Annotated in this window: 99 protein-coding genes, 1 rRNA gene and 2 pseudogenes (1 of these 102 running past the window's edge); 57 read left to right on the top strand and 45 right to left on the bottom strand. The window is 47.2% G+C overall.

Annotated elements, in window-relative coordinates; all coding sequences use genetic code 11:
• Positions 1–241 carry the final stretch of an ATP-binding protein gene (locus tag M0413_RS09170; RefSeq protein WP_249553886.1) on the top strand. Its footprint begins 1,124 nt before the window's first position, so the window shows 241 of its 1,365 coding nt (coding positions 1,125–1,365); its start codon lies off the left edge, out of view; its stop codon occupies positions 239–241.
• A 149-nt stretch (positions 242–390) separates the two neighbouring features.
• Positions 391–1,896, top strand: a complete 1,506-nt coding sequence (locus M0413_RS09165; RefSeq protein ID WP_249553884.1) for a DUF3300 domain-containing protein — start codon at positions 391–393, stop codon at positions 1,894–1,896.
• Positions 1,897–1,956: 60 nt separating this feature from the next.
• On the opposite strand, the gene M0413_RS09160 is transcribed toward M0413_RS09165, so the two are convergent.
• Positions 1,957–2,433: a hypothetical protein gene (locus tag M0413_RS09160; RefSeq protein ID WP_037423787.1), complete on the bottom strand. Its 477-nt coding sequence runs from the start codon at positions 2,431–2,433 to the stop codon at positions 1,957–1,959.
• Positions 2,434–2,507: 74 nt separating this feature from the next.
• Complete coding sequence (locus M0413_RS09155) at positions 2,508–6,131, bottom strand: EAL domain-containing protein (protein ID WP_502957297.1); 3,624 nt, start codon at positions 6,129–6,131, stop codon at positions 2,508–2,510.
• A 613-nt stretch (positions 6,132–6,744) separates the two neighbouring features.
• Here M0413_RS09155 and M0413_RS09150 point away from each other — a divergent pair.
• The 6 genes from M0413_RS09150 (at position 6,745) to cyoE (ending at position 12,173) form a co-directional block, all read left to right on the top strand.
• A complete protein-coding gene (locus M0413_RS09150; RefSeq protein WP_249553882.1) occupies positions 6,745–7,065 on the top strand; it encodes a hypothetical protein in 321 nt (106 codons plus the stop codon).
• Positions 7,066–7,253: 188 nt separating this feature from the next.
• A complete protein-coding gene (cyoA, locus tag M0413_RS09145) occupies positions 7,254–8,282 on the top strand; it encodes a ubiquinol oxidase subunit II (protein WP_249553880.1) in 1,029 nt (342 codons plus the stop codon).
• Positions 8,283–8,284: 2 nt separating this feature from the next.
• The gene (gene cyoB, locus M0413_RS09140; RefSeq protein WP_249553878.1) at positions 8,285–10,264 is read left to right on the top strand and encodes a cytochrome o ubiquinol oxidase subunit I; all 1,980 of its coding nucleotides are present in this window, start codon (positions 8,285–8,287) and stop codon (positions 10,262–10,264) included.
• A 1-nt stretch (position 10,265) separates the two neighbouring features.
• Positions 10,266–10,886 (top strand): cytochrome o ubiquinol oxidase subunit III, encoded by a 621-nt coding sequence (cyoC, locus tag M0413_RS09135; protein ID WP_011718747.1) that lies wholly within the window; start codon positions 10,266–10,268, stop codon positions 10,884–10,886.
• A complete protein-coding gene (gene cyoD / locus M0413_RS09130; protein WP_037427417.1) occupies positions 10,886–11,227 on the top strand; it encodes a cytochrome o ubiquinol oxidase subunit IV in 342 nt (113 codons plus the stop codon). Before cyoC ends, cyoD begins: the two co-directional genes overlap by 1 nt.
• Before the next feature lie 13 nt (positions 11,228–11,240).
• On the top strand, positions 11,241–12,173 hold the full coding sequence (gene cyoE, locus M0413_RS09125; RefSeq protein ID WP_011718749.1) for a heme o synthase: 933 nt from the start codon (positions 11,241–11,243) through the stop codon (positions 12,171–12,173).
• 129 nt (positions 12,174–12,302) lie between these two features.
• Here cyoE and M0413_RS09120 read toward each other — a convergent pair whose 3' ends face one another.
• Together M0413_RS09120 and M0413_RS09115 are read right to left on the bottom strand one after the other, a co-directional pair.
• Positions 12,303–12,875, bottom strand: a complete 573-nt coding sequence (locus tag M0413_RS09120; protein ID WP_088586394.1) for a hypothetical protein — start codon at positions 12,873–12,875, stop codon at positions 12,303–12,305.
• A 115-nt stretch (positions 12,876–12,990) separates the two neighbouring features.
• Entirely contained in the window at positions 12,991–13,740 is a 750-nt protein-coding gene (locus M0413_RS09115) for a class I SAM-dependent methyltransferase (protein WP_088587000.1), read from the bottom strand.
• Between the two features lie 265 nt (positions 13,741–14,005).
• Between M0413_RS09115 and M0413_RS09110 the strand changes: the two genes are divergently transcribed.
• Together M0413_RS09110 and M0413_RS09105 are read left to right on the top strand one after the other, a co-directional pair.
• Positions 14,006–16,270, top strand: a complete 2,265-nt coding sequence (locus M0413_RS09110) for a GGDEF domain-containing phosphodiesterase (protein WP_249553876.1) — start codon at positions 14,006–14,008, stop codon at positions 16,268–16,270.
• 92 nt (positions 16,271–16,362) lie between these two features.
• Positions 16,363–17,208 (top strand): 23S rRNA (adenine(2030)-N(6))-methyltransferase RlmJ, encoded by an 846-nt coding sequence (locus M0413_RS09105; RefSeq protein ID WP_069455372.1) that lies wholly within the window; start codon positions 16,363–16,365, stop codon positions 17,206–17,208.
• 111 nt (positions 17,209–17,319) lie between these two features.
• Here the strand turns inward: M0413_RS09105 and M0413_RS09100 are convergent, their stop codons facing one another.
• The 3 genes from M0413_RS09100 to M0413_RS09090 are packed head-to-tail and all read right to left on the bottom strand — an operon-like array spanning position 17,320 to position 19,685.
• Positions 17,320–18,042, bottom strand: a complete 723-nt coding sequence (locus M0413_RS09100) for a lytic transglycosylase domain-containing protein (protein ID WP_055648536.1) — start codon at positions 18,040–18,042, stop codon at positions 17,320–17,322.
• Positions 18,042–19,070 carry a DUF3137 domain-containing protein gene (locus M0413_RS09095; protein WP_249553874.1) on the bottom strand — a complete coding sequence of 343 codons (1,029 nt, stop codon included), beginning with the start codon at positions 19,068–19,070 and terminating at the stop codon, positions 18,042–18,044. The genes M0413_RS09100 and M0413_RS09095 overlap by 1 nt, the downstream gene beginning before the upstream one ends.
• 48 nt (positions 19,071–19,118) lie before the next feature.
• Positions 19,119–19,685: a LemA family protein gene (locus M0413_RS09090; protein WP_037423819.1), complete on the bottom strand. Its 567-nt coding sequence runs from the start codon at positions 19,683–19,685 to the stop codon at positions 19,119–19,121.
• A gap of 475 nt (positions 19,686–20,160) precedes the next feature.
• Here M0413_RS09090 and M0413_RS09085 point away from each other — a divergent pair, with 475 nt between their 5' ends.
• Complete coding sequence (locus M0413_RS09085; RefSeq protein ID WP_249553872.1) at positions 20,161–21,768, top strand: AbgT family transporter; 1,608 nt, start codon at positions 20,161–20,163, stop codon at positions 21,766–21,768.
• A gap of 79 nt (positions 21,769–21,847) precedes the next feature.
• On the opposite strand, the gene M0413_RS09080 is transcribed toward M0413_RS09085, so the two are convergent.
• The 4 genes and pseudogenes from M0413_RS09080 to M0413_RS09065 all read right to left on the bottom strand — a co-directional run bounded on the left by M0413_RS09080 (position 21,848) and on the right by M0413_RS09065 (position 26,902).
• Complete coding sequence (locus tag M0413_RS09080) at positions 21,848–22,168, bottom strand: hypothetical protein (protein WP_081990902.1); 321 nt, start codon at positions 22,166–22,168, stop codon at positions 21,848–21,850.
• A gap of 32 nt (positions 22,169–22,200) precedes the next feature.
• Positions 22,201–22,475 (bottom strand): annotated as a pseudogene (locus tag M0413_RS09075) (hypothetical protein).
• A gap of 134 nt (positions 22,476–22,609) precedes the next feature.
• Entirely contained in the window at positions 22,610–25,744 is a 3,135-nt protein-coding gene (locus M0413_RS09070) for an efflux RND transporter permease subunit (protein ID WP_037423831.1), read from the bottom strand.
• A 9-nt stretch (positions 25,745–25,753) separates the two neighbouring features.
• Positions 25,754–26,902 (bottom strand): efflux RND transporter periplasmic adaptor subunit, encoded by a 1,149-nt coding sequence (locus tag M0413_RS09065; protein WP_037423834.1) that lies wholly within the window; start codon positions 26,900–26,902, stop codon positions 25,754–25,756.
• Between the two features lie 768 nt (positions 26,903–27,670).
• Here M0413_RS09065 and M0413_RS09060 point away from each other — a divergent pair.
• Positions 27,671–28,417, top strand: coding sequence for a TorF family putative porin (locus tag M0413_RS09060; protein ID WP_099458477.1), 747 nt, complete (start codon positions 27,671–27,673; stop codon positions 28,415–28,417).
• A 105-nt stretch (positions 28,418–28,522) separates the two neighbouring features.
• On the opposite strand, the gene M0413_RS09055 is transcribed toward M0413_RS09060, so the two are convergent.
• Positions 28,523–29,212 (bottom strand): DNA-3-methyladenine glycosylase I, encoded by a 690-nt coding sequence (locus M0413_RS09055; protein WP_249553868.1) that lies wholly within the window; start codon positions 29,210–29,212, stop codon positions 28,523–28,525.
• A gap of 206 nt (positions 29,213–29,418) precedes the next feature.
• Here M0413_RS09055 and M0413_RS09050 point away from each other — a divergent pair, with 206 nt between their 5' ends.
• Positions 29,419–30,066 (top strand): glutathione S-transferase family protein, encoded by a 648-nt coding sequence (locus M0413_RS09050; RefSeq protein WP_249553866.1) that lies wholly within the window; start codon positions 29,419–29,421, stop codon positions 30,064–30,066.
• A 12-nt stretch (positions 30,067–30,078) separates the two neighbouring features.
• Here M0413_RS09050 and M0413_RS09045 read toward each other — a convergent pair whose 3' ends face one another.
• Positions 30,079–30,609 (bottom strand): thioesterase family protein, encoded by a 531-nt coding sequence (locus M0413_RS09045; RefSeq protein WP_224021303.1) that lies wholly within the window; start codon positions 30,607–30,609, stop codon positions 30,079–30,081.
• A gap of 128 nt (positions 30,610–30,737) precedes the next feature.
• On the bottom strand, positions 30,738–32,777 hold the full coding sequence (gene prlC / locus M0413_RS09040) for an oligopeptidase A (RefSeq protein ID WP_169547299.1): 2,040 nt from the start codon (positions 32,775–32,777) through the stop codon (positions 30,738–30,740).
• 268 nt (positions 32,778–33,045) lie between these two features.
• Between prlC and M0413_RS09035 the strand changes: the two genes are divergently transcribed.
• From M0413_RS09035 to M0413_RS09005, 7 genes are all read left to right on the top strand, one after another.
• Positions 33,046–33,831, top strand: a complete 786-nt coding sequence (locus tag M0413_RS09035; RefSeq protein WP_249553864.1) for a hypothetical protein — start codon at positions 33,046–33,048, stop codon at positions 33,829–33,831.
• Between the two features lie 100 nt (positions 33,832–33,931).
• Complete coding sequence (locus tag M0413_RS09030; protein WP_249553862.1) at positions 33,932–34,462, top strand: hypothetical protein; 531 nt, start codon at positions 33,932–33,934, stop codon at positions 34,460–34,462.
• Between the two features lie 167 nt (positions 34,463–34,629).
• Positions 34,630–35,985: a glutathione-disulfide reductase gene (gene gorA, locus M0413_RS09025; protein ID WP_088586405.1), complete on the top strand. Its 1,356-nt coding sequence runs from the start codon at positions 34,630–34,632 to the stop codon at positions 35,983–35,985.
• Positions 35,986–36,310: 325 nt separating this feature from the next.
• A complete protein-coding gene (locus M0413_RS09020) occupies positions 36,311–36,487 on the top strand; it encodes a hypothetical protein (RefSeq protein ID WP_023266152.1) in 177 nt (58 codons plus the stop codon).
• Between the two features lie 3 nt (positions 36,488–36,490).
• Positions 36,491–37,987: a sodium/proline symporter PutP gene (gene putP / locus M0413_RS09015; protein ID WP_023266153.1), complete on the top strand. Its 1,497-nt coding sequence runs from the start codon at positions 36,491–36,493 to the stop codon at positions 37,985–37,987.
• A 9-nt stretch (positions 37,988–37,996) separates the two neighbouring features.
• A complete protein-coding gene (gene proB, locus M0413_RS09010) occupies positions 37,997–39,103 on the top strand; it encodes a glutamate 5-kinase (protein ID WP_144375904.1) in 1,107 nt (368 codons plus the stop codon).
• A gap of 11 nt (positions 39,104–39,114) precedes the next feature.
• Positions 39,115–40,362: a glutamate-5-semialdehyde dehydrogenase gene (locus M0413_RS09005; RefSeq protein WP_249553860.1), complete on the top strand. Its 1,248-nt coding sequence runs from the start codon at positions 39,115–39,117 to the stop codon at positions 40,360–40,362.
• Positions 40,363–40,626: 264 nt separating this feature from the next.
• Here the strand turns inward: M0413_RS09005 and M0413_RS09000 are convergent, their stop codons facing one another.
• Complete coding sequence (locus tag M0413_RS09000) at positions 40,627–41,667, bottom strand: hypothetical protein (protein ID WP_216843826.1); 1,041 nt, start codon at positions 41,665–41,667, stop codon at positions 40,627–40,629.
• Positions 41,668–41,808: 141 nt separating this feature from the next.
• Positions 41,809–43,341, bottom strand: a complete 1,533-nt coding sequence (locus M0413_RS08995) for a DUF3612 domain-containing protein (protein ID WP_218737755.1) — start codon at positions 43,339–43,341, stop codon at positions 41,809–41,811.
• A gap of 183 nt (positions 43,342–43,524) precedes the next feature.
• On the opposite strand from M0413_RS08995, the gene M0413_RS08990 reads away from it, so the two are divergent.
• Both M0413_RS08990 and M0413_RS08985 read left to right on the top strand, forming a co-directional pair.
• Positions 43,525–44,088, top strand: coding sequence for an aldolase/citrate lyase/malate synthase family protein (locus M0413_RS08990; RefSeq protein WP_037423939.1), 564 nt, complete (start codon positions 43,525–43,527; stop codon positions 44,086–44,088).
• Positions 44,089–44,332: 244 nt separating this feature from the next.
• The gene (locus M0413_RS08985) at positions 44,333–45,283 is read left to right on the top strand and encodes a YeiH family protein (RefSeq protein WP_069453938.1); all 951 of its coding nucleotides are present in this window, start codon (positions 44,333–44,335) and stop codon (positions 45,281–45,283) included.
• Between the two features lie 49 nt (positions 45,284–45,332).
• Here M0413_RS08985 and M0413_RS08980 read toward each other — a convergent pair whose 3' ends face one another.
• Complete coding sequence (locus tag M0413_RS08980; protein ID WP_162531799.1) at positions 45,333–45,488, bottom strand: hypothetical protein; 156 nt, start codon at positions 45,486–45,488, stop codon at positions 45,333–45,335.
• 103 nt (positions 45,489–45,591) lie between these two features.
• On the bottom strand, positions 45,592–46,137 hold the full coding sequence (locus tag M0413_RS08975; RefSeq protein ID WP_037428372.1) for a helix-turn-helix transcriptional regulator: 546 nt from the start codon (positions 46,135–46,137) through the stop codon (positions 45,592–45,594).
• Positions 46,138–46,281: 144 nt separating this feature from the next.
• Here M0413_RS08975 and M0413_RS08970 point away from each other — a divergent pair, with 144 nt between their 5' ends.
• Genes M0413_RS08970 through M0413_RS08955 form a run of 4 tightly spaced genes read left to right on the top strand, consistent with a single transcriptional unit; the run spans position 46,282 to position 51,866 of the window.
• Positions 46,282–47,484: a hypothetical protein gene (locus M0413_RS08970; RefSeq protein ID WP_055647185.1), complete on the top strand. Its 1,203-nt coding sequence runs from the start codon at positions 46,282–46,284 to the stop codon at positions 47,482–47,484.
• Positions 47,481–48,509, top strand: coding sequence for an efflux RND transporter periplasmic adaptor subunit (locus M0413_RS08965; RefSeq protein WP_249553858.1), 1,029 nt, complete (start codon positions 47,481–47,483; stop codon positions 48,507–48,509). The genes M0413_RS08970 and M0413_RS08965 overlap by 4 nt, the downstream gene beginning before the upstream one ends.
• A gap of 1 nt (position 48,510) precedes the next feature.
• Positions 48,511–51,564, top strand: coding sequence for an efflux RND transporter permease subunit (locus tag M0413_RS08960; RefSeq protein WP_069453936.1), 3,054 nt, complete (start codon positions 48,511–48,513; stop codon positions 51,562–51,564).
• On the top strand, positions 51,561–51,866 hold the full coding sequence (locus M0413_RS08955; RefSeq protein WP_099457210.1) for a DUF3240 family protein: 306 nt from the start codon (positions 51,561–51,563) through the stop codon (positions 51,864–51,866). The genes M0413_RS08960 and M0413_RS08955 overlap by 4 nt, the downstream gene beginning before the upstream one ends.
• 42 nt (positions 51,867–51,908) lie before the next feature.
• Here the strand turns inward: M0413_RS08955 and M0413_RS08950 are convergent, their stop codons facing one another.
• The 8 genes from M0413_RS08950 to M0413_RS08915 form a co-directional block, all read right to left on the bottom strand.
• Positions 51,909–52,544 carry a paraquat-inducible protein A gene (locus tag M0413_RS08950; RefSeq protein ID WP_249553855.1) on the bottom strand — a complete coding sequence of 212 codons (636 nt, stop codon included), beginning with the start codon at positions 52,542–52,544 and terminating at the stop codon, positions 51,909–51,911.
• 104 nt (positions 52,545–52,648) lie between these two features.
• Positions 52,649–53,839 (bottom strand): cyclic di-GMP phosphodiesterase, encoded by a 1,191-nt coding sequence (locus M0413_RS08945; RefSeq protein WP_037428357.1) that lies wholly within the window; start codon positions 53,837–53,839, stop codon positions 52,649–52,651.
• A gap of 217 nt (positions 53,840–54,056) precedes the next feature.
• Positions 54,057–54,299, bottom strand: a complete 243-nt coding sequence (locus M0413_RS08940; protein WP_055647188.1) for a hypothetical protein — start codon at positions 54,297–54,299, stop codon at positions 54,057–54,059.
• Between the two features lie 7 nt (positions 54,300–54,306).
• On the bottom strand, positions 54,307–55,044 hold the full coding sequence (locus tag M0413_RS08935; protein ID WP_249553853.1) for a DNA-binding protein: 738 nt from the start codon (positions 55,042–55,044) through the stop codon (positions 54,307–54,309).
• 15 nt (positions 55,045–55,059) lie between these two features.
• The gene (locus tag M0413_RS08930; RefSeq protein ID WP_037428350.1) at positions 55,060–55,602 is read right to left on the bottom strand and encodes a hypothetical protein; all 543 of its coding nucleotides are present in this window, start codon (positions 55,600–55,602) and stop codon (positions 55,060–55,062) included.
• Positions 55,599–56,282: an energy-coupling factor transporter transmembrane component T gene (locus M0413_RS08925; RefSeq protein ID WP_069453932.1), complete on the bottom strand. Its 684-nt coding sequence runs from the start codon at positions 56,280–56,282 to the stop codon at positions 55,599–55,601. Before M0413_RS08925 ends, M0413_RS08930 begins: the two co-directional genes overlap by 4 nt.
• Complete coding sequence (locus M0413_RS08920; RefSeq protein WP_249553851.1) at positions 56,272–57,636, bottom strand: ATP-binding cassette domain-containing protein; 1,365 nt, start codon at positions 57,634–57,636, stop codon at positions 56,272–56,274. The genes M0413_RS08925 and M0413_RS08920 overlap by 11 nt, the downstream gene beginning before the upstream one ends.
• A 1-nt stretch (position 57,637) precedes the next feature.
• A complete protein-coding gene (locus M0413_RS08915) occupies positions 57,638–59,875 on the bottom strand; it encodes a TonB-dependent receptor plug domain-containing protein (RefSeq protein ID WP_249553849.1) in 2,238 nt (745 codons plus the stop codon).
• 419 nt (positions 59,876–60,294) lie between these two features.
• On the opposite strand from M0413_RS08915, the gene M0413_RS08910 reads away from it, so the two are divergent.
• Positions 60,295–61,653, top strand: a complete 1,359-nt coding sequence (locus tag M0413_RS08910) for an isochorismate synthase (protein ID WP_037428343.1) — start codon at positions 60,295–60,297, stop codon at positions 61,651–61,653.
• Positions 61,654–61,677: 24 nt separating this feature from the next.
• Here the strand turns inward: M0413_RS08910 and M0413_RS08905 are convergent, their stop codons facing one another.
• The gene (locus tag M0413_RS08905; protein ID WP_249553847.1) at positions 61,678–62,403 is read right to left on the bottom strand and encodes a transporter substrate-binding domain-containing protein; all 726 of its coding nucleotides are present in this window, start codon (positions 62,401–62,403) and stop codon (positions 61,678–61,680) included.
• 229 nt (positions 62,404–62,632) lie between these two features.
• Here M0413_RS08905 and M0413_RS08900 point away from each other — a divergent pair, with 229 nt between their 5' ends.
• Together M0413_RS08900 and M0413_RS08895 are read left to right on the top strand one after the other, a co-directional pair.
• Positions 62,633–63,292, top strand: a complete 660-nt coding sequence (locus M0413_RS08900) for a 7-cyano-7-deazaguanine/7-aminomethyl-7-deazaguanine transporter (protein ID WP_037423985.1) — start codon at positions 62,633–62,635, stop codon at positions 63,290–63,292.
• 98 nt (positions 63,293–63,390) lie between these two features.
• Positions 63,391–63,858 (top strand): GNAT family N-acetyltransferase, encoded by a 468-nt coding sequence (locus M0413_RS08895; protein ID WP_249553845.1) that lies wholly within the window; start codon positions 63,391–63,393, stop codon positions 63,856–63,858.
• Between the two features lie 260 nt (positions 63,859–64,118).
• On the opposite strand, the gene M0413_RS08890 is transcribed toward M0413_RS08895, so the two are convergent.
• The gene (locus tag M0413_RS08890; protein WP_037423992.1) at positions 64,119–66,248 is read right to left on the bottom strand and encodes a sensor histidine kinase; all 2,130 of its coding nucleotides are present in this window, start codon (positions 66,246–66,248) and stop codon (positions 64,119–64,121) included.
• Positions 66,249–67,631, bottom strand: a complete 1,383-nt coding sequence (locus M0413_RS08885; protein ID WP_037423995.1) for a sigma-54-dependent transcriptional regulator — start codon at positions 67,629–67,631, stop codon at positions 66,249–66,251.
• 284 nt (positions 67,632–67,915) lie between these two features.
• On the opposite strand from M0413_RS08885, the gene M0413_RS08880 reads away from it, so the two are divergent.
• The 8 genes from M0413_RS08880 to mutM all read left to right on the top strand — a co-directional run bounded on the left by M0413_RS08880 (position 67,916) and on the right by mutM (position 74,938).
• Positions 67,916–68,740 carry an ABC transporter substrate-binding protein gene (locus M0413_RS08880; RefSeq protein ID WP_069453927.1) on the top strand — a complete coding sequence of 275 codons (825 nt, stop codon included), beginning with the start codon at positions 67,916–67,918 and terminating at the stop codon, positions 68,738–68,740.
• Positions 68,737–69,444, top strand: a complete 708-nt coding sequence (locus tag M0413_RS08875; protein WP_140907447.1) for an ABC transporter permease — start codon at positions 68,737–68,739, stop codon at positions 69,442–69,444. Before M0413_RS08880 ends, M0413_RS08875 begins: the two co-directional genes overlap by 4 nt.
• Before the next feature lie 3 nt (positions 69,445–69,447).
• Positions 69,448–70,155, top strand: a complete 708-nt coding sequence (locus M0413_RS08870) for an energy-coupling factor ABC transporter ATP-binding protein (RefSeq protein ID WP_144346364.1) — start codon at positions 69,448–69,450, stop codon at positions 70,153–70,155.
• Entirely contained in the window at positions 70,139–70,732 is a 594-nt protein-coding gene (gene mobA / locus M0413_RS08865; protein WP_023266178.1) for a molybdenum cofactor guanylyltransferase MobA, read from the top strand. The genes M0413_RS08870 and mobA overlap by 17 nt, the downstream gene beginning before the upstream one ends.
• 29 nt (positions 70,733–70,761) lie before the next feature.
• Entirely contained in the window at positions 70,762–72,561 is a 1,800-nt protein-coding gene (locus tag M0413_RS08860) for a bifunctional molybdopterin-guanine dinucleotide biosynthesis adaptor protein MobB/molybdopterin molybdotransferase MoeA (protein WP_249553843.1), read from the top strand.
• Between the two features lie 16 nt (positions 72,562–72,577).
• Positions 72,578–73,561 carry a GTP 3',8-cyclase MoaA gene (moaA, locus tag M0413_RS08855; RefSeq protein ID WP_099457200.1) on the top strand — a complete coding sequence of 328 codons (984 nt, stop codon included), beginning with the start codon at positions 72,578–72,580 and terminating at the stop codon, positions 73,559–73,561.
• Between the two features lie 81 nt (positions 73,562–73,642).
• Positions 73,643–74,098 carry a hypothetical protein gene (locus M0413_RS08850; protein ID WP_249553841.1) on the top strand — a complete coding sequence of 152 codons (456 nt, stop codon included), beginning with the start codon at positions 73,643–73,645 and terminating at the stop codon, positions 74,096–74,098.
• 24 nt (positions 74,099–74,122) lie between these two features.
• Positions 74,123–74,938: a bifunctional DNA-formamidopyrimidine glycosylase/DNA-(apurinic or apyrimidinic site) lyase gene (gene mutM / locus M0413_RS08845; RefSeq protein WP_249553839.1), complete on the top strand. Its 816-nt coding sequence runs from the start codon at positions 74,123–74,125 to the stop codon at positions 74,936–74,938.
• A gap of 61 nt (positions 74,939–74,999) precedes the next feature.
• On the opposite strand, the gene M0413_RS08840 is transcribed toward mutM, so the two are convergent.
• Genes M0413_RS08840 through M0413_RS08830 form a run of 3 tightly spaced genes read right to left on the bottom strand, consistent with a single transcriptional unit; the run spans position 75,000 to position 78,130 of the window.
• Entirely contained in the window at positions 75,000–76,724 is a 1,725-nt protein-coding gene (locus M0413_RS08840; RefSeq protein WP_249553837.1) for an ArnT family glycosyltransferase, read from the bottom strand.
• A gap of 13 nt (positions 76,725–76,737) precedes the next feature.
• Entirely contained in the window at positions 76,738–77,397 is a 660-nt protein-coding gene (locus M0413_RS08835) for a TVP38/TMEM64 family protein (protein WP_249553835.1), read from the bottom strand.
• Position 77,398: 1 nt separating this feature from the next.
• Complete coding sequence (locus M0413_RS08830) at positions 77,399–78,130, bottom strand: glycosyltransferase family 2 protein (RefSeq protein ID WP_011624605.1); 732 nt, start codon at positions 78,128–78,130, stop codon at positions 77,399–77,401.
• Positions 78,131–78,362: 232 nt separating this feature from the next.
• Between M0413_RS08830 and M0413_RS08825 the strand changes: the two genes are divergently transcribed.
• Both M0413_RS08825 and M0413_RS08820 read left to right on the top strand, forming a co-directional pair.
• On the top strand, positions 78,363–79,526 hold the full coding sequence (locus M0413_RS08825; RefSeq protein WP_249553833.1) for a nucleotide sugar dehydrogenase: 1,164 nt from the start codon (positions 78,363–78,365) through the stop codon (positions 79,524–79,526).
• Positions 79,527–79,549: 23 nt separating this feature from the next.
• Positions 79,550–80,557: an NAD-dependent epimerase gene (locus tag M0413_RS08820; protein WP_069453920.1), complete on the top strand. Its 1,008-nt coding sequence runs from the start codon at positions 79,550–79,552 to the stop codon at positions 80,555–80,557.
• Positions 80,558–80,615: 58 nt separating this feature from the next.
• Here M0413_RS08820 and M0413_RS08815 read toward each other — a convergent pair whose 3' ends face one another.
• The 3 genes from M0413_RS08815 to M0413_RS08805 form a co-directional block, all read right to left on the bottom strand.
• Positions 80,616–82,088 carry a capsule assembly Wzi family protein gene (locus tag M0413_RS08815; RefSeq protein WP_249553831.1) on the bottom strand — a complete coding sequence of 491 codons (1,473 nt, stop codon included), beginning with the start codon at positions 82,086–82,088 and terminating at the stop codon, positions 80,616–80,618.
• A 66-nt stretch (positions 82,089–82,154) separates the two neighbouring features.
• Positions 82,155–82,646, bottom strand: coding sequence for a pantetheine-phosphate adenylyltransferase (coaD, locus tag M0413_RS08810; protein ID WP_011718800.1), 492 nt, complete (start codon positions 82,644–82,646; stop codon positions 82,155–82,157).
• 33 nt (positions 82,647–82,679) lie between these two features.
• On the bottom strand, positions 82,680–82,883 hold the full coding sequence (locus M0413_RS08805; protein WP_144375925.1) for a hypothetical protein: 204 nt from the start codon (positions 82,881–82,883) through the stop codon (positions 82,680–82,682).
• A 38-nt stretch (positions 82,884–82,921) separates the two neighbouring features.
• On the opposite strand from M0413_RS08805, the gene M0413_RS08800 reads away from it, so the two are divergent.
• Genes M0413_RS08800 through M0413_RS08785 form a run of 4 tightly spaced genes read left to right on the top strand, consistent with a single transcriptional unit; the run spans position 82,922 to position 86,685 of the window.
• Positions 82,922–83,992: a glycosyltransferase gene (locus M0413_RS08800; protein ID WP_218737749.1), complete on the top strand. Its 1,071-nt coding sequence runs from the start codon at positions 82,922–82,924 to the stop codon at positions 83,990–83,992.
• Between the two features lie 31 nt (positions 83,993–84,023).
• Positions 84,024–84,404 carry an HAD hydrolase family protein gene (locus tag M0413_RS08795; RefSeq protein WP_037424029.1) on the top strand — a complete coding sequence of 127 codons (381 nt, stop codon included), beginning with the start codon at positions 84,024–84,026 and terminating at the stop codon, positions 84,402–84,404.
• A complete protein-coding gene (locus tag M0413_RS08790) occupies positions 84,395–85,960 on the top strand; it encodes a capsular biosynthesis protein (RefSeq protein ID WP_218737748.1) in 1,566 nt (521 codons plus the stop codon). The genes M0413_RS08795 and M0413_RS08790 overlap by 10 nt, the downstream gene beginning before the upstream one ends.
• Positions 85,957–86,685: a glycosyltransferase family 2 protein gene (locus tag M0413_RS08785; RefSeq protein WP_218737747.1), complete on the top strand. Its 729-nt coding sequence runs from the start codon at positions 85,957–85,959 to the stop codon at positions 86,683–86,685. The genes M0413_RS08790 and M0413_RS08785 overlap by 4 nt, the downstream gene beginning before the upstream one ends.
• Positions 86,686–86,724: 39 nt before the next feature.
• Here the strand turns inward: M0413_RS08785 and M0413_RS08780 are convergent, their stop codons facing one another.
• From M0413_RS08780 to M0413_RS08765, 4 genes are read right to left on the bottom strand one after another with little or no spacing between them, the layout of a single operon-like run.
• Positions 86,725–87,621: a WavE lipopolysaccharide synthesis family protein gene (locus M0413_RS08780; protein WP_218737746.1), complete on the bottom strand. Its 897-nt coding sequence runs from the start codon at positions 87,619–87,621 to the stop codon at positions 86,725–86,727.
• Between the two features lie 42 nt (positions 87,622–87,663).
• On the bottom strand, positions 87,664–88,740 hold the full coding sequence (locus tag M0413_RS08775; protein WP_218737745.1) for a CDP-glycerol glycerophosphotransferase family protein: 1,077 nt from the start codon (positions 88,738–88,740) through the stop codon (positions 87,664–87,666).
• Between the two features lie 19 nt (positions 88,741–88,759).
• Complete coding sequence (locus M0413_RS08770) at positions 88,760–89,845, bottom strand: glycosyltransferase (protein ID WP_172589772.1); 1,086 nt, start codon at positions 89,843–89,845, stop codon at positions 88,760–88,762.
• 52 nt (positions 89,846–89,897) lie between these two features.
• Positions 89,898–90,941, bottom strand: coding sequence for a glycosyltransferase family 9 protein (locus M0413_RS08765; RefSeq protein ID WP_249553829.1), 1,044 nt, complete (start codon positions 90,939–90,941; stop codon positions 89,898–89,900).
• Between the two features lie 88 nt (positions 90,942–91,029).
• Here M0413_RS08765 and M0413_RS08760 point away from each other — a divergent pair, with 88 nt between their 5' ends.
• The gene (locus tag M0413_RS08760) at positions 91,030–91,782 is read left to right on the top strand and encodes a 3-deoxy-D-manno-octulosonic acid kinase (protein ID WP_249553827.1); all 753 of its coding nucleotides are present in this window, start codon (positions 91,030–91,032) and stop codon (positions 91,780–91,782) included.
• 13 nt (positions 91,783–91,795) lie between these two features.
• On the opposite strand, the gene waaA is transcribed toward M0413_RS08760, so the two are convergent.
• The gene (gene waaA / locus M0413_RS08755) at positions 91,796–93,070 is read right to left on the bottom strand and encodes a lipid IV(A) 3-deoxy-D-manno-octulosonic acid transferase (RefSeq protein ID WP_249553825.1); all 1,275 of its coding nucleotides are present in this window, start codon (positions 93,068–93,070) and stop codon (positions 91,796–91,798) included.
• A 245-nt stretch (positions 93,071–93,315) separates the two neighbouring features.
• Between waaA and M0413_RS08750 the strand changes: the two genes are divergently transcribed.
• The 5 genes from M0413_RS08750 (at position 93,316) to glpG (ending at position 97,696) form a co-directional block, all read left to right on the top strand.
• Complete coding sequence (locus tag M0413_RS08750; protein WP_037424052.1) at positions 93,316–93,963, top strand: TetR/AcrR family transcriptional regulator; 648 nt, start codon at positions 93,316–93,318, stop codon at positions 93,961–93,963.
• A gap of 259 nt (positions 93,964–94,222) precedes the next feature.
• Positions 94,223–95,416 (top strand): glycine C-acetyltransferase, encoded by a 1,194-nt coding sequence (locus M0413_RS08745; RefSeq protein ID WP_037429852.1) that lies wholly within the window; start codon positions 94,223–94,225, stop codon positions 95,414–95,416.
• 11 nt (positions 95,417–95,427) lie between these two features.
• Positions 95,428–96,453, top strand: coding sequence for an L-threonine 3-dehydrogenase (gene tdh, locus M0413_RS08740; RefSeq protein ID WP_086902510.1), 1,026 nt, complete (start codon positions 95,428–95,430; stop codon positions 96,451–96,453).
• Between the two features lie 98 nt (positions 96,454–96,551).
• Positions 96,552–96,857, top strand: coding sequence for a thiosulfate sulfurtransferase GlpE (glpE, locus tag M0413_RS08735; protein ID WP_188870879.1), 306 nt, complete (start codon positions 96,552–96,554; stop codon positions 96,855–96,857).
• Positions 96,854–97,696, top strand: coding sequence for a rhomboid family intramembrane serine protease GlpG (glpG, locus tag M0413_RS08730; RefSeq protein WP_188870881.1), 843 nt, complete (start codon positions 96,854–96,856; stop codon positions 97,694–97,696). Before glpE ends, glpG begins: the two co-directional genes overlap by 4 nt.
• Before the next feature lie 77 nt (positions 97,697–97,773).
• Here the strand turns inward: glpG and elbB are convergent, their stop codons facing one another.
• A complete protein-coding gene (elbB, locus tag M0413_RS08725) occupies positions 97,774–98,430 on the bottom strand; it encodes an isoprenoid biosynthesis glyoxalase ElbB (protein WP_249553823.1) in 657 nt (218 codons plus the stop codon).
• A 385-nt stretch (positions 98,431–98,815) separates the two neighbouring features.
• Between elbB and polA the strand changes: the two genes are divergently transcribed.
• Complete coding sequence (gene polA / locus M0413_RS08720; protein ID WP_037424065.1) at positions 98,816–101,584, top strand: DNA polymerase I; 2,769 nt, start codon at positions 98,816–98,818, stop codon at positions 101,582–101,584.
• 1,054 nt (positions 101,585–102,638) lie between these two features.
• Here polA and yihA read toward each other — a convergent pair.
• Complete coding sequence (gene yihA / locus M0413_RS08715; RefSeq protein WP_037424068.1) at positions 102,639–103,298, bottom strand: ribosome biogenesis GTP-binding protein YihA/YsxC; 660 nt, start codon at positions 103,296–103,298, stop codon at positions 102,639–102,641.
• Between the two features lie 169 nt (positions 103,299–103,467).
• On the opposite strand from yihA, the gene M0413_RS08710 reads away from it, so the two are divergent.
• From M0413_RS08710 to hemN, 5 genes are all read left to right on the top strand, one after another.
• Complete coding sequence (locus M0413_RS08710; protein ID WP_037424071.1) at positions 103,468–104,091, top strand: c-type cytochrome; 624 nt, start codon at positions 103,468–103,470, stop codon at positions 104,089–104,091.
• An 826-nt stretch (positions 104,092–104,917) separates the two neighbouring features.
• The gene (locus M0413_RS08705) at positions 104,918–105,556 is read left to right on the top strand and encodes a class I SAM-dependent methyltransferase (RefSeq protein WP_037429866.1); all 639 of its coding nucleotides are present in this window, start codon (positions 104,918–104,920) and stop codon (positions 105,554–105,556) included.
• Positions 105,557–105,638: 82 nt separating this feature from the next.
• Positions 105,639–106,190 (top strand): Der GTPase-activating protein YihI, encoded by a 552-nt coding sequence (yihI, locus tag M0413_RS08700; RefSeq protein WP_037424074.1) that lies wholly within the window; start codon positions 105,639–105,641, stop codon positions 106,188–106,190.
• Positions 106,191–106,258: 68 nt separating this feature from the next.
• Positions 106,259–106,726 carry a DUF2489 domain-containing protein gene (locus M0413_RS08695; RefSeq protein WP_249553821.1) on the top strand — a complete coding sequence of 156 codons (468 nt, stop codon included), beginning with the start codon at positions 106,259–106,261 and terminating at the stop codon, positions 106,724–106,726.
• Between the two features lie 257 nt (positions 106,727–106,983).
• Positions 106,984–108,360 (top strand): oxygen-independent coproporphyrinogen III oxidase, encoded by a 1,377-nt coding sequence (gene hemN, locus M0413_RS08690; protein ID WP_081990920.1) that lies wholly within the window; start codon positions 106,984–106,986, stop codon positions 108,358–108,360.
• Positions 108,361–108,430: 70 nt separating this feature from the next.
• On the opposite strand, the gene add is transcribed toward hemN, so the two are convergent.
• Complete coding sequence (gene add, locus M0413_RS08685; RefSeq protein WP_069453904.1) at positions 108,431–109,426, bottom strand: adenosine deaminase; 996 nt, start codon at positions 109,424–109,426, stop codon at positions 108,431–108,433.
• Between the two features lie 211 nt (positions 109,427–109,637).
• Between add and M0413_RS08680 the strand changes: the two are divergent.
• Positions 109,638–111,440 (top strand): annotated as a pseudogene (locus M0413_RS08680) (DUF885 domain-containing protein).
• Positions 111,441–111,542: 102 nt separating this feature from the next.
• The gene (locus M0413_RS08675) at positions 111,543–112,556 is read left to right on the top strand and encodes an alpha/beta fold hydrolase (protein WP_249553820.1); all 1,014 of its coding nucleotides are present in this window, start codon (positions 111,543–111,545) and stop codon (positions 112,554–112,556) included.
• Here M0413_RS08675 and M0413_RS08670 read toward each other — a convergent pair.
• Together M0413_RS08670 and rrf are read right to left on the bottom strand one after the other, a co-directional pair.
• Positions 112,513–114,963, bottom strand: coding sequence for an EAL domain-containing protein (locus M0413_RS08670; RefSeq protein WP_249553819.1), 2,451 nt, complete (start codon positions 114,961–114,963; stop codon positions 112,513–112,515). The two genes, M0413_RS08675 and M0413_RS08670, sit on opposite strands and share 44 nt — an antisense overlap.
• A gap of 275 nt (positions 114,964–115,238) precedes the next feature.
• Positions 115,239–115,343, bottom strand: a 5S ribosomal RNA gene (gene rrf / locus M0413_RS08665); the annotation flags it as partial.

Raw genomic sequence — 115,343 nt, 5'->3', positions numbered from 1 at the left:
CACTGGCGATGCTTATCAATTGCAACTTTGTATCGAAGATGACGGCCCAGGGATCAGCGAAACCCTGCAAACGCAAATCTTTGAGCGCGGGATCCGCGCCGATTCCTATCATCAAGGTAACGGCATAGGTTTAGCGATTGTCCGCGATTTAGTGGATAGCTATAACGGTCGAATTTCTGTTTCCCGCTCAGAAAATTTAGGTGGCGCCAAGTTTACCGTTAACTTTACCCATTCTGCTTAATCTTTTCTTTTCAATGCCATATATCGTTTTATTGGTAAGAAAATAAATCTACAACACGCTTTTGCCGCACAATATACTTTCAGCTTATGTTCATATTCACGCGCCTATGATGCCAATAACATCCGCAAATAGGATTATTGGAGCGAACCATGAACAGATTATATCGATGGAAATGGCTAGTGTTATCGGCGGCTTTAGTTGCTCTGCCTTTCACCGCGCCGACGCAAGCTGCGGGCGTATCCGTTAGCCAAGGTTCAAGTGCTTCATTGAGCCAAGCCGAACTCGAGCAGATGCTTGCGCCTATTGCCCTCTATCCCGATAGTTTGTTGAGCCATATTTTGATCGCCTCAACCTATCCACTCGAAGTAGTACAAGCGCAACGTTGGTTGGAAGATCATCCTAAGTTGTCGACTGATCAAGTGATGTCTCGCACCGAAGACAAGGACTGGGACCCGAGTGTTAAAGCGCTCATGGCTTTCCCCAATGTCTTACAGAAAATGAGCGAAGATTTGGATTGGACCCAAAGGCTTGGCGAAGCCTTCTTGGCCGATGAAGCGCAAGTAATGGACGGTATTCAATCACTCAGACAGCAGGCGGATAAAGCCAACAGTTTAGCCAGTATGGAGAATATGGCGGTAACTCGCGCCAATAACCAGATCATCATCGAGCCTGTACGCCGCGAAGTGGTATATGTGCCTTATTATGACCCCCGCGTAGTTTACGGTACTTGGCGTTGGGGCGTGGCCTATCCGCCAGTATATTGGGAGTTTGGCGGCTATGTTGGCTACCCTTACCGCCCAAGCCATAGCTACTTTTACTGGTCGCCTGGGATCCATATTTCCTTTAACTACTTCTTTAGCTCATTTCATTGGCATCGCCATAAAGTCGTCGTGATAGATCACCATCACTCCCACCATTATCGTCCACGGGAAAGATACTCGGTCAGCCATGGCGCTCAACCTTGGAAGCATAAACCCGAGCACCGACGCGGCGTGGTTTACCATAATCCGGTGGTAAAGGAGCGCTACTACGGTGACAGCAAGTTCCGTGGTCGTGACTCCCACTCCACAGGCAGTGGTCAGCACTTTACCAGCCAATACTCGAAATCACGGGAACATCAAGACGCACGTTATACCCGCGACAACGAGGGTTATAACAAGCGCCATGATAAGGACAGAAGCAATAACCTAAGTCGCGATAATCACTACAGCCGCGAGCGTACGCCCAGCTTCCAAAGCACTCAGGCCGAGTTAAAAGAGCGCCGCGTGGCACCGACAAACGCTGCGCAAGCGAGTAAGGAAGGTTACAAAAGAGAGCGTAACGACAATGCTCGTCAGGATAATCAGGTAAGGCAAATGCAGGCCAAAGCATCACGAGAACAAACTAGGGACAACTCAACAAGGCAGTATCAGACTCGAGACCAGCAACCGCGCAGCTTTGAGACCCATACTCAGCCACAAAGACAGGAAGCTCGCCCCGAGGTAAGACGCGCCGAACCGCAACGTATCGAGCAGCCCCGTCAAGTACAGCCAAGACAACGGGAAGAAGTGCGAACAAGACCGAGTGAGTCGCGCCAACACATGCAGGCAGCACGCAGTGTGGAGCGTAATCAAAGCCGCTCGACTCAGAGCCAAGAACGTCGCCACCGGGAATAATCGAATATCTAAGATAGAAAAAGAGCGCGAAGATTCGCGCTCTTTTTGATAGCTCAGTCGTTAAAACTTTAAGGTCAAGGACTGGCCTTCTCCCATACCTTGCCACTCGATCGTAAGCTCCATTATCTCATTGATAATATGTTCAAAGTCAGATTGTGAAATCTCAGGTACAGCTAATTTACGGTTACTACAGGCCTGCTCAAGTAAATAGATAAATCCCGCATAGCTAGGCGTATCAGCAGACCATAGCAGAGATTGCAATGCTTCGACGATCGATTCGGTTTGCCAAATGTCAGTTTTATCAGCAACCGCTAAAGAAGCTTCGTTATGCTCAAGGGTGAAATTGATATCGGCACCAGCACGTATTTGCGCGAAAAAAGCGCCTTGAATCCGCAGGCGTTTTTCAACGACGTAGTGAATCATATCGTGGGGAGCAATCCCCTGCTCAGGCATCTGAGTTTGTGTGGCACTACCATCCATGCGAACACAACGTAATTGAGCGTAACGGGTCGAACCTTTAGTGAAGATAACTTGCATAGCGCTGTCCTTAATGTATCCATGTCCTATCGCCAGACTGACTCAAGTATAGTGCTAAATGGATAAAAAACGGCCTAAAAATTGCGTTCAATAAAACGTAAACAATCATCAGCAGATAAGGGTTTACTGAAATAATATCCCTGCACCAGATCGCAACCCATGCTCGAGAGCAACACCAGTTGTGCCTCGTTTTCCACCCCTTCAGCCACCACGGTTAATCCTAGTTCATGGGACATCGAAATCGTGGCCGCGCTGATTGCCGCATCGTTTGGATCATTTTCAATATCCTTGACAAAGGAACGGTCCAGCTTAAGCCGATCTAAGGGCAGCAACTTCAAGTACGAGAGTGACGAATAGCCGGTGCCAAAATCATCAATTGCCAATTCAATCCCATATTGACGCAACTCGGCCAGCAACTTGGCATTTTGCTCAGGATACTGCATGGCGACACTTTCAGTGATCTCAAGCTCCAATGCTCCCTTGCCAAGATCATATTGAGCTAACACATTGATAATATCAGCAACTATGGTCTCTTTACGCAGTTGATGCGCCGACAGATTAACCGCCATTCGCAAGTCTTTCGCGCCCTTTTTACGCCACTGCGCCAGTTGTGCTAGTGCTTGCTCTAATACCCATTGGCCGATGGGGATAATCATGTCGATCTCCTCGGCAATAGGAATAAAGCGATCGGGAGCAACCAATCCCAATTCAGGATGCTGCCAGCGGATCAACGCCTCAACACTCACCATTTGTCCGGTGTTGATATCGATCTGCGGCTGATAATGCAGCAGTAACTCATCACGGGCAATGGCTTGCCTGAGCCCAGTTTCAATTTGCTGGCGCTCAGTCACTAAGGTATTCATTGCAGCGGTGAAAAACTGATAGTTGTTTCGTCCCGCCGCCTTGGCGCGGTACATGGCCATATCGGCATTTTTCATCAATGCCTCAACACTGTCACCATCGGTTGGGAACAGGCTGATGCCTATGCTAGGTGATGAATGTAAAGGCTTGTTATCTATGATGTAGACTTGATTCAAACCGCTGCGCAAGGCTTCCGCCACCTTAGCGACGCTATCGTGATCCGTATCAGACAACACCACGACAAATTCATCACCGCCTAAGCGCGCGACGATATCGTCACTGCTTACAATACTCTTTAAGCGCCGCGCCACTTCGAGCAACAACATGTCGCCGACATGATGTCCCAGGGTGTCGTTAATATTTTTGAAATGATCCATATCGATAAACATTACGGCAATCTGGGTTTGGCTGACAAAAGCCTCCTGAAAAACCATCTCCAAACGCGATTGCAGACTCAAACGATTCGGTAGCAAAGTTAAGGAATCATGATGCGCTAAGAAGTGAATGCGTTCCTCATTCACTTTGCGTTCGCTGATATCGGTAAAACTGCCGATGTAATGGCTGATTGCTCCAGTTTCGTCGCGAACCACAGACATCATCAGCCATTTCGGGAAATCATAGCCATCTTTGTGGCGATCCCACACTTCTCCTTGCCAAAACCCCGTTTGCTCAAGCGCGGCTCGCACTTGAGCATCAATGTTTTTATCGGTTCGAGCGGCTTCAATAAAACGACAGTTTTTACCTATGATTTCATCCCTTGAGTAACCAGTAATTTGGCTAAAGGCGCTATTAACATCCACGATGACGTCATTGGCATCGATAATAGTGATACCTTCCCCACTTTGCTGGAATACCTGTGCCAGCAAGTTAACTCGGGCAATAGTGCGCTCTTGCGCGGTAATATCTTCCACAATAAACAGGATAAGCGGCTCACCATTAGCTGCGGCTACTAAGGAGCCATTCAGTCTGACGGCCACTAGCTGTCCGTCTTTATGCCGATAGTGCTTCTGATAAGGACCATAACGGCGTGTTTGCTTGAGGCGTTCGAGCTGTTCAGCCTCAGTCACTTGGTAACGAATCGGGGTAAGCTCCCAAGGATCAAGCGCTTGAAGCTCCTCTAGTGTGTAGCCCGTAATTTCAGTAAATGCTTGGTTAATGGCAACAAAGTGCCCATCCTCAAGACGTTTTAACACATGGCCAACGGGTGCCTTATCGAATAGGTTACGGTATTTTTCTTCGCTCTCGACGAGGGTGGCTTGAAATGCTTGATTACGCGCAATCTCCTTCGAAAGTGCCATAGTTTTTTCTGCCACTTTATCCGCAATCCGATGACGCTCACCGGAAGAGATTAATGTCACACCACTCACAACGGCACAGGTGATAAAGGCTAAAAGTAATAGCAACAGTGACAGACTGTAAGATTCACCCATCAGTTGAGCATACGACTCGTAAATCACAATATGCCATTGCCTATCGGCAAGCGTTAAGTGGGCCTGATAGTATTGGCCTGTTTTATCGCTATGTAACTTACCAGAAAAGGTAGGAAATTCTTTCTGACTATTCGCATAGAGCAAGGCTCCATCAGCACTCAAATCCGTTAGCCGCCAATGCAAACCTTTTACCTGTTCGACTTTATTGATGATACTTTGGATATCGATCACCGCCGAACAAAATCCTTTAATGTTACCGACGCGATCGAAAGAAGGCACCAATAGTAGCGTGCCTCCAAGGCCATGAGGATCTTCAGCTAATTGGATTTTGCCTGTGATCACCGGCGCAAGCGTTGATCTCCCTTTGGCAATGGCTGCCGCCCTCGCAGACTCGCTGTTGAGATCTAATCCAAGTACGGCGCGACTGCTATACATAGGTTGCACATACTTAACAGGCACAAGCCAGCCGTCGGCGTTTGGTTTGTCCCCCTCTAAGTATTTGATATTGAAAGGTCGCCCCAGCTCAGCTGTGGTTGCAGACTCAAAACTCTGTTTATCGCTCGCCGCAATCAATGGTGACCAAGCCCAAGCCTTAAAGCCATCTAATTGGAGTCGATTACGTTTACCGAACTGAAAAAATTCATCTTCCGTGACTATTTCACTGTTATCAAACAGGCTGGCAAGGGCAACTAATTGTTGTAGATTGGTTCCCTGAAAAGTTTCCACACTACTGATAATCGCATTGGATTGAATTTGAAACTTATCCTGCAGTTGCTGCCGCTGGTTCATATCTGCGTAATAATAAATCCCCACGCAAAGTAAAAAACCAATCACCAAAGGTAGTCCTGTTTGAATCCGCCTTGAGCGCCAAATGGGTCGCCTATCAAACACTAATATGGTTAGCGGGATAAAAATGACCGCTCCAAGGAAATCGCCCATCCACCAATTGAGCATACTGGTAACGAGATCCGAACTTGGAATCATGCCGTAAACTGCAAGTGCAGCATTACCCAATAGAGAGGCAATAATACAACCAGCACTGAGACTAATCATTGATTTAATAACAGTTTCTGGTTTATCAAAGGTCAGTAAAGGATCGATGTATCGAATAATTCGAGCAGATATAATGGTCTGTAGTAACGTGCCCAAGGCAATACTGATGGGCAACCAACCGAGATGTAGTTGCCCACCAATATTAATATTAATCAGCAATGCCCCTATAAAAACCCCAATCCAAGGCGCATATGCTTTCCATAAAAGACAAGCAGCGATTGCTATCCCTGCCGCGGGCCAAATTGCCGCAGAATATCCGGGAGGTAAGGCAATCATCAAACCCATTTTACCGACAATAAAGTAGGCTAAGGCTATGAATAAATTGACCTTAAAATAGTGCGCAAATGCGTTGATATTTAATCCCTTGTAGTAATTGGGTTGATAATCAGAATGGGCCCATAATGCCTTAATCTGCAAATCAATCTCAAGAGTAGTCAAACCGTTAGCTCATTGGGGGCTGAAAGCCAAAGCGGTACCATGATGTAAAAATTATTTTTACGCTGTCTAACCAGTTAAACTGCCACAAAACACCCTAGGGTGATAGCTATGCTTTATTGTAGGATTCAGCATTGAATATCGGCAAGGCATCACTAAAATCAGAAAGTATAAACAACCAACTCGGCAAATAAGCGCGCTAAACGACTCACAGTGAAGCCAAGACATTTACATATCGCCATCACAATTTCCACACAGAATGTGAGTGAAATCAGTTTATTTTTAGTTAAATATGTAACCGCCATGTTTAATTATGGTTTTTTTAATGCAAAAGCCCTTTTGTGACCTAGATCTACTTTCAATCAATCCCCGCTTCTTGTTATCCTCCCGCCCGCACAAAAAAGTTGCAGCTTGAATTTTTATTCAGCCAACAATTCTTCTCGCTCAACGCCGGACCTGTTAATTGAAATTCGCACTCAGCCAATTTTGCGCTGAAGGATTGAATCTCGTTGCGAGGTTCTCCCACTTCAGTATGACAAACTTAGCCCTGCTTTTTGGGTTACTGTTTGTGCTGCCCGCAGCTGACTTAGTGTCAGTGATGGTCGGCGGCTGCATCGATATTGGCGAATTAATCACCCTGAGCGATGGATTTTTAATCGAGTTTTTCGGCGCCACGCTGCTGAGCATTTTGCTGCTCAATCCCCAGATTATTAAGCAATTGTGCAATTTGTTCGACAATGGCTTCAAGTTTTTCAACAGCTTAGATTTAACTAATGCTGCCCTGTTTTTAGCACCCCCAAGGCTAAAATCCCTCGAGCATCTTGCGCACGGTTGTCGCGCCCCACCATTGTAACCCTCTGTTTTAAAATTCAAATTTAGCATTAAGCGCTGAAAGTCGATCCTCGATCTTGCATTGGGGTGGCAGGCATTTTTGTGCCACGCTCGAGCCACTTTCGGATTTGCCTTCGGATAACGCCGCTCAATGCTACTGCCAATCTCTCTGGGCAGAGTTGTAAACCTTAGGGTTAGAGGAATCTTCCTTTGTTAATTCGAAATTTAAGTAAAGTAGCATTCGCGGCGCTTGCCCTGATGCTCGCAGGCTGTGATGGCGGCGTATTGGATCCCAAGGGCCAGATCGGTGCCGATGAAAAGCACCTGATCATCATCGCTACCCTACTCATGCTGATTGTGGTTATCCCCGTGATCTTTATGACCTTGTTCTTCGCTTGGAAGTATCGCGATGGTCGAGATCAGGAGGTTTACGCGCCCAAATGGTCCCATTCGAGCGCGATTGAAACCGTGGTTTGGATTGTGCCGATAGTAATCGTCGTGATTCTAGGGGTGATTACCTGGGGCTCTACCCATGATCTCGACCCTTACAAACCACTCGAACACGAGGCCAAGCCGATTACGGTTGAAGTGGTTTCTATGGACTGGAAATGGTTATTTATCTATCCAGAACAAGGTGTTGCATCGGTAAATGAACTGGCTTTCCCAACCAATGTACCAGTGAACTTTAAGATCACCTCTGATACCGCCATGAACTCTTTCTTTATCCCGCAGTTAGGTAGCCAAATCTACTCAATGGCTGGGATGACGACTAAGTTGCACCTGATTGCCAACGAACCCGGCACCTATGACGGTATTTCCGCTAACTATAGCGGCGCAGGTTTTGCGGGCATGAAGTTTAAAGCCATTGCCACGCCAACGGCGGCCGACTTCGATGCTTGGGTAGCCAAGGCAAAACAACAGGCGACGAAGACCTTAGACTCTGCGACTTACCAAGCCTTAGCACAGAAGAGTGAAAACAATCCTGTTGAATACTTTGGCTCAGTTAGTCACGGCATGTTCGATCAAATCGTTATGCAATACATGCACATGGACTCAAACGAGCACATGGCAGGCCATGAAGGTATGGAACACATGAGTGCCGACCACAATATGGCTGGCATGCACCACGATATGGCGCATATGGCGAGCGAACAGAAGATGGCCGACATGGAAAGCTCAACCCATTCTGACACTTCATCAACAGAACACTCATCCACTCACCCAGTGGAGGCGGAGTAATCATGTCTTTTCTCGGTAAATTAAGCTTAGATGCGATTCCGTATCATGAGCCTATTATCATGGTGACCCTTGCGGTTGTTGCCGTGATAGGCCTGTACGTCGCAGCCTTGATCACTAAACACAAAAAATGGGGCGTGCTTTGGCACGACTGGTTAACCTCGGTTGACCATAAACGCCTCGGTATCATGTACATAGTGCTTGCCTTCATCATGCTGATCCGCGGTTTCTCCGACGCCATCATGATGCGAACCCAACAGGCACTGGCCACCAATGGCGCAGCAGGTTATCTGCCGCCTGAACATTACGACCAAATCTTCACTGCCCACGGCGTGATCATGATTATCTTTATGGCGATGCCATTTATGATCGGTCTAATGAACTTAGTGCTGCCACTGCAAATCGGTGCCCGCGACGTTGCCTTCCCCTTCTTGAACAACCTCAGCTTCTGGCTAACCGCCTCTGGCGCTGTGCTAATCAATATTTCATTAGGTTTAGGTGAATTCGCCCGTACCGGTTGGGTAGCTTACCCGCCGTTGTCTGAGCTGGCTTACAGTCCGGGCGTTGGGGTTGATTACTATATCTGGGCGCTACAGATTTCGGGGATAGGGACAACCTTAACCGGGGTCAACTTTATCGCGACTGTGCTTAAGATGCGCGCTCCAGGCATGAAGCTGATGCAAATGCCTATCTTCACTTGGACTTGTACTTGGGCCAACATCCTGATCGTGGCGTCGTTCCCGATCCTGACCGCGGTTTTAGCGCTGTTAACACTCGATCGTTACATGGGTTTCCACTTCTTCACCAATGATGGTGGTGGTAACGCCATGATGTATATCAACCTGTTCTGGGCTTGGGGTCACCCTGAAGTGTACATCCTGATTTTACCTGCGTTCGGTATCTTCTCGGATGTGATTTCAACCTTTACCTCTAAGCGTCTGTTCGGCTATTCCTCAATGGTATGGGCCAGCGGCGCGATTTCGATCCTCGGTTTTATCGTGTGGTTACACCACTTCTTTACCATGGGCTCGAGCGCCAACGTCAACGCCTTCTTCGGCGTGATGACCATGGTGATTGCGGTCCCGACTGGGGTCAAACTGTTTAACTGGTTGTTCACCATTTACCGCGGCCGCCTGCGCTTAACAGTGCCAGTACTGTGGACCTTAGGCTTTATGGTGACTTTCACCATTGGTGGGATGACGGGCGTGTTATTGGCCGTACCTGGTGCCGACTACGTGCTACACAACAGCTTGTTCCTGATCGCTCACTTCCATAACACCATTATCGGTGGTGCCGTGTTCGGTTACTTAGCCGGTTTTGCTTACTGGTTCCCGAAAGCGACGGGTTTCCACTTAAATGAGCGTTTAGGTAAAGCGTCATTCTGGTGCTGGCAAATTGGTTTCTATGTGGCCTTTATGCCGCTGTATGTACTCGGTTTTATGGGGATGACTCGCCGTATCAACCATATTGATAACCCAGCATGGAACCTGTGGATCTATATCGCTGCCGTGGGTGCTTGCATCATCATGGTCGGTATCATTCTGCAATTCGTGCAACTGTACGTAAGTATCCGTGACCGCGACCAAAACCGTGACACCACGGGCGACCCATGGAATGGCCACACGCTGGAATGGTCAGCCGCATCACCACCACAGTTCTACAACTTTGCTAAGTTGCCACAAGTGTCTGATATCGATGCCTTTACCGATGCGAAAGAAAAAGGCAGCGCCTATCAACGCCAAAAACACTATCAGCCAATCCATATGCCGAAAAATACCCCAAGCGGTATCTTAATGGCGCTGGGTATTACCGCCGCGGGCTTTGCTGCGATTTGGCACATTCTGTGGCTCGCGATTGTGGGCATGGTGGGCGCGTTTATCGTGTTCTTATTCCGTGCTTATAACAACGATGTTGACTATTACGTTCAACCCGATGAAGTGGCACGCATTGAAAATGCTCACTTAAACAATGTAGTAAGGGGCTGATATGAGTGTTGCAATCCCAGCTGATTTAGAAGTTGCTCACGCCGAGGAGCACCACGAGCACCATGACACGGGTGGCAACACCCTGTTTGGTTTTTGGCTCTACCTGATGACCGACTGCATCCTGTTTGCTTCGGTATTCGCTACTTACGCCGTGCTCTATATGAACACCGACGGTGGCGTTTCGGGTAAAGACATTTTCGAACTGGACTTTGTGCTGATCGAAACCGCAGCCCTGCTGCTCAGTAGTATTACCTATGGCTTTGCCTTGATTTTCGCTAAGCGTCACAACAAGGCGGCAACCCTCACTTGGTTAGCCATTACCTTTGCACTGGGCTGTGTGTTTATCGGCATGGAAGTCTATGAGTTCCATCACCTGATCGAACATGGCAACGGCCCACAACGCAGCGCCTTCCTGTCATCTTTCTTCACCTTAGTGGGCATGCACGGCTTGCACGTGACCGCAGGGTTAATTTGGATGGCAATCATGATGATTGAAGTCGCCAAAACTGGCTTAGGCAACCGCAGTATCACTCGCCTGAGCTGCTTAAGCTTGTTCTGGCATTTCCTCGACATAGTGTGGATTTGCGTATTCACCGTTGTGTACTTATTGGGAGCACTGTAATGGGCGCACATACTCATTCGCATGATCATAGCCATGGCGCAGACGATCTGGCCGCCAGCATCAAGTCCTACTTAGTCGGTTTTGTGCTGTCAGTGGTGTTAACTGCCATCCCATTCTGGGCGGTAATGACCCATCACTTCGAGCAATCGACGACGCTTGCCATCGTCGTTGTCACGGCACTGGTGCAGATTTTGGTACACCTTAAGTACTTCCTGCACTTGGACTTCTCTAAGGAAGGCAAGGTCAACACCTTCTCCTTCCTATTTACCGCACTGATCATCGTGATGGTGGTTGGCTTATCGGTATGGATCATTCTCGAAGCTAACGCTTTGATGATGTAACGAGACACAGCAAATGAACACACAAGCTAGATTGACATCGACGCAATGGAAAGCACGCTTCAAAGGGTATGTACAGGTAACTAAGCCTGGCATCATTTTCGGGAATCTGATTTCCGTTGCTGGCGGCTTCCTATTGGCCGCTAAGGGCGATGTGGATCTGGTCTTGATGCTGGCAAGCTTAGTGGGATTATCCTTAGTCGTCGCCTCAGGCTGTGCGATTAATAACTGTATTGACCGTGACATTGACGCCAAAATGCAGCGCACCTGCAAACGCGTCACCGTCACGGGCGAAATCCCCCTAAGCCATGTCTTGCTGTTTGGCATCGCCTTAGGCGTGCTTGGATTTGGCATCTTAGCCTTGTTCACCAATGCTTTAGCTCTGCTGTTTGCCGCTATTGGCTATGTCGTTTATGTCGGGATTTATAGCCTCTATATGAAGCGAAACTCGGTTTACGGCACCTTAGTCGGCAGCTTTTCGGGCGCAGTACCGCCCGTGGTGGGCTATTGCAGCGTGACAGGACAAATGGATATGGGCGCAGTGATTTTATTACTGATGTTCAGCCTCTGGCAGATGCCACACTCCTACGCCATCGCGATTTTCCGCTTTAATGACTATGCAGCCGCGAAGATCCCCGTGCTGCCCGTCGCCGAAGGGATGGCCAAGGCGAAGCACCATATAGTGCTCTATATCGCAGTCTTCGCCTTGGTCAGCACCATGCTGCCACTCGCAGGTTACACAGGCACCGCCTTTATGGCCGTGACCTGTGCTACCAGCCTCTGGTGGCTAACTATGGCCCTCAAAGGTTATCGTCAAGATGTGGATATGCCACGTTGGGCCAGACAAGTGTTTGGTTTTTCAATTATTACCATCACAGCACTCAGTGTAACCATGGCGCTGGATTTTCAAGCGGTCAGTCAAACCCCACTGTTTACCTTAGTGCGATAAACATAACCTTTATTCAAAAACAAAAGCGCTAACCTAGGTTAGCGCTTTTTTATTTGAACACTTTTGAAAGCACCATGCAGTTTCAAGGAAAAGCAGAGTCGCAGGCCTTATACACAGACTTTATGATGTCTATTTGCAGATCTCAGTGATCAGTTGATAGTTTGGATCCTCGGTCTTAACAAAATTACCTTTATCCTCAACAATATCAAACAGTTTAATTGTGCACTGATCTTTTCCGTTAATCTTATCCACAAAATACTGAGCTTCGTAATTTGCTCCAGCTTTGGGCGTAAAACTGACTTTTTTCACACAATAGGTGTAACCATCAATTAGCGTGTTAGCGCCGTCAACCCATACACCAGCAAAATAGAAAGAAAGCGGCACTCCCGCCTCTACTTTTAACTCAGTTTGTTGCTTTTCATGGACATCAGAACGATACAATGGCATCCCGATTTTTCGGCCAGCTTGGCGATCAGCCAATAAATTCGCTTTCATACCCAATACAGCAATTTCACCACCTCGAATGAAATTATGCTTGATACAACCTTCAGTGTTATCAATCCATACCGACGTATTAGCGCTGTCAGTCGATAAAACACGAAGCGAGGCGGTTTCTTTTCCTGAAGCGACTTTATAACCGCTAGTTGCACAAGCCGTTAAAACTGAGGACATTAATAAGACAGATATTGTCTTTAACTTCATAATATTTCCTTTTATATAAAGCACAGATAAGATTGTGCAATCTGCCAAGAAAGCACAAAAATAGTCACATCAAATAGTTAAATAATTCAATCGAATAAAAAACGAATGAAATTCACTACTTCATTGCCGATTTTATATAGACATCGAAGCGGTTTTTCTTAGTTTCGATAACCATGCTGGGCTTAATGCCGGCGAGGTCTTCGGCATAATCGGGGCGCTTCACCACTACACGCTTACTGGCTAGGGCCATGGCGGGGGCGAGCAAACCGTCTGCATCAAGATCAGCGCCGACTAGAGTTTGGAAGACCCGCATTTCCTTCTTCACCAGCGCTGATTTGTCGCGGTGGGGGTACATAGGGTCGAGGTAGACGACATCGACCTCTTGCTCCAATTTTGCGAGTGCTTCGAGGCTGGAACCATGGAAAAGCTGCATACGTTCACGCATCCAATCGCCGATTTCGGCATCTTGATAGGCGCGGCGTAGGCCGTCTTCTAATAATGCGGCTACGACAGGATGGCGCTCTACCATAGTCACGGTGCAGCCTAAACTTGCCAGCACAAAGGCATCGCGGCCGAGGCCCGCAGTACCATCGACCACTTTTGGTGTAACGCCCTGCTTTAACCCAACAGCCTTGGCAATCGACTGACCACGACCGCCACCAAACTTGCGTCTATGGGCAACCGCGCCTGTCACAAAATCCACCACTATGCCATCGAGCTTAGGCTCATCACGCTTATGTAGCGTCAAGGTGTCTGATTCAAAACGCAATTCAAATGGCGCATCGACATCAAAAACCAGTTGCCAACGGGCACAAATGTCCACAAGTGTTGGAAATTGCTGATTAAAAAAGACTGGAATAGGCAAAGGGATCACTGTTTAACGGGTAGAAATTGCGGCCATTATGCCAAAGAACCGCCTTGATGAACATGCAAGCAAATCACCTTGTTTGCGAGTATTAAGTTGTTGGTCAATTTGTCTAACTGCTCCTATAAAAACTCAAACATCAATCACAATGTAATTGACTGATTTATAATGGAAGAAATCTATTTATGTAACAAATTAGCGATTTATGTTATATGTCTTATTCCCAGTCAACCTTAGCGACTTCCGTATGGAATAAGGACATTTTTTGCTTAACTGGCTGAAAGGTTTTTTGTTTATCAGAGAGCAAGACTTTTTAAACCCTGATAGAACCATATTAAAAACCAGTTTATTGCGGATTATTTTGCTAAGTGGTGCAGTATTGACCACCAGCATAGTGCTGCACAGTTCATTGATTGCATATGAACTCAACCTCAGTTTTATTATTGGCATTACGGTCAGTTTTTTAACTGTGCTATTTCTTGCGCTATGGTTTACCCGTCGATGTTTACTGGCGAGTTCAATCAGCTTGCTGGTCATGGTGGTTGCAGCCTGTTTGTCTATCTTGTTGTTTGTACCTAATTTCAATTTGTCGCAGGCGGGTATTACTTTTCTGTATACGCTGCCGCTGATGGCGCTTTTTCTGTTTGGCAGAAAAGTCGCCTGCTGGATGATGTGCTTCAATGTGTTGCCTTTTTTATTATTGCTGCGTAACCAAAACCTCCCGCCCCTTGTCGATGTGGATATTAGCCTGCCCGCAACTCACGCCTATCTAAACGGGTTACTGTTTATGTTTTTTAATATCTGTATCCCCTTATCGGCAATGCGGCTGTTAAAAACCCAAAAAATCCATGCACAGCAGATGATTAAGCATCAAAAGGCACTGCAACATACCTTAGATCAATATGCTGAGATTTTTGAGAATAATGGCACAGCGTCTTTCTTCTGTAATGAGGATGGGGTGATTCTCAACCTAAATAATGCGGCAAAGAACATTGCTACAGATATCACACTCAATAGCACTCGCCTATGTGACATTTTTGATTTAACTGAAGATGCCAGCGTCAATTTACTCGCCGCGTCATTTCAGACCCGTTTAAAAAACAACCAAAGCAATCGATATCTACTGCAAAAAGCCTCATTGGAGCACCACGATACTTTGTTATTTCACTGTCACGATATCACGGCGCAAACCAATCATGCGCTTGAATTAAGTCGACTTAAAAAGCACCATATCAGCACCCATTATTATGATTTAGTCACGGGTTTACCCAACGAGAATCATTGGTATAACCCCGCTCCAAGCGCGACACATCAAGCAATGACCGTCGCTTTAGTTAAGATAGATAATCTCAGCCAAATCAATGCCGCATTTGGGATCGGGGTTGGTGATGCAATTCTAAAAGCCTTTGCCATAGAACTGAAAGAACGTGTCGGCCATCAGGCCAAAATATACCGCTTTAGGGGCGCATCCTTTGCCCTAGAATTCACCGAACTACCGTTAATCTCCCCAGAGACGCTTGCACAACAATTACGGCAACGCATACCAACCAGTTTAAAACTGAAGCAAGAACAGCAAATTGAATATCATCTCGAATGTCGAATAGGTTGCTGTTCAGGTAATAAGTCCGCGCCGCAGCAAGCCGCCGAGCAATGCTTAATTGCCATCAAACAAACCACCCAAGCTAACCCTGTCATGGTGTATTACGTTGGTTTGATTAACAATTTACTTGAGGCCTCCTCGCAAGAAAGTAAAATCCGCGATGCGTTAAAACACAACCGTCTTGAAATGTGGTTACAGCCTAAAGTGATGGCTGATGGCCATATCATTAGCTTTGAAGCGCTCGCCAGAATGTTCGATAAAGACGGCACTATGATCATGCCAAGCACCTTTATCCCCATTATAGAGTCGTCACAATTACAGGCGATTTTTGCGATGAAAGTGCTTAGACAGTTACTCCAACTGATCCGCTCTTGGCCAAAAAATGTCCCTATGGTCAGGATAGCTTTCAACTTGTCAGGGCAAGATATACTGTCGGATCGCTTCTTTAAAGTCTTGATCCAAACCTATATGAATCATCCTGAACTCATCCCATTATTAGAAATTGAAATTACAGAAACTTCAGTATTTTCAACATATAAAGAAACTGGCAGACGTTTAAACACTCTTGCTCGTATGGGCGTATCCATTGCGATTGACGATTTTGGCACTGGCCATGCGTCACTAAGCCAGTTAATCGATATCAGTACCGACACCATTAAGATCGACCGTTACTTTGTGAGTCAGCTAGGTATTAGCGAGCGCCATACTCAAATTGTCAACGCCGCAATTTTATTAGCTAAAAGTTTAAATCTGAATGTCATTGCAGAGGGGATCGAAACCGAAACGCAATTAATGCAACTGACCGCACTAGGGTGTGAACAGTTTCAAGGTTACTTATTTGGTAAACCCGCCCCCGCTGGGCTTTGGCTAAAAACCTTCCAGATGCAAACCCCTTCACATTGGCTCACCCATAAAAAACGGGCGAAGTGAGGCATTAATTTTACGCCATAGGGCATCCTAGGTATAATTGCTGACATGCATTTGCCTCCCTTTGCTTTGTTTGCAAATAACTAGGATCCCCCATGTTAAGTTACCGTCACGGTTATCACGCCGGCAATTATGCCGATGTGCTGAAACACGCTATGTTGCTGCAAACCTTGCAGTTAATGCATAAAAAAGACAAACCGCTCGTGTATATCGACACCCATGCGGGTGCAGGCGGTTATGCGTTAACGGATGAGTTTGCCCAAAAGACAGGTGAATATCTCGACGGGGTGGCAAAACTGTGGGACAAAACCGATCTGCCCAAATCCTTGCAAGATTATATAGATGCGGTGCGTCATTTTAATGAAGACAATCCAGAAGAACTGAACTTTTACCCAGGTTCGCCAGCCTTTATCGATATGGATCTTGGGCCAAAGGATCGTATGCTGCTGCACGAGCTGCACGGTACCGATCATCTGCTACTGGATGAGTATTTCGAACAAGATAAGCAAGTTAAAGTGATTAAAGGCGATGGCTTAAAAGGGCTGATTGCCGCAGTACCGCCACTAGAGCGCCGCGCACTGGTACTTGTTGACCCCAGTTATGAGATTAAGACCGACTATCAAACAGTGGCCGACACGTTAATCAAGGCGCACAAACGCTTTGCCACGGGCGTATTTATGCTCTGGTATCCGGTAGTCAACCGCGCGCAAACAGAAGAAATGCTCTCCCGCTTAGCCACTAGCGGTATTAAGCGCCAACTACGTATCGAGCAAGCCATCAAGCCCGATTCTAACGAGTTTGGCATGACAGCCGCAGGACTATGGGTGATCAATCCACCTTGGCAACTGGATGAAATTGCAACCGAAGTGCTCGATTACTTAGGTAAAACCTTAGGCCAAGTAGATGGTCATGTCAGCGTAAAATGGGAAGTTGGCGAATAAGCTCTGCCAGATTGGCTTCAACATTATGAGGCTACAACATAGCGCAGCAGATACTTTACTTGTCCCGCTGCGTTTGTTGTTAAAGCAGAATATCGATAGTTACAGCGAACCTTATACCTTAGTGCTGCGGTAACGCTTGAGCAGAATTTGCACCCGTTCTACGTAGGCTTGGGTTTCTGGATAGGGCGGAATACCGTTGTACTGAGTCACAGTTGTAGGCCCAGCATTATAGGCCGCACAGGCCAGCGCAATATCCCCATTGAACTGTTTTAGCATTTGCGCCAAATACTTACTGCCACCGAGAATATTCTCCTCTGGCAAAAAGGCATTAGTCACACCCATCTCTTTGGCGGTTTCGGGCATCAATTGCATTAACCCCATAGCCCCCGAGCGGGATATCGCTCTAGCATTAAATGCTGACTCAGCATGGATAACCGCACGGATAAGTGCAGGATCTAACCGATGTTTATGGGCCGCACGGCTGATTAAACTCTCGTAATTACGGGTAAACAACCGAATACCATTCCAATCGATAGTCGAGTCTGGGCGACAAGCAAAGCAATCGTACAGTAGGATTTGGTAATCGCTGCTCGATGGCGCTTTATCGGTAAAAACCGTTACGCCATTGGCCTGTTGATATTGATAAACCTTAAATTTTTCTTGGCCTTCCGTACTGACGATGCCACTGTCAGAATAGCGCGCCACAATGCGCGGCTTAGTCGGTTTGACCTCTTCGGCGAACACGGTTGCAAAGCTCCCCCAAGTTAACAATAAGCCGAGCCCATATAGCGCAATCGACTTAAGGTAAGTAGGTGGTTGGTGCATTGCTATCATCAAAGTCCCGTGTATTCGTTTAGTTTAAGTATTTCAATAATAGCAAAGAGTTGCTTCATCTCACGGTTTAACTGGCTAAATTCTGTCGAAAAATTCGCACTATCAAAGATAGAGCGCATTTGGAAACGACTCCTACGATTGGGCAAAAATAGGATCAGTCGGTTGCGAAAGAAGGCACATTGGATATCACCAGCAAAGACCTTTGCCAGTTGCTGTAATCGCTCCATAAAAGCGGTGTTGAGCAAATAACGTGATTCAATTTGATCTGTTGAAAACACATCAAACTCTTTTTCAAACAAGGGGTCTTCTAGTCGCACTCTTTGCAGCCCCGAATGACTGTCGGATAAGAAATTCGCTAATCCGCCACGATCCTTTAATACCACGGTATGGCCGATAAACTGCTTGTGACTACTGAGCTCGACCACAGTGCCGCGAAAACGGGTTTCAGTGCGGGTTACGGTTCTGCGTTTATTACCGTCCCACTCTTCCACTCGCACATCTTTGGTCAGGGTTAACTCATTGACAATTAGTTCTACCCCTTTGTATTGACCGTGAATATAGTCACCAAAACTCACCTTGTCGTAATGAGGTAAGACTTTTGCCGCCGAGAGCCGATTCATATCAAGGCGCATCTCGCGATTATAGATAAAGTCTTCACCAAAATACTTAAACATGATGGGATAGATTTCTTGCTGTACTTGACGCGTAAACTGCCTTGTCGGGGTAAAACTCCAAAAACCTAATACCAGCAGTGCAATCATTGGTAGCGGAAACAACACCAGCCCACGGCTATGTCCCAATATCGTTAATAGTACGAGACTTGCAACAATCACTAAACTGAGATACAAGCGTTGACGTGTTGCCTTAAGGCTCGCCACGCGCTTGGTTTCATAACGGGCAGCAAGCGGTGCAAGGTGGGAATCATAATACTGTTGCAGCGACTCCCTATCCGCAGGCTCTGCCGACAGTTTTACCGTCTGTCGCTGTGCCTTGATGGGACTACCCAAGATAAAGGTGAGTATATTCATTGAGATCGTTATTTTACGGGGGTATTTTGCCCCCGCAAATATTAAAGATTACAGATAATCTGCGGCGTCTATTGGTGCTTTAGATGCCTCACTGACTTCATAAAATGGCATCACTTTAATCTTAGCCATTGACGCAATAATCGACCCGGGAAAAATTTCAACGGCCGTATTTAACTCCGATACCGCTGAGTTATAGAAACGACGAGCCGCCGAAATATGTGCTTCGACCTCGTTATAGGTTTGCATGGCTTCAAGCATAGTGTTGTCGGACTTCAGCTCGGGATAGTTTTCAACATTAACCATCAAGGTAGCCATTTTGTCGTTTAATTGCTCGGCTTGTGCAATATGCTCTTTAACCGCATTGGGGTCAGTCTTGTTGTAATGACGGGTTAATTGCGTGCGTAGCTCAGTAATTTCAGTGAGCAATGACTTTTCATGATCCATAAATCGCTTGGCGATTTTGAGGATATTGGGCACGAGATCGGCGCGTTTAGCCAACTGCACATCGATCCCCGACAGAGCCTCAAGGGCGGTATTGCGTTTTTTGACTAGGCTGACATACCAAAGATAGGTCACGATAAAAATCAGCGCTAATCCCAGTAACAGTTTGTCCATCTTCCATCCTTAGTGTTTATTATTGTTTTTAATGGCTACAGCTAACCATAAATAAGCAAGAATTTCATCTAAAGCGTTAGCTAGTGCAATGAAATGTTATCTTTTACTGCACAGGTAAGAGCATCTGACCCAAGATTTTTTGTGACAAGATTAAACCCGAATTGATTGAAAACATTCAGCTTGGATACAGAAAAACTAAGCTATAGTTAATTTGCACAACGTTTAGAGCAACCTTTTTGCTCGTGAATACTGGACTCCCCGTGAGTCCATTTTTTTATCCAAAATCTGCCTACATACTGCTCTAGCCACATTTAAGTTTTATTTAAAGCACAACCATCATACTTTTCGGCCAATTTTTCACTTTTACCTTAGCGTTAATCCAATCACTTGAGCGAGAGGCTCCTCAGCCAAGTCACGCCGCATCGATTCAACTCACGGATAAAAATGCGCTAGCAAAGGTCGACAGAGGCAAGGCATGAGTTTGAAATCCAATCATATTCCCATAAAGACACCGCCCCCACATGACATCAGCTCAAGTGGCTGGTTTGTACGCTTTCTGAATATTGTCGAACGGTTAGGTAATTTATTGCCACACCCTATTACCCTGTTTGCTCTATTTTGTGTCGCCGTGATTCTGGTGTCTGGCATTGCTGGCTACTTTGAGTTGACGGTGGCCGATCCACGCCCCGAGGGCGCCCACGGCCGAGGTGCCGATGGACTTATCCATGTGGTCAGCCTGATGAATGCCGAAGGCTTGCGGATGATAGTGTCCAACTTGGTCACTAACTTTACCGGTTTTACCCCCTTGGGCACGGTTCTGGTTGCCCTACTGGGTGTGGGTATCGCCGAGCGTTCAGGACTATTATCCGCCGCCATGCGCGCACTCGTTATGGGTGCATCTAAGCGTTTAGTGACAGTGACTATCGTGTTTGCGGGAATTATGTCAAACACCGCGGCAGAGCTTGGGTATGTGGTATTAATTCCCATGGCGGCGATGATTTTTCATTCCTTAGGCCGTCATCCGTTAGCAGGCTTAGCCGCCGCATTTGCAGGAGTATCAGGGGGATACAGCGCAAATCTGCTGCTCGGTACTGTCGATCCACTGTTATCGGGCATAACTGAAGCGGCGGCGCGGATGATCGACCCCGACTACAACGTTGGCCCCGAGGTTAACTGGTACTTTATGTTTGTCTCGACCTTTGTGATCACTTTCCTCGGCGCCTTTGTAACCGAGAAAATTGTCGAGCCGAAACTGGGCAAGTATCAGGGAGATGATGCCGATGAAAGCGTGCATCAATCCATGGGCAATGTCACTGAGCTGGAAAAACGCGGCCTCAAGTGGGCGGGATTAGCAATGCTGGTGTTGGCGGTGATCCTAGCGTTATCTGTCGTGCCAGAGGGTGCACCACTGCGCGATCCTAAAACCGGTCTGGTTTCGGGCTCACCCTTCCTCAAGGGGATTGTCGCCTTTATCTTTATCTGTTTTGCGATCCCGGGTTTTGTCTACGGCAAGGTCGTTGGCAGCATTAAAAACGATAAAGACGTTATCAATGCCATGTCGCACAGTATGAGTACAATGGGACTGTATATCGTACTGGTGTTCTTTGCGGCACAATTTGTGGCCTTCTTTAACTGGAGTAATCTCGGCGCCGTGTTAGCCGTGCTGGGCGCAGATGCCTTGCAATCCATAGGGTTAACTGGGCCAATCCTGTTCCTGTTTTTTATTATGCTGTGCGGTTTTATCAACCTAATGCTGGGCAGTGCTTCAGCACAGTGGGCTATTACCGCACCCATTTTTGTGCCCATGCTGATGTTAGTTGGCTATGCGCCCGAAACCATTCAAGCGGCCTACCGTATTGGGGATTCGGTAACTAACTTAATCACGCCAATGATGAGTTATTTCGGATTGATTTTAGCGGTGGCCTGTCGCTATCAAAAAAACCTCGGCATAGGCACACTGATCGCCACTATGTTGCCTTATACCTTAGTGTTCTTCATCGGCTGGACGGCGTTTTTCTTTCTGTGGGTATTCAGTTTTGGTTTACCTGTAGGGCCGGGGGCAGCAACTTACTATACGCCTTAGGCACGAGTTTAACTTTCGCTAGGTTGATTAGGGCGTCGCAGCTAGTCTCGGCGCCTTTTTCATGGACAGATTTAACGGGCTAGTCGTACAACCATTCCATTAAAAAGCCACAAATAAGTAAGAAAACCCCAAAGTTAAACACCATCGTTTGTAATTTCGACTTAGGCGACTTATCGTCGGCTTGGGTCATGACCTGACTTAACGGTGTAAAAAACATATTGGGTTCGAGTCCCATGCCGATAAAAAATACCGCTACGGCAACACTACGGATGAGCTCGGGGACGACAAGCTGCTCAAGATAAAACTCATAGGCACCATAGGCCAAAATGCCAATAGCGATAGCATGGCAAATCATCGCTACGACAAGTTGCTTAGTGATAAGACTGCTCACCGATGACACGATTTTGCTCCTACGCCAGCGCTATGTATTGATTATGGACGATATTTGCCGCGCAGTTTATCTCTTCTGTGATTTAACTGCATCCATAGCGTCCAGCCAAATAGCACGCCACTCGCGGGATAAATATATAGTGCGACTTTCATTGCCTGCCAAAATGGTGTCTCAGCGGTGAAGTATTGAAACCCCGCCACCAAAAGTGACGTCACCCCCCCCAATACAGTACGCCAATCACCAAGATGAAATACCACTTTCCCCTTGCGAGAGATGCCTCTAATTTGATTAATTGATCCTTACTGACTGCCGACATCACCTGCTCTCTTTTTATCTTGACTCATTTAATATGCCCGAATTAATTCATGGTAGCTATCCATCCTTGTAACGATAATATTTTTCGCCCAACAAAAAGCCCTGTAAATACAGGGCTTTGATTAGAACGCTAGATTACTCCGCCGATGTTGGCTTTTCGTCTTTCGCTTTTCTCTCTCGTTTACTAAAGATCCGCTCAACAATAACGAAGAACAGTGGCACGAAGAAGATACCTAAGAACGTCGAACTCATCATACCGCCAAGTACTCCAGTACCGATGGCATTCTGGCTACCTGAACCTACACCCGTACTAATGGCTAACGGCACAACCCCCAAACCAAACGCGAGCGATGTCATCAGAATCGGACGCAAACGCACACGTACAGCATGTAACGTCGCTTCAACCAGACCCGCCCCTTTCTCGTAGAACTCTTTCGCAAATTCCACAATCAAGATGGCGTTCTTGGTTGCCAAACCAACGGTTGTCAGCAGACCTACTTGGAAGAACACGTCGTTTGGCAAGCCACGGCCATTCATCGCCAGCAGGGCACCGATAATACCTAGCGGAACCACTAGGATTACCGCAAACGGAACTGACCAGCTCTCATACAGTGCAGCCAATACGAGGAATACCACCAGAATCGACAACGCATATAGCGCAGGCGCTTGGTTACCCGATAAACGCTCCTCATAGGATAAGCCGTTCCACTCGATGCCAAAGCCCGGTGGTAACTGTTTAACTAGGTCTTCCATAATATTCATGGCCGCACCAGTACTAAAGCCTGGTGCTGTTGCGCCTTGAATATTCACCGCAGGTAAACCGTTAAAACGTTCTAGACGTGGTGAGCCGTATTCCCAAGAACCTGTCGCAAAGGCTGAAAACGGCACCATATCGCCCTTGTTGTTACGCACATACCAAGTGTCTAGGTCTTCTGGCTGCATACGGTATTGAGCATCACCTTGCACAAATACCTTTTTAACACGGCCACGGTCAATAAAGTCGTTAACATAAGAACCACCCCACGCCGTTGCCAACACATTGTTAACGTTAGCAATCTCAACGCCTAATGCGCTCAACTTAGCATGATCAATGTGCAATTGATAAATTGGCGCATCTTCCTGACCATTAGGGCGAACCCCCACAAGGTTTGGATTTTGGGCTGCCATACCCAGCAATTGATTACGCGCCGCCACTAACTTATCGTGACCTTGGCCGTTTTTATCTTGCAGGTACATATCGAAACCATTGGCCGTACCCAACTCGATGACCGCTGGCGGTACGAAGGCGAATACGAAGGCTTCTTTCATTTGGCTGAATACACCCATAGCGCGGCCCGCAATGGATTGTACATCCATACCTGGCGCTTCACGCTCTGACCAATCCTTCAAACCAACGAAGGCAATACCCATGTTCTGGCCTTGACCCGCAAAACTGAAGCCCGCAACACTAAATACCGACCTTACGCCTTCTTCAGCCATAAAGTGATCAGAGACTTTCTCTAACACTTTCATGGTGCTTTCTTGGGTAGAGTTGGTTGGCAAAATTGCCTGCGTGAACAAGATACCTTGGTCTTCGTCTGGTAAGAATGCCGTTGGCATGCGCATGAAAATCCAGCCCACTGCCACCACTAATGCAGCGTAAATCATCATGACCCTGAAGCCACGCTTCACAATACCAGCTACGCTCGATTCGTAACGGTTCGTTAAGCGATCGAAACCACGGTTAAACCAACCGAAGAAACCCGTTTCGATATGGCCATGACCCTTCTTCAACGGTTTGAGCATAGTCGCACAGAGTGCGGGGGTTAAAATCAAGGCCACCAGCACAGACAGCGCCATCGCAGAAACGATAGTGATCGAGAACTGACGGTAAATTACCCCAGTAGAACCCGACATAAACGCCATAGGTACGAATACCGCAGACAAGGTCAGACCGATACCGACTAACGCGCCAGTAATTTGATCCATCGACTTACGGGTCGCTTCGAGTGGACTTAAGCCCTCTTCGGCCATCACCCGCTCAACGTTTTCAACCACCACAATCGCGTCGTCCACGAGTAGACCAATCGCCAATACCATTGCAAACATGGTGAGGGTGTTGATGGAGAAGCCCGTTGCAGAGAGAATCGCAAAGGTACCCAGCAATACCACAGGTACTGCAATTGTTGGAATTAAAGTCGCACGGAAGTTCTGCAGGAAGAGGTACATGATGACGAACACCAGTACGATCGCTTCAAGCAGAGTGTGGACTACGCCTTCAATCGATTTATCAACGAATGGTGTCGTATCGTAGGGGTAAACCACATCTAACCCAGCAGGGAAGAAGGGACGCAACTCTTCAACTTTAGCGCGAACCGCTGCCGCCGTATCTAAGGCGTTAGCACCGGTTGCCAGCTTAATCGCAATACCCGAGGCAGGTTTACCATTATACAGAGACTCTACGGCATAACTTTCTGAACCCAACTCGACACGCGCCACATCACCCAAGAACACGTTCGCACCCGACGTATCGGATTTAAGAATAATCTTGCGGAATTGTTCTGGCGTTTGCAGACGGCTCTGTGCCGATACGGTCGCGTTTAGCTCTTGTCCTGGCAGTGATGGCGTACCACCGAGTTGACCGGCAGATACCTGTGCGTTTTGCGCGCGGATAGCACTCACCACATCTAAGCTAGTGAGGTTATATTGAGTCAGTTTCAGCGGGTCTAACCATATACGCATCGCGTACTGAGCACCGAAAATCTGAATTTCACCCACGCCCGGTACACGGCTCATAGGATCTTGGATATTAGCGCCCACATAGTCGGCGATGTCACCCTTGTCCAAAGAACCGTCGGTCGATACGAAGCCCAATACCATCAGGAAGCCAGAGCTTGACTTGTTAACGTTAACCCCTTGAGATTGCACCTCTTGTGGTAACAAGGTCATTGCGCCCTGTAACTTGTTTTGTACCTGAACCTGCGCGATATCCGGATCAGCCTCAGCGTTAAAGGTTAAGGTAATCGATGCGTTACCAAAGCTATCACTGGTTGAAGCGATATAACGTAGGTGGTCGATACCCTTCATACGTTGCTCAATCACCTGAGTTACTGAGTCTTCAACGATTTTGGCCGATGCACCTGGATAGTTCGCACTGATCACTACTGTCGGTGGCGCAATACTGGGGTACTGCGAGACTGGCAGGGATCGGATCGATAAAATCCCCGCCAACATAATGATTAAGGCGATCACCCACGCAAAGATGGGACGATCAATAAAAAAACGTGCCATAGCTATGCCCTATTTTGCTTGGGTTTCAGAAATAACTTTGGTGGTGACTGGTGCACCTGGACGGATCTTTTGTAATCCTTCCACAATCAACTTATCACCCGCTTCTAAACCAGCAGTAATACGCCATTGATTGTCGATAACTTCAGCTGTGGTAACAATTTTTGCTTCCACTAGACCTTGATCGTTCACCACCATCGCCACGGCCTGACCCTTAGCGTTACGGGTAATGGCTTTTTGCGGCACTAGGATGGCTTGAGGATCGGTACCGGTATTCAATACAGCACGAACATACATGCCAGGCAATAAGATGCCATCTGGGTTAGGGAACTCTGCGCGTAGGATCACTGAGCCAGTGTTTTCATCCACGCTCACTTCAGCAAATTGCAGCTTACCGTTGTGACCATAAATCGTGCCGTCTTCTAAGACTAGCTGCACGTCAGCGTTATCCGCCGCCTGCAGCTTACCTTGCTTCAGTTTGGCTTTTAGGCGTAACAGCTGAGCACTCGATTGAGCGATATCCACATTGATAGGATCAAGCTGTTGAATGGTTGCCAGAGTTTGGCTTTGGTTAGCCGTGACTAGCGCACCCGCTGTTACACTCGACTTACCGATACGGCCTGAAATCGGCGCTAATACTTCAGTGTATTGAAGATTGATTTTCGCAGTATTGATTGCTGCTTCCGCCACAGTCACACTGGCCAGCGCTTCTTTGTAAGCGGCTTCGGCTTCATCGAAATCTTGTTTACTGATCGCGTTAGTTTTAACTAACTGCTGATAACGAGCCGCTTTTGCCTTAGCAGAAGCAAGGCTTGCATTTGCTCGAGCTAAGTCAGCATTTGCACTGACAAGTGCAGCTTTATAAGGCGCAGAATCAATTTGATAAAGAGATTCGCCTTGCTTCACATTGCCGCCTTCGACAAAGCTACGCTTAGTGATAATGCCATTCACTTGAGGACGAACTTCGGCTTCAAGAAATGCCTTGCTACGACCCGGTAACTCGACTTGGATAACTTGTGGCTTAGCCTCCACTTTGATTATCCCAACTTCCATGCTCTGCGGCCCCGCGCCGCCATGAGCGGCTTTATCCTCTTGAGGGCTACAAGCTGCCATCCACAACGCCACGCTGATTACTGAGGCAAGTTTAATTGTCTGCCGCATGAGAACTCCTTTAAATTTTAACGCCACCGTGTTCACACAATATGGATGATTTCACGGCCATAATTATAACTAAAATCAAAGCTATTACTTATCGTATACCCTATAAGGATCAACAAGAAAGATAAACAAACAAAAGTGTAAACTAATGAAAATATTCACACCTTTGCCAATACCTTATTAGTAGAATTGTTATCCTATTTAAGAAGTATGTTAACTGTAGATAAGATTGTTAGCGTTATACGATACAAAGCACTTATTCAGCCTACTCTATATCAAAAATGTTGCAAACATGTTTGGCGACACAAATGTTTATACTCGATTAACCTGAGTAAACATTTATTTGATACAGCTAGGGCATATTAGCACAAGCTTTTACATAAGGTTTTGTGCATATATAACCCCTGTGTGGTCATATTGGATCAAGCATGGAATGACCATACCTTGCTATCCGAATGCCTACTATTGCTACGTAAATCCTTGTTACAAATGGGTCAGGGAAACGAATAGATATTCAAACCTTTGGACGCGACATTTTATGACCAAGCGTTCTATAGCGCAAATTGGATATTACATTTTGCACCCCATTTAATGAAACTCAGCTTCCCAAAAAAATGCAGCTTTATAAATTACGCTTTTATTGACCCTGTTATTTCGCTGCTTATTCACATTCATTCATATCTTTTCGTTATTGGTTCATCCCAGGCTGCACCGCTATTAACAATTTATTTTTACGATGTAGGTGCGCTAACAATTTCCAATCACTTTGAGATGATGATTATGAAGACTCGTACTAAATTGCTGCTCACTGGGGCGTTACTTTCTTTGGCGGCCAGCTCCCACGCTGCTGAAGATAATCAACTCTTTGGTGGCACCCTTAACGGCAATGTTAATTTTGCTTCGGACTATGTGTTTCGTGGTGAATCCGAGACCTTAGACGGCGATATTCCGGTCGTCCAAGGCACATTAAGTTGGAACCACAATCAAGGCTGGTATGCTGGGGTATTTAGCTCCAACATTAAGTTTGCAGACCCAAACTTAGAAATTGTTACCGCGCCTTTTATTGGTAAAGCGGGAGAGTTTGGCGATTCTGGCTTTACCTATGATGTCATGCTGTTTTCATACCTGTACCCCGGTGCTTCCTATTCCAACTACACCGAATTATGGCTAAAAGTGGGTAAACAATTCGGTCGAGCCAATCTGCAACTCGAAGTCACCCCAACGGTGGATGACTGGTTTGGTGTCGATGGCTGGCACGGGGTGAACTACGCTCTACACCCCAGCTATAGCTTTGACAACGGTGTAAAAATCTCAGCATCTGTGGGTTATCAAGATCTCACTGGTGATGGTGCTGAAGGTTGGGGCCACTGGAACATAGGTTTAAGCAAAGCCTATTACGGTCTTAACTTCGATTTACGCTACCACGGCAGCACTGTCGACACTGACCATAAAGTCTATGGTACACAAACTGAAATCTTCGATGACAGAGTCGTCATTGGGATCAGTAAAAGTTTCTAATCCTGTTTTTTTGCTTATACGTTCATCCCGCTGCTTCCCTGCAGTACTCCAATTGCTTGAAATATCGAGCCTTGACCAGCCAAATTTGGCTGGTCTTTTTTTTATCTAAATACGATTATCACCCACGCTACAGGCTAACACCCGGCTGATATCCGCAAGACAACGGCCCGACTCCTGTTGCCATTGATTGAACACGGCCTGTACCTGTTTTAACGCCGTTTGCGAGCTAAAGCCGGCATCTACCAGCTTGTGCGCTTTAAAATAGCCTTGCACATCATCGGTTAACAAAAAGGTATCCTTACCGATTGCGCGCAAAAAATACGGCCCGGTATTGCCACCGAGACGAGTGCCGCGCTTCTTTAAGAGCGCCCAAAGCCCGACGATATCTTCGGTCGGCCAGTCGGCAATCAGCTTAGCCAAGCTGCCATGTTCGCGGGCAATATCATGGATCATCAAAGCATTATCATAAATTGCTTGGGTTTTCTTTAGGTGGCGAATCAAGGTCGCATCCGCAGCGCGAGCTTGGATCTGCTCGGGTGACAACATTAATACCTTCTCGGGCACAAAATGAAAGAAGGATTTTTCGTAAGCAGGCCATTTATTATCGACCACGCGCCAGACAAAACCACTCTGGAACACTTGTCGGCTCATGGCCGAAAGCAGCGTAGCATCATCGTATTGACGAATTTCAGCACTCGTTAGACACCCAGGAAGTAAGGCTTCGAGTCCCTTTTTACCGCCTTTGCGCTCACTCGCTCTGGCATAGATGGATGAGAAACTTTCTAATTGGCTCATGCTGTTACCTTTGATTATCGATATTTCACTAGCGTTTCTAGGCGTTAATAGTACCGAATTTGAGCCCACGGGGATCATTCCGTATGGAAAACCTGTTTTACGTCCATTTCTGGCCCTTTGAAGAAATTCCCACTGCACGCATGTTGATACCGACTAAAGTTAAGGCGTAGAGTCAAAAAAATGCAGTGGTTATGGGGTCGGTACCTATGGAGCTTTTCTATCATCCGTTATCACGATATTCACAGAAAGTATTAATTGCTCTCTATGAGAAACAAGCGAACTTTTATCCGCGGATCACTGATTTACGCGACCCACTGGCACGCAAGGCCTTCCAGCAATTTTATCCTCCTGGCAAACTGCCATTGCTCAAAACGCAAGAAGGCCAACTGATCCCCGAATCCAGCATTATTATTGAATACTTAGACAGGCATTTTCAAAACGGTACAGAGTTATTACCCGCGGAGGCTGAACGGAATTTGGCGGTGCGCCTATTCGATCGCATTATTGATTTTGATATCAATAACCCACTATTCCAATTAGAAAAATTAAAGTATGCCCCTGATGGGCATGAGTTCGAAATCAAGCAGATTGAAAAACAAATGCTTACCCAATTTCAACGCTTAGATAACCATCTTAGTCAAAATCATTGGGTGTGTGGCGACAGTTTTACCTTAGCCGACTGCGCACTGATCCCCTGCTTAAGCTACAGCTTTGCTCACTTAAACCTATTGGATTTAGATGAGTTAGTCCGTTATTGGCAACAGGCGCAGCTTCGCGGCGCCTGGACACTCGTGCTTGAAGAAGTGCTACTAGCCGAAATGGAAGAAGACACTGGGATTAGGAGTATTCCCTAGTACCAGCGCGTCCTAAAGATTACGCTCTTTCTTTAATTGTAAAAATGCTTTCCATTTCACGACTTCGGGCGGTAACTCTGGAGCCAGATCGGTATAGCCTGCTTCTTTAACTAATACCTCTAAAGGCACTTGCTTACCTTTACACACAAACACACCACGCACATGCACTATACAATGCAGGCCGCGCTCACTGATAAAGCGTTGTTCAATATAGAAATATTTTTCATCCCAACCCACGACCTTGGTTTCAATCTCAAACTTTTTTAAGGGCTTGATATCGCGGATATAGGTAAATTCGGCGGCGTTAACAATTGGCATCCATTTTAATTTGAGGAAACGCTTCAGCAACCCCATTTCGGCCAACATATAGGTGCGGGCCAGATCCATAAACGCTGGATAACGGGAGTTAGTAAGATGGAAATTGATATCGCAATCACTGGGCAACGCGCGATAAGTAATGCGGCTCGTCCCCAAAAAATCAATCTTACGGCAATGGCGCGTGCGCCAAAATAACAACCAAAACAAACGGAAATACAGATTCATATGCAGTAGCCCTAAAAAGAAGAGCCACAGGCTAACAGAGGTCATACCAGAGGGCAAGCGAGATCTAGCTCACAAAAAAGGCGCCATTCGGCGCCTTTTTATGCTCAAGCACAGCTATTTAGTATGGCTTAAGCGGCAATCCCAGAGTGGCGCAGCAGCGCATCAATACTCGGCTCGCGTCCCATAAACTGTTTGAACAAGTCCATAGGCTCAGCAGAACCGCCCATTTCGAGGATGTTGTGCAAGAAGCTACGGCCCGTATCAGGATTGAAGATACCCTCCTCTTCGAAGCGAGAAAACGCATCCGCCGACAGCACTTCGGCCCACTTGTAGCTGTAATAACCCGCAGCATAGCCGCCGGCAAAAATATGCGCAAAACCATGTTGGAAACGGTTAAATGCTGGCGGAATTAACACGGCCACCTGACGACGCACTTCGTCCAAGGTCTGCTGAATACGCGCGCCTTTTGCAGGGTCGTATTCGTGGTGCAGTCTAAAATCGAACAGTGAAAACTCGAGCTGGCGCAACATCATCATGCCGGATTGGAAGTTTTTCGCCGCTAACATCTTGTCTAGCATCGCTTTTGGTAAAGGTTCACCGGTTTCGTAGTGACCGGAGATCTCCGCTAAGGCTTCTTCTTGCCAGCACCAGTTTTCCATAAATTGGCTAGGTAATTCGACCGCGTCCCATGGCACACCATTGATACCTGATACGCCAGCAACATCGATTTTGGTCAGCATATGATGAATGCCATGGCCAAACTCATGGAATAAGGTCGTCACTTCATCGTGGGTGAAAAGCGCAGGCTTACCATCAACTGGACCATTGAAGTTACAAGTGAGATAGGCAACGGGTTTTTGTAGGCCATTGGCGGTTTGACGGCGCACGCGGCAATCATCCATCCAAGCGCCGCCGCGTTTACCAGTGCGGGCGTATAAGTCTAAATAGAAACTGCCTCTGTGCTCGCCCGTTTCGTCAAAAATATCGAAGAAACGCACGTCTTTATGCCAACGGTCAAACTCGGTTTGCTCAACAATCTTTAAGCCAAATAGGCGTGAGACAGTGTAAAACAAGCCTGATAGCACTTTATCTTCAGGGAAGTAAGGGCGCAGCAACTCTTGTGAAATCTCATACTTATGTTGCTGTAACTTCTCAGCGTAGAAACTTAAATCCCAAGAAGCCATCTCGCTCACACCATAATGCTCCAGCGCAAAGGCTTTAAGCTCGGCTAATTCGGCCTTGGCTTGGTCTTTTGAACGCAGCGCCAATTCATTTAAGAAGGCCATCACCTGCGCAGGCGTTTCAGCCATTTTCGTGGCGAGGGATTTTTCGGCAAAACTATCAAAGCCTAATAACTGTGCCAACTCGTGGCGCAGTGCGAGGATTTCATCCATCAAGGGACCATTATCGAATTCGCCCGCATTTGGACCTTGATCCGAGGCGCGAGTCACGAAGGCTCGGTAACACTCTTCACGCAAGTTGCGGTTTTCGCTGTAGGTCATCACAGGTAAATAGGAAGGGAAATCTAAGGTAAATAGCCAGCCCTCTAATTCGCGGGCCTCGGCCATCGCTTTTGCGGCCGCTTTAGCTGAATCGGGCAAGCCAGCGAGTTCTGCCTCATCGGTAATTAACTTAGTCCAGGCTTGGGTTGCATCGAGCAGTTGATTGGAAAAGCCGCTGGTAAGTTCAGAAAGACGCTTAACGATTTCACCATAACGCAGTTTTTGCGCATCGTCTAAGCCGATACCCGAAAGCTCGAAGTCCCGTAAGCTGTGCTCAATCACCATCTGTTGTGCTTGGCTTAATTGAGCAAACTCTGCCGATGCACGCAGTGATTTGTAAGCCTCGTATAACCCTTGGTGTTGGCCAACGTAAGTGCCGTATTCGGATAACAGTGGCAAACAAGCATCATGGGCCGCGCGCCATTCATCTGTGCTCACCACTGAGTTCATATGGGAAACGGGTGACCAAATCTGGCTTAACTCATCATCCACTTGCTCCAGCGGGGCGACTAAGTTATCCCACGTAAAAGGCCCAGGGTTTTGCAGCACTTCATCAATCTTGGCACGACACTGAGCAATGGCTTGCTCAACGGCAACTTGAATATGTTCAGGTTTAATCTGTGAAAAAAGCGGTAATGCAGCGCCGTTAAGCAAAGGGTTGCTCATAATGATTCCTCTACAATCTGTGTAGCTAATAAATAAGGGCTTATGTTCAATTTATCAAGGCGAGAAAACCGATTGCTATCTTCGTTTGTAGGCCTAACGCCATTTCATCAATAAAAAAGTGAACCAGCTCTCAATTAGGATTTACACTAAATTTACCCTTTGAATCTTGATAGTTTGATCGCAAATCAAATCCATTCTCATTAACACTTATATGTATATAGGCTAACATCTGTGCATATTCTATATTTTCAATTAGATTGGCTTATTTATGGCTGCATCAGTTAAATCCATCATTAGCGCCGTAGGCGCCATTAGCTTAGTTTGCTTTAGCCATCCATGTTTGGCCAACGAGAGCTTGGCGCAAACCGAAGGGATATTAAACAGCAAATTATCTGCGGCTAACGTGCCTTTAACTGCTAACATCGATTTAGGCTGGGATAGCAAGTATGTTTCGCAGGGGCGCAATAACTTGGCTGAAGGCGGTATTTATTGGATGAATACCAGTATTCAATACGGCAATCTCACCACCTATGCCCTCGTTGGCCGTGGTGATAGCCAAGCCTATACCGAGTGGAATATTGGCCTAGAATACGCTTTGGATTTAAGTGAACATTTAGAAGCGAATCTTGGCTATCAACGTATTGAAGGCTATAGCAGTAGCCGCTGTCAGGATAACGAACTGTTTGCTGAATTGGCTTACACCGCCAAGCCTTGGCTAGTGCCTTCCGTGAGTTATGTCTACTCCACCGAGGCGGCGGGCTATTTTGTGGAGCTGAGCCTACACAGCTATTGGCAAGTTACAGAGCAATTCACACTCTCCCCCTACGTAACACAAGGCGTTGATTTTAAATATCGAACAGAAGAGCACAATGGTAGAAATCATCTCCAGTTTGGGCTAGAAGCAAGCTATAACCTTACCGAGAATATGAATATTAGTGGCCATATTAGCCACAGCATTGCGCAGGCAGATATAGAGCAAGAAGCGGCCACGAATGGCGACTTTAGCTCACAGGATCAAACCTATGCGGGCATCCACTTCAATATCAGCTTCTAAGCGTTACTCGGCCTAACTCCCTTCGGCTTGGCAAACCGTTCCCGTCCAAACTACACTCAAGATGTCGATGGAACGACCTTGATTTAGCGAGGCACAGGGAATGTTGGCTCATCAGTTTAAAATACTCACGAACACATTTATTACACTAGCATTTTGTACTCTGCCATCCTTAGCGGCACCCGAGAGCGAGCCTGAATTAGTATTAGAATCTCTGTCAAAAAGTAGTACGACTGACTCACTACCACTGGGGACCCTGCTCGACAGTCAAGGTAAACCGCTGCCCATTCCAGCAGAGCAAAGCGCTTTGGATTATTCGCCTCCCACAGTCAATGTTGACAATACGTCTCCAAAAACAAAGATCAACAAGACGCAATCCACTAAGACTAAAAATAAAAAATTGAGTCGCAAGCAACAACTCGCCAGCAGAGATAAAGTCGCTAACGATCCAAGTTGCCGTTGGCTTGATGCGCGCATGTCACAGCTCGAAACCCAGATCGGCAATAAGCGAGAGCAAGCCGCCGACTACCATAGCGATGAGCTCAATGCTCGCAAGCAGGAGTGGCAATGCCTTAAATGCGGCGTAGAAGGACCAAACCCTGATGATTACCATCGCTGCCAATATCGCCGTTAAGCTTAAGCTAACCGCCAAGGGATAAAATCTCCGCTTCATGGAGATTTTTTGTGGCAAACCAAGGTCTATACCCTGGCGACTTAATGGGCTGGTCTGCAAACCCATTCCAACCTACAATGACCTTCTGCTAATAAGCACCTCATTCTTAGAGTTAGACGGAGAAACTCATGGCTCAACATTTTGACTATATCTGCCTAGGCGCAGGCAGCGGCGGTATCGCCTCAGCTAACCGAGCTGCCATGCGTGGCGCTAAAGTGCTACTCATCGAAGCGAAACACGTTGGAGGCACCTGCGTAAACGTGGGCTGCGTACCCAAAAAAGTCATGTGGTATGGCGCGCATATCGCCGAAGCCATGAACCTCTACGCCAAAGATTATGGCTTTGATGTTTCAGTCAACAAATTCGACTGGAACACCTTAGTGAATAGCCGTGAGGCCTATATCGGTCGTATCCACGAGGCCTACGGTCGCGGCTTTACCAATAACAAAGTCACCCTACTCAATGGCTATGGCCGTTTCGTTAATGGCAACACCATTGAAGTAAATGGCGAGCACTACACGGCTGACCATATCCTGATCGCCACCGGCGGCGCGCCAACCATCCCAAACATTCCTGGTGCCGAATACGGGATTGATTCCGATGGTTTCTTCGCCCTGCGCGAACAACCTAAACGTGTCGCAGTCGTCGGTGCAGGCTATATCGCCGTCGAAGTCGCTGGCGTGTTACACGCACTTGGCAGTGAAACTCACTTGTTTGTGCGTAAACATGCGCCGCTGCGTAACTTCGATCCTATGCTGATCGACGCCCTCGTCGATGCCATGAAGACCGAAGGCCCAACCCTGCATACCAACAGCGTCCCACAATCTGTGGTCAAAAATGCCGACGACAGCCTGACTCTGAACCTTGAAAATGGCGAAAGTGTGACCGTCGATTGCCTGATTTGGGCTATCGGCCGTTCACCCGCAACGGGCAATATCGGTTTAGAAAACACCGATGTGCAACTGGATAGCAAAGGCTATGTGATTACCGACGCGCAGCAAAATACCACCCACAAAGGCATTTATTGCGTGGGCGATATTATGGCGGGCGGTGTGGAGCTGACTCCTGTTGCAGTTAAAGCGGGTCGTTTACTCTCCGAGCGCCTATTTAACGGCATGAGCGATGCCAAAATGGATTACAGCCAAATCCCAACCGTGGTCTTTAGCCATCCACCGATTGGCACTATGGGCTTAACCGAGCCAGAAGCCCGCGCGCAATATGGCGATGACAATGTGAAGGTTTACACCTCCAGTTTCACCTCCATGTATACCGCTGTAACAAGCCATCGCCAAGCCTGCAAGATGAAGCTAGTCTGCGCCGGTAAAGAAGAGAAAGTGGTTGGTATTCATGGCATTGGCTTTGGTATGGACGAAATTCTCCAAGGCTTTGGCGTCGCCATGAAAATGGGCGCCACCAAAGCCGATTTCGATGCTGTTGTCGCGATCCATCCCACTGGGGCAGAGGAATTTGTTACCATGCGCTAAGCGCATGACGCAAGTTTTAAATCAGGCTCAATAGCCTGTGAATGTTACATTTTATAGAAGCGGTTCTGATATTCTCAGCGCCGCTTTTTTTATGTTCAACGCTAGGTCATTCCGTCTATTTATCCGCTCTTAACATCCTACTCTTTAGCCCCAATTTTCGGTTAAAAGCATAGATAAATTTATCAGTATTCAAATCAATTTCCCTTGCTTTACGCCAACCGAAAGTATGCAAAATGGGCATTTCAACTTGATATTTTGCTAATAAAGAGCTTATTATAGTTATAACACTAACTATTATTCATCCTAAATACATCAAGGAGGCATTATGTCAGCTAAGCATGCTGCAGATGAAAACCCCATCTCACAGATCATCCGTTCCACCCGGGAACGCCTTCATGGAACACTACAATATTTCTGCCTGTTTGCCATTCTAAGTACCTATCTCTTTGTCATTTTGAAACCGAGCTTCATTCAAAATAACAAAGCGTTAGGAGGAAAATAATCGATGAATTCCCTCTCTTACGTTTCATTGGCAATTTATTTTATTGCCATGCTCGCTATTGGTTTGTTCGCCTATCGTAAGTCGACCGATGATGTCTCTGGCTACATTTTGGGTGGCCGCCAAGTGAGCCCGCACGTCACAGCACTCTCGGCCGGCGCCTCGGATATGAGTGGCTGGATGCTGATGGGCCTACCCGGCGCTATGTTTCTGGTGGGGTTTGAAACCCTGTATATCGCCCTCGGATTATTAATTGGTGCTCTAATCAATTATCTGGTGGTCGCCCCTAAATTGCGGGTCTACACCGAGGTCGCCGATAACGCGCTGACGATTCCAGAGTTCTTCGCCAAACGCTTTGGTCAGGCCGATAACAGCATTCGCATTATTGCCGCCGCCATCATAGTGATCTTTTTCACCCTCTATACCTCGGCGGGATTAGTCGCGGGCGGCAAGTTGTTCGAATCCGCCTTTGGGCTGAACTACGACATAGGCCTAGTCGTTACCTTAGCCGTCGTGGTGTCGTACACTCTGCTGGGGGGATTTTTAGCCGTTAGCCTCACTGACTTTGTGCAGGGCTGCATTATGTTTGTCGCCTTGGTGTTAGTGCCTTTCGTGGCATATCAAGAATTTACCAGCGCAGATCGTATGATGAACTTTGCTTATCAGTCGATCCCACATTTTACCGACGCGATGCAAAATGTGACTCTGCTTGGGCTAATCTCTAGCCTCTCGTGGGGGCTTGGGTATTTCGGTCAGCCGCATATTATTGTGCGTTTTATGGCAATCCGCTCGGTCGCCGACATTAAAACCGCTCGCCGCATCGGCATCAGTTGGATGACTGTGACCATTATCGGCGCCTTAGCGACAGGCTTGGTCGGTATCGCCTACGCCAATAAATTTGGCATGAAGCTTTCGGATCCAGAAACCATCTTTATCGTGTTTTCAGAGCTACTGTTCCACCCCTTAATCAGCGGCTTCCTGCTGGCAGCGATTCTCGCGGCCATTATGAGCACGATCTCATCGCAGTTATTAGTCTCGTCGAGTTCGCTGACCGAAGATATTTATCGCACGCTGTCGAAGAAACAAGCGAGCGAGCAAGAGATGGTAAAAATGGGTCGTTACGGGGTCGCTGGTGTTGCCATTGTCGCAACACTGCTGGCACTCGACCGCTCGAACAGTATCCTCTCCCTCGTGAGTAATGCGTGGGCAGGCTTTGGTGCCGCATTTGGTCCACTGGTGCTGTTTAGTTTGTATAAGGCTAACCTCACCCATAAAGCGGCGATTGCGGGGATTATTTCGGGCGCGCTCACGGTACTCTTTTGGATTTATGCCCCCGTGCTTGCCGATGGTAAGGCATTGAGTAGCTTAGTGTATGAGATGATCCCTGGCTTTGTTGTCAGCAGCACTGTGATTTATCTGGTGAGCAAATTCGATAACGATCCGTGCGCTAAAACCACTAAGCAATTCCATCAGGCTGGTCGTGTATTGGCCGAGGAAAGCTAAGGAGGCGCTATGACAGACTCTCCCCGTAAACGTATCGTCGTCAAAGTGGGGAGCGCCTTAATCGCGCCCCACAAGCAAGGTTGCAGTAGTCATTATCTCTTGGGTATCGCCCAGTTTATTACTTACTGCCGCGTCCAAGGTATCCAAGTGGTACTGGTTTCATCCGGCTCGGTTGCCGCTGGTTGGCATCATTTTGGTGGCCAAGCTCAGCCGAGTGTCACGGTGAAAAAGGCCATGGCGGCTGCGGGTCAGGCGGATATGATGGCGACCTGGAATAAGCTATTTGATTTTCCTACCGCCCAACTGCTGCTGACCCATGGCGATTTACGTAATCGCGAGCGTTATATCAGTATTCGAGACACGATTTTTAGCCTGCTCGAACACGGTTTAATGCCGATCATTAATGAAAATGATGCCGTGACCGCCGACAAACTTAAGGTTGGCGATAACGATAATCTCTCGGCCATGGTGGCGGCTGCGGCCGATGCCGACACCTTAGTAATTTGCTCGGATGTGGATGGGCTCTATGATCAAAATCCCCACGAACATCCCAATGCCAAATTGATAAAGCAAGTCACTGAAATCAATGCTGATATCTATGCCATGGCGGGAGGCGCCAGCAGCGATGTTGGCACCGGAGGCATGCGCACTAAGATCCAAGCCGCCGAAAAAGCCATCTCCCATGGCATTGAGACCTTTATTATCAATGGCTTTAATGCTGATTCCTTTAGCCAACTGCTAAAGGGGCAAAATCCGGGCACCCTGTTTACCCCCTACGAAAAACCGATGCAGGAGCATTTGCATTGGATGACCCACACCTCGCAAGCGCAGGGCGAAGTGATCGTCGAGGATGATTTTGACCTCGCACTCGATCAGCACAGCGAGCAATTAACCAGCGATGATGTGGTTGAAGTCAAAGGGGATTTCTCAGTGGGCGACACCATTCTAGTGCGTAAAGGCGATGGCACTAAGTTAGCAAAAGCCAAATCTAACTACAGCAGTTGCCTACTGAGTTTTATTACCGAGCAGGATGATCAGGCGTTTGCTAGTGAATTCCAGCAAAAAACCGGCCCGATCATTTCCGATAAGAATATCGCCATTCTTAAATCCATTTGAGTGGAGAAACTATGAGCCTAATTAAACAAATATCTGCCGATGCCGCCCATGCGGCCCGCACACTCGCCCAACTCGATGAGTCGTTAAAAAACACCGTATTACTGGATATGGCGCGCTCATTAAGGGAAAAAACCTATGAAATCCAAAGCGCCAATCTGATTGACGTACGCCGAGCGACTCAGGATAACTTAAGCCCTGCAATGGTCGATCGCCTCACGCTGAACCAGCATCGTATTGAGGCGATGGCGCAAGGAATCGAAACCATCGCCGCGCTGCCCGATCCCGTTGGGCGCGAGCGTTTTATTGGTAAACGCCCCAATGGTTTATCTATCAGTAAGATGCGCGTGCCACTCGGCGTAGTGTGTATGATTTATGAGGCGCGCCCCAATGTCACCGCCGATGCTGGCGCATTGTGCTTTAAATCCGGCAATGCGGTGATCCTGCGTGGCGGTAAGGAAGCGCTACACACTAGCCAAGTGATCGCCAACATTTTACAGGCGGTACTGACCGCCTATGGATTGCCTAAGGCTTTAATCAGCGTGATCCCCGATCCTGACCGCGCCCTAATGCTCGAACTGATGCAGCAGCGGGAATTTATCGATGTGATCATCCCTCGCGGTGGTGAAGGACTGATTAATTACGTCACTGAAAACAGTAGCATTCCGGTTATTCAGCACTTTAAAGGCGTGTGCCATTTATATGTGGATAAAGACGCCAATCAAGATATCGCCTTGGATTTGCTGCTCAATGGCAAAACCCAACGCACTGGCGTATGCAACGCCCTCGAAGGCTTGTTAGTGCATAAGGATATCGCGCCGCGATTCTTGCCCCGCGTCGCTAAAGCACTGGCCGAGCATCAAGTAAAAATCAATGCATGTCCTCCGGCCGCCGCGTATTTCGATGCTTGCACTTATATGGCTGAAGAGGATTTTGGCCAAGAATACTTGGACTTAGAAATCGCCATTCGCCAAGTCGACAGTTTTGAAGTCGCCACCCAACATATCGCTAAGTTTGGCAGCCATCATACCGAGGTGATTTGCACCGACAATGAACTCACCGCCGCCCGCTTTCAACGCGCAGTGGATGCCTCGGTCGTTATGGTGAATGCCTCATCGCGCTTTTCCGATGGCAGCGAACTCGGCCTCGGCGCCGAAATCGGCATAGCCACCACTAAGCTACATGCCTACGGCCCCATGGGACTCGAAGCCTTAACCACTGAAAAATATCTGGTTTCAGGCACAGGACAGATTAGGGCTTAGTGTGATTAGTCGAACAGCAATAACAGATTATCTGCTCGCAAATGATTAAGCACTGGCATTCCAGTGACTCGCCGTGAATATATCCCTATAGGCTCGACGGCGGCATCCATGCCGCCAACGGTCACTTACATGCCAGTGCTTAATCTCGTTAATTCTGGTGTATTCCTGTTGCTAACAATTTATAACTCGAGCTCCACACATATTGACAGGTAATTAAATAAGTTTTTGAATGTAGTCACTCATTACAAATCACTCTTAAATAGCTTACTGTTCCTCTTTTAAATCTAACGTAACAAAAATTACCTTTGTATTAATTCCAAGGTACTCATATGCTGCTCTTGTTTTTTTAACAAAGCTTTCATCTCTTGAGAATATTACGTCTGCGAATGAAGCTATAGATGCATGCCCTTGGTCGCTAAGTGCAGCAGTAAAACGACGCTCTTTATAAGTCTTAGAATCTGGATAATAACCAATAAAATTAAGATGATTATATATACATGTAATTTTTTGAAAATTAAATAATGACTTCCCTGGCGAAATAAGGTCTGATTTTATAAAGAAGAAATCATCTACTGTCCAATTTAAATTTTTATACTCTTCTTTATCCTTATATAAGTCCCATATTTTTTCAAGAACATTTGGAGGCGATATGTTATTTAACTCCACTGGGCCAATATTCATAGCGTTTCTGAAATCTCTTACACCAGACCAGTTTTCCTCATCGTTCACATTTGATGACATCAATGATGCAGATTGTTTAAGAGCACTATCCATGCGCTCCAAGGAATTTTTTGCGGTATCTTTAATTGTGTAAGCTAAATTAGGGCTACTATCGTTTAGAGTGTCTGCTTGCTCATGAAGATGAATCATAAGATTAGAAAAAACTCCGAGTAATTCACTATTAATCTTTTCAAAGTTATCACCTTTTCGACCACCATATATTTTAAATACTGTTTGCATCATTGAACCAAGCAATTCCTGATACAAAGGTAATTGGTCGCAGTATTCTTTGTAAGCTAAATATGAATCTTTTTTAGAAACAGTAGCTTTATCTGTTTGTTCAAATGAGTCTGTCATCATCTGTTTTAGATGGAGTGCATTTAAATCGTTTAACACATCCAAAAATTTACTAGCATATTCTCCAGACCTTTTTATCTCATTTAGAGTCTCATCAGAATAAACGATCTGGAAGTTTTCCTTTAACATATGTGCAAAATCTATCATGCCGAACTTTACAAACACATCGAGAATATTTTGGTCAAGGTAAGCAATAGTTTTACCCTGATATACGGGGAAATTTAACATTTTACACCTCATATGCAGCAGATGCCGCCGTCGAGCCCTCAGGGACGACTTCTTATAAAATAAAAGGGCGACGTGTCACTGAAGTGAGAGTGCTTAATAGCAGCCATTTACTAAACCCTATGCAAAACTTCGAGGCATAGTTTACTCCACCCCATCACACTGAGATTTCCCCGCTTGATAACAGCTGGGTTGCCGTGGGCAGACGGCGCCGCGGGAGCAGATAAGCCGGGCATCATTTTTAATGCCGCGCTCAATCCAGTTGATATTCAATATCTTAGCCACGCTGACGAGATCGCTTTTAATATGCTTGGGAATCGGGACTGAGCCACCGCCAGAGACACAGGCGGCTTTTAAATCATGGGCTATAGAGAGTGCATCTTTACCTTGGGCTTCAATGGCCGGATTCAAATCGATACCGGCACAAAGCACATGGGGGTTGCCCGCCGAGTCTTCGACCTTAATCGACTCGCAGCAGTAAATCCGTGGTTCATTGCCCACATTTAAAATCGAAATTTGCGCCGATGTCCCAACTGAAGGTTCACTGATCATTCTAAACACCGCCCAGTGCTGGCAAGGGTCTTCCACCAGCCGCATATTGCCCCAAGGCAGGGGAATGCCATTACCACGGTAAACGGCTTTGAGTTTGCCCGGCGCATAGGCATCAAAATAATGCCAATGGGGATAAGGCGATACCACAGTCATCCGTCGCATGGCGACCGAGGCCGACACTTGCAGCTGTTTATGCACCTCAATTTCGTAACCGTGGCGGTCGAGTAATTGTCGATACGGCACCTTAGGGCATAACAAGGCTCCGGCAAAGAAGCTGGACTCAAAGTCGCGCCACGCATGCAAAATATCCTGCGCGTTCAGGGTATTAGACTGCATGGTCACTTCTTCATCCATCTCCAGTTTTCGGCCGGAGATCATCACACTCTTAAGCCCATCTTTGTTGTGCAATACGCAATGACCGATATGGGCGGCGAGATCGTACTTCAGCCGACTGGGGCGATTTTTAAGGACTTTATTGATGTAAATCGTGCTGGGCGGCTCGAAGAAAGAGGTCACTAACTGATGGGAGCTTACGCCACGCTCGTCGATCACCTCCTGGGGCGTACTATCTATCCATTTGATTTTTAAGCCTACTCCCTTGGCAATATCCAACATATCCTCGAGGGATAAGGGCATTCGTTTTAACCCAACCTCTTCGGCTGCACGTTCAAGATCGGGGAAATGGTTTTGATGGTGCTCCTGATGGGCGCGAATTAATAAGTGGGCGAATTGTCGACCCGAGATCCCCGTCTGGGATAGCATTTCAGGAATCGCTATTTGCAAAATATCATTTGAAAACAAAAAGCTGGGTTCGAGTGCCATGCCACTGATCCCACCACGGCGGCCCTTGTCCGGCGTGATGGCACTCTCCTCGGGCACGTCGTCTAAAAACCAGTCAACGTCCTTTTGAAATACAGTGGCAATCACGGCCAACATTTCGGCACTCGGCACGCGTTTTCCGCGTTCGATCATCGACAAATATGACACAGAGGGCGCACTGCCTGCATCGACGCGGATGCAACGCGCGGATAAATCTTCCATGGTTAAATTGTTACGTTTCCGTAGGTTACGTATTTTTGTTCCAAGGAAGTGTGATTTTCTCATCAAGCTCTGGTCATTGCGCATTTTGTAAAATTCACATTGTAAAATTTTTATTGTGAAATTGTAGTCAAAAAAAGACTAGACTACAAATTAAGCAATCGAGGAAGGGTTATCCACCTAGCACTGCTTAACGATTAACGCTGTTGGACAAGCTAAAGTGAAATCAAGGCCCTAATTTTTAAATTGGAAAGTGTAGAGGAACTAGCGATGAATATGTCAATTATCAAGAGCAACCAGATCCAATCGAATCTTAACAGCTTCATCGCAGAAGAAGTGCTTGCCGTCGCCCAAGTGAACGTGGCCGAGCATGAAAAACTTGCCCAAGCGAAGCAATTCCTCGACCGTCATTTCCCGCTGGATGCGGGTTCGCACCAGGATGTGATCAGCTATGTGGTTTACTACCAACACCTGCTGGCATTTTTTGCCGACGGCAGCCACAGCGGATTACGCCAAACCAAGCAGTTTGTTGCCTTCAACGGCACTAAAGATGCACCAAGCGCCATAGTGTTACAGGACCAAGGCTGCCATGTAGAGTTATGTTTCGACCGCACTGGCATGATAGGCGCGCGGGATTTAGCGAATTTGGAAGATGTACAAATCGAAACCCCAATGGCACAAGCGACTGAGCCAAAGGACACTCGCAACGCCACATCTCGCCACTGGTTAAGCCTGTTACATGCGGGAATGCCAAGCGCCAACGATATTCAAGACAAGTTGTTTACCGCTAAAGACGGTGGTGATTACAGCCTGCAAAGCATTGTTAATCTTTAATTTAATCCTACAGTTGGAGGAGATGAAACCATAGGTGAATCTCCTCAGCTTTCCTTGATGTTCATTCCATCGGCCCAATAGTCAGTAAAACTGACTCTCAAAATAAATTAAATTGATTTTATTGAAGATTAATTCCATCGCTATAATACCCGCTTTTATCAGCGTCTCAGTTCTAACCTCGTTGCCATATAAAACCGCGCTCCAGTAGTTAGAACCAAACACTCAGTCGCAAACCTAAGGCGTTATGAATTTTTCATCGATAGTCTCGCAACTTAAGCAACCCCATCGCCTTATGTTTATCTGCGCTGCGCTACTGTGTCTCGCGCCTGTTATCTCATCCCCTATGGCACTTGTGCTCGGTTTTACCTTAGCCAGCCTAGGTTGGGTACCAAACGACTGGAATATCGCCGCCCTCACCAAAAAATTACTGTCCTATTCGATTATCGGCTTAGGCTTTGGCATTAACTTCAATGCCGCGATTGAGGCCAGTAGCCACAATCTCGGGCTGATTGTCGGCTCGATTATTTTTACGCTGTTCTTGGGCTTTATGGTGACTCGCGCTTTAAAGTTTGACCCGATCACAGGGCACTTAATCGCCTCTGGCACCGCTATTTGTGGCGGTAGCGCGATTGCTGCCGTATCGCCCGCCATTAATGCCAAACCAGACCAAACCGCTACCGCATTAGCCTGTGTATTTGTACTCAACTCGGTGGCTTTGTTTTTATTCCCCGCCCTCGGGCATTTACTCAATATGAGCCAATACGATTTTGGCGTGTGGAGTGCCATCGCGATTCACGACACTTCCTCAGTTGTCGGCGCGGCCTCTGCCTATGGTGATGAAGCACTTAAAACCGCCACAACCATTAAACTGGCGCGCGCACTGTGGATTATCCCTATCGCCCTTGTCAGTGCGCTGATCTTTGGCGGCGATAAACGTAAGCTTAACCTACCGTATTTTATCGGATTTTACTGTTTAGCCATTGCAATCGCCCATTGGTTGCCGCAGTTTCAGCCGCTCTACGACACGCTGTTTATGGTGTCGAAACGTACCTTGGTTCTGTGTCTATTTTTGATTGGCGCGGGGATTACGGTGCAAAAAATGCGGGCAAGCGGTCCTAAGCCTTTGCTGCTGGGCGTGATCCTGTGGGCAGCGATAGGAATAACGTCTTTAGGTTATATTCTGTATTTTCAATAGATTGGATTTGAGTCTAACGACTCTGATTGACGCGCTAACGCGGGAAGCTTTATTCGGCGTTGGGTTTAATCCGCCAAGCCAACCCCAGTACGCCTAAAAAGGCGGAAAACTCAATCAGCGAGCGGAGTAATCCTGTGGTTTGCGTGGATGCAACGAGGGCAATAAAGCAAAACACAATCAGTAGCGAGTTTTTCAATTGCATCATCCGACAAACTTAGGGGATGATCATTATTGTTTAGAACTAAAAAGCCAGCCAATATCGATTTTCAATAACAAATAGCTATAAAAACTAAGCCTGAGAGTTTAGCTTAAGCGGCTTTATGGGCGCTATCGGACTCGTTTGCCGCCAGTTCTTGGTTATGTTCTTGAATAAAATCCTCCATAAACCAAGCACAAAAGGTGTGGCGGCCATCCACATCGGCCTTGCCATAAATGGTCGACGCCTGTTGGCGCACGGTTTTCTCTTTTGTCTGCCTAACTTCGGCAATTTCTTTAAAACTCAGCCCCTTAAGCAATAAAAATGCGACTTGCTGCTCGCTCTTGGTAAAACCCCAAGTATCAAACTGGTTCGATACGGCTTGGCTGTATTCCTGTCTGGCGGAGCGCATTTGGGTCGACATATTGTCGATTTTCTTATCGGCGTACTCGAGGCGTTTTGCTAAGGCTTTAACCTCGCGCGAGCGGCGCATTAAATCGTAACTGAGGTAGATGGCACCGACAGCGGTGAGCACTAAGAGTATGGCTTCCTGCACTAAGTGCCATTGCGGAATGCCTAATTGAATGTCGGAACTAATGTCAAAAAGCTTAAAGCACATGATGAGTGCCAGCAGACCAATAATGACAATATCCTTCATCTAAAACTCCTAAATAAAAGCAAAATCAATCAATTACTTTATGGGACATATGTACCATAGGCGGATTTATGATACAGGTCCCCGATGACTTTCACCCGTCAATCCCTACACTGACAGCATTGTTTAATACCACAGAATCATCTCATGTCTGTCAGTTCGTCTTGTATCAAGTTATGTCTGTTGACCAGCTTAGTCGGCAGTAGTTTCCTGTGTCTTGCGGCGGAAGCCGAACTTTCCCAAGCGCTTTCGAGCAGCCAAGCGAGGTTGACTCATCTCACTTCGTCGAATACCCAATCGGCAAATTTATCCAGCTCGACCTGGCTCACTGGCCTGCCGAGCATTAGCTTAAGTCACCTCGGGAGTTTGGATAATAGTAACAGCTACGAGCAGGAACTCTCAGTCAATTTGCCATTTAAATCGCCCGCGCTACACAGCAGCGATAAGCAAATAAAACAACTCGCCGAGCAAATTCATCAACAACAAACAGCGCTGCAAGGCTTGTATCTCTCGGGATTATTAAGGCAGAGCTTGTGGGAATACCGCCAGAGCGAAGTCAAACTGTCGCAGCTGGAGCGCAAACAGCAGTTGCTCGATAAACTCCATCGCCAGCAAAAACAACTGACCGATGCGGGGGAACTGCCACTGGCCAACACTCTGCTACTGGAGCGGGAAAGTGTCGATATCGCCTTAAGCCGCGCCGACATTCTGCAGCAACAAGCCCAATCTTTAGCCCTGTATCAACAGCTGACGGGTCAAGACCGAATGCCGAGCGCGATAGAAGAAACTGACCGCCCGCTTGGCAAGGGCGCCGAGACCTTAGCCCAACATCCCCTATGGCAATTGCTAAAGCTGCAACAACAGCAACACCTGCTGCTGATCCAAACTCAGCAAGCGGGTGAGCGCGATCCTTGGACCGTCTCACTCACAGCAAAAAATACCGCGGATACGGGCGTGGATGATCAGCAGTTAGGCATAGCCGTGTCAGTGCCCTTAACCTTGGGCTCGGCGCTATCCCAGAGCGATTTGTCCCAATGGCAACAAGCGAATACCGAGCAAAGTCTCAATCTTGACCGCAGCGCCCTCGAGCTTAAAAACCAATGGGATCAATTAGTCCGCCAGCAAACTAACCTCGTCGAGCAACAGCGCCTACTCACCCAAGCGCTCGCCCTCAGTCGCACCATTACCGAGGAACTCGCCAAGGTAAAAGATCAAGATCAGGTGAGTTATGAAGTCTGGCTACGCCGCTATATGGAGGCACTCGACACCGAATCCCGCTTGGCGCTCAACCGCGTCAGTTTACAACAACTGCATTCCCAACAACTCCAAGCCTTAGGAATTTCATTATGATGGCCAAGTACGGCGCATGCCTTCTCTGTTTATCCACGAGTGTTGTAGGTTTGGCACAGGCCGAAAGCTTAGCCATTAGCGCCTTAGGTAATCTCGACCTCAGTTACACCCAACCCCAAAGAGTCGCCAGTTATGAGGGCAGCCCACTGCCGGCGCAGGTTGAAATCCTCCCCGGCAATGATTACTGGATCAGCACGCCCGAGAATATCCAGCAGGTGCACTTTCTCGTCGGCCAAGGCCAGCGCGTCAGTAAAGGCCAAGCGATAGTTAAACTCACAGGGCCAGAAGTGTTCCACTACCTCGCCCAAGTCGAGGCCGCGGCTACCCTGTATCAACTCGCCAAGAGTCGTTATGAGCGCAACAAACCTTTGCTCGCCAATGGCAGCATAAGCGCCGAAAAATGGCGTGAGATCAGTCAGGACTATTTCACGACTCACCTCGAATACGAGCATATGCAGCACTTTATGGAGCGCGTCCACAGCACGGATGCGGCAACTGACTCCTTAGTGGTCGCCGCGCCCGTTGACGGTATCGTTAAACTCAATGCCATCAGCGGCCCTTATATGGCGGGGGATCAGCTATTTTCACTGGTGCCCAATAACAGCATCCGCGTCAAAGTCAATGTGCCGACGGGCCAGTCCCACTCCCTGTCGGCCATCAATATTAATCAATGCCATATCGCGATTGAGTCACTGTCGGCGATTGCCGAAGGCGCCTTTGTTACGGCTTGGTCATCGGCGGTACCGCAGGAATGTAACCTGTTGTTAGGCCAGCAAATGACTGTGGTTCCCGAGTATCAAAAAGCCGTGTATTTGCTCCCCAAAAATAGTGTGTTTAGTTGGGAGCAAGACAGCCAAGTGTTCACTCTGTCCGATAACCAGCTCAATACGCTAACGGTCGATATCTTAGGCTCAACCCCGGAGCAATATATTGTCGCCAGCGATCAAGACTTGAGTCAGCTGCAAGTTCTATCCCAGTCGGTTGCCGCGGTGAAAGGCATCATGCTCGGTTTAGGAGGCGAATAAGATGCTCACCTCTGTGATCCGTTTTTCGCTCACTCAGCGACTTTTTGTGCTGATTGTGGCGCTGATCCTCATGTTGGCTGGCGCACGCGCTTGGTTTGCCATTCCCTTGGATGCCTTTCCGGATATTTCCCCAACCCAAGTGAAGATTATCCTCAAGGCTCCCGGCATGACGCCGGAGGAAATCGAGGCCCAGATTACCGTCCCGATTGAAACCGAGCTGCTCGGCATTCCGCAGCAATCGATTCTGCGCTCGACCACTAAATACGCCATTAGCGATATCACCCTCGATTTTGAAGAAGGCACGGATATCTATTGGGCGCGCCAACAGGTGAGCGAGCGCCTCTCGGCGGTCTGGGACAGTTTTCCCGAAGGCGTGAGTGGCGGTGTGGCGCCCATGAGCACGCCGCTCAGTGAAATCTTTATGTTTTCACTCGAAAACCCCAATCTTTCCCTGCTGGAGCGACGTCAATTACTCGAGTGGGAAATTCGGCCGCTGCTGCGCACAGTGCCGGGTGTTGCCGATGTGAATATCCTCGGCGGTTATGCCAAGAGTTTTAGTATCAGCCCCAATCCTGCGGCGATGGCGGCTGCGGGCGTGAGCTTTGCCGCGCTGCAACAGGCGATTGTGGAGAATAATCACAACGAAGGTGCTGGTAAGCTCACCATAGGTACAGACACCATCATAGTGCGCTCCGAGGGACGCATCGATGATATCGACGAGCTTAAACAGCTAGTGATCAAAGCCGATAATGCCAAAGTCTATCGCTTGCAGGATCTCGCCGATATCCAGATAGGCCACCTTGCGCGATACGGCGCCGTCACTAAGGATGGCAACGAAACCGCCGAAGCCTTAATCATTGCCCTCAAGGACGCCAATACGGCACAAGTGGTTAACAACATTAAGGAAAAGCTGGCGCAAATCAGCCTGACTCTCCCTGAAGGCAGCCAGATAAACACCTTTTACGACCGCGCTAACCTGATCAATACCGCTATTGAGACCATCTCCAATGCGCTATTCGAGGCCGTAGTGCTGGTCATCGTATTGCTGGCGCTGTTTTTAGGTAATGTGCGCGCCGCGTTAGTGGTGTCCCTGTCGCTACCGCTAGCCGCACTGTTCACCTTTTTGATGATGGATTACTTCAATCTCTCCGCTAACTTGATGAGTCTTGGAGGCCTCGTTATCGCTATCGGCATGTTGGTGGACTCTTCCGTGGTCGTGGTTGAAAACATGGTGAATTTAATCGCCACTAAACAGCGTTTACCGCGTTTGCACTTGATCTTTCGCGCCACCAAAGACGTCGCCATTCCGGTAGTCTCGGGCACGGTTATCGTCATCATAGTGTTCTCGCCACTGCTCACCCTCAGTGGTTTAGAAGGCAAACTCTTTACCCCAGTCGCCATCACCATAGTGTTTGCCATGCTGTCGGCGCTGGTGTTATCGCTGACCGTGATCCCCGTGATTGCCTCATACCTCGTTAACGAAAAGGCCGCGAAAGAACCTAAGGCCATCGAAAAGCTCAAGCATCTTTACCTTGGAAGCCTAAAAGCCTGCTTTGGTTGGCAAAAACCTTTTATGCTCACCGCCTTTAGCTTGCTGATCGTCAGTCTGGGCCTATTTAGTCTGGTGGGGAAAACCTTTATGCCGACCTTAGATGAGGGCGACATCATTCTCCAGTTAGAGAAATCCCCTTCGATTTCCCTCGACGCCTCCATCGCTATCGATAAACAGATCCAGCAAACACTGCTAAGCCAAATCCCCGAAATCAAACAGATGGTGGCGCGCACTGGTGCCGATGAGATTGGTTTAGATCCCATGGGACTGAACGAAACCGATGTGTTTTTAGAGCTGGCGCCCCGCAGCGAATGGCGTTTTGCCACTAAAGAGCAGCTTATCGATGCCATCCGCACTGTGCTGCTTAAATATCCCGGCGTGAACTTTAACTTTACGCAACCGATACAGATGCGCGTCTCCGAAATGCTCACAGGCAGTATTGGGGATGTCGCGATTAAAGTATTCGGTAATGATATCGAGACCTTAGGAAAACTCACCGGCGAAATAGAACAACTGGTCACTGCAACTCAGGGCAGTGTCGACGTTAAGATGGCGATGATTGAAGGTAGCCCCTTTATCAATCTCACCTTAGATAACGAGCTCGCCCGTGGGTTTGGGATGAGCACTATGGAATTTGCCCGTTACCTCAAGAGCCAACTCGAAGGCGTGGTCGTCACCGAGGTGCTGCAAGGGAAGAAGCGTACGCCTGTGCTTATCGCCAATAATCAGGCGCAGATCAGCAATATCAACGAACTGCAAAATCAGCTATTGGTAATGCCAGATCATTCCCTGAAACGCCTAAGTGACGTGGCGGTATTGAGTTATAAACAGGGCCCAATCCTGATCGAGCGGGAACAGGGAAATCGCTTTTCGGTAATCACCACCAACGTTCAAGGGCGGGATATTGTGGGCTTTGTGGAAGAGCTTAACAGCAAAATCGCCAAGGAAATCAAACTACCAAGCGGCTATAGCGTCAGCTTCGGTGGCGAGTTTGAAAACCAGCAGCGCGCCACCAGCAATTTGTTGCTGGTGATCCCAATAGCTATCGCACTGATCACTTTGATTTTATTCACCACCTTCGGCTCGCTAGCAAAATCGGGATTAATCCTCGCTAACGTCCCGTTCGCTATGATGGGCGGTATCGTCAGCTTGTATCTCTCGGGGGAGTACCTCTCGGTGCCCGCTTCAGTAGGTTTTATCGCCCTGCTAGGTGTCGCGGTGCTTAACGGCGTAGTGATGGTCAGTTATTACGAACAAACCAAATACTTATTTGGCAGCCTCAGGGAGCGAGTCGAACAGGGTGCCGCGCGGCGACTCAGACCCATTCTGATGACGGCCACCACCGCCATGTTTGGTTTGATCCCCTTAGTGTTCGCCTCGGGCCCTGGTGCTGAAATCCAAAAACCCTTGGCCATTGTGGTGATCGGTGGCTTGCTCACATCGACCATTACGACCCTGTATTTACTGCCCATGTTGTATTTTTGGCTGGAGAAACGCCGATGAGCACCGAACAACTGCTAGTCCTGATCGCCCAAAACGATATCAAGGACGATATAGTCGACACTCTGATTGAGTTGGAGTTTTTATCCGGCTTTAGCTTGGGCAATATTTGCGGATTTAGCCGAGAGCACAGCCATTTCAATATCAAGGAACAGGTGGAAGGTTATCGGGAGTTTTGTAAGTTTGAGATTATGCACCCTGCAAGCCAGCAAAGCGCCCTGCTTGAAGCACTAGCAAAGGTCTGTAAACACAACCGTTGCCGTTATTGGATTATGCCCATCTATCAAAACGGCACGCTTTCCTAACAATAAAGGGCATACAGAACCGGCTGTATGCCCTTTGATTGACTACAGAATCGGGGTTGGACGACGCACTAAGTAACCACTGACGATGGAGAGGATGCAATAGGCGGTAAAGAAGTAAAATCCGCTCTCAAACTCCGCCTTGGTCTTTAGCATTTCACCCATGCCACCAGAGGCATTACCCGCCAAAAAGGTAATGATCAGAGCCACCACAAACACATCGGCCATCGACCATTTCGCCAGCGCAGACACTAGATGATGAATACGCCACTGCAGCGCAATCGAACTCACGGTTTGTTGTACCAACATTAGACTGAGTTTTACCGCAGGGATAATGATACTAAACAGCATCACCAGTCCTGCAACTAAGCCATTGCCAGTATTATATAATTCGGTGACTGTGCTCCAAATACTGCGGGTTTGCTGCAATACTTGGACCTCACCTTTAAGGTTATTTAGCCCCAGCAGGCCACTAACCATATTCAACATGCCGCGAGCACTGTCGCGCCCCGAGTCTTCATCGAAACTTTGGGCAACCTGCTCAATCCCCTGTTCGGCTAATTTGGACTTATTTATGCTGCCGTTAAGGCTCAAAATGGGCTGAGTTACGCCGGGAATTAACAACGCCAAAGACAGCAGAATAACGAGAATGGGAAGGAGGGATTGACGAACACTGTTCATAACTGAGCCCAAAGCAAACTTTCACCCAGTGTAAGGCTTTTGGCGCAGCGGGGGCAATGAATGGCACTTAAGATCTTGGTAGATATCAAGTGCAACTTGGGCAATCAATAAAAGGGTGATGGATCTATATCTAAGGAGCTTGGCGATACGCCTCGCTCAATGTGAAGGTCTGATTTAAGAAGGTCTACCATGGCGACTTCAGTGTAACGCTTTGCTTTTAGAGAATAAAAACACTTCACAATTGGATGTAATGCATCTCTATCCTTGGAGGTCCAAACAATACCAACTCGACCATCGGACAATTCGACTAAAGAGCCTACAGGATATACACCGATACAACGAATAAACTCATAAACCAGCTCTTGATCTAAGTGAAATGGCGTCAAGCTCAGTAAGATCTTAAAGGCGGCCGCAGGACTCATGGCCTCTTTGTAGCAACGCGTCGCGGTTAAGGCATCAAATATATCGACAATACAACTCATCCGACCGTGGCGAGGTATCTCATCTCCCTTTAATCCCCTTGGATAGCCCCGCCCATCTAATTTTTCATGGTGCATTAGGCAGATATCTTTGCTTATCTGCGACAAACCTTTGGTTTCATTCATTATTTCAAGTGCATATACTTGATGCAACTTCATATGCTCGAATTCTTCAGGCGTGAGCTTGCCCGGTTTATGCAGGACTTTATTGTCGACCTTAATCTTGCCAATATCATGCAAAATGCCGCCCACCGCCATTTCTCTTAACATAGCGCGGTCGAGTTTAAGGTATTTACCGAAAGTAACGAGCAGGAAGGCGACATTCACTGAGTGCTCTAACAGATAAGCATCTTTAGTGCGCAGTGCTGACATACACTTTAGGGCGTCTTCATCCAACAACACTGACTCAATCATGCTGTCAGCAAGTGCTTCAAAAGGAGCGACTTCAATCGCTTTACCCTCGAATGTTTCTGAGAGTACTTTGCGAATGAGATCCTTCGCTTCGGTCAAAATGACCTTCGCCTGCGCTTGTTGCTTCTCACGGGTCAGTAGGGATTTTTTAACTTCTGATAGGCTATCGTTGCTGGCTTTACGTTTAAAACCACAATGTTCAGCCGAACGCTCCGTATCGACCCAAACATATTTGATGCCACTCTTTGATAATTTTAGAATCGAGTCCTTGTGCTTGATTTGTCCAGCATTTGCAATTGCCAACCGGCCCTGATCATTTCTGTCAATTGCTGTGACAAACATTCCCAACGTCAATTTCGACACTGGCAATTTGATTAGGTCAACCGATTCTGCCGACTCACTCATACTAGCAACCCCAAGGCATAGAGAATATTACTGCTATCGACTACGTAACATGCCGCACTATTGGGCGCACGATGCCGTTGTTTACTTCCTGGAAGTATAGGACAGTATAACGCGCATTCTATGCTGAGGAAGATAAAAGCACCATATGCTTTGATGATTAGCATCAAAGAACAAGACAAAAACCTAGTAGAATCCTATGCCATTACTAAAGAGCGAGCTAATCGTCTAATAATATAGCATTTTTTAATATTACACATTCGAAGCTTGCCACCATCCAACGGCGATATTGGCAGTTATAGCAGGAATGAAGATCATCATCTATCTGCTCATCTTCATCATCTGGAGCAAAATGAGTGCACAACCGCGCCGCCCGCCTTGCTTCTGAATATTGCTGTAAACCCGCCCGAAAAATCCAACGTTCAGTCTCATATTCAAACAGCTTGAGTAACTTTTGATCCATTCCCACCTCAATAGTCCTGCAAGGCTTGCTTGCCAGCATTACGCCACAGCTCACCATCCTTCGCGACTAATAAAACAAATTGATGTTCAAGATAGACAGCTTTTACTTTGCCTTTGAGTTGGACTTTTTCGTCTGCGGCCAAGCGGTATTTATCGGTACTCATCACCGCATCCAAGCCGGTTTGTTCAAGGATATCCGCCACAGGTAGCTCAAGGGAAACCTCTTCAAGTTGACCGAGTTTGATTTGGCCCTTCACTCGCCCATCATTGCCCATTAACCGCAATCCAAGCCCAGCCAAAGCACCAATCACACCTTGACCAGTACCACCGTGTTCAGTCAGATGAATCTGTAACTGCTCAGCAAGCTGATAGGCGGCCGCTTTGGCAATGACTTCACACTTGGCTCTGAGCCCAAAGTCTATCAGCGCGTTCACATCATAGTCGGAATCGACATCCAAAATTGCAATCCCAGGATCTGCCTTAGGTGCAGATTCAGCCACCAGATGCGCGACCGCCAGACGATAGATCTCGGCCTGTGATAACGGCGACTGCAACGCAAAACACATGGCGCTATTGTGAGAGGTGTAAGGAATATCAGGATGCACAAATAATTGGTGCCGCGTCACAAAGGAAGCCTTGCCACCCGAGTTTTGCGCGAGCAAATGTGCAATTTCCTCAGCTATCTCGCCTGTGCCTTTAGTGCCAATGTCGTCGGTATCATCGATACAAATAAGCCAATTTTTCATCGGTATTCCTAGCAGTTAAAACTTGTCACGGTGGAGGAGGTCATGGGCCTTAAGCCTATGCAGCACGGGAGGCACCAGCAGGGCACCTAAGGTGGCAAAAAATCCACCCTTAAGCACACTAGCACCCCATTGGATCAGTACAACATCGAGCGCCATGCCCGCCAGCGCATTGGTCAGAGCCACTTTGACCGCCCAGGCCATACAGCCAACAATGCCTAAAATCACGCAGCGCCAGTGCAGGCTTAAGGTGAGAGGTAGCAACAAGGCCACCAGATCCATCGCAATAGCAGGTAAGATAAACTTCAATAAAATCATTGGGCCGCCCTTACCAACACCGAGCGCCATCGCGACTAGCCCTGCAACACCACCACAGGCAATCATGCTACCAAAACGCCCAAGTACGCCGTAGCAAATCAAATAGAAGAAACTCATCAAAAACATGCTATGGCCAGAAATCCCGAGCTTAAGCCTTAACATACTCGTCAATGCCACCAGCAAAGTGGCGCAAAAACCAATAAACAGCGAGTCCTGCAAACTCAGAGGAAGTTTTTTCTTCATTTTTTGTCTCTCGGTGAGTGCCAATGGGTGACACGCGTACTCTTGCCAAAGTGACGACTCTGGGCCGCAACCGCCATCTGGCGAGATAATTTAAGTAATTGGATTAATACAGGAAACAGCACGCAATACACTAGCTCAGGCCAATTTTTAGGATTTCGCAGCGCCTTAGGGGTAATACGCGCGCCTCGCAGACATTGGATCTGGTAAATCTCGCGCACTTCGTCCGCCATATAGGGCAGCAAACTCAAAGATGCGGCCACCACAAAGGCCCATTTGCTCGGCAAAAATGCACTTAATACTTCACCAATGCGCTCGGGCGCCGCCGTGATACACAACCACCAGCCGGGGATAGTCGCTAAAATAATGCGTCCCACCACCACGGCGCCTTGGGCGAGGTGATCAACGCCATAGAGCAATAAATAAAGACTTAAAGTAATCGTCAGTTGAATCACACCGAGTTTAACCACGCCCATAATACTGCCCCGGCGCGCTAAGCCATGGAGCACTAGCAAGCCATTCACGGCCGCCAGCGGCAGCAATAAATCGGCGGGCAATACAAAAGCGCAGGCGGAAAGTACGCAGACGAAAAACAGCGACAGCGCGCATAGCGTAGTTTCTTGCTTCTCGCGACTCCAACGCCGGCGGGCACGTAGTCGCCATCGACGACAACTAACCCACATAGCGCTCCTCCATCAGAGTGTCTTCCGTCAACAACCCATTGTGTAAACTGAGTTGCCGAGACACGGCACTATGCACGACTACTCTGTGACTACTCATTAAAATGGCGCAACCTTGCGCACTGAGGCGCCTGAGCAGATACCATACTTTGCGATAGTACTCTTTATCCATGCCCGCGAGTGGATCATCGAGTAGCAACACCTTAGGTTGCAAGCAGGCTAATGATGCCAAGGCAATTAGATGCTGTTGACCGTAGGACAACTTATGAGGCGACTGTTCGGCCAGCGCACTCAATTCGAGATCGAGCAGCATTTGCTCGGCACGCTCTTTAGGCAGTTCGAAACGATTCAAACTAAACTGCATCTCGGCCAGCACGCTGGTTTCAAACAGTTGTCGACTCGGCCTTTGCAGCAATAACCCTAACTCGGCGCCGTACACACCGAGTTTAGGTTTACGGCCTAGCACCTTGAGTGGCAAACGCTGCTTTAAGTGCAGCATGCCCGCGATGGATTTTAAGAGGCTAGTTTTACCCGCACCATTATCCCCCACTAAGGTCACTATCTCGCCGGCGTGCAATTCAAACCCTTGTGGACAGCTAAACAAGGGCTGACAACCATCGAAGCAGAAATCAAACGCCTCGGCGCTCACCTGTACTTTGCCTAAGTGATGTGTACTTCCCCAAGCTCTCACTGGCGCTTCCTGCACGGTGGCATCGCTGACGGTATATATCCCCTCGGATAAACGGCCTGCCTCTAATTGCCAATAATGCTGGATAATCTCGGCAAAGGCCGCCGCATTATGTTCCACTAACACCAATGCCATGCCTTCGGCAATTAGATTACGTAATACCGCTAACAGCTCACTCACGCCATGGTCATCGAGCTGCGCCCATGGCTCATCGAGCAAGAGTAAATGCGGCTCACACACCAACTGTGCGGCAATCATCAAACGGTATTTTTGACCGAGGGAAAGGGTGCTGACTGAGGTGTCGAGCCGTAAAAACAGCCCGACGCGTCGCAGCGCTAACTGCACTTTAGGTAACATATTCTCGGCGGGGATGCCGAGATTCTCTAAGGCGAAGGCGACTTCGGCCCCAACAGTCTGCCGCAGTAACTGAGTTTGCGGATCCTGCATCACTAAGCCAGTAACCAACTCTGGGTGACGCCAAATATCGCCCTCATGCGGGCGATTCTGTACGCCCGCCAGTAGATTTAATAGACTCGATTTACCCGAGCCCGTGGGCCCACTCACACAATGGCATTGGCCTGCGCCAATCGAGAGATTAAGCTCCTGTAAAACCGGGGCTAGCTGGCTGCCATAGTTAAAGCTGACACCGTCGAGCTCGAGTAATTTCATCTTAAATCTGCCAGTTCACACCCACGAAGAACTGACGACCAGCCTGAGGCAGGGCTTCACTCTGGTAGTAGTTCTCATCCAATAGGTTAGTGGCACGCAGATACACGTCTAACTTATCGGTGATCAGCGGCTGCACTAAGTTGATATCCACTAAGGTGTAATTATCCAGCGATTGCTGTTGATATTGGTTTTGTCCGTTTACCTTCACCTGAGTCGCATAAACCTGATCGAGGATACGTTCCACATTGAGGTGGACTTGTGTCTCGAATGGGAATTCGTAGCTCATTTGCCAGCGCAGTTGGTGACGAGGACGGTATTGCAGCGCATCTAAGGTATCGTCGCCTTCCATTTCTTTCGAGTCTAGGAAGCTGTAAGAGAAGCTCAGATCCAAATGTTCAATCACATGGTTATTAATTTGAAAATCAATCCCTTTGAACTCATAGCGCCCCATATTTTGGTAGAAACCCGCAGTATCTTTGGCAATGTAGTTCTTCGCATCCGTGTAATAACCGTAGAGCGAGAAGTCGGTGCTGGCGGGTAAGTTTTGCTCTAAACCCAACTCAACATGCTTAGACTCTTCTGCTTCTAAATCACGGTTACCCGATGATTGCGAGTACAAGTTCACCATGGAAGGGAAACGGACTTTACGTGCCACACTTAGGCTTAAACGTGAATCGGGTACCACTTGCCAGTAGCTTGACGCCATTGCCGAGTAGTTATCATCCGTGCCATCAGAGGCATCGAGTGAATGGAAAGCTCCACCTAAGGTAACGCCGTAGTTGTGCTCAGATTGATACTGATATTCGGCCGCCGCAGTATATAACCATGCAGAATCATTTAGGTTTTCAGCGCCGCCAGAACCGCCACCGCTACCATTGCCACCGCCGGAACCTGTTCCACCGCCGGAACCTGTTCCGCCGCCACTACCAGTGCCACCGCCAGAACCTGTTCCGCCACCACTACCAGTGCCACCGCCAGAGCCTGTTCCGCCGCCGCTGCCAGTACCACCGCCGGAACCTGTTCCGCCGCCGCTGCCAGTGCCACCGCCAGAACCTGTTCCGCCACCGCTACCAGAGCCGCTGCCGGAACCTGAACCAGTGCCCGAGTTATTCCCCGTACCACTACCAGTATTGCTGGAGTATGTGTCCACTACAGACTTCCAGCTCTGCTCTTCAGCAATCACAGAAGTGGTTAACAGCCCGGCCTTATGAAAATCAGTGATCAGCTGTAAATTGACCCCTTGAACCACGGAGCGACCGTCTTGAGTTTGCGTTAATGCCAAATAAGTTTCATCGGCATAAGCGGCTTCTAAGGTATCGCTTTGATTGTGATAGCCAAAACCACGCAGGGTAAAAGTATCGTCGAACTGATGGGCTAAGCCGAGCTGGAAGGTATGTGAATCGTAATCGTCGGTGCGCTCATACTTAAGTTTGCCACTGCCAGTTCCATCACGGGCAGGTTTGCCCCATTCGCCATTACGCAGTGCCGCGTTGGCAATCAGTTGGGTCTTATCCGATAACCAGTAACTACCTTGGGCATAAACGTTGGTGACTTCTTTATCTGAGTTGGCACGCAGTTCACCGTCTTGATATTTGGTCGGCTCGAAATCGTTCGACATCGGGAAACCATCGGTCTGTTGACGGCTAACACTCACTAATCCCTGCCAATCATCACCCGAACCTGCGGCGCTGATGTCGCCATTAAAGGTATTGTCTTTACCCGCTTCTACACGTCCAGACAAGGCGGGCGCAGTGCTGCCTTGCTTAGTAATAATATTGATCACCCCGCCGGCACCGCTTGGGCCGTACAGCACTGAAGTCGGGCCGACCGACACTTCAACCGAGGCAATTTGGCTGGTTGGGATCACGCTTGGGTCGAACTGCCCATCGTCGGCACTGCTCATGGGCACGCCGTTTACCAACAGAGTGACATGGCGGGTCTTAAAACCACGGATATCGACCCTAGGGGTGCCATCACCACCCACACGGATATAAACCCCGGGCACATTCTTCAGCACTTGGTCTAATGTCTGCGCACCCAAAGCACGGATTTCGGCCTCATTGATGCTCCAATGAGTGGTCGCCAATTGCTCCGCATCGGCGCCGTCGCCATGGACTACAATCACTTCATTCACATTTAGCAGGGGATCGCGGGCGATTTCATCGGCGTGAGCCGTTAAACTGAGCCCAATCGCTAACGCTAAGGACGACACTCTAAAAATCGTTTGTCTGGTAATCATATTATTGTTGTCATAGAGGAAATTTAAGATGTGCTCCCTATTGTGGTCTTAGATAATTCCGTCTCAACCAAAAAAAAATTAAAAACCAACCCAGATCGACTAATTACGGCAAATGGAACACGCCTTTAGTCACAAAGAGACAAAATGTCCAACACTGCCAACGGTATCGACAAAAAGACCCATCTTGGTCACATTTTTTTGCGTCTTAAAATGAGACTATGGTAAAAGTCACACACTCATGGCTTGCTTCTTGACACTGACGGCCTCGGCCTTTAATTTGAGCGAAAGATTCTTATTTACACGCTCTAATCAACTTGGTGTAAATGACTTTAAAAAGAATGCATTAACCTAGTTCATATTCACCGCTGAGAACCGGAACTTCAGCCACTACCTTCATTCCGTTATCTTTGGAGTTTTACTTGCCTGCTCATGCCCTGTCTGAAGACCTTAAGTCTCTCATCGACAAACTCATTCAAATGAAACAGGTTCCAGCGTCGGAGCCGATAGTGCAGCTATCTTTAACGACTGTCTCTATTCCTTTGATTTCATGGTTGGCATCACAAACTCAGTATCCACGCATCTACTGGCATGGGCGTGACAAAATTGAAGAAGTTGCAGCCATAGGTGCTTGTAAAGACATAAAATTTGAAACTGGCGTCCAGGATAACGAGCTGGCCAGTGTTTACGAACGGCAACGTGTTTTATCTAGCAATCCAGACATTCGATACTATGGCGGTGTAGCCTTTGACCGCAGCATTGAATCTTGGCCTGAGTTTGGTAATAGCCGATTTGTACTACCCAGAATCGAGTTTAGACGCAGTGCGGATCAGTTTAGTTTGCGGGTAAATCTTAATTTTGCCGATAACAATCCTATCGATGAGATCGACCTTGCGATTGCCGCTATTGAAGCGGTTATGCCAGCACGCCCCTTGGCGCCACCCAATAAACTCACCCTAGTGAGCCGCCAAGATATTCCGGACTTTCCTCGTTGGAAAACCTTAGTCGAACAAGTCGTTGAGCCTGAATTTAATCAAGATACGCCCAAGGTCGTTCTCTCACGTTTGACAGAGCTTAAGGTTAACGAGCAAGTTGATCCTTGGATGGTATTAGCCTGCTGGCAAGGCCGTAACCCCAATAGCTTTCAATTTGGATTCCAATTTAGCCCTGAGCGTACTTATATCTCCTGCTCCCCAGAGCGCTTATTTCGTCGTCGTCGGCAACAATTGTTTACCGAAGCATTAGCGGGCACGACAGTTCGCGGATTAAATAAAGAAGAAGATGTGGCGCTAGCCAATGCGCTGCTGGAAGACAATAAAAATAGTGTTGAAAATCAGCTTGTTCGCCGTCACATAGTCAATATGCTCACGCCTTTGAGTCAGTATGTCGGTGCAGAAGAAGCGGCCACAATCTTTAAGTTAAATCATATTCAGCATCTGCACCGCGCTATTCGTGCCGAGTTAAAGCCCGGCGTGAACGATTTTCAGCTGTTACAAGCACTGCATCCTACACCCGCGGTGGGAGGCCTCCCTAGAGAATCTGCAATGAAGTTCATTCGCCAGCGGGAAGGCTATATGCGAGGCTGGTACGCTGGTGCTTGCGGATATTTTAATCAAGATGAGAGTGAGTTTTCAGTCGCCATCCGCAGTGCATTGATTGAGCCAGGTAAAATTAATCTGTTTGCGGGTGCAGGCATTATTGCAGGTTCAGATCCCGAGGCTGAGTGGCAAGAGCTAGAGAATAAACTTGCAACGATAATGTCGATTCTGATTGAACTATAAACATTTAACACTGATACCAAAACATTAAAAACCCTTTGCTTTGGTCTCGATGTAAAGCCTATCCTGCTCACCGGAGTCAATGATTTTTTTATGTTCAATATCAAAATGTTGCTTTAGCATTTGTCCTTTTTCGGTATTGGCAAAGGCAAAAAAAGTTTCTGCATTTAACACTCCTTGGATAATCACAAACGTTTGTGGCGCCCTCAGTTCAGGAATGAGCGCCTCCATATTCTTTTTGTAATCCAGTACGGCATCGATTCGTCCAGCATTTACACTATTGAGCATACTCAGCATGTCGCTACTTTCTTCGTAAAACATCGGTATGGAGGTCAGCATATTGTAACGATAGGCCAGCATGGCTTGGACTCGCTTATGGGATAAACTCTCCATCCCAGCCCAAGTTGCTGCAATTTGAGGCGTTACTGCGGCATCAATTGAATCAAGCTCAACGGCATTTTCACTCAGTAGGCTATTTTTCACATCGCCTTTGTACACGCTGAGAACCATATCAACCCGCCCGCTTTCAATCAGATATAAGGTACGAGCAAAAGGCATAAACTGCACATCGACCTGCCATTCCGGTGATGGAAAGACACGCCTGAGGAGATCAAAGTAGTAACCCGTCTCATCAGGATTAGCAAAACCTTCCCAAGAGGCTGTGACAAGATGCACCACGACCGGCTTATTGGGAGTCGCGAAAGCACAGAAACTCAATAAGCTAACACACAAGGCGGCAAGAAATAATCTCATCGGTTTCTCCTAACATTTCTTAGAAAGTGTAGGACAATTTCGATCCCTATGCCTTAGGTTTGCGCAGTATTCGCGGCTAAATTGCTTGAAATATAAACCGTAAGCTTGCATCTTCAAACATGGTCACTATAATGGCGGCCCGATTTCAGCACGCTGGAACGGGATAAAATAACAGCAGACGATTTAGCGGGTTCCCTCACCCCGCCCTACACAACTAAAAAGGCCACATATGTTAATGTTAACCCCTGCGCAGCTTCGCCGCGCACTCCTGCTATTAGTGGGATTTCACATACTGATTATTTGCCTAAGCAACTACTTGGTACAACTGCCGTTTCAATTGTTTGGTTATCACACCACTTGGGGCGCGTTTAGTTTTCCTTTTGTTTACCTTGCAACCGATCTAACGGTGCGCATTTTTGGACAAACACCCGCTCGAAGCATCATCCTCAAGGCCATGGTGCCCGCACTGATGATTTCCTATGTTATGGGAGTCGTATTCCATCAGGGTAGCTTCCAAGGGATGGACTCCTTAAGCCAATGGAACACCTTTGTGTTTCGTATTGCGTTTGCCAGCTTTGCGGCTTATTTGATTGGTCAGCTGATGGATATCACTGTATTCGCCCGTCTGCGCCAGAGCCGTTCATGGTGGGTCGCGCCTGCTGCATCGACTATTGTTGGTAATTTAGTCGATACCTTAGTGTTCTTCAGCATCGCTTTTTATGCTTCAACAGACAGCTTTATGGCCGCCAACTGGCCTGAAATTGCCACTGTCGATTACAGCTTTAAATTGCTTGTTAGCCTAGGGCTATTCTTACCCGCCTACGGTGTGCTGCTGAAAGTGTTACAAGACAAGATATTGCAAACCAGCCCACAAAAATCATTTTCCTGATTAACCCAACTGGCCAGACCTGTTATAATTTGAACAGTTTTTATTCGGCCCCAATGCGTTTGATACGCTATTGGGGCTGATTTTTGTGAGAGAAAATTATGTATTCAATTGAAATCAAAGCAATCACAGCTCTGACTCCCGAGTTAGCCATACAACTCATCGAACTAAGTAAGCAAATTCCTGAGCTCGACCGTCCCTTGACGCCTGACACCTTAACGACACGGCTTTCAGGCAAGACTTGCTTGATTCTCCTAGCCTATGTGGAAGGCGAACTGGCGGGGTTCAAGCTGGGATATGAACAGGAAAAAGGGATTTTTTACAGTTGGTTAGGTGGCGTTGCGACAGACTTTAGACGTTTAGGATTAGCACAAAGCCTACTGGAATACCAAGAGAAATGGGCCAGCCTCCAAGGCTATAACCATATTCAGGTTAAAACCATGAATCGCTTCCCTGCAATGCTCAATCTATTGATTAGAAACCAATATTTAATTACCGAGCTAAATGCCGATCCCCAGAGTTTGATCAACCATAAATTGCATTTAAGCAAGTCTATTGCGGCGGCGTAAACATACCATAGATAAAAATATACATTTTTTGCAATAAATAGCTTGCAAACACAATTGAGAATGATTATCGTTAACTTGCGTTCCAAAACTCATCTTTAACACCGATGACTGGTAATCTGACGTTGTTAAAGTGCTCCTGAGTTTGCAAGCACGACATTGCTCACACACTCTTTTGTGGCCGGATTCATCATCCGGCTTTTTTTTGCTTGTTATTCAATAAATAAAGCTCTTCTAACCTTATACTTAACTCGCGCAGAATTTTAGATTTCAGCATTATGTCCAGAAAAATGTAAGCCATCGTAAAGGTTGTTTTGTTGATCTTCCTTAGCCTCGTGATACAAGCCAATGGTGAAGATTGAGCCTTTACCTAATACAGAGCTCACCTCTATGGTGCCACCGATGCGCTTAATAATACCGTAGCTGAGCGACAGCCCAAGGCCTGTGCCATCTTTACGCGTGGTATAGAAAGGATCAAAAATCCGCCCCAATTGCTCAGGCTCAATCCCAGACCCTTCGTCTTCAACCTCGATTTTGACGCCAATCGGCATATCTTGCTGCACCCAATCATAAGTGCGAACCCAAATGCGTCCCTTACCATCCATCGCATGGGCTGCGTTCACCACAAGGTTAATCAGTACTTGCAGTAACTGCGGGCGATTGACCTGAACAGGGCAACTGGCGTTCAGTTCCGTTATCAGCACAACTTCTTGCTTTTGAATTGAATGCCGCACTAACACCAGCATTTCCTCAATGATCGGCGTGATAGGATGCATCTCTAAGGGAGCGTTAAACTCTCCCGGGCGACTATATTGCAGTAGGCTACGGATAATAGTGCTTATACGACCAACCTGCTGAATAACTAGATCAATTTCTTCTTTTACGACGTCGGCATTATCACCCAGCTCATAGCGCAGTAACTCCATATTGCCGAGGATAACAGCGGTCGGATTATTGATTTCGTGTGCAATACCAGCGGTTAACTCTCCTAGAGCGGTCAACTTTTCATTGGTCACTAACTGCTGGCGTGTCTCATTGAGTAGAGCGACGTTACGCTGTAGCTCTAAGGTCTTATCTTGCAGGCTACGAGTACGCTCTTCTACCTTCATTTCGAGCTGTTCGGCAGCGGCCTGAATTTGCGCGTTGCGCCGCTGCAATAGGTCGAGCATACGGTCGAACTGCTCGGCAAGATTCGACAACTCGTTATCCCTATCTAACCCCAAGGCACCAATACGCACATTGCGCCCAGACTGCACGGCTTGCACCACATGGTGAATCCGCTCAATCGGTTGCAATAAACTGTAGGCACCGCGGTAAACCAGCAATCCAGAAATAAGCAGCACTAACATCAGAATGGTACCTAACTCAATGATATTAAGCAGGTAGTTATGAATAAAAGGTGACTCCGAAAAACCGGTGTAGATCATCCCAATTCGCTGTCCACGGACATCTTCTAACGGCGCATAGGCAGAAATAAACCAATCATTGTACACAAACGCCCTATCGACCCATAACTCTCCGTGATTTAACACTTTTTCTCGCACTTCCTCCGAGACCAAACTCCCCAGTGCACGCCCTTGGGATTCATTCGGCTGTGGAAAAAAATGCAAAGGAACGTTAGTCGATACCCGAATATTATCGAGAAAAATCGTCACAGTACCAATTGAACGTTCAGGCAAGGTGCCCTTGTCGTAGACAAGATCGCGGATATGATCAACGATGCGGGTGTCGCGGTTAAATAACACCCCGCCGTCGAGATACCATGCCACTTTGCCTTCAGTATCGGGGATCGGCAACAAGCTACGGCTGAGCAAACCACGGTCCTCTACTTGCTTATTGGGACTTTGTGCCCGCAAGGTCGCTAACAGTGGAATACTCGCTCTTTGCGCTAAATCAGGGTCAATCCGCGCCAAACGTTCACGAGATAACACCATCAGTCCCGAATAAGGCAACATTCCACCCATTTTCGGTAAAATCTGTCGTAAGTCAGGATCAGCCGCCGCTTCAGCGACACTGACCAGCCGCAAAAAGTCTAAATCGAGTTGCTGCTTTTGCTCATCTAGAAAACTATCTATGCTCGTCCTATGATCTAATGCACCACTGAGGATCGGCCTAAAATCATTCTGGAATGTCCATGAGGTCATCACTCTTTCTAGCTGTTTTTCTTGGCGAACTTGCACCTGTTGCAGGGTATTTTCAGCCACAGCCAAATCGGCTTTGACCTTCATAAACAGTTGCTTGCCTGTGTAGCTGATATTCCAGTAAATCGTGATAAACACTAAACTCACCAAAGTGAGCAAAATCGGCAGCAATGTGAGGATCAAAATGCGATAACGCACTTTAGCCTGCATTTGCTGCCAACTAACTCCAAAAAAGTGAGTAAAAAAAGACACTTAAAACTCCTGCTCGTCGCTAACGTCAAACCACTCTTTATATTTGCGATCTAAGGTCTTGCGGGAAACCCCTAAGTCCCGAGCAGCCGCAGATTTATTGCCAGAATGCAGATCGACCACACTCGTCACATGGTGTTTTTCCACATCTTTTAATGGCCAATCTAAAGGATAACCCTGCAAAGCCGAAGACTCGGTTTTAACCTGCTGCTTCCAGTACTCCGCTGGCGGCTTGCCGAGCAGAATACAGCGCTCAATCATATTACGCAGTTCGCGGATATTACCCGGCCATTCATGTTGTTGCAGCTTTACCATGTCTTCATGACTCCACACCACTTCACGCACGCCTAATTCAGCAGCCAATTGGCGGGTAAAATGGTGGGTCAATTCGACCACATCTTCCGGACGCTCACGCAGCGGAGGAATAAAAATATCCAGCACATTCAGTCGATAATAAAGATCGCGACGGAAGTTCCCCGCTTCGACTTCATCCATCAGAGTGCGGTTAGTTGCCGCAATCACCCGGACATCAATATTGACTTCCTTCTCACTGCCCACCGGGCGAATCGCCTTCTGCTCCAGCACCCTTAACAACGCTGTTTGCATTTTGAGCGGCATCTCGCCAATTTCATCGAGGAAAATCGTACCGCCGGAGGCAAAACTAAATAGGCCTTCACGGTTACCTTTAGCACCAGTAAACGCGCCAGCCGTATGACCAAAGAGTTCACTCTCAAGCAGTTCGGGGGCTATCGAGCCACAGTTAACTGGCACGAAGGGCCCTTGGCGACCGCTGAGTAAATGTAATTGCCGCGCGACTAACTCTTTACCTGTGCCCGATTCGCCTTGAATTAACACCACGGCATTGGTCGGTGCCACGCGCTCAATCACTTGCTTCACCGACTTCATGGCGTCGCTACTCCCTATGATGGTAGAGGAATAGCCGATAGAGACTTCGCGACGCAACATCAAGTTTTCACGGCGCAGCAATCGGCGTTCAATACAACGGTCAACCGCCGACATCATCTGCTCGAGATGGAATGGCTTCATAATGAAATCTGAGGCACCTGCTCGCAGCGCTTTAATCGCCACCTCTAAATCCGCATAGCCGGTCATAAAGATTACATCGGAACGTCGACCTTGCTCGTCTAAGGCTTCGTGCCACTCGATACCCGAGCGACCGGGTAAGCGGATATCGACAATCAGCAAGTCGAAATGGCAGCGACTACGTAACTGCTCAGCATCTTCAATACTGCCCGCCGTTTCAACTAAGGCGAATTTCTTCGAAAGTGCCTTATTCAAAAAGCTACGCATCCCCGGCTCGTCATCGACGATCAGGACTGAAACAGCGGAAGGAAGGGGCTTGAGGTTATTATCTATCTGGCTCATAGTGCTCACTTCTGGACATTTTGACTCAATTGCGACCAATTCTAGCATTGAAACTAGACAAATAGGTCACTATGAACCATAAGAAGCATGCGCTGAGACAATTTGTCTGTAAACTATTTGCTGAGCCTGAGATCGAAGTCACAATTTAGATCAAGCTGTGAAGGTAAAAGCGTGAATATCGGTTTGGCACCCTATTTGCTTTCAACCGAACGCATTACAATTTACGGAACCTCCCACTCAGTAGGCAATTGAGTCGGAACCCTATTTTTCGCCAAGGAGTATCCATGCTAAACGTGAAATCCCATATGAAGTCATTACTGGGCCTGGTTGTTGCAGCCAGCATGCTCACAGTGTTACCCGCTCAATCGGCTGAAGTAATTAAGTTAGCCACCACGACCAGTACTGAAAACTCTGGTCTGTTACAAGAATTACTGCCTAAGTTTGAAAGTGCAACAGGCTATAAAGTACAAGTTATCGCAACGGGTACGGGTAAAGCATTGAAACTAGGCGAGCAAGGCGATGTGGATTTAGTGATGACCCACGCACCAAGTGCTGAAGCAAAATTTGTTGCCGATGGTTTTGGTGTTGAGCCACGTGGCATTATGGAAAACGATTTCGTGGTGTTAGGTCCTAAAAACGACCCAGCAAAACTACGTGAAAGCAAAACTGCTGAAGAAGCCTTCGCTAAAATCGCCAAATCTGGCTTACCTTTCGTCTCTCGTGGTGACAACTCTGGCACCCACATCAAAGAGTTAGAAGTATGGAAAGCAGCAGGCGTGACTCCTGACTTCAAAGGTTACACTTCAGTCGGTCAAGGCATGGGTAAAACCCTGCTGATGGCAAACGAATTACAAGGTTATACGCTGTCTGACCGTGGTACTTTCGTGGCGTACAAAACTAAGCTGGACTTAGGCGTGGATTTCGATGGCGGTAAAACCCTAGCGAACCCATACCAAGTGATTCTGATCAACCCAGCTAAGTACCCAGATCTGAACCACAAAGGCGCTAAAGCCTTCAGTGACTGGCTGATCAGCAAAGAAGGTCAAGCCATGATCAATAACTTCAAAGTTGAAGGCGAGCAACTGTTCAAGGCAACCTATAGCGAATGAGCGAAGGCTGGCTAGCACTGTTACAGCAGGCGTTAAGCCTGCTGTTTTCATTGGACCCCGACGTTTGGTCCATCATCTCTGTCTCGTTTTCGGTTTCTTTCGCGGCGCTGCTCATCACCTTAGTTCCCTCTATGGTGCTCGGTTTTGTGTTGGCGTTTGCCCATTTCCCCGGAAAGTGGTTTGTCACTAACTTAGTGCAAACGCTGCAATCGATCCCTACGGTCGTCATCGGCCTGCTGGTGTATCTGATTTTGACCCGCAATGGCCCGCTTGGGGATTTAAAGTGGTTGTTTACTCAAGAGGGGATGATCCTCGGCCAAATGCTGATTTGCGCCCCAGTGATGATCGCCATGAGTCAAGCAGCATTCACCAGTGTTGATCGCCGGGCATGGGAAACCTCACGCACCTTAGGCGCCTCTTGGTTTAGCGCGGTCTGGACCGTGTGTCGCGAACTGCGTATGCCGTTATTGCTGGCGATTGTCGCGGCCTTTAGCCGTATTCTCACCGAAGTCGGCTGTTCTATGATGGTCGGCGGCAACATCTTAAACGTAACACGTAATATCCCGACGGCTATCGCACTGGAAACCAGTAAAGGCGATTTCGCCCAAGCTATCGCCCTCGGATTAGTGCTGCTAATCTTGGCTTTGATCCTCAACTTTGCCTTAGGCAGTTTACGCGGCAAAGAAACGCCAAGGAGCCATTAACTTATGACCCAAGCCAAACTGATCGCCCGCGACTTGGAAATGTCCTTTGGCCAGCGCTTATTATTCAAAGCCCACAGCCTCGAGTTATGCCAAGGGAACGTGATTTATTTGCAGGGTGACAACGGCTCGGGCAAGTCGACCCTAATGAAGATCCTCGCGGGTTTACAGCCGCCATCTAAGGGCAAGATTGAAGTCAGCGGCTTTAAAAAGGATGCATGGTGGACACGCAACCCATTGCTGGGCAAAGCCGTTTACCTCCACCAGCATCCCTATCTATTCGATGGTACAGTCAATTACAACCTGACCTACGGGCTCCCCTTTGCGGCCTCAAAAACCGAGGCCAAACGCAGAATAGGCCAAGCAATTGAAATGGCCCAACTAGGCTCGCTATTACAAGCTAGAGCCAGCAATTTATCTGGCGGCGAAAGACAACGCCTCGCCATCGCCCGCGCTTGGATATTGCAGCCAAAGTTACTGATGCTCGATGAGCCGACCTCCAATATGGATAAGGACTCCCAAGCCTTAGTGCTGCAAATGATCCAACAGCTCAAACAGCAAGGGACGGGAATGCTATTAAGCAGCCACCAAAACTGTGCGCTCACCGCCATTTGCGAGCAGCAGTGGCACATTGCAGACCAACAGGTGATAACCTCCCATCAGCAAACGCCCACAAACTCCACACAGGGATCTTTATATGTCGTTGCAAATTGATGCGGTTATTCTTGCCGGTGGTATGGCACGCCGTATGGGCGGGGACGATAAAGGCCTCGTCGAGCTAAACGGCAAGGCCATGATAGAACACACTATCGAACGGATAAAACCTCAGGTTAAGGAGATCCTGATCAACGCAAATCGTAACCAAACACGCTATGCTGAGTTCGGTTTTACGGTGTTGAGCGATGAGCATACTGGGTTTCTCGGCCCCTTGGCGGGCATGATCACTGCTATGGGTCACACCCAAGCAGACTATCTGCTCGTGGTGCCCTGCGATTGTCCGCTACTCCCGCGGGATTTAGTCGCCCGCTTATTGGCCGCCATTGAGGCAAACGATGCTGAACTTGCCGTTGCCAGCGATGGTGAGCGTGAGCAGCCCGTGGTGATGTTATTAAAGCCAAGCCTGCGCGAGTCGATGACCGCCTTCCTCGAAGCGGGTGAGCGTAAAATTGATTTTTGGTATGCCAAACATCGCTTTGCCGTAGCGGCCTTTGCCGATCAACCTAATGCCTTTGTCAATGTGAACACGCCAGAACAAAAACAACGACTGGCAGCAGAGATAAACCAAAGCTAAGGCTTCAATTTCCCAGATTAGAGGTGCAAATGAGTACTCCCTTCGTCAATCCGCTATCTATTCCCGTTCTCGGATTTTGTGCCTATAGCGGCACGGGGAAAACCACCCTACTCAAGCAATTGATCCCCGAATTAAATCAGCGCGGCCTGCGTCTGGCAGTGATCAAACATGCTCACCACAATTTCGATGTCGATATTCCAGGTAAAGACAGCTACGAGATGCGAAAAGCTGGCGCACGGCAAATGTTAGTCGCCTCCCATGTGCGTTGGGCGCTGATGACCGAAGATGCCCGCGATGGCGACCCAGAACTTGTCCACCTGCTAAAGCAAATTGAAGCCGACAAGGTTGATATTGTCTTAGTCGAAGGCTTTAAAAAACTCACATTACCAAAAATCGAGCTGCACCGCGCCGCCCACGGCAAGCCGTTTATTTATACTCAAGACGACAATATTCTCGCCATCGCCTGCTGTGATGACACCGAACTGCCGAGCGAGCTCAGAAGACTCGATCTCAACAATGTTGGCCAAATTGCTGACTTTGTTATGGAATATGCCAATAGTTGGCAAGCCCCTAACCCCGCATTACCGATCGCGACTGTCGATGCCTGCACCTTGGGCAGCGATAAAAACCTGAGCGTGAGCCAAGGGTTAGCGCAAATTTTATCCCATGTCACGCCCGTCACTGAGGTGGAAGACATAGGCTTAGACGACTTAGATAACCGCGTGCTTGCCCGCGACAGCATTTCACCCGTGGATGTGCCGCAGCAAACTAATTCCGCGATGGATGGCTACGCCTTTGCCTATCAAGAACCCATGCCTGAGAGTTTCAGCTTAGTCGGTGAAGTCCTCGCCGGACATCAATATTCGGGCACACTCAAGGCGGGTGAAACCGTGCGCATTATGACCGGCGCGCCCGTACCCGCTGGCGCCGACACCGTTCAACCTCGAGAACTGGCCAACGAAACCAATGCCAAGGTCAGTTTCGATGGCCGCATTCAACAGGGCCAACACGTTCGCCTTGCGGGTGAAGACATTGGCCAAGGCCAAGTCGCACTCACACAGGCCACGCGCCTAAGCGCCGCCGAGCAAGGCTTATTAGCCTCCCTAGGCCTTAACCGTGTAACGGTTTATCGCCGTCCAACAGTAGCCGTGTTTTCAACCGGGGATGAAGTCAGCCAACCCGGCGAAGCACTGAATCCAAACTGTATTTATGACTCGAACCGTTACACCATCAAGGCGATGGCAAAACGTTTAGGTTGTGACGTCATTGACTTAGGCATTATCGAAGACTCCGAAAGCGCTCTCGAAGCCACCTTAACCAAAGCCGCGGCGCAGGCCGATGTGGTGATTAGCTCTGGCGGGGTTTCCGTTGGCGATGCCGACTACATCAAGGCCGTGCTGGCACGCCTTGGCAATATCGACTTCTGGCGGATCAATATGCGCCCTGGTCGCCCACTCGCCTTTGGTAAGGTCGGCGATAGCCTATTCTTCGGCTTGCCCGGCAATCCGGTGGCGGTGATGGTGTCGTTCCTGCAATTTGTGCAACCTGCACTGCGTAAACTCGCTGGTGAAACTCACTGGCAGGCGCCATTATTCCCAGCGATTACCGATGAAACCCTGCGTAGCCGCACTGGCCGCACTGAGTTTATCCGCGGAATTTATCGCCTCGGTCATGATGGCCGGCTGCACGTGACCAGCACAGGTAACCAAGGTTCGGGCATGCTCAGCTCTATGGTCAAAGGTAATTGCCTTATCATCATTGGAGATGATGCTGAGGTGGTGAATGCGGGTGAAACCGTGTTTATTCAACCTTTTGCCGATCTTCTATAAGAGCCACTGAGTCCCTATGAGCCAACTTGTAGATGCCTTTGGCCGTCAGGTCGAATATTTACGACTCTCAGTGACAGATCGCTGCGACTTCCGTTGTGTCTACTGCATGACCGAAGATCCCTGCTTCTTGCCCAAGGACCATGTACTGCACCTCGAAGAGTTGGCTTGGATTGCCCAAGCCTTTACTGAACTGGGGGTGACCAAAATTCGCCTCACCGGCGGCGAGCCGCTAGTGCGTAGCGATTGCGATCAACTGGTGCACTTACTTGGCAAGCTCCCAGGGCTCAAAGATTTATCGATGACCACCAACGGTTCTAGGCTCAGTAAGTTTGCCAAACCTATGTTTGATGCGGGTCTTAAGCGTTTAAATATCAGCTTAGATACCCTTAACCCCGAACTATTTACCCAACTGACACGCAACGGCAAATTAGCACGCGTTATCGAAGGCATTGATGCGGCCATTGCCGCAGGTTTTACGCGCATAAAAATCAATGCCGTGATCCTCAAACAGCAAAACGATCATGAAGTCATCGATCTGGTTAACTTTTGCCGCGACCGCAAGCTCGATATCGCCTTTATTGAAGAAATGCCGCTGGGTGAAATGGATGAACGCAAACGCATGCGCCATTGCAGCAGTGATGAAGTTAAGGCCATGATTAGCGAGCATTATCCACTACAACTCTCCAATAAACGCACAGGCGGACCCGCGCGTTACTACAAGATGGTCGATAGTCCAATTCACATCGGCTTTATCTCACCCCATAGCCACAACTTTTGCCACGAATGTAATCGGGTGCGCGTGACCGTAGAGGGGCAGCTATTGCTCTGTCTGGGTAATGAGCACTCCGTTGATTTAAAAAGCATTATAAGAGAGTTCCCCGGCGATATTGAACGACTAAAAACCGCCATTCTCCAAGGCATTAAGCGCAAACCTCAGCAGCATGTATTCGATAATAACGAAGTACAAATTCTGCGTTTTATGAACGCCACCGGCGGTTAACCTCCTCACCTCAGGGCTAGCATCTCAATTTTGCCGTGATACACTCATGGCATTAGTCCTATTTTTTGTGTCCCTTTTCCTATGGCGCTCACTCGTAAACAGTGGAATAACATCATTATTCTTGCCTGCGTGTTTATCATTGGCGTGCTCACGTTTATGGATAAGAAAACCCAAAATGTGCCCAGTGATGCGCAACGGCTATTTGATGATAATGCCCCGCTGGCTCAGTTGCAGTTGGATGGTATTTGGCTGCACAAACAAACTTCAAGCTGGGAATGCGATCCACAAGTACTCAACTGTGAGCAATGGGCAAAGGCTTGGCAAGGCTTAAGGGTCTCGCCCTGGAATGACGCGCCACAACCCACTGGCAAACCTCAGGAGCTGGTGATCCAAATTACTGATATTCGTCAATCACAGCGCTGGATTTATTTCCCCGATGAAGGCGTCCTTAAATCTCCCGCGAGCAACTGGTACTTAGTGCCACCGAGCTTAAGGACGGGTTTACAGCCAATCCTCGATGCGAAACCTGCACGTTAATCTATTGAATAAAAGAAGCCAATCATGCCGGAATTACCAGAAGTCGAAGTCACCCGTCAGGGGATAACCCCTTACTTAGTCGATCAAACCGTGGTTGACCTCGTTGTGCGGAACGCCTCACTGCGTTGGCCCGTTCCCGAACTTGCCAAACAGATCATCGGCCAAACCATACGTCAAGTGCGCCGCCGCGCTAAATATCTGTTAATCGATACCGATGCAGGCACCAGCATAGTGCATTTGGGGATGTCGGGCAGCCTAAGGATCCTGCCCCACGACACGCCAGTGGAGAAGCATGACCATATCGATCTCGTTCTCGCCAATGGCCGCATTCTACGCTTTAACGACCCAAGACGCTTCGGCGCTTGGTTATGGTGCCAGTTGCCAGAGGAAGCCCATCCGCTGCTGGAAAAACTCGGGCCAGAACCTCTGACCGATGTCTTTAACGTCAATCAGTTAGCTGCCGCACTGGCGGGCAAGAAAAAGGCCATCAAACTCTGCCTGATGGATAATCATATTGTGGTGGGTGTGGGAAATATTTACGCCAACGAAGCACTGTTTGCCGCAGGGATACACCCCGAGGCGGAGGCAGGCAAGATAGATATTGAACGCTTAACGGTACTGGTTGCTGAAGTGAAACAAATCCTCGCACACGCCATCAAGCAGGGCGGCACCACGCTTAAGGACTTCACCAATGCCGAGGGTAAACCCGGCTATTTCGCCCAAAAGCTGCATGTTTACGGCCGCGGCGGCGAAACCTGCACTCAGTGCGGCAATCTACTCAGCGAAATCCGCCTTGGTCAACGCAGCACAGTGTTTTGCAGCATCTGCCAGACGCGTTAACCTCACCGATAAAAATGCCTGCTATTGCAGGCATTTTTAGCTTCTTCGATATGGTGTTTGATTACTCTTTTAACCAACGGCCAGGATGATCGGTAAAGTAACGATACTCACGCTCTGGCGCTTGGCACTGAGGCTTAAGTTCCGCAGCGGATAACAAAATCCATTCGTCACGGTGGGCAATCCCCATGCTCTTACCGCCTTTAATATCGAAGCAACTCAGCTCAGCACCGCTAGGCACTAACACATAACGCTGTTTGTTCTCCTGCATCCATTGCCACGCGTTACGCTCCTGCTCTTCTACTGGCGCGAGATAACTAAAATGCGTCACACTCATGGGCGAGAACAGAATAAATTGCTCTTTAAAGTTTACTAACCCAAGCTCGGCATCCTCACCTATCACTTCGGCGGTATGTAGCATCAGGCTTCTGGGGGTGCGCATTTCATCAAGCATAGCGTAACCCCAAGTGCTCACCAGCACCCAGCCCAAGGCTGAAACTAACCCCACTTTCACCAGTGCAAACTGACGACGCGCCAGCCACAGCAAGGCACACCAAAGCACCCCGAGCAAAATAAATAAGTAACCAATGCCAGTGAGATCATCGGTATAATCCGCCAGCGCTTTGACAAGTGCAGGGTGATGGATAAATGCCAGCACGCCGGCCACTAACACGAGTGCGCCCAAGAACCACAGCACACCAGTGACCAGTTTTTCAAACCAAGCTTTGGGTGAAACACCCGTTAATACCGCTGACGCCGCGAGGGCCAGCATAGGTAATGCGGGCAGAATATACACGTTGCGCTTGCCCGGGCTGATACTGAAAAACAGCACCACGAGCCCGACCCAAATCAGCAGAATCGCGATGGTGGGATCGGCTTTTACCTTTTGCACCCACTGTTTCCAATAGGCGACCAACAGCAACGAAATCGGGAACCACATCCAAGGGATCACACTCAGCACGAAGAAGTACCATGGCTTGATATGGTGCCAAGCATTGACGTAACGCTCGCCCGTTTGCTTAAACAAAATGTTATTTTGATAGGCCACCATCTCGGACGTGCCATGGGCTTGAACCGTCATCACCATTGGCACTAACCAACAGGCAATCACGGCCAGCATGGCCAAAGGCCCCGCCAGGCAAAGCCAAGTTAAGCGGCCCTCGAAACGGGTCTTATCTTTGAAGGCGTAAATCCCAATTGGAATGAGCAACAACAAGGGCAAGAAACCAACCCCCTTAGTGATCACCCCAAGTCCCATAAATGCCCAGCCAATAAAATACCAATGCCACTTAGGCCCAAGCATAAAATGTCTGATTAATCCGTAACATCCCACGGTTATCCAACACATCACCATGGCATCTATCTGGGCATTTTTCGCCTGCATCAAAAACTGCGGCACGATGAGGAGCAATAGTGCAGCGTTGCGGCCAACCCGCACATTCCACAATCTGGCACCCAAATCATAGACAAGGAATACCGTCAGCAAGCCACAGAGGGCATTGGGGAGTAAAAAGGAGAGTTTTAACGACCCCGTGAGTTGATAAAACAGGGCAATCGCCCACATAAACACTGGCGGCTTATCGGGATAATATTCCCCGCCTCGGGTAGGGAATAGCCATTGACCCGAGGCCACCATCTCCCGCGCGACCTCAACAAACCGCGGCTCGTCGGCTGGCCAAGGGGAACGAAAACCAATGCCAACCAGCAAGATCAGCAAACTCATCAACAGCAGCGGCCAGAGTACTTGGTAATAATCTTCGCTATTGAAACGACGATTCAATGCATCCATTCCTAATCCCTATTTAGTGTTCCAATTCATCCACCTGCTTACGCAGGCTAGAACGGTAAAGGTAAGCGCCGATAAGACTCGAGATAATAAACAGCCCGATACTGATCCCCAGTTGGTTATGATCAGATAAGCCAATGCCCGCGCCCGCAAAACTGAAAATCAGCATCTGCGGCAAATAACCCAGCACGCTGCCAAACATAAATCCCCCCGCGGGGATATGTGTCGCCCCCGCAAACAGATTCGTCAGCAGATTACTACCCACGGGTAACAGGCGGATCATTAAGACTTTTAACCAAGTCCGCTGAATGATCAGCGCCTCAAACTTTTGCAAACGATTGCCAAAACGTCGTTGCAGACTGCTTCGAATGGTTAATCTCGCGGTATAAAACGCCAGCACACAACCCAGCAATGCCGCTAAGGTGGAAAATAAGCCACCATAAACGCCACCGAGGGCAAAACCAAATACAAAGGCGATCACCTGCCTCGGCCCACCGACAGCGGTAAACAAGGCGCCAACCATCAGCAATACCGCCAGCGCATAGACCCCTTGAGCGGCAATAAAGTGTGCCACCCAATTGCTATCGGTTACATGCTCGAATAACCCTTGCTGGGCCGCAAACATTAACACCAGCAAAATAAAGACGATAAAAATCGCCTTATAGAGTCGCTTCATCTTAATCGTGCCAGCTGGTTTCGCTACGGGCGACCTTAGCGATTTTCGCCCTGCGACCGAGCCACATGACGCCCATGATGTCGACAATTCCGACCCAGACCCGATTCCAAGCAGTATATTTAGACACGCCTACTTGGCGATCCCTATGATTAACCACAGAAATAAACACCTCGCCCCCCATGCGGCGCACCAGTGCCGGGATATATCTGTGCATATGGTCGAAGTAAGGCATGCGCAGGAAGGTTTCGCGGGGGAAGAGTTTTAAGCCACATCCGGTATCAGGCACGCCATCGTGTAACAGTGCATCACGCACTTTATTCGCAAACCGGGACTGGAATCGCTTCCACGCCGTGTCTTTACGGTTTTTGCGATAACCGGCAATACAAAAATGTTCGGCATGAATTTGCGGCAATTGGGCCAGCATGGCGGGAATATCCGCAGGGTCGTTTTGTCCATCGGCATCTAAGGTGACGATGTATTTACCGCGGGCGTGTAAAACGCCAGTGGAGATAGCGGTACTTTGGCCCGTACTGCGCTCGTGACGAATGGCTTTGGCATCGCATTGCATCACCTCTGCGGTATGCATAACTTCACCAAAGGTGTCATCCTGACTACCGTCGTCGACAACAAGAATTTCAAACTCAGTCAACCCTTGCAGGGCTTGGCATATCTCTTTCATTAATGGGCCAATATTGCCCACTTCATCTTTGGCGGGGATCACGACTGAAATCACGTTAAGGCTCCAAGCTTAATAACCATAAGTACGGTAACATAGGATTGTGGCAAAAAAAATCTGCATAGATAGGATGTTATAAATTAAACGGAACGCGAGCCCAGCATTGTATACGGGTGAAAATCGAGAAAAGAGCACTTAATTTGGAACTGTGAATTTCATCGAAATGACATATTCTAATGCCGCAGAAAATGCTAGTTTGGGAAACAAAATGCCAAACTGTATAAAACCTATGAACATAGTTGTAGTTGGAATGGGCTATGTTGGCCTATCGAACGCGGTTTTACTCGCCCAGCAAAACCATGTAGTAGCGATTGATTTGATGCCCGAGCGCATCGCGTTAGTTAATGCGCGTAAACCAACGGTCGCCGATAGTCTGATTGAAGAATACCTGCAGCATAAAGCCTTAAATCTCAGTGCCACGTGCGACAAAAACGTCGTTAAAGAAGCCGATTTTGTCATCATAGCCACTCCTACGGATTACGACCCACAAACCAACTACTTTAATACTCAGTCGGTCGAACGGGTGGCGAAGGAAGTGCTCGCCCTGAATCCTGACACCACCATTGTCATCAAATCGACTGTGCCAGTGGGTTTTACCGAAGGGCTGAGAAGTAAACTCAACAGTGACAATATCTTATTTTCACCCGAGTTTTTGCGCGAAGGTAAGGCGCTTTACGATAACCTGCACCCCTCGCGGATCATAGTGGGTGAACGTTCCGAGCGCGCCCAAGCCTTTGCCGATCTGCTTGCTCGCGCCGCCATTAAGCAAGATATTCCGATTTTACTCACAGACAGCACTGAGGCCGAGGCGATTAAGTTGTTTGCCAACACCTTTTTAGCCATGCGCGTCGCCTACTTTAATGAGTTGGACACCTATGCGGAGAGCCGAGGGCTCAACACCCGCCAGATTATCGAAGGCGTATGTTTAGATCCGCGCATCGGCGATTACTATAACAATCCTTCCTTCGGTTATGGCGGTTACTGTCTGCCCAAGGACACTAAGCAATTGCTGGCCAACTATAACGATGTGCCTAACAATCTCATCAGCGCCATTGTCGATTCCAACACGACCCGCAAAGATTTTATCGCCAACGCGATTATCAGTAAGCAACCGAAGCGAGTGGGGATCTATCGCTTAATCATGAAATCCGACTCAGACAACTTCCGCGCCTCGGCGGTACAAGGAGTGATGAAACGCATAAAGGCCAAGGGCATCGAAGTCGTGGTCTATGAGCCCGTACTCAAGGAAGGCGAGTTTTTTAACTCGAAAGTGATCCGCGATTTACATGAATTTAAAGCCATGTGCGATGTAATTATTTCTAACCGTATGGCCAATGAACTCGAAGATGTCGCCGCTAAGGTGTACACCCGGGATCTGTTTCATCACGACTAAGCGTCCAAATATAAAGGTTTACTATGAAATACTTAGTCACAGGCGCCGCCGGATTTATCGGCGCTAAAGTCAGTGAGCGCCTCTGCGCACAGGGCCATGAAGTTGTCGGTATCGATAACCTCAATGACTATTATGATGTTGGGCTAAAGCTAGCCCGACTGGCACCGCTCGAGGCCTTAAGCAATTTCCGTTTTATCAAACTGGACTTAGCCGACAGAGACGGCATAGCGGCATTGTTTGCAGAACAAGGTTTTCAACGGGTTATCCATCTCGCCGCGCAGGCAGGGGTGCGCTACTCCCTCGATAACCCCCTCGCCTATGCCGATAGCAATTTAGTTGGGCATCTCACCATTTTAGAGGGCTGTCGCCACCATAAGATTGAGCATCTAGTGTATGCCTCTTCATCCTCTGTGTATGGCTTGAATCAAAAGATGCCATTTTCGACCGAGGACAGCGTCGATCATCCAATATCCCTGTACGCGGCGACCAAGAAAGCCAACGAGTTAATGTCGCACACTTACTCGCATCTTTATCAGTTACCCACTACAGGCTTGCGCTTTTTTACCGTGTATGGACCCTGGGGACGACCCGATATGGCCTTGTTTAAATTCACAAAAACCATTCTCGCGGGCGACACTATCGATGTGTATAACCATGGCGATCTCAGCCGTGATTTCACCTATATCGACGATATCGTTGAGGGCATCATCAGGATACAAGACAAACCTCCTCGCCCCACACCCGACTGGCGTGTAGAAACTGGTACACCTGCTAATAGCAGCGCACCCTATCGCGTATTCAACATAGGCAATGGCAGCCCTGTGCAATTGCTGGATTTTATTACCGCACTCGAAAGTGCACTCGGTATTGAGGCTAACAAACAATTCTTACCCATGCAGCCAGGTGATGTGCATTCCACTTGGGCCGATACCGAAGACCTATTTAAGGCGGTGGGTTATAAACCCCAAGTGGATATCAATACTGGAGTGGGCAGATTTGTCGAGTGGTACCGCGCGTTTTATGCGAAGTAAGCTCTTTGAGAAAACCAAAAGGCCTGCTGATTTGCAGGCCTTTTTATTGGATTAGCGCTTAAAAACGGTATTCAAAACTGCTGAAGAAAGTCGCATTAGTATCGTTTTCTTGTACATCAAATTCCGATCTCGATACTGTACCGCCCAGACTCCACATGCCCTTCCACACCGGCATACGGTAAGAAAGTTCCAGCATCAGCAAGTCTTCCTTCGGTGGCTGTGGCGCCCATGTGGTCGCCACGTTGGTGCCGTCTTTATTCAACTTGGCATAACGCAGTAGCGAGGTAAAACCACGGCTGTTATGGAACTGACCAACCAAACCAAACACAAAGACTTGGGCATCGCTATCATAGGTCGAGCCTAAAGCTCTGCCGTAGTAACGCGCTCCACTGAGGTAAACAGGATCTTCATAGAAGCAGTTAGGTTTGCCATCACACTCGACAAAGGTATCCGAGTATTCCATGAATAGCTTGAATTGCTTACCCGATGTACCGAAATGGGTATCTATCCCCCAAAGTGAGCCGCAATCGCTGCCGTTTTCACAGCTATGCTCAAGGTACAAACCAACGGGGATATCCTGCCAAGTGTCGGCATAACGTAAATCGATGCTCTGGGTTCTATGGCCCGCGTCACGGCGTTGATCGGCTAGGCAAGAATCCGAACCATCGATACAAACAGCACTGCCCGCCACCGAATCCCACCAGGAATCGAAGTCGCAATTCTGCCCTTCGCCACAAAAGAGTGTTGACCAAGACAGACCAACCTCTAGTTGTTTAATCGGTTTGGCGGTAAAGCGCATATCCCATTCAGCTGTTTTTGGCACAGCGCGCTCTTTTTCAGCCATGCTAAAGCCAGTCTTGAAGGTCCAAGGACCAATCCAAGATAACCATGGCGTTTCGAAGGCGGCGGCATTATTACGGCTGAGCGACAGTGACTGCATTGGGCGCGCATTGTTAGAACGATGCAATGCCGAATCAAATCCCGGCCCCCACCATTGCTCAACCGTACCTAAGGTGGCAATCCAGTTCCCCATGATCACCGCAAAATAAGACTCATCGAGGCGGAAGTTCTTGTTATCTTGCGGATCATACGTCTCGGCAACTGTGGTTTTATAGGCCACACGTGAGCCTAAATATTCGTAGGAGGCTTTAACCTCGCCCTTTTCACGGTAGTCGGAGCCATAATGCTGGAAGCGAGCGGGATCGGTCGCACCCGAGAGTTTAACCCTCGCATTGCCGCGATTATCGACGGCATTTTGATAGTAAAAGTTCACGCGAGCAAAGGCTTGCACTAATCGGGGAGACAATAGCTCGGGTTCGACTTTCGCTAAGTCGCCACCAATTCCCGACCACATCAAGGGAAAGGTATTCACAGGCACACGGATCACGCCCGCATCGGCTAGTGCTTGAATATCGGCTCTTAAATAAATATCCGAGGCATCCACCCAAGGGGCGGCAGCAACGGAAGCAGAAAACAGTAAACCAGATGCAACGCTAGCAGCGAGGATAGTGGGGGTCAAAAAAGCCTTCATAACATCCTTTTCATTATCATCGCGAGGCCTGATGCCTCAAAGGTTTTATAGAAATACTCAGCCTTATCAGGCTTTTGCGAGGTTAAGCTTGGCGGTCAACGCGCTTGCTACCTCAGGGTGAACAAACTGGCTCACATCACCGCCATGCAGCGCGACTTCCTTCACTAAGGTGGAAGAAATAAAGGAATTTTCTTCGGCCGGTGTTAAAAACACGCTCTCAAGATCTGGGCTTAATCTACGATTCATATTGGCCAATTGGAACTCATACTCAAAGTCAGACACTGCGCGCAAACCACGCACCAGCACGCTCGCACGCTGTTCCTTGGCAAAATCCACCAGCAGGCCCGAAAAACCAACCACTTCGACATTATCCAAATGCGCAGTGACACGATTCACCAGCTCAACGCGCTCCTCAAGGGTAAACCTTGGCTGCTTAGATGGATTGGCCGCAATGCCAATAATCACATGCTTAAACAACTTAGCCGCACGCTCAATCAAATCGGCATGACCATTGGTAATGGGATCAAACGTCCCAGGATAAATCGCTCTTGTATGCACTTTGCTGGCTCGACTCAGATAAATACCTAAAAATCATTGCCGCCAGTCTACTCGTTTTAGCCACTTGAGTGAATCTTCCAGATAAAAACCACCAAAAATCCCATTAAAAATTGAAATACTGGCAAGAATTCCTCGGATTAAGCCCATGTAAAGGCATGAACTGATATAATGCCGACTCGCAATATATTGGATTAAGTAGGCAATGGTTTTCATCCAACCTAGGAGGATTAAAACCATACTGCAACCGATTAAGTCCACGTAATCAGAGCACTTATATGAAAAAAATCGCCATTTTTTGCCATAACTTTTTCTCGAATGGCACGGTCAAAATTGCCTTATCCCAGGCCGAAGTGCTGCAGGAAGCCGGGCAAGATGTTCACCTCTTTGTGTTCCATAAAGAGGGAGATTTTATGCCGCCAGAAAATGTGACGATTCATTACCTGTATGACGCCGGCCAAAAGCCAAGCCTACAGGAACAAAGACAACGCCTGAAGGCCAAGGTGGCCGAAGCGGAACAATCGGGTAAGTTCTCGCTATTTTTAAGTAACTCGACCGACTGCGATGTTGTTGTTTCCGGCTGCGATTTCGATCCCTGCTATTACTTTTGCCACTGCGCCCTTAAGCAAGAGCTATTGATGGAATTAAAGCGCGGTCCAGTGCATTTCTGGCGCCGCTGGAAAAAAGCCAAGGCACTGATAGGCAAAAAAATCATCACGGTTTCCAATGGCATCGCTGATGAGCTCAGAGCCACTTCCTGGCTCAAACCACAAAGCGTTCAGACCATCTATAACCCCTTTAGATTGGAGGAGATCCGCAAGAAGACTCAAGAAGAAATTGCCGAGATCCCAAGCGAGCCTTATATGATCCATGTCGGCCGCGTGACACGGCAAAAGCGCCACGATATTTTGTTTAAGGCACTTAGGGATATGCCAACAGCCCCTAAACTTGTCCTGCTGTGCAACCGCCCCAAAAAGGCGCGCAAACTGGCCAAGAAATACGGTGTCGAACACAGAATCATCACTCCAGGGTTTCAACACAATCCCTACGCCTGGATTGCCAAGGCCGAGTTGATGTTACTCAGCTCAGATTTTGAAGGCTTACCGACCGTTGTAATTGAGTCTTTAGCCTGTGGAACGCCTGTCGTCAGTACGGATTGCCCCCACGGGCCCAATGAAATTCTCACAGGCCATTTAGCACAATATCTCGTCCCCGTTCGCCAACCCGCGCTGCTGGCACAAAAGGCACTAGAGTGCTTAGCCTCACCACCTGCTTTAGACAATCTAGAAATATTAAAGGCAGTAGATAGCCAATATATTGCCGCTCAATATATTAATTTAGTAATTTAAATTATTCTCAATGAGAGTACTTGGAGTTAATGTGAAAAAATTAATTGTCGATTTGGACGGAACTATTACACTAGCGAATACTACTGACTATGAAAAAGTTTTACCTAACACAGCGTTAATTGAGAAACTTAAAGAATATAAAACCTCTGGATTTAGCATTGTAATTGCAACAGCAAGAAATATGCGAACATACGATGGAAACATCGGAAAAATCAACATACATACTTTACCAAAAATAATAAAGTGGCTAGATAAACATGAAGTTCCTTATGATGAAATTATAGTAGGAAAGCCCTGGTGTGGTAATGATGGATTTTATATTGATGATAAAGCTATTCGCCCATCTGAGTTTTTAAGCATGGATTTAAGTGAAATAAAAAGTCTACTAAACAAGGAAAATATATGTTTTTAATTATGTCTGGTGCATATGTTACCGAAGATCTTAAAGCTGAATTCGGAACAATACCACCAGCCTTTCTACCTTTAGGTAACAGACGGCTATTTCAGCATCAAATACAAAAAATTCCTAAGGGAAAGAGTATTTACCTTTCCTTACCAGACTCTTATAAAATTCCTGAAGTGGACAATACGTGGCTAGCCGCCCATAACATTAACATTATTCGTACACCAGTAAACCTTTCTATCGGCGAAGCTATTGTCACCAGTTTAAACATTGCAGAAGAAATGTCTTCAAATTCACTTAGCATTCTCTTTGGAGATACATTACTGGAGAGTTATCCAACAGAATGCGATATTATAGCAACAGCTAATACACTAGATAACTATACATGGTCCACTTTCTCAACAAAAAACGAAATTAGCAGGAAAGAAAACAAACAAATTATATGTGGTTATTTTAACTTCACCCATCCAAAAAAACTAATAAAATGTATCACAATTGAGCGCTGGGACTTTATTAATGGAGTAAATCGTTACAATAATGAAAATGGATTATCAAATTTTAAAGTTAAAAAGTGGTATGATTTTGGTCATATAAACACATATTACCACTCAAAAACAGCATTTACGACACAAAGAGCTTTCAATGATCTGAAAATAAACCAAACACAGATTACAAAATCTAGCAAAAATAATAATAAAATTCTTGCCGAAGCAAACTGGTTTGAATCAATACCACCAATGCTCAGAGTTTATACCCCACAATATTTGGGTTGCACTGAAGATAAACTAGGAAATTATAGCTACTCTTTAGAATATCTTCACAACATTTCCTTGAATGAATTATTTGTATTCACTGAGATTCCAACTAGCATTTGGGATAACATTTTCACTCATTGCATAAAATTCATTGACTATTGTAAAGAAGTAAAAAATGTTAAAAATGAAAAATTTTTCAATGAATTACTAACCGTAAAAACAAAAGATAGATTAAATGATTATCTCTTGAGTGAAAAAATAAAAATTGACGAAAAGTGGACATTTAACAAAAACATCAAGTGTAGCATTTTAGATATTTTAGATCTAAGCAAACAATATCTTCCAGCAGAAAGTAAGCACGCAACATTAATGCATGGAGATTTTTGCTTTAGCAATATTTTGTATGATTTCAGAGCTGACAAGATAAAAGTCATAGATCCAAGAGGAATTACACATCAAGGACAAATCAGCATTTATGGTGATATTTTATATGATATAGCTAAGCTAAGTCACTCCGTATTAGGAATGTATGATTGGATTATTGCTGGTTACCATCAAACAAGTGTTGACTACGCTAAAAGAGAATTATCAATAATCTTACCAAACGATAACAAAATCGATAAAATAAAGTCGTCGTTTTTAAATAAGGTTTGCAAACATTACAATCTAACACCGTTAAATATATATGCCATGCAAATTCAACTTTTCATATCCATGTTAACATTACACTCTGATGATAAATATAGGCAATCAGGGCTATTTGCTAATGCTTTCAGAATTTACAGTATTATGAAGGAGCTTATAAAATGATTGTAATCCCAATGGCAGGACTAAGTAGTCGATTTTTTAAAGAAGGATATGAGCAACCAAAATATATGTTACTAGCCCATGGATTATCTCTGTTTGAGCACTCAGTTAAAAGCTTTGAAAAATATTTCAAAAGCGAAGAGTTTATTTTTATAGTTCGAGATAGCTATGAGACTCCTAATTTTGTAAGAAAAAAATCAGAGATCCTAGGCATAAAAAACTTCAAAATAATAGTTCTTCATGAAAATACAAAGGGACAGGCTGAGACAGTTTTTCTCGGCTTAAAAGAGATTAACAAAACAGAAGAACCAATCACTATTTTCAATATAGACACATTTAGACCAGGATTTATATACCCGGAATTGGAAGCGCTCGGAGATGGCTACTTAGAAGTATTTCAGGGCGAAGGAGATAACTGGTCATTTGTGAGAGCAATTTCCAATGAAACAACGTTGATTGACTTAACTACTGAGAAAAAACCTATATCCAAATTATGCTGCACTGGGTTGTATTATTTTAAAAGCAGTAAAGATTACATAGATGCATATAATGATTACATACGTCTCCCTATAGAAAAATGGGAAAAGGGAGAACTATATGTAGCACCGCTGTATAACTATCTCATAAGAAAAAATAAAAAAATACATTATAATTTAATATCTAGAGAGGATGTCATATTTTGCGGAGTCCCTTCGGAATATAAAGACTTTCTATCAGTAAATGATTAAAAATCTTAGCCTACAATGCATAAAACATGCATTGTAGGTTTAATTTATTTTTTTTAACTTATTCCAAAAATCTCTTAGTCCAGACTTTTTCAAAATAAATTTATTTATAAAATATAGATTATATACTAATCTCCCAAATATATTTCCATTGATAAAGTATGCCTGATCTCTATAAGGTCGTTTAAATCTACGAGGTATATCTAAGCCTAGCTTTTTAAATGGCAAAAAATTAAAATCTTCTTGAATTCTTGACTTTGCCAACAAACACTCCTCAAGACTAACATTTCGTTCAGAATTTATTTCAATATTTGAAAAATAGTTCTTATAAAAACGTCGCCCCAACATTTGTTCGACAGTCCTATAGTCATCATAATGAAGATAATTTTTGTCTGTATCACCAAAAAGCTCACCTTTCCAATACTTTATAACATCTTCAGAATATCCTATAAATATAAAGTCACTTAAGTGATAATCAACATAACTCCTTCCACCAAATTTAAAGTACTCTGTGCGACTGTATATATCCAATATGGTCAAACGTCCTTTAAATCTACTGGCTTTAACCAATAAAGAAGGGAGAATATCTATCAAGTTATTATTGATAAATTTAAAATCAGATCTAACTTTACAACAATAAATAGATTCGACTAACTCCAATCCGGCTACAACACCATGTATTTGTCTATTCACATTCTCAAATTTTGGAATTGAGTTGATACATCCGGCCTGATTAGGGCCTACGTCATCAGGACAAACTATAAGATCTATCAAAGATAATACTTCAAGAGGGATCACGACGTTATCTGACCTTGAATATATTATTTTGGAATCAGGAAAATATTTTCGTAAAGTTCTAAAGCATTCATCAGAAGAAATATGATTTCTATCTGTATGCGGAAAGTAAGGTCCTTGCACAACAAAAGTAAGTTCTTTCATTTTTATCTCAAAATAAATTTAAACTAATCATAAATCAAAATTTTACCAAAACTTCCAATAGCCCAACTTGCGGCGCATTTTAAAGTGTCGCAGTAGGTTCAATGGCTTAGGTTTAAGCCAAGCGGTTCCCTTATCAATCAAGGCATCGGTCGCCGCGAGTACACGCTGGCTAGACTGACCATCTCCCGTGGGGTGAATTTGATTACAATAATCATGGATATGCGCCATCAAATCATCGGGGCGGCTGAGCGCTCTAGTGAGTGCAGGTTCAATCTCTTCGACTCGGTTAATATCGATTAAATGCGCCTTCGGTGACTGATTTTTAAAGGTCACTACAGGCTTACGCTGCATTAAAAACATCAATAAAATCGAGGATGTATCGCAGAGCATCACATCTCCCGCCTGCAAAAGTGGGATCACGTTGTCGGTTTCTACAAACTGGAGATTCTCATTTTCGAGAGTCTTGTATTGCTCAACAATGCTAGGTTTCATCTTAGGATGGAATTGTACCAACCAGCGCCACTGACTCTTTTGCGACAGGGCTTTAATCTGCTCAAATACCTCAGGCGCACAGGTCAGACTGGGGGAGAATGTTGAGCAAAACAGCACTACGGGCCGAGGATCGTCGGGCTTAATGTAAGGATTATCTTTATTTTCAATAAATAAAGGATCGAGCGCTGGCCAGCCCGTTTCGGCTACGGTAAAGGTGCCGAATTTTTTCTCTAGCTCAAGGAAAGGTAGCGTCGTCGCCGGCCCTTGGGTGCAATACAGGTCAAAGCAATCTCGGATTTCGAAGTGATCTTCTCGCCCCTTATGATTCATTTTGCCCGCGTTAAAACCGTGGAACACCCCTACTTTTACCCCAGGGATAAAACTTGGCACTACGTTACCCGGCACGAACACGGCATCGGGTTTCCATGCCTTAACGGCATCGATATCGAGTAAGCGTTTTTCATCCGCTTTAAGGAATTTGGGGTCTACCTCACGGCCTTCGAGGAACCAACACGCCTCATCGCCACGCGCCAGAATCACTTGCTGCAGCGGCCTTAGCATCGCATAGGAATAGTTCTGTGCGATGTAGAACAAATAACGTCTTTTGTTTGATTTGCGCGCTTCCACCGCTTTCTCCTCGGGTAAATTATTTCGCTAACGCGAGATATTGTTCGGCAATTGCAGTCGCATCCACCTTAGCTAAAATCTCAACATGTTCGAGGGATGGCGGCTGCGCGACCACGGCGTCAATCATCTTCGCCAAGGCCGCAGGATTACGACGGGGCACAAGATAGGGAGCCAAATTTCCGGTCAAAATCTCATTCGGTCCGTGTGGGCAATCGGTACTCACCACTGGTGTGCCACAGGCTAAGGATTCGATTAATACCGTCGGCAATCCTTCGAAATCGGAACTCAGCACCAGTGCTTTCGCACGTTTGATCCAAGGAAAAGGATTACTCTGGAATCCAGGAATGATTAAGCGCTTCTCGATGCCGAATTTCTTCGCTGCTTTAATTGCCTTCTTATGGTTATGGCATAACAACACTACGGGTAGCTGATTTTGGGTCTGTTTAAGAGCCTCAAACAACACATCGTGGCGCTTCTGCTTAGCAAAACGTCCTACGTGGATCAGATAGTCACCCTGAGGAATTTGCGGATTATCTTGCTGTGACTGAGCAACAATCTCATTAAATTCAAATGGATTGTAGATGGTTCGCATTGATGCTGGGTGCAAACGCCCCTTGGCTTGAATCTCTTTAGCGATGCCATTGGATACAGTGATCAAATGCTGGCCATTGAGCGCTTTTTTCGCCCGCAGTTTCTTGAAGTAGGCGAAGGGGCCTAACTTAAACTGACGACTCAATTCTTCTTCAACTGATGAGTGCACAATCACATAGAGTGGTGTCACCCCGGTTTTGGTCATCATCAAGTTGGTTTTATCAAGATTGGATAAAAACAGATCGAACTTACCGACTCGGGACTCAATCTCGGCAATCTTTGCCCGTAATTTATCGACCGATGCCCCTAGGTGCCCGAAGTGGTCATAATCTTTATCTTTGTCGGCAAAACATTGATGAACAGGTAAATTGTCTGGGGTTTCGTAATAACGATTATCTTCCATGACCAAAAAATGCGGCTCATGCCCTAGGCTAATAAACTGCTTTGCCAAGGTAATCATGACCTTCTCGGCTCCACCACCCGCTAAACTGTCGATGGCTATGGCTATCCGCATGATTTTTCTCCTAAACGATAATCTAAAACTCAGGGTGACAAGCTAACAGTGGTTAACTGTGTGTCTGCTGAATAACCTGATCAAATTTCTCTATCACAGCGTCAACACTAATTAGCGCCATAAGGTGCTCACCCTTGGCTCGGGTGCCCCATTTCACCTCACTGCTTTGCTGTGAGGCGATGGCCTCTTGATAGGCGCTCACCACATATTGCTGCGATAAATAAGGCCCGGTGCGCCCTGGGTTGGAATGGGCATATAAACCTATGACTGGCGTCCCTTGAGTGACCGCCATATGTGCAGGGCCAGTATCGGGCGCGAGCACAAGGCTGGCGCGTTTCAGTAGAGCCAGCAATTGGGTCAAACTGGTTTTGCCGACCAAGTTATCGAGTTTGGCAGAGCACGCATTGGCAATATCGTCGGCCAATGTCTTTTCAAGTGCTGTTGGGCCACCGCAGAGAATAACTCGATACCCCTTATTCACCGCATGTTGCGCCACGGCGGCATAACGCTCGGGCAGCCAATTACGCTCGGCTTTACTGGCGGCCGCGCAAATGACCAATACCTTCTCATCATCGGCAATATGGCGTTGGGCAAATTCAGTGTCCGCTTGAGGAACAGGAATATTCCAACTCGGGGTAATATCGCTAACACCAATCGCCTTGGCGAACCCCATAAAGCCATCGAGCACATGGGGCTGAGCTAAAGGTTCAACTCTATGATTGGTGACTAGCCATTGACCTTCTTTGGCGCGGGCACGGTCGAATCCGACCCGAACCTTTGCCGAAATAGCGAGGGATGCCAAGGTTGCACGCAGCGCCACTTGCATATGCAGCAGCACATCAAAACGGCGGCCTTTCAAAGCCTTATGCAGATAAAAATAGCTACGCCAGCCTTGGGATTTATCGAAAATCACAAACTCAATGCCGGGCAAGTGTTTCAGCAACTGATATTCAAGTTTACCTATCACCCAAGTGATTTTGAGCTGGGGATATTGGCGCTGAATGGCCTGCACCATCGCCACGGCATGACAGACGTCACCGATAGCCGATAGCCTCAACAGGCAGAGAGAATTCATGGTGTTAATATCTAAACTCAAGCGAATAGCCCTTAAGGTTATTTGGCGCAAGCTGAGGATCTTAATGTAGAATGGCCGCAGGTGCCACGCTTAAGTCAACAAATCTCCCATGAACGCACAAATCAAAATCATAAATACTGCCAATGGCTATATGGCACTTTGCCAAGATACGCCAGAGGACATCACGCCGGCTTGGTTCTCGGTCGATTTTTGGCGCGAAAAAGCCGCAGTTGTGGGTTCATCCAAGGGCCGCTATACCACTTGGTTTGTAGCATTTGAGCACAGTCATTGGGTACTGCGGCATTACTGGCGCGGCGGCCTGATGGAGAAATTCAGTAAGGATGCTTACTTCTATACCGGGCTTGAAAACACTCGCGCCATGGGTGAATTAAGGCTGCTTGACCTGCTTTACCGTGAGCAATTTGCGGTGCCTAAACCTATTGCCGCCAATGTTGTGCGTGATGGCTTATTTTACCGTGCCGACATTATTATTGAGCGGGTCGATGGCGCCGAAGACTTGGTCGCTAAGTTAACCAAAGGCACTATGAGCCAAGCCCAATGGCAAGCTCTTGGCGCGACCATTGCCCAGTTTCATCGCCGCGGCGTTTACCATGCCGACTTAAACGCAAAGAACATTTTGTGGCAACCACAGCAAGCGGATAGCGTACAAGAATGTTTCTATCTGATTGATTTTGATAGGGGTGAAATCAAAACGCCCAATGTCCAATGGCAGAAGGCGAATCTTGATAGGCTGCTACGCTCCTTCAATAAAGAACAAGGTAAACAGCCAACACTTGCCTTTACACCCGCTAACTGGGCTGCATTGCTCGAGGGTTATCATTCAATTATCCCAAAAGCCTAATACCTCAGTGGCACTAGGCTGTTTGGTGCATGAGTAACGATTCGGCGAGAGCAAACTGACGCTGTAAAGCACCACGATTAGCCTCTACCACGGCAAGGCCTGCTTCAGCGGCTTGTTGGCGTAAAATCGGCTGCTCAAAATACTGGATCAAATTATCACCTAACTCTTGCCCTGAACTCACAATCCGCAAGCCTCCCGCATCTGCCAACATTTGGGTAATTTGGGCAAAATCCCAATGATTTGGCCCTACCATTACTGGCACGCCCATGGCAGCGGGTTCGAGGGGATTATGGCCGCCATTTTCAATCAAAGTACCTCCCACAAAGGCTTGATCGGCCGCGCCATAAAAGGTTAATAGTTCACCCATGGTATCGCCCACCAGCACCTGCGTCGTGGCAGTAATCGCTTGAGCATCACTGCGGCGCACATATTCAAAACCTTGGCTAGCGGCAACCTCCGCCACCGCCGCAAACTGCTCTGGGTGACGCGGCGCAATGATCAGCAGCGCCTCCGGCCACTTAGCGAGCAACCGTTTATGGGCACTTAACATGGCATCAAACTCACCGGGGTGGACACTGCCTGCTACCCACACGGGCGCCGTCTCACGCCCCCAAGTTTGTCGTAGCGCTCGTGCTAAGGTTAAGCGCTCGGGCGTAATACTCAAATCAAACTTCAAACTGCCACAAACAGTCACTCTGTCAGCAGGCACTCCAAGGTCGATAAATCGCTGCGCTTCAACTTGGGTCTGCACCGCAATCACATCTAAGCGTTGCAACATGGGACGACTTAATTGCGAACGCTTGGCATACTGCGCAGCCGATTTAGCCGACAACCTAGCATTAGCGAGCATCAAGCGCACGCCGCGCTTAGCCGCGAGTGCCAGCAGATTCGGCCACAACTCAGTTTCCATTATGATGCACCATTTAGGGGACAACTGGCGCAGAAAACGGCTCACACACCAAGGCAAATCGAAGGGCAAATAGCAGTGCTGCACTTGATCACCAAAGGCTTTGCGTACCTCGGCAGAGCCAGTGGGACTGGTGGTAGTAACCGTAATGCTTAGCTCAGGGTGCATTTGCATAATCAAACGGATCAAGGGAATAGCCGCGAGCGTTTCTCCCATCGACACCGAATGGATCAGTAAATCCGTCGGTTTAAGTTGGGCTAATCCGAAGCGTTCGTCCCAACGGCCACGATAGTCTGGACTTTTAATGGCTCTAAAAGCCAAATAGACAATGAGTAGAGGGGATAAAAGATAAAGCAACACACTGTAAAAAAATCGATTCATAAAATCGTGCTGATGAGATTTTGCCTGTTGGATAACGGCAATGTTAGCATAATATACCCAAGCGACCTCAAGATACGAGTTCAAGCCTCTCGAAGTTGTTTGCGTATACCAATCCTATTGAATTTTTGTGCGTTGGGGCTTAATCAATAGGGTTTTAAATTAGGGATAATTTACCAGCAGTGTAGCGGTCGTTGGTTAGCCTTCTTTAGTCAATTTGCAGCGTTCACTAGCCACTTGGAAAACATATGAAAACCCGCGACAAAATTATTTACGCCAGCCTTGAGCTGTTCAATGAGCATGGCGAACGAAATATCACCACCAATCATATTGCCGCTCACCTAAATATGAGTCCCGGGAATCTTTATTACCACTTCCGTAATAAGGAAGATATTATTCAGTCGATCTTCAGTCTCTACGAGGCGCACCTTGAATCGGGGTTTCAGCCCTATGAGGGCGAGCAAGTCAACGTAGAACAGCTGATCGGCTATTTTGATGCGATGTTTTACACCCTGTGGCAATTCCGTTTTATGTACGCCAATTTGGCCGATATCCTCGCCCGCGATGAAGAATTAAAAAGCCGCTATTTGCACGCCCAGCAGCAAGTATTAACCCGTTCAAGTCACGTGCTAGGTAAACTCAAGCAGGATGGTTTTTTAAATATTGATAACGATAAAATCACCCCACTTGCCGACACCATCAAGATGATTGTGAGTTTTTGGATTGGTTATCAGCTTACCCAGTCGAGCACGTCCACCATCACTAAAGGCATTTTGTACGAAGGAGTATTGCGGGTTTTGATGATTTTTAAGGCCTACGCCACGCCAACCTCCCAAGCGACCTTCTGCCGTTTAGAGCAGCACTACCACGAGTTAGCGACCCAAGATTCGCTTTAATCGTCCGACGCCGTCGCATTTAGCGCTAAACTCAACAGGTTGAACGTGCTAAATGCGGGCTCAATTCATGCCGTTGGCGGTGATGCGACATACATGCCGACCATGTTGCACATTAGTTTTTATAATGTAACAACCCCTTTAGCCCTAAACTAATTTATCTAGCTAACCTGCATGAAAAAAAGGCTGTAGGCCGATAGGGTTTAGCGTTAGAATGCCGCAACTCCCAGAATCAGAATAAAGTTAACTAAGGAGATATCAGGTGGCCTCTACCTCATTCTACGCACAGATTAATCAACAGCTTGCGGATATCAAAGCCGAAGGTTTATATAAAAGCGAGCGTGTTATTGCCTCACCGCAACAGACAGCCATTCAAGTAAATAACCAAGAAGTTGTTAACTTTTGTGCCAACAACTATCTAGGCCTAGCCAATCATCCTGAACTCATCAAAGCCGCACAGCAAGGCTTAGACAGTCATGGCTTTGGTATGGCGTCGGTCCGTTTTATTTGTGGAACCCAAGACATCCACAAGCAACTCGAAGCCAGCTTGAGTGAGTTCCTCGGCATGGAAGACACGATTCTGTACTCTTCTTGCTTCGACGCCAACGCGGGCCTATTCGAAACCCTGTTAGATGCCGAAGATGCGATTATTTCCGACGCCTTAAACCATGCCTCTATTATCGATGGCGTGCGTTTATGTAAGGCCAAACGTTTCCGTTATGCTAACAACGATATGGCGGATTTAGAAACGCAACTGATCGCCGCAAAAGCAGCTGGCGCGCGCAATATTTTGATCGCCACCGACGGCGTATTCTCAATGGACGGCGTCATCGCCAACCTGCAAGGCGTGTGTGATTTAGCCGATAAATACGGTGCATTAGTGATGGTTGACGATTCCCATGCCGTAGGCTTTGTTGGCCTCAACGGCCGAGGTTCGCACGAACACTGCGGCGTAATGGGTCGCGTCGATATTATCACTGGCACCTTAGGCAAAGCCTTAGGCGGTGCATCGGGCGGTTTCACTTCAGGTAAAAAAGAAGTCATCGACTGGTTACGTCAACGCTCTCGCCCTTACCTATTCTCTAACTCATTGGCGCCTTCGATTGTAACTGCCTCTATCCATGTATTAGAGATGCTCAAATCGGGCCAAGCACTGCGTGAAGCGGTATGGGAAAACAGCCGTTACTTCCGCGAGAAAATGTCAGCGGCAGGCTTTACCTTAGGTGGTGCCGACCACGCAATTATCCCAGTGATGATTGGCGATGCCAAATTGGCGAGCGATTTTGCTAACCGCTTATTAGCAGAACATATTTACGTTATCGGCTTCTCATTCCCAGTCGTGCCAAAGGGACAAGCCCGTATCCGTACTCAAATGTCGGCGGCCCACACCCGTGAGCAACTCGACAAAGCGATTGAAGCCTTTACCCGTATCGCTAAAGAAATGGCGATTATTTAGGACCCTACAAAATGAAAGCACTAAGCAAGTTAAAAGCCGAAAAAGGCATTTGGTTAGTCGATGCGCCTAAGCCTGAAATGGGCCATAACGATCTGCTGATCAAGATTAAAAAGACCGCCATTTGTGGCACCGACATGCACATCTACAACTGGGACGAATGGTCACAAAAAACCATTCCTGTACCTATGGTGGTAGGTCACGAATATGTGGGTGAAGTGGTTGATATCGGACAAGAAGTTCGTGGCTTTAACATTGGTGACCGCGTTTCTGGCGAAGGCCATATCACCTGCGGCCACTGCCGTAACTGCCGCGCAGGTCGTACCCATTTATGCCGTAACACCTCAGGTGTGGGTGTAAACCGCGAAGGTTCATTTGCCGAATATTTGGTTATCCCGGCCTTTAACGCCTTCAAAATCCCCGATGATATCAGCGACGATTTAGCGTCTATCTTCGACCCGTTCGGTAACGCAGTGCACACTGCGCTGTCTTTCGACTTAGTGGGCGAAGACGTGTTAATCACTGGCGCGGGCCCTATCGGTATTATGGCTGCGGCCGTATGTCGCCACGTTGGTGCTCGCCATGTAGTTATCACCGACGTTAACGAATACCGCTTAGAGCTAGCTCGTAAAATGGGTGCTACCCGCGCTGTTAACGTGGCTCAGGAAAGTCTGAAAGACGTGATGAAAGAACTCGGCATGACCGAAGGATTTGACGTCGGTCTAGAAATGTCTGGCGTACCTTCTGCCTTCCACGCCATGTTAGATACCATGAACCACGGCGGCAAAATCGCGATGCTCGGTATTCCGGGTGGTGAAATGGCGATTGATTGGAGCAAAGTGATCTTCAAGGGTCTGGTCATCAAAGGCATTTACGGCCGTGAAATGTTCGAAACTTGGTACAAGATGGCAAGCTTGATCCAATCTGGCTTAGATATTTCGCCGATTATCACGCACCACTACAAGATTGATGATTTCCAAAAAGGCTTCGACGCTATGGGCTCAGGCCAATCCGGTAAAGTCATCCTCAGCTGGGATTAATTCTCTTAGCTATGCCAATCACGGGGCTGTACACATGCAGCCCCATGTTGCACACTTATCCCATCGCTTATCCCTTTTCAGTTATTTCAGGTTTTATTATGTCTTCCTTTAAACACCTTAGCGTGAATCAATTAGTGCAAATGACCGAGTCAAAGTCAGTGCAAATCGTCGATATTCGCGATGGTCATAGCTTTAACAACGGCCACATTGATGGCGCATTTAATTTGAATAACGAGAATCTAGCGCACTTTATTAGCCAAGCGGATATGGACAGTCCTTTAGTGGTGGTTTGCTACCATGGCATCAGCAGCCAAAATGCCGCTCAATATCTGTGTGAGCAAGGGTTTGATGACGTTTATAGCCTAGATGGTGGCTTTAGCGCTTGGCATGAGGCCAATGCATGATTGAGATTGGCAGACTCCCCAACAGCAGAGCCGCGCAGGCCTTTGTCGATTACCTCAAAGGTGAACAGATAGACTGCCAAATTCAGCCATTACCGCAGGGAGTCGCTATTCTGGTTATCCGCGATCAGGATGCCGAGCAAGCCCGTAAAGAATTTGCCCACTTTATCGCTCATCCTTACGATAACAAATACTTACAAGCCTCGTGGGAGCATGGTGATACCAATACTAAGCTCGATTATGGCGCCCCTTCTTTACAGCTATTCAGCCAATTTATCACAGGCGCAGGCCCAGTTACTCTTATCATCTTCGGCCTCTGTGTACTGATTTATACTGCGATGAATTTAGGCTTCGCCAGCCTCGTTTACCAAGCACTCTCCTATTTTGGCGCAGTGCCTGACACGGGTGTTAGCCAATTCTGGCGCGTGTTTACCCCAAGCCTAATGCACTTTTCGGCCATGCATATCATCTTCAACTTACTCTGGTGGTGGTATTTGGGTGGCAAAATCGAGACTCGTATAGGCACAGCCCCGCTGTTAATCCTGCTACTGGTCGCAGGTACTTTACCCAATGTCGTCCAATACTATGTTAGTGGTCCCAACTTTGGCGGGCTGTCAGGCGTAGTGTATGCCGTCGCCGGTTACACTTGGGTCATGGGGCGACGTAAACCAGAGGCGGGTATAGGTTTACCGCCCTCCTACATGGGGTTTATGTTGATTTGGCTGGTGTTAGGCTTTACGGATTTCTTAGGTGTTTCAGTTGCGAATGGCGCCCATATTGGTGGGCTATTGATAGGTCTCGCCCAAGGCTGGCTTGATAGTCGCAGTAAAGCTACTCGCTAACTCACCGCGATTTCTTCCATATTCAGATACAAATGCAGGGTAAGCCTTAGAGTTTACCCTGCTGTGTTTAGGCGTAATTACTTGGCTAGTTCTAGCACTTTGGCGACCAGCTTCTCGATGCCAGAGTGTGCCTCAGCAATATTCCCCGCCAACATATAAGCGGGCGTACTAACAATCTTATTATCCTCATCCACCACGATATCATGCACAGTCGCCGCCTGATGATGGCCGCCCATCAGATTAAAGGCTGCTACCGTATCCACATCATTACCGATAGTGCCCTTAGCACCGTGTCCATATAACTGCGGGATCATCATAGGCGCGATACAAATAAAGCCGACGGGCTTTTTCGCCAGAATAAATTCATTAATAAAATCAGTCACGAGTGGATTCACTTCACACTCACTGCCATTAGTGGCGAAGTTACACAGATTTTTCGCCGCCCCAAACCCGCCAGGGATAACCAGTGCATCGAAATCGGTAATATCAAGTTCGGTGGTTGCTTTTACTTCGCCACGGGCGATACGTGCCGATTCAACCAGCACATTGCGTGTCGCTGTCTTGTCTACTTCGCCAGTGAAGTGATTAACAACATGCATCTGATTGATATCAGGAGCAAAACATTGATATTGAGCCCCCGCTTTCGATAGAGATAATAACGTTAAAACCGATTCATGGATCTCTGTTCCATCGAAAACACCGCACCCACTGAGCAATACTGCGATTTTTTTCATTATAAATATCCTTCTTATGTCATTTGGTTTTAACAAACTGTAAACAAAATGGTTGATCTGCTTAAAAATCGTGCTAACTTAGTTCGTCGAATCTAAGGGTCGGTGAAAATTAAGCCAGCCTCTAGGTATTTTACGGAGTCAATAAAAAATCCACAAATCAGGAAGATTTTTCAAGAAACAGTATTGAACTCACACAAATATTATAAAAACATAAAAATCAACAACTTAAAAATATCGCACCAAGCCGTAATTATCGCCATTATTCACAGTTGACTTTTTCACTCACAGAGTTATCCACAGGCTGAGAGTCAATTTGCCGTGGCTGAAATACCACTTCTGTGGCATGCTTAGCGCCATCTAAGTCATCGATAAACGAAAATTACTTATGCCGACCATAGCCAATAACCCACTTGTCCTTGTGGATGGATCTTCTTATTTATATCGCGCCTATTATGCGCCTCCTCACCTGACAAACTCAAAGGGCGAAGCTACTGGTGCAGTTTATGGCGTAGTGAATATGCTCCGCAGCTTATTAAGCCGTTATCAACCTAGTCATATCGCTGTGGTGTTCGATGCTAAAGGCAAAACCTTCCGCAATGACTTATATGAAGAATACAAGGCGCATCGACCACCGATGCCGGATGACCTGCGCTCACAAATTGAACCCCTGCACCGTATTATCCGTGCCTTAGGCTTGCCCTTAATTTCTATCCCAGGTGTTGAGGCAGATGATGTTATCGGCACTATCGCTCGCCAAGCGAGCCGCGAAAACCGCGCCGTACTCATCAGTACAGGCGATAAAGATATGGCGCAGCTGGTTGATGACAATATCACGCTGATCAACACCATGACAGATACCATTATGGGCCCTGAAGAAGTTGCGGCTAAATATGGTGTAGGTCCAGACAGAATTATCGATTTCTTAGCGCTGATGGGCGATAAGGCGGATAACATTCCCGGTTTACCTGGTGTTGGCGAAAAAACCGCATTAGCCATGCTCACAGGGGCGGGTAGTGTCGCCAATTTGCTTGCAGAGCCCGAAAAAGTCACCGAATTAGGCTTTAGGGGCGCAAAAACCATGGCGGCGAAAATCATCGACAATGCCGACATGCTAAAACTGTCCTATGAGCTTGCCACCATTAAAACCGATGTTGAACTCGAACAAGATTGGCATGAGCTCACCGCCAAACCTGCTGATCGAGACGAACTGATCAAATGCTACGGCGAGATGGAGTTTAAACGCTGGCTTGCCGAAGTCTTAGATAATAAGGCGCCAGCGACGGTCACAGCAAAAGCCGAAACGACCGAAACCCAAGAAGAATCAGCGCCCAGCGTCACGATTGAAACCCAATACGATACGATTCTGACCGAAGCTCAGCTTGATGAGTGGATTGCCAAACTCAAACAAGCGCCATTAATGGCCGTGGATACCGAGACCACCAGCCTCGACTATATGGTTGCGGAACTGGTTGGCATGTCCTTCGCAGTGGAAGCAGGAAAAGCCGCTTATCTGCCTTTAGCCCACGATTATGTTGGCGCACCTCAACAATTAGATAAGCAGACTGTACTCGAAAAACTGCGCCCGATACTCGAAGATGCCAAGATCAAAAAAGTCGGTCAAAACCTGAAATATGACATCAGCGTATTGGCCAATGCAGGCATAAAACTCCAAGGCGTGGTATTCGACACTATGCTCGAATCCTATGTGTTTAACTCGATCGCCTCACGCCATGATATGGATGGGTTGGCGCTAAAATATCTGGGCCATAAAAATATCGCCTTTGAAGATATCGCAGGTAAAGGTGCTAAACAGCTAACCTTTAACCAAATTCCGTTGGAAACAGCAGCTCCCTATGCGGCGGAAGATGCCGATATTACGCTACGCCTACATCAACACCTGTGGCCAAGACTCGAAAAAGAAGCTGAATTAGCCTCAGTTTTTACCGATATTGAACTGCCGCTGATCCAAATTCTGTCCGATATTGAACGCCAAGGTGTGTTTATCGATAGTATGTTGCTTGGTCAACAGAGTGATGAACTTGCCCGTAAAATCGATGAGTTAGAAACTAAAGCTTATGATATTGCTGGTGAAAAATTCAATTTAAGTTCACCAAAGCAACTGCAAGTGCTGTTTTTTGAAAAGCTGGGTTATCCGGTTATCAAAAAGACGCCTAAGGGTGCACCATCCACCGCCGAAGAAGTGCTGGTCGAATTGGCATTAGATTTTCCTTTGCCTAAGGTGATCCTTGAGCATCGCAGCCTGACCAAGTTAAAGAGTACTTACACCGATAAGTTACCTTTAATGGTGAACGCTAAAACCGGCCGAGTACACACAAGCTACCATCAGGCCAATGCCGCAACGGGGCGTTTATCCTCGAGCGAACCTAACCTACAGAATATTCCTATCCGCACCGAGGAAGGTCGTCGTATTCGCCAAGCCTTTATTGCACCGCAGGGACGTAAGATTTTAGCCGCCGACTATTCGCAGATTGAATTGCGTATCATGGCGCATTTATCCCAAGACGCAGGCTTACTCAAAGCCTTCGCCGAAGGCAAAGACATTCACAGAGCCACCGCCGCCGAAGTATTTGGCACCGACTTTGACAGCGTAACCTCGGAGCAGCGTCGCCGCGCCAAAGCCGTTAACTTTGGCCTGATCTATGGTATGTCCGCCTTTGGATTAGCGCGTCAGCTCGACATCCCCCGCAACGAGGCACAAACCTATATAGACACTTACTTCGCCCGCTATCCTGGCGTATTAAGGTATATGGAAGAAACACGAGCCAGTGCAGCAGAGCTAGGCTATGTCTCTACGCTATTTGGTCGCCGTTTGTATTTACCCGAAATTCGCGACCGTAATGCAATGCGCCGCCAAGCAGCAGAAAGAGCAGCGATTAACGCCCCAATGCAAGGCACCGCCGCGGATATCATTAAAAAAGCCATGATCAACATTGCCGATTGGATAAAAACTGATACCCAAGGTGAAATCGCCATGATCATGCAAGTGCACGACGAATTAGTGTTCGAAGTCGATGCCGATAAAGCTGAAAAACTCAAGCTCAAGGTGTGTGAACTCATGGCGAAAGCGGCCAATCTGGATGTAGAACTCCTAGCCGAAGCCGGCATTGGTGATAACTGGGATCAAGCCCACTAGCATTTAAACTGTAGACTTTAGCTTCGAACCTCATTGCTAACACTTACTAAGGCTCATTCATTACAGGATGGGCCTTTGTATTTGGTGCGACTTTTATGTACCTCTAAAATAGACGTCGCAGAGAACAAGATGAGGAGAAGTTGTTTACTCAAGCGAATACCCTGATGGCTAAACCCTCTCAAGAGCGGGAAATAGCATTCGACCCTATACAATACTCTCTGTTACTAAATGTAATCTCCCCTCAATTCTCGCTGCTTTAACGCCGGCATAAGCACAACCTGCTATCCGCGAGACACTCCACACAAGCCTAAACAATCGTTCGCTGATGGATACAACCAACAACAATCATCAAAATAGAGTAAAAACATTAAATCTGAAGAATTGATCAATTCTGTACTAAAAATACAGTCTATTTAGCTAAAACAGTGGTTTAGATACTCTTTTTGAAAAGTTTAGATCAAACACCGCTGATTTTTTCACCTAAAACTTGAGATCTATCGCACACAATTATCACTTTTTCAAAAAAACTGTTTTCCATTTAAAGATAAATAGCGTATTATTCTCTGCGTAGGGTACAGAGGTTAAGATGTTCTATCTTTCAGACCTTTATTTCACTTATAGTGACGAGCCAAATTCTGGCGCCCCAGCAACTTGTTTGCTGGGGCTTTTTTTTGCTTTTTTTCAGCCAATGACCCGTCATCCCAAATAGTGTTTAGTGTTCTCAACCGCATTTTGAATGCCAGTCATAAATTAAGCCATTAACTAAAGGTGAGTAAATTTTAGAGTATTTACTTTAATAAAAGATAAATTCGATGTATGCTGTCGTCATTGAGAACCATTGAAGGTAATTTGATGGTGCTTGAGTCTTGTTGAATTTAGCTTCTCCCCAAAAGAGCTAAAACTTTGGCCGGTGACTATTGTTATCGGCTATTTTTTTGCCTGAAACTTGAGGGTTGAGAGTTGAAAATCAATTGTTTTATAAGGGGATAGAGCGGGATATCGCAGGAGAAGATGGCCGAATGCACTTGTGGTATCCGACCATAAAGCAAAAGACTTACTCGGCGCCGTCTTGGTTTTCTAACTCATCGGCCAACCATTGCGGATGACACCATTCATTTAAGATACTGAGCACTTTAGGTTTGCCCGTGCCCTTGAGCGCAGAAAAAGGCTCAACCTGTACCCAATCTCCAAACTCAACCAGCGCTTTACGCACTTCGTTTACTGTCTTCATCTTCGCGCTTTGCGCCAGCTTATCTGACTTAGTCAGTAATGCGAGTACCGGAATTTCACTCGCCACCGCCCATTCAATCATCTGCATATCCAGATCTTTTAGGGGATGACGGATATCCATTAAAACCACAACACCACTTAAACAAGCACGCTTCTGTAAATACTCGCCTAGAGATTGTTGCCATTTAATCTTCATGGCTAATGGCACTTGGGCAAAACCATAACCCGGTAAATCGACTAATCTACGCTGTGCATCAAGCTCAAATACGTTAATCAGTTGAGTGCGTCCAGGCGTTTTACTGGTACGCGCTAAGTTCTTCTGCTCAGTTAATGCATTGAGCGCACTCGATTTTCCAGCATTTGAGCGACCAGCAAAAGCAATCTCAACACCGACATCGCCAGGCAGATATTGATCCAAATGTGCAATGTCTGGTGCACTGATTAAAAACTTCGCCCTGCGAAAATCTATATGAGATTCAGTCACTATTTACTCCAATATATTTACTGCGCAATACCATAATTTATGAAGAATTGCTTACTTTTCCACGTTTTCGTGTAAAATATTACCCCGATCACATTAAACATATTTTACCACGCTTGCGGGTCACCCTAGTAAGCTCAGGATAATAATCTTAACCAGAAGTTGGAACGCCATGAAAAAGTTAGCTCTTGCGCTGTCTGTTGTAGTTGCCGCCATATCTTCACCTGCGATTGCTGAAGGTAATGCTGAAGCGGGAAAAACTAAAATTATCGTCTGTTCTGCCTGTCACGGTATGGACGGTAACAGCATGATCGATATGTACCCTAAGCTTGCGGGCCAACACGCCACATACCTCCAAAAGCAACTACATGATTTCCGTAGTGCGGCACAATCTGGCGGTAAAGATGGTCGTATGGATCCTATCATGAGTGGTATGGCAATGCCTCTTAGTGATCAAGATATTCTCGACATTACTGCATATTTCTCTACTCAAGCAATCCAAGTTGCTGAGGTGAAAGATGTTCCTGAGCTAGGTGCAAAACTTTACAAAGGTGGCGATGTGTCACGCGGCATCACTGCATGTATGGCATGTCACGGTCCAGATGGTAAAGGGGCTGAATCAGCCGGTTTCCCAGCATTAGCCGGTCAACACGCTAACTATATCAAGATCCAACTGACTAAGTTCCGTGATGCAGGTCGTCACAATGACCTAAACGGTATGATGCAAGATGTCGCTAAGAAGTTAAATGACAGCGATATCGATGCACTATCTAAATATCTTGCTAGCCTGAAATAAGGTTTAGCGATGTAAAGAAGGGTGTGTTGTCACCCTTTTTTTACACCGCCTAGTTTACGTTAACGTAAACTGATAAAGATTCATGCTTGACATGGATCACAGATTTGGGTTTAATAAGCCCCGTACCGAGATAAACCCATCTGTTTGTACAAATAAATTAATAATAACTTACAGATTTCGGTATAATTAACATTCAAGATATAAGAATAAAGACTCTCAATAACAACAATATAACTAAGACCACTCTCTAATAATAACAAGAGCAGTGATTTCGCTTTGAAATCCAGGTCAGTACATTTTTGTAAGGGACGGCCGATAACGCCAATTTGCGAAAGCAAAACGCCTTACATTCAGGGTAACTTGCCCCATCAGGACACAGTTTTACATGATGTAAACTGTAGCAAAGGAAGCTAATCGCTTTGGATGCACTGGCTGGAAGCTTGTTATCACTGGAAGGTACTTCAAGTAACAAGGATGGTTGATTTAACGTCATTGATGACGCTGCTATAAAAGATGTGTCTTGAGACCATCTACGGAAACTGTGGTCAGGATGGCGACAGGAAAGAATTAAGAGTCTGGAAGACCGCTAACAAAAACACGCTGGGAAAGCAGTAAAAAAAAGAAGGATACCGACCGGGAAAGTCGCATAGCAAGTACGGATACTTGGAATCAGAATAGGGTGCTAAAATGCACTGTTTGTAAGGCGGCAGTTTAACTGCCGCCTTTTTTCTTTGTGATTTTCAGTCAAAACGCACTTTGTCTAGAAAGTGCACTCTGCAAATATAATTGTTACAATCAAAGCCTTAATCTTTTATCAGTTGACTCAATGCGCAGATGTCCCCTTTGTCATAGCACACAAACACTGTTGCTCCTACAGGACAAAAAACGGTGTTTTTATATTTGCCAGACATGCGGACTCACTTTTGCTGATGCAAATAGCCATCTTCCTCCTGCGGCAGAAAAACAGCGCTATGGACGTTCGCGGATTGCCGCCAAACAGCGCCAACTCTCGCAATTTATTTTGCCGCTACTGACACAAATACAACTGCAGCAAAAAGGTAGCCTTACGGGCTTAAATTTTGGACGCGTGTTAGATCAAACCAGTCTGGCGACCATTGAATCGGCGGGGCACACCTTCAAGCAATATGACCCTTTCTTTGCTCCTGACCATGAACCTCTAAAGCAAGAGTATGATTTTATTTGCTGCTACCGAGTATTTGAGCATTTTCAGTATCCCTTCAAAGAATGGAGATTACTGACCCGCTTGCTTAAACCAGGAGGCTGGTTAGCAATTAGTACTCCTTTATTAATTGATTTAGAAGGTTTTGCTAAGTGGCATTATAAAAACAATCTCACTCACGTGAGTTTTTACCAAAGACTAACTTTTGAATACCTAGCGAGTAATAGTGATTTTGAACTATTATTTGCCGCGAAAGACCTCGTTTTGATGCAAAAAACATCATAATCTGGTATAACAGCCGACCGAATTTAGCACTTAGTCGATCCCGTATCGGCTAGGCCATACGATGTAAATAATTGAGAAAATCATGTCTCGTAGCAAGAAAACACGCAAGGGCGGCGAGAATAGCCCCAAACAACAGCCAAGAGTGAAAAAGCAGGACCGTGCTGAAGTAACAGGCAAGCGCGCAGAAAAGGGTAACAAGTCTGGCAGTCGTCATAATGAAGCGCTGATCCAGGCTCAAGCACCACAGAAAAAGGCTGCACAGAGCAAAGATCCTCGCCATGGCAGTAAAAAACCTGTGGCTTTGACGTTGCCAACCGCGACAGAAAAGCCAGCCACGCCAAAGGTTAAGCAGCCAAAGTTAACTGACGAGCAAAAATTACTGAAGCTGGAAGAAGATCCAAGACTAAATCAGTTGCTCGATATGCTAGAAGAAGGTCGCAACTTAAATGATGCCGATCAAAAATGGTTAGATCAGCAGCTGAATAAGATTGAAGCCCTGATGATTAAACTGGGTATTAGCGATGAGCTAGAAGATGAAGTGCCAGCGAAATCTAAAGCTGATTCAGATGACGACCTGTTCGATCGCTTTGAATCCGGTGCCGAACTGCTAAAAGATTATCAAGATAAGTTTTAAATCTTAGAATATGCATAAAAACAAAACGATTATGTTTTGTTTTTATGCTTTCTGAACAAGGAGTTCTCGTGTCTACCACTCTTATCGTTCTTGGTTTTATCATTATTGTTGCCCTCAGTAGCTACGCCACTTTTTTACTCCTCAAACTCAAGCAACAAAAACACCGTCAACAAGCGCTTTTTGCCGAGCGCGAAGTGGCAGCTAATGCCAAACGAGCACAAGTACTCGAAGATATCCGCTATATTGCGACAGCCATGATTGAAGACCGCTGTGAAATCTCCGAAGGCGTGGTCAGGATTGGGCGTTTGTTTGAGATTTTATCCCTCAGCGAGCGAGTCGCACCAGAGTTTCCTGCACTCTTCCAACATTTTGAGTTAATTAAAAATCATCCGATTATGGAAGCCCGCCAAGCTCTGCCAAAGCAAGATCGAATGAAACTCGATTTTACACGAATGAAATCTGAAGCTGAGCTTGCCGAAGGTATTAACGAAGATGCTAAAAAGTTGTCGACTTATCAGCTAAAAACACCGCACTAAAAACGCTTACTCCGCCTCGAAGCCAAATTTGGATCGGTTTCGAGGCGATCAATTTAAATCCGTTCATCACATAGAGTGCGACTTCCCGTGAGCCTGTGCACAAAACCTCCAAAAAACGACAGACACACGCTCTTTTTTCATAGATATTGCGTAACTTCTAAAATGGCAGACATCATTTTTACAACCTAGATCAAGGTTATTTACCTAAGAACCTTGCATACTTCGTTTGTTGCTAATTTACCCTCGGAGGACACGCCTTGAAGCAGCCCACTCAGATAAGCTGGGATCAGTCGATGATCGAAAAATATAACTACAGCGGTCCCCGTTATACTTCTTATCCAACGGCGCTAGAGTTCGATGATTCATTCACTGAACAAAACCTGTTAACGGCGATTGAAAACAGTAAGAGTGACAAACTGTCGCTGTATATTCACATCCCCTTCTGCGCCAAACTTTGCTACTACTGTGGCTGTAATAAAGTCATCACTCGCCACGCCCACAAGGCTGATCAATACATTGAGTATTTAAGCCTCGAAATTATTAAGCGTGCTCCGCTGTTTAAGCACTACACAGTCACCCAAATGCACTGGGGCGGCGGCACTCCAACCTTCTTAAATCCAGAGCAAATTTTGAAGTTAACCGACTTAATCAAGGCTAACTTTAACTTTGCCGCTGAAGGTGAGTTCTCGATCGAAGTTGACCCGCGTGAGATTGAGCTTTCAATGCTCGATACCTTAAAAGAAGCAGGCTTTAACCGCATTTCTATCGGGGTGCAGGACTTCAATAAAGAAGTACAAGTCGCAGTTAACCGCGAGCAGGACGAGCAATTTATTTTCGATTTAATGGCCAAAGCCAAGGCCATGGGATTCGTCTCAACCAATATCGACTTAATTTACGGTCTGCCACACCAGACACCCGAAACATTCGCCGCCACCATGCAGCGCGTGTTAGACCTGTCGCCCGACCGTCTATCTGTATTCAACTATGCCCACTTACCCGCGCGTTTTGCCGCGCAGCGTAAGATCAAAGATGAACATTTACCTTCGCCAAAACAAAAACTCGAGATGTTGCATCAAACGATCGAGACCTTAACCGGCGCGGGTTATCAGTACATCGGCATGGACCACTTCGCTAAGCCTGACGATGAGCTGGCTAAGTTACAACGCGAAGGCAAACTGCACCGTAACTTCCAGGGTTATACCACCCAAGAAGAATGCGACCTGCTCGGTCTGGGCGTGTCTTCAATCAGCCAAATCGGCGATTGTTATGCGCAAAACCAGAAGGACATTCGTCCTTACTACGAAGCCATCGACAAAGATGGCCATGCGCTGTGGAAAGGTTGTAGCCTGAACCGTGACGACGAAATCCGCCGCGTAGTGATCAAACAATTGATCTGCCACTTCGATTTAGATATGGCGAAAATGGACGAAAAACTGGGTATTAAGTTTGAGGAATACTTCGCCGAAGACTTAAAACTACTGCAAACCTTTATCGACGATAAGTTAGTTGAAATCGCCGACAGAAAGATCACCATCAGCCCCACAGGCCGCCTGTTGATCCGCAATATCTGTATGTGCTTCGACCTTTACTACCGTCAAAAAGCGCGTCAACAACAGTTCTCCCGTGTGATCTAACACTGACACATTTCCAATAAAAAATCCGACTCAAATGTCGGATTTTTTATTGGGAAATAGAGCAGATTACTTAAGCTTTAGCCGCATACAGCGCCTTGCGCTCACTCTCAGATAAAAACGCCATTTCCATCCCGTTGCGTTGCACCTGAGTCAGCTCGGCATCGCTTAATCCCAGTTCAGACTTGGCAATGCGGTATTCATGCTTGATATCAATCGCACTCACACCCGGATCATCGGTGTTAAGGCTTATCAACACACCAGCATCCATAAAGGTTCTGAAGGGATGTTCAGCATAGGAAGACACTGTCGAGGTGTGCAGGTTGCTGGTTGGGCAAGATTCGATACCAATACGATGTTTAGCGAGATATTCCATCAGCTTAGGATCGTGAATCGCATTCACCCCATGGCCGATACGTGTCGCGCCCAACTCCTGAATCGCTTGCCACATACTTTGCGAACCCGCCGCTTCGCCCGCATGGGCGGTAATCGCTAAGCCCGCGTCTCGCACTCGCTTAAAGTGCTCATTAAACAACTCGCCAGGAAAACCTAACTCATCGCCAGCTAAATCCATCGCGACTAAGTGTTGTTTATGGGCGAGTAGACCTTCAAGCTCCTGAGTACAAGCGGCTTGGCCGAAGGAGCGCGACATAATCCCGATAAGATTGATCTTAACTTGATAATCTTTCAGGCCTGCTTTCACCCCATCGATAACCGCTTCAACCACACCTTCAATCGGTAGCTTATGGTTCATCGCCATGTAATATGGGCTAAAACGCAGCTCCGCATAATCAAGGCCAGATAACGCCGCATCGGCCACGTTTTCATAGGCGACACGTTTTACCGCATCTAAATCAGCGAGAACGGCCACCATCCAGTCAAGCTTCTTCAAGAAGGCGACTAAGCTGGTTTCTTTCCCCTGAATCTGTACAAATGGCGCGAGAGTCTCTAAAGAATCGGCAGGCAAAGCAATGCCATGTTGGTGTCCGAGTTCCCAAATGGTGTTCACTCGCACGTTACCATCTAAGTGACGATGCAAATCCACCAATGGAATGGATGTATTGATCATAATTAACCCCTATATGAACTACCCAGCCAATGCTTTTGTTATTTGGTCTAGGGCGGACACTAAGTTTAACACGCATTCTTGGGTGGCACTTAGCTAAGGGCAGGATTTAAATTCACATTCAGTCACAATTCTGCTTAATATGCGTACAAGAATCTGGGGTAAACCTCAGGCATAATGACTTCAATAACAACGAAAATATCCGAGATAAATCATGCATAAACTCTTTACCCCAAGCTTACTGATTTGCGCCCTAACTGCCTGTAGCACAGCTCAAACTCCTATCGAACATACACCGACAACCATCACTACAGCGCAGGCGCCAGCCAAAACTATGGCACCAGCACTGCAAGCGATTGTGGATCAAAGTTGGCAACTCCAACTCAGTGCCAGCCCAGAAATGGCCTATGGAATGGGAGATAAGAGTGCTGCGGGTAAACTACAAGATCTGTCTCCAGAAGCCTTAGCCAAGCTCAATCAAGGACAAATTGCCATTCTGGCCCAATTGAAAGCACTGGATCGCAGTAAGCTGAGTAAAGAGGATAAAATCAACGCCCAAATCCTCGAAGATCAGATCCAAAACGAGGTCGACCTGTATAAATACAAGGATTACTACCTGCCAATCACCGCAGAGAGTGGCTTCCACGCCTATATATCTTCCATTGCGCAAGGGCGGTTCAATACCCTAGAGGATTACCAAAACTACCTAGGCAAGCTCAAGGCACTACCTACCTATTTTGCCCAGCAAACCCATTGGTTAAAACAAGGCTTAAAGGAAGGCATTACACCGCCTAAAGCCACGCTCAAGGGATTTGAAAACAGCATTAGTGTTTACATCTTACCGGTAGAGAAAAGCAGTTATTTCAAGCCTTTTACTCAATACCCAAGCCACTTTACTGAGGCGCAAAAAACGCAACTGACCCAAGAAGGCCGAGCATCGGTCGAGCAGAATGTGCTCCCGACCTATCAGGCTTTTTATGATTTTATGACTCAGGAGTATATGCCCAACACTCGGGAAAATATTGCCGCCAACAGCTTACCCGATGGTGATGCCTTCTATGAGAACCGCGTCCGTTACTACACGACCTTAAATATGACCTCGGCCGAAGTGCACGAGCTCGGTTTAAAAGAAGTAAAGCGTATCCGCCAGGAAATGGAGCAAGTCATTAAGTCTGTTGGCTTTAAAGGCAGCTTTGCCGACTTTTTACATTTCTTAAGAACCGATCCCCAGTTTTATACCACCAGTGCGGATCAGCTCCTGAAGGAAGCGGCATTTATTGCCAAAAAAGCCGATGCCATGTTGCCCAAATATTTTGGTAAATTGCCGCGAAAACCCTACGGTATCGCGCCAGTGCCGGCCGAAATTGCCCCGAAATACACCTCAGGCCGTTATTCAGGCTCTAATCGTGATGACGAGCCGGGTTACTACTGGGTTAATACCTACGCCTTAGATAAGCGCCCGCTCTATGAACTCGAAGCGCTAACGCTACACGAAGCAGTGCCCGGACATCATCTGCAGATTTCACTTAACTCCGAACTGAGCTCGTTGCCTGATTTTCGTCGCTACAGCTATATTTCGGCCTTTGGTGAAGGTTGGGGATTGTATAGCGAATACTTAGGCTTAGAAGCGGGATTCTATCAAGACCCTTACAGTAACTTTGGACGTCTCACTTACGAGATGTGGCGCGCCGCTCGCCTCGTTGTCGATACGGGGATGCACGCCTAAGGTTGGAGTCGAGAACAAGCCATCGAGTTTATGGCGAGCAACACGGCGTTATCGCTCCACAATGTGACCACTGAGATTGACCGCTACATTACCTGGCCAGGGCAAGCACTCTCCTACAAGATTGGTGAGCTCACCATTAAACGCCTACGCGCGAAAGCCGAGCAAGCCTTAGGCGATAAATTTGATATTCGCGCCTTCCACGACGCGGTATTAGAAAATGGTTCTGTACCTATGTCGGTGCTGGAGCAACAGATAAACGACTTTATCGAAGCGCAAAAAGCCGCGATTTAAGCTCATCCCAAGGGAGCGGGTATTTTCCTGCTCCCTTTCCTGCCCGCCCCAGTTCTCTGATACACTCTAGCAAACCTTTTTGCCCGAGATGTGTGACAGAGTATGAGCCAAACGCCCCAAAACTTTCCAAGGGAAGAGTTTTCCAAGGTAGCTTTTTCAACGGAACACGATTTAAATACTTCTGAACAGCAAGCCTTTTGGCAAACCGTTATCCAAGACACACTCAAAACCCCCGATGGATTAACCTTGGCCTACATGATGGTCAAGCATCCCAAGGCCCATGCCAGCATAGTTATCAGCAGTGGCCGAGTTGAGTCCTACTTAAAGTATCAAGAATTGGTATTTGACTTGTATCAGCAAGGCTATTCGGTGTTTGCCATTGATCACCGCGGCCAGGGATTATCGAGCCGCATGACGGCAAATCCCCATCAAGGCCATGTGCGGCGGTTCAACGACTATATCGACGACTTTGCCCTGTTTATGCAAAGAGTTGTACTTAAACATGCCACTTCACCGCTGTTCTTACTCGGGCATTCCATGGGCGGCGCCATCGGCACCTTGTATCTCAAACAACATCCAGATGTGTTTACCGCGGCGGCATTCTCAGCCCCCATGTATGGTATTAAGTTACCTATGCCTAAAGGGTTTGTCCGTTGGTTAGCCAGTAAGCTCGATACCAGCCTCAACGGTGGAGAGCCTAACTATGTTCTCAGCGGGCAAAACTATAAGGCCGCTCCCTTTAAAGGCAATGATCTCACCCATTGCCAGAGCCGTTATCAAGCTTACCGAGAATTGTACGATGCAGCGCCAAAGCTGCAATTAGGCTCACCGACTAACCGCTGGTTGACTGAATCCTTAGATGCGGCCGATGCCTGTGTCTTGGCCACGGCATATATCCGCACACCCATTCTGATCCTACAAGCTGGTGAGGATAAAATTGTCGACAATGCCGCACAAAATCTTGCGGTGAGTTCTAATTGCCAACTAAAAGTGATTGCAGGTGCTGCCCATGAAATTTTTATGGAGAAAGATAGCTATCGCAATCAAGCACTCAATTACGTACTCGACTTTTTTAAACGCTACGCAACAAGGGACGTGGACAAGCAAGCTGTATAAAATCATTAAAACTCAAGGCTCGAGCGATATTGTAGCCTTGAAAGTGCGTACATCCTAAGGCTGTAAATAGCTGCTGTTGCTGTACAGATTCCACACCTTTCGCCACTATCGGCAGTTTAAAAGATTGTATCGATTGGATAAGCGCTTGGCTCCAACTGGCATCAACCAGCAAGCTTGCAGCACAATGCAGATCTAACTTAACCTCTGTAAGCGGGTAGTGGTGTAGGCAACTTAAGGCGCACTGGCCAGCACCAAAGTTATCTAATGTAATCGCAATACCAGCCTCTGTTAACTGTCGGATACGTGGCTCAACAAAAGCGTTAGCAGTAAGCAATATACCCTCAGCAAGTTCAACCCCCAGTTGCTTATCATCAAGCTCATAGGAACGAACTAAAGTAATAAATTGATCTACAAAATCAGCTTGGCAAAAAGATAAGGTACTTATATTCAACGTCATACGCGGCAGTATGATGCCTTGTTGCTTAAACTGTTTGACTAACTGACAAACTCGATCGGCAACATTTAAATCAAGCGCGGCGATTAATCCATTATGCTCAGCTAAGCGAATAAACTGCGCTACAGGCACGATTTCACCATTGGTTAAATACCAGCGAGATAAAACCTCTGCAGAAACAATTTTGCCTTGCCTATCAACAACAGGCTGGAACATCAAAGAGAGTTGATTGTCAGTAATCGCATGTTGCAATGCACTGATTAATGACGATTCAGGATCAACAGCAGACGCTAACTCTGGATGATAAAACGCGCATCCCTCATGCTCCAGTGACAGAGCACACTTCATTGCGAGTTGCGCACGCTGAACCACGAGTTCTGGAGTGAGAGTATCGACGGGATCTAATAAACAAATACCCACGTTGGCACTCAAACTAAAATGAGACTCTCCATAATGGAAAGGGCGAATCGTAATTTGTCTTAACTCGGTTGCCAAAGCTAATGCTCGACGCCCTGCAATCTCAGCATCAACGGCCAACTCCTTAATTAAAAGAGCAAAATGACCAAGTTCAATATGAGCAACGACAATGTTCTCTGTAAAGTAACTCGAGAGCCTTGCACTTAGCTGCGACAGTAAACGCTCAAGTTCGTGGGATGATAATGCCTCGCTAATGCCTAAGGTATCGACATTAACGAATAATAATGCTCCCCATTGGCCAGAACTATTACGTTGAGTCAGGTAATGTGACAATTGCGCCATAAATACTTCAGGAAGCATCCGATGACCACCTGCCGATTGCTTCACTAACTCCGCAATCGCAGCATGGTTTCTCTCACTCTCTGATACATCGACATGAATGCCTATCATCCGAGTCGGTCTACCAAGATGGTCCCAGTCGACTAACATGCCACGGTCAAATACCCAGACATAATGCCCTTCGCGGTGCTGTAAGCGATGAACACTCTCAAACTCTTTTGTTTTTCCGCTCACATATTCCTGCAAGCAATGCAATACAGCCTGTCTATCCTCGGGATGCAAACGTGTTTCCCATGTCTGGAATACCCCTTCCAGTTCATCGGGTTGATAACCTATCATTTCTTTCCAGCGGTCGGAGAGAAACACTTCGCCAGTACGAAGATCCCAATCCCAAATACCATTGCGCGACCCTTCAACGGCAAATAACCAACGCTGTTCACTATCATTAAGCTGTTTAACCGCTCGCGCTAACCGCTCATGAACCAATTGAAGGTTTGTTTGCAGGGATAAAATCTCGGACGCACTCCAAGGTACTTGAGTAGAAAATGCCGATGTGCCGACATGTTGTGCCGATTTGCATAACAGCTTCAGTGGACGTATTAGCAGATAATATAACACGCAGGTAAAGCCAATAAGCAGCAACGCCCCAAGCCCCCACACACGCATAAATCGCTGTTGTAACTCGCTTGATGCTCTCGTGACCAAAGGGGCTAGATCAGATTCAAGATAAAGCAGCTCTGTGGCCCCAGGATACTGGGCGTCAACTGGATAATAAGCTTGAATTGATAACCTTTTTGGATTGACCGAAATACTTGCCTGACCTGATTGCACTACGGCATGATGTCTAAGCACATCATATCCATCAATCACTTCTATCGCATTGCTATCGCGCCAAACAGTATGATTAGCAAAACGGATCCGACTGTTCGCATCCAGCAAGATATAAACCATCACATTCATATCTAAGGTTGCTAGAGACACTTCCTGCTCAATCCGCTCAATATCTTGCAATGCCTGTGCTGACTGAACGACAGCCTGCATACGCAAAAGCTGCTGTTTTATCTGACTAACTTGACGATCAGCTAACTCCTTACGCACCAGTTCACTCTCATAAAAATACTCAGCAGTCACTAACACTAAATAAAGTGTCAGCATACACACAGGAATTAATACGGCGAGTGAGAGTTTGCGAAGCATTGGTAGCTTATGATCTTAAATAAAGAAATAGACGCCCTGTATGCTAACGGTAAACCTACGACTAAGCAAAAAGACTTAACATAAATACGAGTATTTTGGAGAATACTGCCTAAAAATTAAGACAGTGATTGATTGTAATCATCTAATAACATTTAGATGTTTTGAATATGTAGATGTTTTGAATATGGGATCGCTATGTTACAACAAACAGGCAGTTTGAAATTTCAAAAACAAAAAAGCCAGCTTATTCAGCTGGCTTCATTGTTTAGTTAGGTGCTTGGCGATGACCTACTCTCACATGGGGAGACCCCACACTACCATCGGCGCGATTGCGTTTCACTTCTGAGTTCGGGATGGGATCAGGTGGGACCACAATGCTA

This window comes from Shewanella sp. 8A (genome assembly GCF_023475945.1).
GTDB lineage: Bacteria > Pseudomonadota > Gammaproteobacteria > Enterobacterales > Shewanellaceae > Shewanella > Shewanella xiamenensis.
Note: the sequence above shows the minus strand (reverse complement) of the source record. Positions and strands in the feature narration are given on the sequence as shown.

Bases quoted from the DNA above. Each gene is read 5' to 3' on its own strand.
- M0413_RS09165 (WP_249553884.1), top strand. From the start codon at position 391: ATGAACAGATTATATCGATGGAAATGGCTAGTGTTATCGGCGGCTTTA.
- M0413_RS09160 (WP_037423787.1), bottom strand. From the start codon at position 2,433: ATGCAAGTTATCTTCACTAAAGGTTCGACCCGTTACGCTCAATTACGT.
- M0413_RS09150 (WP_249553882.1), top strand. From the start codon at position 6,745: ATGACAAACTTAGCCCTGCTTTTTGGGTTACTGTTTGTGCTGCCCGCA.
- cyoB (WP_249553878.1), top strand. From the start codon at position 8,285: ATGTCTTTTCTCGGTAAATTAAGCTTAGATGCGATTCCGTATCATGAG.
- cyoC (WP_011718747.1), top strand. From the start codon at position 10,266: ATGAGTGTTGCAATCCCAGCTGATTTAGAAGTTGCTCACGCCGAGGAG.
- cyoD (WP_037427417.1), top strand. From the start codon at position 10,886: ATGGGCGCACATACTCATTCGCATGATCATAGCCATGGCGCAGACGAT.
- cyoE (WP_011718749.1), top strand. From the start codon at position 11,241: ATGAACACACAAGCTAGATTGACATCGACGCAATGGAAAGCACGCTTC.
- M0413_RS09120 (WP_088586394.1), bottom strand. From the start codon at position 12,875: ATGAAGTTAAAGACAATATCTGTCTTATTAATGTCCTCAGTTTTAACG.
- M0413_RS09105 (WP_069455372.1), top strand. From the start codon at position 16,363: ATGTTAAGTTACCGTCACGGTTATCACGCCGGCAATTATGCCGATGTG.
- M0413_RS09100 (WP_055648536.1), bottom strand. From the start codon at position 18,042: ATGATAGCAATGCACCAACCACCTACTTACCTTAAGTCGATTGCGCTA.
- M0413_RS09095 (WP_249553874.1), bottom strand. From the start codon at position 19,070: ATGAATATACTCACCTTTATCTTGGGTAGTCCCATCAAGGCACAGCGA.
- M0413_RS09090 (WP_037423819.1), bottom strand. From the start codon at position 19,685: ATGGACAAACTGTTACTGGGATTAGCGCTGATTTTTATCGTGACCTAT.
- M0413_RS09085 (WP_249553872.1), top strand. From the start codon at position 20,161: ATGAGTTTGAAATCCAATCATATTCCCATAAAGACACCGCCCCCACAT.
- M0413_RS09070 (WP_037423831.1), bottom strand. From the start codon at position 25,744: ATGGCACGTTTTTTTATTGATCGTCCCATCTTTGCGTGGGTGATCGCC.
- M0413_RS09065 (WP_037423834.1), bottom strand. From the start codon at position 26,902: ATGCGGCAGACAATTAAACTTGCCTCAGTAATCAGCGTGGCGTTGTGG.
- M0413_RS09060 (WP_099458477.1), top strand. From the start codon at position 27,671: ATGATGATTATGAAGACTCGTACTAAATTGCTGCTCACTGGGGCGTTA.
- M0413_RS09055 (WP_249553868.1), bottom strand. From the start codon at position 29,212: ATGAGCCAATTAGAAAGTTTCTCATCCATCTATGCCAGAGCGAGTGAG.
- M0413_RS09050 (WP_249553866.1), top strand. From the start codon at position 29,419: ATGGAGCTTTTCTATCATCCGTTATCACGATATTCACAGAAAGTATTA.
- M0413_RS09045 (WP_224021303.1), bottom strand. From the start codon at position 30,609: ATGAATCTGTATTTCCGTTTGTTTTGGTTGTTATTTTGGCGCACGCGC.
- prlC (WP_169547299.1), bottom strand. From the start codon at position 32,777: ATGAGCAACCCTTTGCTTAACGGCGCTGCATTACCGCTTTTTTCACAG.
- M0413_RS09035 (WP_249553864.1), top strand. From the start codon at position 33,046: ATGGCTGCATCAGTTAAATCCATCATTAGCGCCGTAGGCGCCATTAGC.
- M0413_RS09030 (WP_249553862.1), top strand. From the start codon at position 33,932: ATGTTGGCTCATCAGTTTAAAATACTCACGAACACATTTATTACACTA.
- gorA (WP_088586405.1), top strand. From the start codon at position 34,630: ATGGCTCAACATTTTGACTATATCTGCCTAGGCGCAGGCAGCGGCGGT.
- M0413_RS09020 (WP_023266152.1), top strand. From the start codon at position 36,311: ATGTCAGCTAAGCATGCTGCAGATGAAAACCCCATCTCACAGATCATC.
- putP (WP_023266153.1), top strand. From the start codon at position 36,491: ATGAATTCCCTCTCTTACGTTTCATTGGCAATTTATTTTATTGCCATG.
- proB (WP_144375904.1), top strand. From the start codon at position 37,997: ATGACAGACTCTCCCCGTAAACGTATCGTCGTCAAAGTGGGGAGCGCC.
- M0413_RS09005 (WP_249553860.1), top strand. From the start codon at position 39,115: ATGAGCCTAATTAAACAAATATCTGCCGATGCCGCCCATGCGGCCCGC.
- M0413_RS09000 (WP_216843826.1), bottom strand. From the start codon at position 41,667: ATGTTAAATTTCCCCGTATATCAGGGTAAAACTATTGCTTACCTTGAC.
- M0413_RS08995 (WP_218737755.1), bottom strand. From the start codon at position 43,341: ATGCGCAATGACCAGAGCTTGATGAGAAAATCACACTTCCTTGGAACA.
- M0413_RS08990 (WP_037423939.1), top strand. From the start codon at position 43,525: ATGAATATGTCAATTATCAAGAGCAACCAGATCCAATCGAATCTTAAC.
- M0413_RS08985 (WP_069453938.1), top strand. From the start codon at position 44,333: ATGAATTTTTCATCGATAGTCTCGCAACTTAAGCAACCCCATCGCCTT.
- M0413_RS08980 (WP_162531799.1), bottom strand. From the start codon at position 45,488: ATGATGCAATTGAAAAACTCGCTACTGATTGTGTTTTGCTTTATTGCC.
- M0413_RS08975 (WP_037428372.1), bottom strand. From the start codon at position 46,137: ATGAAGGATATTGTCATTATTGGTCTGCTGGCACTCATCATGTGCTTT.
- M0413_RS08970 (WP_055647185.1), top strand. From the start codon at position 46,282: ATGTCTGTCAGTTCGTCTTGTATCAAGTTATGTCTGTTGACCAGCTTA.
- M0413_RS08965 (WP_249553858.1), top strand. From the start codon at position 47,481: ATGATGGCCAAGTACGGCGCATGCCTTCTCTGTTTATCCACGAGTGTT.
- M0413_RS08960 (WP_069453936.1), top strand. From the start codon at position 48,511: ATGCTCACCTCTGTGATCCGTTTTTCGCTCACTCAGCGACTTTTTGTG.
- M0413_RS08955 (WP_099457210.1), top strand. From the start codon at position 51,561: ATGAGCACCGAACAACTGCTAGTCCTGATCGCCCAAAACGATATCAAG.
- M0413_RS08950 (WP_249553855.1), bottom strand. From the start codon at position 52,544: ATGAACAGTGTTCGTCAATCCCTCCTTCCCATTCTCGTTATTCTGCTG.
- M0413_RS08945 (WP_037428357.1), bottom strand. From the start codon at position 53,839: ATGAGTGAGTCGGCAGAATCGGTTGACCTAATCAAATTGCCAGTGTCG.
- M0413_RS08940 (WP_055647188.1), bottom strand. From the start codon at position 54,299: ATGGATCAAAAGTTACTCAAGCTGTTTGAATATGAGACTGAACGTTGG.
- M0413_RS08935 (WP_249553853.1), bottom strand. From the start codon at position 55,044: ATGAAAAATTGGCTTATTTGTATCGATGATACCGACGACATTGGCACT.
- M0413_RS08930 (WP_037428350.1), bottom strand. From the start codon at position 55,602: ATGAAGAAAAAACTTCCTCTGAGTTTGCAGGACTCGCTGTTTATTGGT.
- M0413_RS08925 (WP_069453932.1), bottom strand. From the start codon at position 56,282: ATGTGGGTTAGTTGTCGTCGATGGCGACTACGTGCCCGCCGGCGTTGG.
- M0413_RS08920 (WP_249553851.1), bottom strand. From the start codon at position 57,636: ATGAAATTACTCGAGCTCGACGGTGTCAGCTTTAACTATGGCAGCCAG.
- M0413_RS08915 (WP_249553849.1), bottom strand. From the start codon at position 59,875: ATGATTACCAGACAAACGATTTTTAGAGTGTCGTCCTTAGCGTTAGCG.
- M0413_RS08905 (WP_249553847.1), bottom strand. From the start codon at position 62,403: ATGAGATTATTTCTTGCCGCCTTGTGTGTTAGCTTATTGAGTTTCTGT.
- M0413_RS08900 (WP_037423985.1), top strand. From the start codon at position 62,633: ATGTTAATGTTAACCCCTGCGCAGCTTCGCCGCGCACTCCTGCTATTA.
- M0413_RS08895 (WP_249553845.1), top strand. From the start codon at position 63,391: ATGTATTCAATTGAAATCAAAGCAATCACAGCTCTGACTCCCGAGTTA.
- M0413_RS08885 (WP_037423995.1), bottom strand. From the start codon at position 67,631: ATGAGCCAGATAGATAATAACCTCAAGCCCCTTCCTTCCGCTGTTTCA.
- M0413_RS08880 (WP_069453927.1), top strand. From the start codon at position 67,916: ATGCTAAACGTGAAATCCCATATGAAGTCATTACTGGGCCTGGTTGTT.
- M0413_RS08875 (WP_140907447.1), top strand. From the start codon at position 68,737: ATGAGCGAAGGCTGGCTAGCACTGTTACAGCAGGCGTTAAGCCTGCTG.
- M0413_RS08870 (WP_144346364.1), top strand. From the start codon at position 69,448: ATGACCCAAGCCAAACTGATCGCCCGCGACTTGGAAATGTCCTTTGGC.
- mobA (WP_023266178.1), top strand. From the start codon at position 70,139: ATGTCGTTGCAAATTGATGCGGTTATTCTTGCCGGTGGTATGGCACGC.
- M0413_RS08860 (WP_249553843.1), top strand. From the start codon at position 70,762: ATGAGTACTCCCTTCGTCAATCCGCTATCTATTCCCGTTCTCGGATTT.
- moaA (WP_099457200.1), top strand. From the start codon at position 72,578: ATGAGCCAACTTGTAGATGCCTTTGGCCGTCAGGTCGAATATTTACGA.
- M0413_RS08850 (WP_249553841.1), top strand. From the start codon at position 73,643: ATGGCGCTCACTCGTAAACAGTGGAATAACATCATTATTCTTGCCTGC.
- mutM (WP_249553839.1), top strand. From the start codon at position 74,123: ATGCCGGAATTACCAGAAGTCGAAGTCACCCGTCAGGGGATAACCCCT.
- M0413_RS08840 (WP_249553837.1), bottom strand. From the start codon at position 76,724: ATGGATGCATTGAATCGTCGTTTCAATAGCGAAGATTATTACCAAGTA.
- M0413_RS08835 (WP_249553835.1), bottom strand. From the start codon at position 77,397: ATGAAGCGACTCTATAAGGCGATTTTTATCGTCTTTATTTTGCTGGTG.
- M0413_RS08825 (WP_249553833.1), top strand. From the start codon at position 78,363: ATGAACATAGTTGTAGTTGGAATGGGCTATGTTGGCCTATCGAACGCG.
- M0413_RS08820 (WP_069453920.1), top strand. From the start codon at position 79,550: ATGAAATACTTAGTCACAGGCGCCGCCGGATTTATCGGCGCTAAAGTC.
- M0413_RS08815 (WP_249553831.1), bottom strand. From the start codon at position 82,088: ATGAAGGCTTTTTTGACCCCCACTATCCTCGCTGCTAGCGTTGCATCT.
- M0413_RS08805 (WP_144375925.1), bottom strand. From the start codon at position 82,883: ATGGTTTTAATCCTCCTAGGTTGGATGAAAACCATTGCCTACTTAATC.
- M0413_RS08800 (WP_218737749.1), top strand. From the start codon at position 82,922: ATGAAAAAAATCGCCATTTTTTGCCATAACTTTTTCTCGAATGGCACG.
- M0413_RS08790 (WP_218737748.1), top strand. From the start codon at position 84,395: ATGTTTTTAATTATGTCTGGTGCATATGTTACCGAAGATCTTAAAGCT.
- M0413_RS08785 (WP_218737747.1), top strand. From the start codon at position 85,957: ATGATTGTAATCCCAATGGCAGGACTAAGTAGTCGATTTTTTAAAGAA.
- M0413_RS08780 (WP_218737746.1), bottom strand. From the start codon at position 87,621: ATGAAAGAACTTACTTTTGTTGTGCAAGGACCTTACTTTCCGCATACA.
- M0413_RS08770 (WP_172589772.1), bottom strand. From the start codon at position 89,845: ATGCGGATAGCCATAGCCATCGACAGTTTAGCGGGTGGTGGAGCCGAG.
- M0413_RS08760 (WP_249553827.1), top strand. From the start codon at position 91,030: ATGAACGCACAAATCAAAATCATAAATACTGCCAATGGCTATATGGCA.
- waaA (WP_249553825.1), bottom strand. From the start codon at position 93,070: ATGAATCGATTTTTTTACAGTGTGTTGCTTTATCTTTTATCCCCTCTA.
- M0413_RS08750 (WP_037424052.1), top strand. From the start codon at position 93,316: ATGAAAACCCGCGACAAAATTATTTACGCCAGCCTTGAGCTGTTCAAT.
- tdh (WP_086902510.1), top strand. From the start codon at position 95,428: ATGAAAGCACTAAGCAAGTTAAAAGCCGAAAAAGGCATTTGGTTAGTC.
- glpE (WP_188870879.1), top strand. From the start codon at position 96,552: ATGTCTTCCTTTAAACACCTTAGCGTGAATCAATTAGTGCAAATGACC.
- glpG (WP_188870881.1), top strand. From the start codon at position 96,854: ATGATTGAGATTGGCAGACTCCCCAACAGCAGAGCCGCGCAGGCCTTT.
- elbB (WP_249553823.1), bottom strand. From the start codon at position 98,430: ATGAAAAAAATCGCAGTATTGCTCAGTGGGTGCGGTGTTTTCGATGGA.
- polA (WP_037424065.1), top strand. From the start codon at position 98,816: ATGCCGACCATAGCCAATAACCCACTTGTCCTTGTGGATGGATCTTCT.
- M0413_RS08710 (WP_037424071.1), top strand. From the start codon at position 103,468: ATGAAAAAGTTAGCTCTTGCGCTGTCTGTTGTAGTTGCCGCCATATCT.
- M0413_RS08705 (WP_037429866.1), top strand. From the start codon at position 104,918: ATGCGCAGATGTCCCCTTTGTCATAGCACACAAACACTGTTGCTCCTA.
- yihI (WP_037424074.1), top strand. From the start codon at position 105,639: ATGTCTCGTAGCAAGAAAACACGCAAGGGCGGCGAGAATAGCCCCAAA.
- add (WP_069453904.1), bottom strand. From the start codon at position 109,426: ATGATCAATACATCCATTCCATTGGTGGATTTGCATCGTCACTTAGAT.
- M0413_RS08675 (WP_249553820.1), top strand. From the start codon at position 111,543: ATGAGCCAAACGCCCCAAAACTTTCCAAGGGAAGAGTTTTCCAAGGTA.
- M0413_RS08670 (WP_249553819.1), bottom strand. From the start codon at position 114,963: ATGCTTCGCAAACTCTCACTCGCCGTATTAATTCCTGTGTGTATGCTG.